Origin of the sequence: Paraburkholderia sp. UCT2 (assembly GCF_014397665.1) — a bacterium.
Taxonomy (GTDB): Bacteria; Pseudomonadota; Gammaproteobacteria; order Burkholderiales; family Burkholderiaceae; genus Paraburkholderia; species Paraburkholderia tuberum.
The window spans coordinates 1-115,343 of record NZ_VZQO01000002.1 but is presented as its reverse complement, the minus strand read 5'-3'; the positions used below and the strand labels follow the sequence as shown (position 1 = coordinate 115,343).

The following is a 115,343-nucleotide window of genomic DNA, read 5'->3' as shown; positions in this document are numbered from 1 at the left end:
TCGCGGTGCCGGTGTCGGTCGCGATGCTGAAGGGCCGCGCGAACTACCTGTGCCATTACTACCTGCAACGCACCGCGGACAACGGCCGTCTGCCGTCGCGCCAGGAGACCTCGTATCTGCAGGACATCGTGCGCTTCGCGAAGATCACGCGCACCGGCGACAAGGCCGAACTCGCGAGCGTGCCGGAAACGGCGCAGGTGTGGTCGATGGTCACGTCGACGCGCGACAACTGTCTCGGCCAGGAGTGTCCCCACTACAAGGACTGCTTCGTGATGCAGGCGCGCCGCGAAGCGCAGCAGGCCGATATCGTGGTGGTCAACCACCATCTGTTTTTCGCCGACATCATGCTGCGCGATACCGGCATGGCGGAGCTGCTGCCGACTGCGAATACGGTCATCTTCGACGAAGCGCACCAGCTGCCCGAAACCGCGACGCTGTTTTTCGGCGAGACGTTATCGACCGCGCAGTTTCTCGAACTCGCACGCGATTCGGTGGCCGAGGGCCTCGGTCACGCACGCGATGCGGTCGATTGGGTCAAGCTCGGCGCGACGCTCGAGCGCGCCGCGCGCGACGTGCGGCTCGCGTTCAAGGAAGACTCGGTGCGTCTGTCGATCGGCCAGCTGCCCGACGATCACCCGCTGTTCGCCGCGCTCGAGACGCTCGAGGCCGAGCTCGACGCGTTGGCTTCGGCGTTGGCGGGCCAGGCCGAGCGAGCCGAATCGCTCGGCGCGTGTTTGCGTCGCGCGCGCGAGTTGCAGGACGTGCTGAGCGGCTGGACCACGCCACCCACGAGTGCAGAACGCGACGCGGTTGCGACCCGCGAGGGTGACGCCAGCGCGGAGCGCGCCGATCCGAATGAAAAGGTGCGCTGGATCGAGGTGTTCTCGCACACGGTGCAGCTGCACGAAACGCCGTTGTCGGTCGCGCCGATTTTCGCGAAGCAGCGCGCCGGCGTACCGCGCGCGTGGATCTTCACATCGGCGACGCTGTCGGTGCGCGGCGACTTCACGCACTATGCGGCGCAGATGGGCTTGAACTCGAAGCGCTCGATGACATTGCCGAGCCCATTCGACTATCCATCGCAAGGGCTTCTGTACGTACCGCGCAATCTGCCACAGCCGTCATCGCCGATGTTCACCGACGCCGTGTTCGATGCCGCATTGCCCGCGATCGAAGCCTCGGGCGGCGGCGTCTTCATGCTGTGCACGACGCTGCGCGCGGTGGATCGTATCTCGGCGAAGCTGCGCGACGCGATCGAGTCGCGCGGCTGGGACTATCCGCTGCTCGTGCAGGGCGATGCGAGCCGCACCGAACTGCTCGACCGCTTTCGCGCCTACGGCAATGCGATCCTGGTCGGCAGTCAGAGCTTCTGGGAAGGGGTGGACGTGCGCGGCGACGCGCTGTCGCTGGTCGTGATCGACAAGCTGCCGTTTGCGCCGCCGGACGATCCCGTGCTGGCCGCGCGGCTCGACGCACTGACGAAGAAGGGCTTGAGCCCGTTCGCCGTGCATCAGCTGCCGCAGGCCGTCATCACGCTGAAGCAGGGCGCCGGCCGGCTGATTCGCGCGGAGACCGATCGTGGCGTGCTGATGATCTGCGATACACGTCTCGTCGATAAACCTTATGGCCGCCGCATCTGGCAGAGTCTGCCGCCGTTCAAGCGCACCCGCGAGATCGACGTGGTGCGTGAGTTCTTTGAGGAGAGTGCTGGGCCAGCGGCGCCGGTTCGATAGGGGGATATGTTCCACACATGCGACGAGCTCCGCAGTGGAAAGCGGCGCTGAATGACAAAACGCCACGGATGTGAATCCGTGGCGTTTTTCTTTTCCCGTTTGCGGCCCGCGCCGTTTCCGGCCAGCCTCCAAACGTTTCATGCGCAGGCGCTGTAGCGGGAGCGCCGCTACAGCGCCGAACCGTTGCGGCTTACTGGCTTGCGCCTGCTGCCGGCGATGCTGCTTCAGCCGGCGATGCTGCCATTGCCGGCGATGCTGCTTCGGCCGGCGATGCTGCTTCGGCCGGCGATGCCGCAACTGCCGGCGATGCTGCTTCAGCAGGCGATGCTGCCGCCGGTGCGGACGCAGCTTCCGACGGTGCAGCAGCCTGATCGTTGCTCTTGTTGCATGCAGCGAGTGCCACAACTGCCAACAGGGATGCTACGAGGAGGGATTTCTTCATGATCACGTCCTTTTATGGTTTAAAGGTAAGCAACAGCGCAAAATAAAACCGGTAATGTGCTCCAACACCGACCTGGGCCGCTGGTGGAGATGCTCTTTTGACGAGCTGGAATCTTCCCTACGGCTTGGGCGGAAATTATATGCACTTTCGTACTGACAGTCGATAAATGCGGGTCAATACGTTGTCTTTCTCATACAAAATTTCACCGTACGGTATAACAGGCGGGCAGAGTTACGCAATCTCGCCTACCTGTATCCAGCCCGCACAATACCACTCGTGTAGCAGTGCTGTCACCGATGAATCGTGCGATAGTGTTACAAAGCGTATCGCACTCATGCACCGCAGATTTGCGAGTTCAAACAGCCATTTTTTCGCGCCGGTCCACGATATTTCTTCTCCATTTACGAAGAAAAAACGTCGTTCATACAACAGGTTAGTCTTGCGATCGAGCCGTAGACCGGATCTCGACGCCGCGCCGATGAAACGGGCTTCGTTGAGCGGCCGTTGCGGCGGATCGAAGACGACACTCGGCTTGGGTTCGCTGAGGTACGTGCCAAGGAACGACGCAATGTCCTGCTCATTCCATCGCACTTTAGCAAGCATCGCGCCCACTCGTTCGACGAGGGCCGCGGGCAACTCGGCCGGCTGTTCGACCGCGGCCTGCCGTGGGTCGCGATAAAGGGCGCCCGCCTTGCCCGTGGCCTCTCCGCGCTCGGCCAGGTGGTACAGGAACTGCGCGGTCAGCTCGCTGTAGGAGGGCGCGCGAAAACCGATCGAGCAGGTCATGCACTCGCCCTCGGCGATGCCGTCGTGCGCGATGTGCGGCGGCAGGTACAGCATGTCGCCGGGCTCGAGTACCCACTCCTGTTCGTGCTCGAAGTGCTGTAAAACCTTCAACGGCAAGCCGGGCTGCAGCGTCAGATCTTTCTGCGCGCTAATGCGCCAGCGGCGCTTGCCTTTTACTTGCAAAAGAAACACATCGTAGGAATCGAAGTGCGGGCCGACGCCGCCGCTATCGGTCGCATACGAAATCATCAGGTCGTCGAGACGCGCGTCCGGCACGAAACGGAAACGGTCGAGCAACGCGCGCGCGCGGTCGTCGTGCAGATCCACGCCCTGCACGAGCAGTGTCCATGCGCGCTGTTTGACGGACGGCAGTTCGTCGGGCGCGAATGGGCCGTGCTCCAGCTGCCATTTGTTGCGGAAGTGCGTGATCAGGCGCGCTTCGACGTCGTCCCGATCGGCCAGCTCGAACAGCTCGTCGCGCGACAGCGGCGCTTCGATGTCCGGAATCGCCTGACGGATCAGCAGCGGCTTTTTCTGCCAGTAGCGGCGCATGAATTGCGACGGGCTCAGATGGCCGAGAAGTGCGGTCGGAACGTCGGGCGAGGGCGGAAGAATGGGCCGCGTGGCCGGCTTTGCAGTAGACGGCGAATTGCTTGCCGAACCTGCATCGGCCGGGAGGTGAGTGGGCCGCCTGGGCATCGTATAATGTGAGTTGTATTTTGGAGAATCGAATGAAAATCGCAAAGAACACCGTCGTGTCGGTCGCCTACAAGCTGTCGGATGCGCAGGGCAATCTGATCGAGGAAAGCGAAGAGCCGATGGTCTATCTTCACGGCGGCTATGATGGCACGTTCCCCAAGATCGAGGAAGAGCTCGACGGCCACGAGGCTGGCTTCGAGACCCAGATCCAGCTTGAGCCGCAAGACGCGTTCGGCGAATACGATCCCGAGCTTGTGAAGATCGAGCCGCGCGATCGCTTCCCGGAACCGCTCGAAGTCGGCATGCAATTCGAAGGCACCCCCGAAGATGGCGACGAGGAAATCGATGCGCTGGTGTACGTGGTGACCGACGTCGCGGAAGACAAGGTCGTGCTCGACGGCAATCATCCGCTCGCCGGCATGGCGCTGCGTTTCGCGTTGACCGTCAAAGACGTGCGTCCGGCAACTGAAGACGAAATCCAGCACGAGCACGCGCATGGCGCGGACGGCCTCGAAGTTCTCGACGACGATGAAGACGAGGACGAAGAAGACAGATCAAAACCGACCCTGCACTGAGCTTGCGGGCATGCGCGGTGTCGTCGCGGGGGCAGACGGCACCGATGCGGGCAACGCAGGCGAGGCTGGCAGTATCGACCCCGGCGGCATCGAGATAGCGGGCCCATAGTCGCCGCCACCCTGGTCGGACGGGATGCGCGGCTGCTGCTCCTGCGACTCTCCAGGCGTCTGCAATACGGGCGGCAATTCCGACGCCGGCCCGAAACCTTCCACATTCGGCATCCCCGGCGCAACCGGCATCGACGCGCCGGATTCGTCGCGCGGCGATGCGGGCGGCAAGACCGGCGGCGTGGTGGGTAGCGGCATCTGCTTCGGCACGTCGCGCACGCTGACTCTGAACGGCGGCTTCCTGCCGAAATCCGCTTCTATCTGAATCCATTGGTTGAGACGATCATGCGGCGCGAGCGCAATGCGCGTGAGATTCGTCACGACCATCCCCTTGTCGTTGCGTAGCGGCTGATCGATGACGAAACCGCCGGCCGGCCGGTCCTCGTCTGCATGAATGACGACCACGGGTCCGGGGAAAATCTGCGCGAGCTTGACCAGACTGCGCTTGAATTCCAGAAAGCCGTCGCGGCGCGAGCTATGTGCGAAGTGCAGCCAGGCGAACCGTTCGGGTCGCTCGTAGCGCTCCGGGTCGAAGTCGCCTTGAATGAACACGACGATCGCGCGCGCGTCGCGGCGCTTCGCGTATTCGGCCGCGTGCTCGAGCCAGAATGCGTTGGCGATCACGCGATCTTCGAACTCGCCGTTGCGGCCGCCCGCGCTCAGGTAGTGGTTGTTCGGACCCGGCGCGTTCAGGCCGATGAAGACGATGTCGCCGGCTTTGGTGTTCGCTTTGTCGTTCGTTTTTTCGTTGACCACCCAGCGCACGTTTTCACGGAACGGGCGGAAGCGCGACACCTCGCTCTCGCGCGTCAACGCGATCGGGTTCTGCCCCATCGACGTTGGATCGGCGAACAGCGTTTGCCGCAACTGGTCGAGCCGCTCGACCGGATCGAAGCCGCCGGCTTCCGCCGTGCCGCAATCGACCCAGTCATGCTGGCCGGGGATAAAGAAGAGGGCAGTGCGCGAGCTGTCGAGCAGCGCGTGGCGGCGCTCGAACAGCGCGTCGCGGCAAACTTCCTTTGGCCCCTTCAGATTGCCGTCGTAGACGATGAAGCGCACGTCGCGCTCGCGGCCGATCGCCTCGAGCAGCCGTTGCGTGGCGGCTTCGTCGGCGGGGCTGTGCATCGTGCCGGAAATCACCGCGAACGCGAAGCGCGAGGCCTCGGCGCGCGCCGGCACGGTCCATGCGCACACTGCCACGAGCACGACGATGCCGCCTGCCGGTGCGAGCACATGGCGCAGCGCCGCGCGAAGCCCGCGCGGGCGCGGCGGGTGTCCCGGCGTGTCAGTGGTCCGCATCCGGCACGCCGGCCAGTTCATGCAGTTCGTACAGCAGATCGAGCGCTTCGCGCGGCCGCAGATCGTTCGGATCGATGCCGCGCAGACGCTCGACGAGTGTCTGCATCGCGGGCGACGCAGGCGTTGCGTCGCTCGCCGCCTCGTGGTCGTCGTCCGAGTCTTCGGCGAGCATGGCAGGCTGCGTGGCGAACAGATCGAGTTGCGGCGCGGGCTGCGCGGCCGATTGCTGCTCCAGATGCGCGAGATGCTTGCGTGCCGCGCGGATCACCGCGTTCGGCACGCCGGCGAGTTGCGCGACCTGCAGACCGTAGCTCTGATTGGCGGGCCCTTCGTTGACCGCGTGCAGGAACACGATGCCGTGCCCGTGCTCGACTGCCGACAGATGCACGTTGGCCGCGTGCGGAAACTCCGCGGGTAGTTGCGTCAGCTCGAAATAGTGCGTCGCGAACAGCGTGTAGCAGCCGTTGTGGGCGAGCAGGTGGCGCGCGATCGCCCACGCGAGCGCGAGGCCGTCGAACGTCGACGTGCCGCGGCCGATCTCGTCCATCAGCACGAGGCTTTGCGGTGTCGCGTCGTTGAGGATCGCGGCGGCTTCGGTCATCTCCACCATGAAGGTCGAGCGGCCGCCGGCGAGGTCGTCGGCCGCGCCGATGCGCGTGAAGATGCGGTCGATCGGTCCGAAGGCCGCGCGCCGCGCCGGTACATAGCTGCCCACGTAAGCGAGCAGCGCGATCAGCGCGGTCTGGCGCATGAAAGTCGACTTACCGCCCATGTTGGGACCGGTGATCAACAGCAGCTTGCGCTCGGTCGCGAGTGAGCAATCGTTGGCGATGAACTGCTCGACCTGCGCCTCGACCACCGGATGACGACCCTGCTCGATGTCGATACCCGCGTTCGCCGAGAACGTCGGCGCAACCCAGTCGAGCGCGCGAGCGCGTTCGCCGAGCGCGGCCAGCAGATCGAGTTCGGCGAGCGCGAGCGCAACGCGCTGACAGTCGGGAATGAACGGCAGCAACGATTGCAACAACGCGTCGTACAGTGCGCGTTCGCGCGCGAGCGCGCGTTCCTGCGCGGACAGCGCTTTGTCCTCGAAGGTCTTCAGCTCGGGCGTGATATAGCGCTCGGCATTCTTCAGCGTTTGCCGACGCCGATAGTCGTCCGGCACCTTGTCGGTCTGGCCGCGCGTGACTTCGATATAGAAGCCGTGCACCTTGTTGTACTCGACGCGCAGATTGCTGATGCCGGTGCGCGCGCGTTCGCGTGTTTCGAGATCGATCAGGAACTGTCCACAGTTCTCCGAAATATCGCGCAGTTCGTCGAGCTCGGCGTCATAACCACGCGCGATGACGCCGCCGTCGCGCACCATCGCGGCCGGCTCTTGCGCGACCGCGAGCTTCAGCAAATCGGCGCACGCGTGCGGCGGTTCGAGCGCCGCGTCGATGCGCGCGAGCGAATCCGCGTTCGAGGCCACCGCCGCGAGCTGCGCGCGCAATGCAGGCAGCGCGATGAAGGTATCGCGCAGGCTCGACAGATCGCGCGGCCGCGCCGACAGCAGCGCGAGACGTCCGGTGATCCGTTCGATGTCCGAAATCTGCCGCAATGCGCTGCGCAATGTATCGAGATCGGCGCCCGGCGGCGCGTCGAGCAACGCGCCGATCGCCTGCTGACGTGCCTGCGCCACCGCCGAATCGCGCGGCGGATGATGCAGCCAGTGCCGCAGCAGGCGGCTGCCCATCGTCGTGCAGCAGGTGTCGAGCAGCGAGCACAGCGTCGGCGATTCGGTGCCGCGCAGTGTCTCCGTGAGTTCGAGGTTGCGGCGCGTGGCCGGGTCGAGGCCGATGTATTCGGATTCGTATTCGACCTTCAGGCTGCGCACATGGCGCAGTTGCTGGCCCTGCGTGGACGCCGCATACAGCAGCAACGCGCCGGCCGCGCCGCACGCGCAGCCGAGCGAATGCGCGCCGAAGCCGTCGAGGCTAGCGACTTCGAGCTGGTCGCACAGGCGCTTCGTGCCCGAGGTGATATCGAAGTGCCAGGCCGGTACACGCTTGAGCGCGCTGGCGTTGACAGGCGGTGTCCAGCTGGTCGAATCGGCGCTGGCGTCGGCGACCAGAATTTCCGCGGGACGGATGCGCTCCAGCGCGGCGGCGACCTGATCGGGCGCGACTTCGGCGAGGCGCAGCGCGCCGCTCGCGAGATTGAGCCACGCGAGACCGACGCTCGTGGCGACACCGCGGCGATTGTGCGCGACGCCCAGCGCGAGCAGATAGACGTCGCTCTTGTCGGACAGCAGCGCGGCGTCGGTCAGCGTGCCAGGCGTAACCACGCGCATGACCTTGCGCTCGACCGGGCCTTTCGAGGTGGCCGGGTCGCCGATCTGTTCGCAGATCGCGACCGATTCGCCGAGCTTCACGAGCTTGGCCAGATACTGTTCGACAGCGTGATGCGGCACGCCGGCCATCTTGATCGGATTGCCCGCCGACGCGCCGCGCTGCGTGAGCGTCAGGTCGAGCAGGCGCGCGGCTTTTTCCGCGTCGTCGAAAAAGAGTTCGTAGAAGTCGCCCATCCGGTAGAACACCAGCGTGCCCGGATGCTCCGCCTTGATGCGCAGGTACTGTTGCATCATCGGCGTGTGTTGTGCGACGTCGTTGGCCGCTGCGGTTTGAATACCCATCCTTCGTGTCTTCTTGCGGTAGATGCTCAGGGCGTGAGTTTAACCCGCCGGCGCGGCGAGCGGACCCTGGCCGAACGGACGATGCCCAACACAAGAGCTGAATGTCAGCATGACCGATTCGATCAAAGCGGGGGTTGCACGCCGTCGCGGCGGGTTACGGCCGTCGAGCCGAGCCTCGCGCTGTCATTGCTGGAGCACCGTGGTGCATTCATTCCTCGATCATCGCCCGCATGTCCACCCTGCGTTCGTTCGCCGCGCTGCGGCGTTTCGCGAGCCACATCAGCAGCGTGATGAAGGTGCCGAACACGACGATGATCCACTGCGCGGGCATCTTCGCCGTGAGCAGCAGCGCGTACACGCCGAGCATCAGCAGCACCGCGAGGTTCTGGTTGAAATTCTGCACGGCGATCGAGTGACCGGCCGACAGCAGCGTCGCGCCGCGATGCTGCAGGATCGCATTCATCGGCACGATGAAAAAGCCCGACAACGCACCGAGCACGATCATCAGCGGATAGGCCAGCAGAATGTAGTAGGGCGCGACGTGCGTGCCGAAGCGCAGGCCCGCGCCCGCCGGGAACAGGTCCTTGTTGTAGAAGGCCATCGCGATCGCCACCGCGCCCGTCAGCACGCCGACCGGCAACACCTTCAGCGAGTGGCGCAATGGAATCAGCGCGGCCGCGCCCGCCGCGCCGATCGCGATGCCGAAGCCGGTCACGCCTTGCATCACCGCCGCCTTCGACAACGACAGCCCGAGGTTCACGTTCGCCCATTTGAGCACCAGCAGCTGCATCGTCACGGCGGCGCCCCACATCAGCGTGGTCACCCACAGCGCGATCTGCGCGAGCTTGTCGGCCCACAGCACCCGGAAGCAGTGATGGAAATCGCCGACCAGCTTATTCGGCTCGGTCAGCCGGTTCGGATAGCGCGCGCCAGTGTCCGGAATGAAGATGTTGATCGCGGCGGCGATCGCGTAGGTGAGCATGACCGCGCCCATCGCGAGATCGGCGGCCGAGCGGATCAGCGGCATATGCGCACGCGTGACGAAATGCTCGACGACGGTGCTGATCAGCGCACCGCCGAGCATCGTGCCGGCGATCGTCGACAGCACCGTCGCCGATTCGAGCCACGCGTTTGCCTGCACGAGCTTTTCGGCGGGCAGCAGCTCGGTGAGGATGCCGTATTTGGCGGGCGAATACGCGGCTGCGCCGAAGCCGACCACGCCGTAGGCGATCATCGGATGAACGCCGAGGATCATCATCAGGCAGCCGCTCGCCTTCAGCGCGTTGGAGACGAACATCACGTGGCGCTTCTGCATCGAATCGGCGAACGCGCCGACGAACGGCGCGAGCAGCACGTACGAGATCGTGAAAAAAATCTGCAGCAGCGGCGTAACCCACGCGGCCGAGCGCATCACGGAAAGCAGGGCGATGGCGGCGATCAACAGCGCATTGTCGGCCAGCGACGAAATGAACTGTGCCGCGATGATCGTATGGAAGCCTTTTTTCATGGGGCAGATTGGAGGCTGCGCCCGGGGCGAAAGTCGGGCAGGGTCAAAGCGGCATGGAGCAGGGAACGGTCCCGCCGGAGTACCGCCCCGAATAACTTCCCGCTTTTTAGCACGACGCTCCGCACACTGGAGCGCCGCCAACAGAAAAGCGGCCGAAGCCGCTTTTCTCTGCAACCGTTATGCGTTGCCGCGGACCGGCCGCGGCGGCGCACCTTACGCCGACTGCTGGCGCGTGCGGCTGTAGCGCGACAGGATCGGAATCATCTGCGCGTAGACCTTCGGGTTGCCCGCGACGACTTCGCCGACGTGCAGGAACTCCGAATCACCGGTGTAGTTGCCGACCAGGCCGCCGGCTTCGGTGATCAGCAGGCTGCCCGCCGCGACGTCCCATGCGTTCAGGCCCTGCTCGAAGAAGCCGTCCATGTGGCCGGCCGCGACGTTGGCCAGATCGAGCGCGGCGGCGCCCGGACGGCGCAGGCCGGCGCAGGCTTCGGTCATCTCGGCGAACTGACGGCCGTACGATTCGAGGCTGTCCTGCGCGCGGAACGGAAAGCCGGTGCCGATCAGGCAGTCGGCCAGGCGGTCACGCTTGGCGACGCGGATGCGGCGATCGTTGAGAAACGCGCCACGGCCGCGCGATGCGGTGAACAGATCGTTGCGGGTCGGATCGTAGACGACGGCCTGCGTGACGACGCCCTTGTGCGCGAGCGCGATCGACACGCAGTAGTAAGGGAAGCCGTGGATGAAGTTGGTGGTGCCGTCGAGCGGATCGATGATCCACTGGTATTCGGAATCGTGGTCCGACTTGCCCGACTCTTCGGCGAGGATGGCGTGATCGGGATAAGCGGTCTTCAGCGTTTCGATGATCGCCGCTTCGGACGCTTTGTCGACCTCCGTGACGAAATCGTTGTGCTGCTTTTTGCTGACCTGAATCAGGTCGAGATCGAGCGATGCGCGGTTGATGATCTGAGCTGCGCGGCGCGCGGCCTTCACAGCGATATTGAGCATGGGATGCATAAACTGATCCTTGTGCCGGGGCAGCACGGCTGCCGGCCGGTAAATAAGCGCGAAACTGCGCTGACGGGCGCCGCAACGACGCAAAAACAGCACGGAACGGCAGACCGGCTATCAAACCGGAGAGCATTCCGTCGACGGAGACGAATTGAATAAGAACGGTGCGACCGGTTCGACGCAAGCTTCAGCCAACGTCGGCGCCGGACGCGAAAAGCGGTATTTTACCTGAGTCCGGGCGCCCTCGCGCATGCTCGCTCACGTGCGGCTGATGTACCGCACCGGCGTCCGCCGGTGCCGGTCAGATGCTGCGCCCTCGTCCGCGCGCGTGGCTCGCGCGTGCGTCTGATTCGGCATAGGTGCCCGTTGGCGCTACCATACGCGTCTTGAGTCCTAGCCAGCCGAGTTTCATCGTGGATCACACCCACCATTCCTCCGACCCCGCCGTGGCCGATTTGCGCGGCGGCTTCACGTCGACGCGTTTCGTGCTGGTCGAGCCCAGCCATCCGGGCAATGTCGGCGCCGCGGCGCGCGCGCTGAAAACCATGGGCTTTTCGCGGCTCGTGCTCGTGTCGCCGCGCGTGCCGAACGTGCAGAACGACCCCGAAGCGATCGCGATGGCGAGCGGCGCCAATGACGTACTCGCCTCCGTGCACGTGGTGCCGTCGCTCGCCGATGCGCTGACTGGCGTGCACTGGTCGATTGCGCTGACCGCGCGGCTGCGCGAATACGGTCCGCCGCAATGGACGCCGCGTGCGGCTGCGGCCGCCGCGCACGCAGAGGCGATGCACGGCGAGATCGCGCTGGTGTTCGGCAACGAGCGCACGGGCTTGTCGAACGAGGACGTCGAGCGATGCAGCGCGATCGCGCATATTCCGGCCAATCCGGCCTATAGCTCGCTCAATCTCGCGCAGGCGGTGCAGGTGCTCGCCTACGAGCTACGCACCGCGTACCTCGGCGCCGACGAAGCGAGCGACGGCGCACCCACCGCGGGAGCACACGCGGCGCCGGCCGAATCCGCCGCTCCACGCGCGCAGATGGCGGCCAGCGACGAGATCGAGAGCATGTTCGCGCATCTGGAAAGCGCACTGGTCGCGCTCGAGTTTCTCGATCCGGCCAATCCGAAGAAGCTGATGTCACGGCTGCGGCGGCTCTTCGCGCGCTCGGGCCTCGAGCGCGAGGAGGTCAACATCGTGCGCGGCATCGCCAAGCACATCCTGCTCAAGACCAGACGGACCGGCTGACGGTCCGTTGACCAGCCCGTGACGGCGCCTGATGCGCCGCCTTCGTCTGACGACAACCTTGCAGGTGACGGGGACTTCCGGCAGGTTTCGCGCAATCGCCCTACAATCCACGAAACGTTAGAAGCAAAGCTGCCGCCGTGCCAAGCGGCAGCGATGCCGTTAGCTATGGCGCGAAACGCAGAGTCGCGCGCATGCGCAAACCGCGCGGATTCGCTCACGCAGACGGTTTTCCCCCAACAATACAGTCCCTGCCATGTTCACGAGACTTCGCGAAGATATCGCCACCATCCGCGAGCGCGATCCCGCCGCCCGCAGCGCATGGGAAGTGCTCACGTGTTATCCGGGGCTGCACGCGCTCGTGCTGCATCGGATCGCTCACGCGTGCTGGCGCGCGAAGCGCCGCTGGCTCGCGCGTTTCGTGTCCCAGATGGCGCGCTTCATGACCGGCATCGAGATTCATCCGGGCGCGAGCGTCGGGCGGCGCGTGTTCATCGATCACGGCATGGGCGTCGTGATCGGCGAGACCGCGCAGATCGGCGACGACTGCACGATCTACCAGGGTGTGACGCTCGGTGGCACGTCGCTCACGCGCGGCGCGAAGCGGCATCCGACGCTCGAGCGTGGTGTGATCGTCGGTGCGGGCGCGAAGGTGCTCGGCGGCTTCACCGTCGGCGCGGACGCGAAGATCGGATCGAACGCGGTCGTGACGAAGCCGGTGCCCGCGCGTGGCACGGCGCTCGGCAATCCGGCGCGGATCATCGTGCCGGCCGCGGCGGCTGCGAACGGTGCGAACGGTGCGAACCCGAATGCGAACGACGCCGCGCGTGACGCGAAGCGCGGCAGCGAAATCAGCGCGTTTTGCGCATACGGCATCACGCCTAACGCGGACGATCCGGTTTCGCTCGCGATTCACGGTCTGATCGACCATGCGGCTACTCAGGCGCGACGTATCGATGAAATCGTCGATGCGCTCGAGCGGCTCGGCACGAGCCTCGAAGGTCTGCAAGGCGCGGATGCGGCGTTGCTCGATTTGCGGCGGCTATCGGCGGCGATCGGGGGGAAGGTGGAGGGGCTGGCGGGGGAGCGCTAGGTATCGGCGCCTCGGCAGCGCGAAGCGCACGCCGTACCCACGAGGTCAATCCAGCGGCAGCGCTCGAATCCCGTCGGCATCGATCTTCAGATAGCCGCCCCGGCGCTCGCCGTGATCGAGATCCCAGTCGGGCAGAACCCAGCGCGTGCCGCCCGGCTCGCGATGCCGCGCGGGCAGATGGGTATGCCCATGAATGATCGTCGCGGTCTTCGATTTCCTGAACAGCGCGGCGACACCTTGCGGGGTCACGTCATACTTGATCGGCATCGGCCGCGTGCGGCCATGCTCGCTCTTCGAGCGCATGTTCTCGGCGAGCTTGCGACGCCAACGAAACGGCCACGCGAGAAACAGAATCTGCGCGAGTCGATTGCGCGCGAAACACCTGAACAACTGATAGCCGCGATCCGCGGTGCACAGACCATCGCCATGGGCGAGCGCAATGCGCGTGCCGAACGCGGTAATCACGAACGGATCGGGCAGCCAGATCGCGCCGGCCGCTTTCATGAAGCGCTTGCCCAGCAGAAAGTCGCGGTTGCCGTGCATGATGTAAAGCGCGATGCCGCGCTCGGACAGCGTGTGCAGCAGCGCCGCAATATGGGCGACGAACGGCTCGCTCAGCATGTCGTCGCCGACCCAGTACTCGAACAGGTCGCCGAGGATGAACACCGAGTCGGCCGCTTCCGCGCTCACGCGGATGAAATGCTCGAACGCGGCGAGCGTGCGCGGACTCGCCTCGCTCAGATGCAGATCGGAGAGGAAGAAAAAAGGGCGCGCGGCGTGCGGGCGTTGGCCCTCGCCTGGCACGCCCGCGGCGACGCTTCGCGGCGGCGTTTCTTGCAGCATTGAAGGTGCCTGATTTCAGTTCAAAGGAGTCGACGCCCGCATGAGGCGCGACTCACTCACGGCTTAGCCGACGACGACAGCTTTTTCGATCACGACGTCATCGACCGGCACGTCCTGATGGAAGCCCTTCGAACCGGTCTTGACCTTCCTGATCTTCTCGACCACGTCCATGCCTTCGACGACCTTGCCGAACACCGCATAGCCCCAGCCTTGCGGCGTCGGCGACGAGTGGTTCAGGAAGTCGTTGTCGTTCACGTTGATGAAGAATTGCGCGGTCGCCGAATGAGGGTCGTTGGTACGCGCCATCGCGATCGAGCCGTTCTCGTTCTTCAGACCGTTGTTCGCCTCGTTGGTGATCGGCTCGGCCGTCGGCTTCTGCTTCATGCCGGGTTCGAAGCCGCCGCCCTGGATCATGAAGCCGTCGATCACGCGGTGAAACACCGTGTTGTCGTAGTGGCCGGCCTTCACGTAGTTCAGGAAGTTCTCGACCGACTTCGGCGCCTTTTCGGCATTCAGCTCGAGTTTGATGAGGCCGTGGTTCGTATGCAGTTCAACCATGATGGAATCCTTTGATGAACAGGTGGATAAAAGGCGCGGCGCGTCGTCATGTGCTGACGACCGGCCGCGCCGGGGCGTTGGTTGGGGCCGGGCTTCGGCCGCGCGGGTTTGCTTGCCCGTTCGTTTTTACTTGCTCACCACCGTCGCCGACTGGATCACGACCGGCTTCTGCGGCACATCGCTCATCGGGCCGCGCGTGGTGGTGGGCGTGGCTTCGATGCGTTTCACGACGTCCATGCCGCTCGTGACCTTGCCGAATACCGCGTAGCCGTTGCCGTCCGGATTCGGGTAGTCGAGATTGGCATTGTCCACCGTGTTGATGAAGAACTGCGCGGTGGCCGAATTCGGGTCGCTGGTGCGTGCCATCGCGATCGTGCCAGCGGTGTTCTTCAGACCGGTGCGGCTCTCGAGCGGAATCGGCGCGCGCGTCGGCTTCTCGACGAAGCTCTGCGTATAGCCGCCGCCCTGGATCATGAAGCCCGGAATCACGCGATGGAAGATCGTGCCGCTATATTGGCCGGCTTTCACGTAGTCGAGGAAATTGGCGACCGTCTTTGGCGCTTTCTCGGGATACAGCTCGACGCGGATGTCACCCTCCGACGTCTTCAGCAGCACGGAAGGATGAGCGGCCTGCGAACCGGACTGCGCAAAGGCGGGTGCGTTTGCGATCAGGGCGGCGCTGCCGAGCGCCAACATCAACCATTTCATGAAAGTCCTCGGGGTTGGAGAAAACTTGCGGCAGGCAACGAGCCCGGCGCTCAGCGCGACGGCGCCATGTACGGCGGCATGGCGAGCGAGCCATTCGGGCCGCCGAACTGGAAGCTCGGGCTGTCCGTGATGTTCGACGTGGGGTGCGCGGCGGGCACGGTCGTCTGCTCGGCGGCGGGCTGTGACGCCGCGGCAGCGGGCGTTGCCGGCGACACGACCTTCTGGATATCCGCGAGACGCTGCGCGGTCCTCGGGCTCGCCTTGCCGAGGCTCTCCGCGCGACGGTACGCGGCATCGGCGAGGCGCAGATAGAGGTCACCGAGGTTCTCGAACGCGAGGCCGTAGTTCGGATTGACCTGGGTGGCCATCTCGAGCGCCGCGCGCGCCTCGGTCAGACGGCCTTGTCTCGCGAAGAGTGTGGCGAGGTTGTTGTACGGCTCGGGCAACTCGGGATACAGCTGCGTGAGTTCGGTGAACGCCGTGATCGCTTCGTCGTCGCGATTCAGATGCACGAGCACGTTTGCGCGTTTGAACTTCGCTTGTGCGTCGCGCGGATTCGCGGCGACGCGCGCATCGAGTTGGGTCAGCGCGGCTTGCCAGTTTTTCTGCGCGATCGACGCGTCGATTTCCGGCGTATTGTCACGCACGGCGGGGCCTTGCGGCATCACCGCGGTCTTCTGCGCATAAGCGCTCGCGACCGGCACCGCGGCAAGTGCGGCAACGACGGTGACGCGCCACGCGAGGGCACGCGCCGCTTCCAAAGTAACGCCACCGACAACGTTGCCAAACGCAGTCGCGGCGAGGGTCGCAGCGCTGTGCGCGCGGCCGCTGGAGTGTTTCATAGGCTCAGGTCTCGATGTTATACTCCGAGCCATTCTAACAAAAGGTCTGCGCGTTCCGTCGAACCGCCGACTGTCTTTTCGCCACTCGTGGCCGTCTCCGCCCGGTTCGCAGCGTCGTCTGCAGCCTGATCGCCGCACGAGGTGCGCCGGTTTCAGCTGTATGCGATGTACCCGTTATCCTGTTCGTTTCGCGGGTCGCGGCGCGCATGAAGCACAATGCGGACTTCTTTCGGCCCACGCACCGCTCTCTATGGAATCTCTGCGCATTTACAACACGCTCGCGCGTGACAAACAGACTTTCGTGCCGCTGCGCGAAGGTGTCGTGCGGATGTACGTCTGCGGGATGACCGTGTACGACTATTGTCACGTCGGTCATGCGCGGGTGATGGTCGTGTTCGACATCGTGCAGCGCTGGTTGCGTGCGCTTGGCTACAACGTGACCTACGTGCGCAACATTACCGATATCGACGACAAGATCATCAAGCGCGCAGTCGAGAACGGTGAAACCATCAAATCGCTGACCGATCGCTTCATCGCCGCGCTGCATGAAGACGCGGACGCGCTCGGCATCGAGCGTCCGGACATCGAGCCGCGCGCGACCGACTTCATTCCGCAGATGCTCGGCATGATCGAGACGCTCGAGAAAAACGGCTACGCCTACCAGGCGAGCGACGGCGACGTCAACTACGCGGTACGCAAATTCGCAGGATACGGCAAGCTGTCGGGCAAGTCGCTCGAAGACCTGCGCGCTGGCGAACGCGTCGCGGCCAACGACGCGAAACAGGACCCGCTCGACTTCGTGCTGTGGAAGCAGGCGAAGCCCGAGGAACCGGCCGACACCGGCTGGGATTCGAAGTACGGGCGCGGTCGTCCCGGCTGGCACATCGAGTGCTCGGCGATGGGCTGCACGCTGCTCGGTGAACAGTTCGACATTCACGGTGGCGGCCAGGATCTGCAGTTTCCGCACCACGAAAACGAGATCGCGCAAAGTGAGGCCGCGACCGGACAAACATTCGTCAATTACTGGATGCACAACGGCTACGTACAGATCGACAATGAGAAGATGTCGAAGTCGTTGAACAATTTTTTTACGATTCGCGAAGTGCTCGCGCAGTACGATGCAGAGGTGGTGCGTTTCTTCATCGCGCGCGCGCATTACCGCTCGCCGTTGAACTACAGCGACGTACATATCGACGACGCGCGCAATGCACTCGCGCGTTTGTACACGGCGTTGAAAGACGTGACGCCCGATAGCGCCGTGCTCGACTGGAACGAAGCGCACGCGCAGCGTTTCCAGGCGGCAATGAACGACGACTTCAACACGCCGGTGGCCGTGTCGGTGCTGTTCGAGCTGGCCACCGAAGTGAACCGCACGCGCGACCCCGCGCTGGCCCGTCAATTGCGCGCGCTTGGCGCGGTGCTCGGGCTGCTCGGACGCGAACCGCGTGCCTACCTGCAGCAGGCAGCGGGTGCTGCAGCCGAAGGCGCGCTCGAGCCCGCCGCGATCGAAGCGAAGATCGCCGCGCGCATCGCCGCCAAGCAGGCAAAGGACTATGCGGCAGCAGACCGGATCCGGGCCGAATTGCTCGATGCCGGCGTTGCCCTTGAAGACAAACCCGGCGGGTTGACCGAGTGGCGGCGCGTGTGAGCGCACCTCGTAGTTCCCTCTGAACGACTCGCCAGGCAGGAGGCAGGATGGCAACGGCCACGAAGACGCCGGCTAAACGCGCGGCGTCTCAAACCAGTGTGGCAGCCGCAGCATCGGCTGCCGCAGCTCAGTCGACTCGTGCGGGCGACGGCGCGGTAGACAAAGCGCCCTCGAAAGCGGGCGGGGCGGCGGCGAAAGCCGACTCGACCGCGGCAAAGAAGAGCGCAGCCAAACGCTCGCTCAATGGCGCGGCCACTGAAGCTGCACACGCGCCTGCGAAACGCGCGAAAACGGCGTCGCGTGTGAAGGGCAACGGTGCGTTGCCGGCCAAACTCGCGGCCGAGCTCGCCGGCGACGTGCAGGAACTCGCGCGCGACACGAACGCGGGCGAAGTCGTGCGCAAGACGCGCGTATCGGCCACCTCGGCGAGCACGGCCAGCGCGGGCGGCGAAGCGGCCGGTGTCGCATCGCTCGCGAACGAAGTCGCGGTGCCGGTGCAGATCGGCGGTCTCGCGCCTGAAGTCACGCGTCCCGCGTATTGGGACAAGGCGTGCGCGGATCTCGTCAAGCGCGATCGCATTTTGAAGAAGCTGATTCCGAAGTTCGGCCCCGTGCATTTGCTGAGTCGTGGCGATCCTTTCGTCACGCTTGCGCGCTCGGTGGTCGGCCAGCAGATCTCGGTCGCCTCGGCGCAGGCCGTGTGGGCGAGGGTCGAAGTCGCGTGTCCGAAGCTCGTGCCGCAGCAGTTCATCAAGCTCGGTCTCGAGAAGCTGACCGCGTGCGGTTTGTCGAAACGCAAGGCCGAGTACGTGCTCGATCTCGCGAGGCATTTCGTGTCGGGCGCGTTGCACGTCGGCAAGTGGACGTCGATGGACGACGAGGCGGTGATCGCCGAACTCACGCAGATTCGCGGCATCGGCCGCTGGACCGCGGAGATGTTCCTGATTTTCAACCTGTCGCGTCCCGATGTGCTACCGCTCGACGACCTCGGCCTGATCCGCGCGATCAGCGTCAACTATTTCAGCGGCGAACCCGTCACGCGCAGCGAAGCGCGCGAGGTTGCCGCGAACTGGGAGCCGTGGCGCACGGTGGCGACCTGGTACATGTGGCGTAGTCTCGATCCGTTACCGGTCGACTACTAAAGAAGAACAGGAAACGAAGCCGTTTCAAAGACTATCGCGTATATGATATCGATAGTTGAGAAATGGTTTTGACATCGGCGCACGCGGTTAGAATACGCGCTGCCCGGTAAGTCCAAGGATTACAACCAATGAAGACCACGTTTCTGGATTTCGAACAGCCGATCGCTGAACTCGAAGCGAAGATCGAAGAATTGCGCTTCGTGCAGGACGACTCGGCCGTCGATATTTCGGAAGAGATCGAGCGGCTGTCCAAGAAGAGCCAGCAGCTCACCAAAGATCTGTATGCGAACCTCACACCGTGGCAGGTTTCGCAAATCGCCCGTCATCCGCAGCGTCCGTACACGTTCGACTACGTGAGCGAGCTGTTTACCGATTTTCATGAACTGCATGGCGACCGCAACTTCGCGGACGATCTGTCGATCGTCGGCGGTCTCGCGCGGTTCAACGGCCAGGCGTGCATGGTGATCGGTCATCAGAAGGGCCGCGACACCAAGGAGCGCGCGCTGCGCAACTTCGGCATGCCGCGTCCGGAAGGCTATCGCAAGGCCGAGCGGCTGATGCGCCTCGCCGAGAAGTTCGGCCTGCCGATCTTCACGTTCATCGACACGCCGGGCGCGTACCCGGGCATCGGCGCGGAAGAGCGGGGCCAGTCCGAAGCGATCGGCCGCAATCTGTACGTGATGGCCGAGCTGAAGACGCCGCTGATCGCGACGATCATCGGCGAGGGCGGCTCGGGCGGCGCACTCGCTATCGCGGTGGGCGACAGCGTGCTGATGTTGCAGTTCTCGACCTACTCGGTGATCTCGCCGGAAGGCTGCGCATCGATCCTGTGGAAAAGCGCCGCCAAGGCACCGGAAGCAGCGGAGGCGCTCGGCCTGACCGCGCATCGTCTGAAGGCGCTCGGTCTGATCGACAAGATCGTCAACGAGCCGCTCGGCGGCGCGCATCGCGATCCGAAGGGCATGGCGGCGATGCTGCGCCGTGCGCTCGCCGATTCGCTGCGCCAGTTCCAGGGTATGAGCACCAACGACCTGCGCGAACGCCGTTTCGAACGGCTGATGGCGTACGGCAAATTCAAGGAAACGACGCCGGGCGCATAAGCCCGCGCGTTGGCCTGTCTCTTTCGTCCACCGGCGCTTTCCGCGCTAACGACGTGACCACCACCGCCGACTCATCCGCCGAGCGCCTCGTGATCGAGGCGCTCGGCGCCGCGCTGTCCGGGCTCGATTCGAACGCGCGCATTGCGGTCGCATTCAGCGGCGGCGTCGATTCGAGCGTGCTCCTCGATGCGGCGGTGCGCGTCGCGGGTGCGTCGCGCTGTATCGCGCTGCACGTGCATCATGGATTGAGTCCACATGCCGATACGTGGCTCGCGCACTGCGAGGCTTTCGCGCGCGAACGTGGCGTCGAATTCGACGCGCGACGCGTGGATGTTTCGCGCGCGCCGGGCCTGAGCATCGAGGCCGCGGCACGCGACGCGCGTTATCGCGCGCTCGACGCGATGTGCGCAACGCACGGCATTGGCACGCTATGGCTCGCGCAGCATGCGGACGATCAGGCCGAGACCGTGCTGCTGCAACTGCTGCGCGGCGCGGGGCTCGCGGGTCTCGCGGCGATGGCGCCCGGCACGCTGCCGACAGGTGCGTCGACGACACGTGTGCGGCCGCTTTTGCATCTGCTGCGCGCGCAGCTCGAACACTATGCGAGCGCGCGCAAGCTGCGCTGGATCGACGACGAATCGAACGCGGACACGCGTTATGCGCGCAACGCCTTGCGTCATCAGGTGATGCCGGTGCTCGCGGTGCACTTCCCGGGCTATCGCGATGCGCTCGCGCGCACGGCCGCGCATTCGGCATCGGCGCAGCGATTGCTCGACACGCTCGCGCGCGCCGACATGGAAAGCGCGTCGCGCGATGAAGGACGCGCCCTCGCGCACGACGTGCTGCTCGCTCTCGACGACGATCGCGCGCTGAATCTGCTGCGCTACTGGATGCGTACGCTCGGCTTCGTCGCGGCATCGAGCGCGCGTGTCGCGGATGCACTGCGGCAGTTGCGCGAAGTGGCTGCGGGGCAGGACGGACATCGGCTCCGCATCGATCATGCGGGGCATGCGTTGCGCAGCTATCGCGGCCTCGTCTACTGGGAAGCCGGCGATAGCAGCGAACCCGCCGACGAAACCGCGCTCGTCGAGCGCGAGATCAGTGAACTCGCGTGGCAAGGGCAAGAGATCTGGCATTTGCCGCAATGGCGCGGCACGTTCGTGTTCGCGATGGTGGATGCAGCCGCTGCTTCCGACGTAGCCGACGCAGCCGACGCAGCCGACGCAGCCGACGCAGCCGACGCAGCGCACGCAGCGCCACGTAACGAAGCATGCGACATCGTTCCCGTCAGCGTCCTGCAACGAGCCTCTCTAAGCGTGCGGGCGCGCCGCGGCGGAGAACGCATGCGCGTCGGTGTGCCGAACACGCCGAGCCGCACGCTGAAGAACCTGTTTCAGGAGCGCGGCATTCCCGCATGGAAGCGCGACGTGCCATTGCTTTACGTTGGCGATGAACTGCTGTTCGTGCCGCTGATCGGCGTGAATCGCGGGACCGTGCGCGACGCATCTCCGGAGCGCGAAGCGTGCGTGAAAATCGTCTGGCGCGAGGATCTGCTGATCGCCTGAGCGTCGGTCGGACAGTCGCGCAAGCCGTGCGTGCAGATGTCGAAAGCGTGAAACAGGGCGCAAATCAACGATAAAACAGGCCATTGCAGGCCTGATTCGACGCATTTGAGCGCTCGTTGCGTCTTGTCTTTTTGCGCCTAATCAGGTACTTTAGCTTGTTTGCCCGACCCGATTTCGCCGTCGCTTTTGTCGCTATCGGTCGTTAGTGCCGGCAGGCGTGCGTGATCCGTCGTCGCCGTTCAATTCCGATCAGCCATTTGCGATTTCATCCCGGGCAAATCCGCGCGTGCTGCACGCGTGCTGCATCTACGCCGCCACACACTTTGCCGCCGTTCACGAGACGTTGCGCCCCTGTGCTTTCTGTGCGGTCGTCTCCAGCGCGCCAGCGCGGTTTCTCTTCCAGTTCAGAACGACAATGGCACTCATCGTACATAAATACGGCGGCACCTCGATGGGCTCGGTCGAGCGCATCAAGAACGTCGCCAGGCGCGTCGCGAAATGGCACAAGGCCGGCCATCAGATGGTCGTCGTGCCGTCGGCAATGTCCGGCGAAACCAATCGCCTGCTTGGCCTCGCGAAAGAAATCACGACTCAACCGAGCCCGCGTGAGCTCGACATGATCGCCGCCACCGGCGAGCAGGTCAGCTCGGGTCTGCTCGCGATCGCGCTGCAGGAAGCCGGCGTCGAAGCGGTCAGCTACGCAGGCTGGCAGGTGCCGGTCAAGACCGATAGCGCGTTTACGAAAGCGCGCATCAGCGACATCGACGGCGAGCGCGTCATGCAAGACCTCGCAGCCGGCAAGGTGGTCGTGATCACCGGCTTCCAAGGCATTGACCCGGACGGCCACATCACGACGCTCGGCCGCGGCGGCTCGGACACGTCGGCAGTCGCGGTCGCGGCCGCGCTGAAGGCCGACGAGTGCCTGATCTACACGGACGTCGACGGTGTGTACACGACTGACCCGCGCGTCGTTGAAGAAGCGCGCCGGCTCGACCGCGTGACGTTCGAAGAAATGCTGGAAATGGCCAGCCTGGGTTCGAAGGTGCTGCAGATCCGCTCGGTGGAATTCGCCGGCAAATATCAGGTGAAAACGCGCGTGCTGTCGAGCCTGACCGATCCGCTGATGCCACTCGACGAAGAAATGAAGTCGGGCACCCTGATTACTTTTGAAGAAGACGAGACCATGGAAAAAGCAGTCATCTCGGGTATCGCGTTCCAGCGCGACGAAGCTCGTATCGCCGTGATGGGCGTGCCCGACAAGCCGGGCATCGCGTATCAGATTCTCGGCCCGGTGGCGGACGCGAATATCGATGTCGACATGATCATCCAGAACCAGAGCGTCGAGGGCAAGACGGCATTCACGTTCACGGTTGGCCGCGGCGACTATGCGCGTGCAATGGAAATCCTCACCGGCACGGTAAAGGCGCACGTCCAGGCCGAGCAGGTGCTGGGCGACCCGAAGGTGTCGAAGGTGTCGGTGGTCGGCGTCGGGATGCGCTCGCACGTTGGCATCGCCAGCAAGATGTTCCGCACGCTGTCGGAAGAGGGCATCAACATTCAGATGATCTCGACCTCGGAGATCAAGATCTCGGTGTTGATCGACGAAAAGTACATGGAGCTCGCGGTACGCGCGCTGCATAAGGCCTTCGAACTCGATCAGGCATAAGTGGCGGGAAAAACGGGGCGCTCTGGAGCGTCCCGTTTGTTTTGTGGCGTTCATGTGAATGAATTGCGTGATGAGACGCCACGTTGGCACAAATAATGTTCGTCAGACATTGACCTTATCGGCCCGGCCCGCTATGATCTTGGCTTCGTCGCACTGACTCCCTGTGCGACAGAAAGTTTGGGAGACGTGGCCGAGAGGTCGAAGGCACTCCCCTGCTAAGGGAGCATCTGGGCCAAAACCTGGATCGAGGGTTCGAATCCCTCCGTCTCCGCCAGCAATGGTGGCGAAACCCCGCAGAGTCTAGGCTCTGCGGGGTTTTTGTTTTTGCGCGGCTTGATTTTGATCTCGCTCGATACTTCAGCGATGTCAGCGGCATTCCCAGCCCTCCAGCATGTGACCACGTCCTACGTGAATAGGCAGGTCTGCTGATCAATGCAAGGCGCCGTTAGCCCGCCACGCTGGTCCGCAGAAAACCGCGCCAGATCCGGCGCGGCAGGCAAGGAGTCCGCATGACTGATCCCGTCGTGCCGCTGACCGAGACCGCCTCGCTTAGAACGCGTGCCGCAACCCCACCATGCCGACGAACTGAGACGGACCCGATGACGGCGTCGTGTTCTGCGAGTCGCCGACCACCGCGACCGCGTCGGCGATGGTCACACCGCTGCCCGACGAGATCAGCGACTTGCCGCCTGCATGCTGATAGGCCTCGAGCGCGTACAGCGTGGTGCGCGTCGACAGGTTGTAGGTCTGTTCGAGCGAGATCTGATGATAGTGCGCCGGACCGCTGATGCCGTTCGCCTTGCTTGCCTGGGTGAAGCTATAGCCGCCGCCGACCGTCACGCTCGGCGTGATCCGGTACGTCGCGATCGCACCGTACGTGTTGAACACGGCCTTGTCGAAGAACAGCGAGCCGTGGCCCGGCGCGTACTGCACATTCGAGTAGTTGAGGCCCACCATCAGATCGTGCCACGTATAGCGACCCGCCGCGGCGAACAGCTGCGCGCTGCGCGCGCTCGCGTAACCGTTGTTGACCGGCGAGTTGATCGCGAAGCTGCCGAGCGCCGCGCTCGTCGAAATGTCCTTCAGCTTCACGTAGCCGGCTGCGAGCGACACGGGCTGGAAGTCATAACGCAGCGCCGCGCTGAACAGGCTGCCGTTCGCGACGCTGCCGGGCACGCCGCCGAGACCATACTGCGCGCTTGCCTGCAGGCCCCCGATCGTCGGCGATAGGTAGGTTACCGAATTATTGAAGCGCAGCGTCGTGTCGAGGGCGTCGAGATCGCCGGGGTGCGCGCCGGTCGCGCCGGTCAGCACGCCGGTCGGTCCGAGCGCGCCGACCATCTGGAAGTAGGGTGTGTACTGGCGGCCGAGCGTCACCGTGCCGTAGCGGTCGTTCGCGAGGCCGACATAGGCTTGGCGATTGAACAGGTAGCCCGCGGTGCTTTGCGCGCCAGTCAGCGAATTGAAGCCGCTCTCGAGCCGGAAGATCGCCTTCGTGCCGCCGCCGAGATCTTCCGAGCCGAGGAAGCCGAACTTGCTCGCCTGCAGGTTGCCCTGGCTCATATAGAAATTCGAATGCCCCTTCTGGTTGCTGGCATAGGCGAACGCATTGTCGACGACGCCATACAGCGTGACGCTGCTTTGCGCCGATGCGCTGGTGGACAACGCGGTGCCCGCGAACGGCAGGCAGCAGAGGACGAACGCGCGGGTGCGCGCGCGCTGGTTTATTTTCATGATTGGGATGTCTCCAGACTGATGGGACGGCCTGATCCCTCAGGCCGGTGCGGTGTGTTGTTCAGTGCGGCACCGAAATCGTCAGGCAGCGCCAGCCGTCCGCGGTGTGATCGGTGACGAGCGTGCCGTTAGCGCAGACGACCGCGCGTGTTTCGCGCATCGGCACGAACACGCGCACTTGCGGCTGCACGCGCGGCATCCATTGCGAACGCTCGAGCGTCACCCGCAAAGTGTTTGCGTCGCCCGTCAGCGTGACGTTCCAGCGGCCTTGCTCGCCGTTGCGCCAGGCTTCGGTCTCGCCGTCGTCCTCGATCGAGCCGCCTTGCGCGGTGCCCGCGTCGGCATACGGCACCGCGAGGAATGCGCGTTGGTCGGCGGGGCGGCCAAAATGCTGCTCGGCGATGTTGAGCGCAATCACGCTGCCTTCACGCAGCAGGAACACCGGCCGCTCGAACGGCGCGGGCAACGTGACGGTCTGGCCGCCGTCGAACGTTTCGCCGCTCCAGTACGACACCCAGCGCGAACCGGCCGGTAGATACACGGCGCGCGTGCTCTGGCCCGGATCGACCACTGGCGCGACCAGCATCGACGAGCCGAGCATCATGTCGTCGCCATCGACGAGGCAGCGCGGATCGTGCGGAAACTCCGCGAACAGCGGCCGCAGCACCGGCTCGTACGCGCTATGCGATTGCCACAGCAGTTCGTAGAGGTAAGGGATCAGGCGATAGCGCAGCTTGATCAGGTCTGCCACGTGCCGCGTGACTTCGGGATGCATCCACGGCTCGTTGACGGTGCCGTCGTCGTTCCACGAGTGAATCGAAAAGCGCGGCAGGAAGATGCCGAACCCGACCCAGCGCGCAAACAGCTCCGGCTCCGGGGCCGGACCCGAGAAGCCGCCGATGTCGTGACCGCTATTCGACACGCCCGACATCGCGAGCCCGAGCCCCATCTTCAGATTGAAGCGCAGCGTTTCCCACGACGTGTAGTTGTCGCCCGACCACGTCTGCACGTAGCGATGCATGCCGACGCCGCCCGAGCGCGACACGAGGAACGGGCGCCTGTCAGGCGCATGCTCGCGCTGCGCGTCGTGCGACGCGCGCATCATCAGCTGCGTCTGCAGCACCTTCGCCTGGTGTGCCGGATACGGCTTGCCGAAGCCGCGCGCGATAGCATGCGGCGACCAGATCTCGAACTCGTTGTTGTCGTTCCAGGTGGCCGCGATGCCGTATTTGAGCAGTGCGTCCTTCACGCGAGCTTTCCACCAGTCGATCGTCGCGGGATTCGTGAAGTCGAGGTACGCGCCGACTTCGTCCCAGAACTGCACCCATGCGGGATCGCCATCGGGCGCTTCGATCAACAGGCCGGCGTGGGCGACGTCGTCGAACGCTGGGTGGTCTTGCAGCAGACACGGCTTGATGTTCGCGCACAGACGCACGCCGTGATCGAGATAGCTCCGCACGAACCCGTCGATGTCCGGAAACTTGTCGTGATTCCAATTGAACACGTAGCGCTTCGGCCCGATCGACGTATAGCCCGACGACAGATGGAACGAATCGCACAGCACGTCGTGTTCGCGGCAACGCTCGATGAATTTGCCCATCTGCTGTTGCGCGTCCGGCGCGTCGGTATAGCTCATCGTCGAGCCCGAGTAGCCGAGGCCCCACTTCGGCATCCACGCGGGACGTCCGGTGAGCCACGTGAAGCGGCGCACCGCGTCGAGTGGCGAGCCGGGCGATGCGATGAAGTAGTAGTCGAGATCGCCATGCTCGGCGATGAAGTGCCGATAGTGGCCGTGATAGTTGTCGAGCTCGCGGCCCATGTCGAAGCGACAATCGCCGAGCGTGTCGTAGAACAGGCCGAAGCCCGTCGACGTCTGCGGCTGCCACGTCACGTAGAACGGGATGTGCTTGTACAGCGGGTCCGTGGTGCGCGCGCTGTAGCCCATCGCGTCGATGTTGCGCATCTCGTAGCTTTGCTGCGCGCGATCGAGCGAGCCGGCACGCTCGCCGAGGCCCACGTACATTTCGTCGCGGCGCCGCTCGACGTAGTGATAGACGCGCGAGTCCCACCAGCCGAAGTTGTACGCCTGGGTCTTGCGATCGCTCATCACGCGATGCCATGTGCCTTCGTGCAGGATGTCCCAGGCGCAGGCGCCGCCTTCGAGCGCCACGCTCACGCGCACGCGCGCCGTTTCGATCACGATGTGACCGGCTGCTTCGTTCACCGTGAACGGCGGCGGCGTGAAGCCGCTCAGGTCGCGGCGCTCGCGGCCTTCGAGCGGCACGTCGTCCATCCCGGGCGCGATCGCCCATGTGCGCGGGCCGCGCGTTTCGCCGTCCGGCAGCACGAGCACGCGGATGATGTCCTCGGCGAGCACGAACAGCTCGATGCGGCAATTCGGTTGCGCGCTTAGCACGACCGGGTTGGCCGCGGGGTTGCGAGCGTGACGGGCGAGCGCGAAGCGCGGCGGATATTTGAGATTGATCTGTGAACGCATGATGAGTCTTCGAGGAAGGTCAGGCAGCAGTGTTGACGCTCAGTTCGGCGCGGCGCGCGCGGCCGTGGCGCGGCACACCGCGCATCAGGATGATCAGCAGCGTCGCGCCGATGATGTCGAATGCGCCGAGCGCACCGAACAGCGGCGTGTAGCCGATCGAATCGGCGAGCGCGCCGACCATCAGGGAGAAGCCGAGGCCGCCGATCCACGCGGCCATGCCCGCGAAGCCGGCGACGGTGCCGACTTCGCCCGGATCGAATACGTCGGCGGCGAGCGTGTTGACGAGCGCCGAGATCATCTGGTGCGCGAAGCCGCCGACGCAGAAGAGGGCGATGGCCTGGTAGGGCGACGCGACGAGACCGATCGATGCCGGCCCGATCATCATCAGCGCGCCGAGCACGACGCCCGAGATGCGCGACCAGATCAGCGGCACGCGAAAATGCTTCATCAGGAATGGCGACAGATAGCCGCCGAACAGACCGCCCAGGTCCGCGGCTAGAAACGGCAGCCACGCGAACATCGCGATCTGCTTCAGATCCATATGACGCTGCGTGGCGAGATAGAGCGGAATCCAGAAGCTGAACGTCTGCCACGCGGGCTCGGCGAAAAAGCGCGCTTGCGCGATCGCCCAGAAGCGGCGCGTGCGCAGCACTTCACGCACGCTCGCGCGGCGCGCGGCGGGCGGTGCCTGGCCTTCGACGATCGCGGCGCGCTCGGCATCGCTCACGCGCTTGTGCTCGGCGGGCGAGCGGTACAGCGCGAACCATGCGGCGGCCCACACGAAGCCGAGCGCGCCGGTCACCGCGAACGCGCTCTGCCAGCCGTAGCGCAGCGACAGGAAAACGACGAGCGGCGGCGCGAGCAGCGAGCCGAGCGAGGTGCCCGCATTGAAATAGCCGACCGCGACGGATTTCTCGCGATCGGGAAACCATTCGGCGACGACCTTCATGCCGGCCGGAATCGCGACCGCTTCGGACAGGCCCATGAAGCCGCGCAGCGCCGCGAGCGAAAGCCAACTGCCCGCGAATCCGTGGAACACGCCGGTCAGCGACCACAGGCACGCGAACAGCGCGAAGCCGAGGCGCAGGCCGATCAGATCGATGATCAGGCCGCAGACGGGCTGCATCACCGTATAGCCGACCTGGAACGCGCCGACCACGTACGAGTACTGCCGCGTGTTCATGTGCAGCAGTTTCATCAGTTCGGGCGCCATCACCCCGAGCGCGTTGCGCGACAGATAGTTGACGATCGTCCCAACGCACACGAGGGCGATGATCCACCAGCGCAATCCCTTGATCGTTTTCAAAATCAGTCTCCGTGGCGCATTGAGCGGTTGCTTCCGGCGCAGTGCTCGGGTATGCGCGAATTCGAACATTTATTGGTTTTCAATGGCAGTCATCCTATCACTTGGAATCGACCTGGATATCCGGGAAAACCATAGTTGTTGCCATGTTTTTCCTTGATTTTTCGGGATAATTTGATATTTTTTTGCCCGGTATCGGAGTGGTGATCGGATGACCGTGGTGAAAAATATCGAACAGATATGTTCTTTCGAACTTTAAAATGTTCGTTTTCGGGATGTCAGCCAGGCCGCGAGCCGGCGCCCGCGCGGAGGGTGCTTTTTCGCCGCCGTCTGGCGTGTGTAACCAGACATTACGCCGCCGCCGGCGAGGCGATTTTCAGCATCAGTTATTACAAAGTTGAAATACGCGTGTTGCTGCCTTTGCGTTATATTTCCGCCAACAAAACATGTTCCTACAAAGGTGATCAATGAAGTCCGCTCGTCTTGTTCCGCTTGTGTTCGGCGTGTTGACGTTGGCTGCATCGGGTGCCGCGATGGCCGCGGGGCTCAACGTCGGGGTCAATATCGGCATTCCCGCGCCGGTCTACGTCGCACCGGCACCGGTCTACGCACCGCCGCCGCCTCCGCCGCCGCCCGTCGTCTATCAGCCGGCTCCCGTGTACTACGGCGGTCCGCAAATCGTGATCGGCTGGCATGGCGACCGTTACTGGGACGGCCATCGCTACTGGGCGCGCAACGACTGGTATCGCCACCATCCGCCGGGCCGCGGCGACTATGCGCGCGGTCACTACGACCAACATCGCGGCTGGCACTGAGTCGCCACTGCGTCAGCGCTGAAGCGCGCCAACCGGCCGCAGCGATGACAGAACCGCCCTTGGAGGGCGGTTTTGTTTTTTGGTGCTGAAACATCCGTCGCTGACGCATTTCGTCGCAGTCGCCCGCCAGATCGCGCAAGCTAATTGGGTAGAATCCCCCACATCGCCACTGCCCATTTACCAGCACGACTCCATGACAACTGGCTCGCGACGGGTTCAAACGCCTGAGGGACTTCGACACAGCGTGATCCACGGACCCTTGCGCGCCGCGCTCGCCGTCGCGTTGCTGTGCGCGAGTCTGCTCGTCGCGCCGCACGCGCATGCCGCGCATGCGATCGCGCAATACGGCGAGCCCAAATATCCGGCCGGCTTCAAGCACTTCGACTACGTCAATCCCGATGCGCCGAAAGGCGGCACGCTCGTGCTTGCGAACCCGAGCCGTCTAACGAGCTTCGACAAGTTCAATCCGTTTACTCTGCGTGGCAATGCGGCGCCCGGCCTCGAATTGATGTTCGAGAGCCTGACGATCGGCAGCAGCGACGAAGTCGCGTCCGCCTACGGGCTGCTCGCCGACGACATCGTCGTCGCGCCCGACGGCCTGTCGGTCACGTTTCACATCAATCCGCGCGCGCGCTTTTCGAACGGCGACCCTGTGACCGCCGACGACGTCAAGTTCTCTCTCGACACGCTGAAGAGCCCGCAGGCCGCGCCGCAGTTCGCATCGCTTTTCAGCGAGATCAAGCGCGCGGTCGTCGTCGATCCGGCCACGGTGCGCTTCGAGTTTCGCGAGCGCAATCGCGAGTTGCCGCTGCTCGCGGGCAGCATGCCGGTGTTCTCGCGCAAGTGGGGGATGAAGCCCGACGGCAGCCGTGTTCCGTTCGACCAGCTCGCATTCGAAAAGCCAGTCGGCAGCGGGCCGTATCTGATCGACAGCTACGACAACGGCCGCACGATCACGTTCAAACGCGACCCGCACTATTGGGGCGCCGATCTGCCGGTGCGCGTCGGCATGAACAACTTCGATCGCATCGTCTACAAGCTGTATGCCGATAGCACCGCGCGGCTCGAGGCGTTCAAGGCTGGCGAGTACGACGCGTTGGTCGAATATATCGCGCGCAACTGGGTGCGGCGCGACGTCGGCAAGAAGTTCGACAGTGGCGAGTTGATCAAGCGCGAGTTTGCGCAGCACAACGGCACCGGCATGCAGGGCTTTTTCCTGAACACGCGCCGGCCGCTGTTCCAGGATGTGCGGGTGCGCAAGGCGCTCGATCTCGCGCTCGACTTTCAGTGGCTGAACCGCCAGCTGTTTTTCAACCAGTACACGCGCATCGACAGCTATTTCGCCAACACCGAATGGCAGGCGAAGGGGCTGCCTTCGCCTGGCGAGCTCGCGCTGCTGGAGCCGTTTCGCGCCCAACTCGACCCGGCGGTATTCGGGCCGCCGCCGAAGCAGCCCGATACCGATCCGCCCGGCTCGCTGCGCGCGAATCTGCTGCAGGCGCGCGATCTGCTGCAGCAGGCCGGCTGGACCTATCGTGACGGCGCGCTGCGCAACGCGAAGGGCGAGCCGTTCCAGTTCGAGATACTCGACGACTCGGGTTCGGCCTCGTCGATGGAGCCGATCATCGCGACCTTCACGCGCAATCTGCAAAAGCTCGGCATTACCGCGAACTTCCGCACCACCGACTTCGCGGTCTATCAGAAGCGGCTCGACGCATTCGACTTCGACGTGACGACGATTCGCATGCCCGACGTGCAGGTGCCGGGCTCCGAGCAGATCACCCGCTTCGGCAGCAAGGCCGCCGATACCCCCGGCTCGGACAACGCGATCGGCCTGAAGTCGCCGGCCGTCGACGCGGTGCTCGACGCGCTCGTGCATGCGCAAACGCGCGAGCAGCTGACCGATGCCGCGCACGCGCTCGACCGTCTGCTGATGCATGGCTACTATGTGGTGCCGCACTGGTACAGCGGCACGCATCGCGTCGCGTTCAAGCGCGGGCTCGCGTGGCCGAAGACTTTGCCGCTGTACTATGGCGCGGAGGGCTGGATCACGACGATGTGGTGGTACGAGGACCCGCAGGCGCGCACGCCCACGGGCAGCGCCGACTGATCCGCAGATCCATCGTCCCCACCAACGCGTTCGCACTGGAACACAGCCTATGTGGAGCTACATCCTCAAACGCCTGCTGCTGATGATCCCGACGCTGCTCGGCGTGCTGACGCTGACCTTCGTCGTGATCCAGTTCGTGCCGGGCGGCCCCGTCGAGCAGATGCAGCACGAACTGCGCAAGGGCGCGGAGGGCGCCTCGCCGTTCGGGCTGCGCTCGCATAGCGGCGTCGATGCGCAACAGATCGCGCAACTGAAGCAGTTGTACGGCTTCGACAAACCGCCGCTCGAACGCTACGTGCTGATGCTCAAGCGCTTCGCGACCTTCGATCTCGGCCAGAGCTATTTCCGTCATCAGAGCGTGTTGTCGCTGATCGTGTCGAAGCTGCCGGTGTCGATCAGCATCGGCCTGTGGACGTTCTTTCTCACCTATCTGATATCGGTGCCGCTCGGCATCGCGAAGGCGGTGCGCAACGGCTCGCACTTCGATATCGCGACGAGCCTCGTCGTGCTGGTCGGCTACGCGATTCCGGGCTTCGTGCTCGGCGTGCTGCTGCTCGTGCTGTTCGGCGGCGGCACGTTCCTGCAGCTGTTTCCGCTGCGCAACCTCACTTCCGACAACTGGGACCAGTTGAGCCTCGTCGGCAAGATCCTCGACTATCTATGGCATATCACGCTGCCGATCACGGCGTCGGTGGTGGGCAGCTTCGCGGTCGTCACGATGCTGACGAAAAACGCGTTCCTCGACGAAATCCGCAAGCAGTACGTGCTGACCGCGCGTGCCAAAGGTTTGTCCGAGCGGCGCGTGTTGTGGAAGCACGTGTTTCGCAATGCGCTGCTGCCGCTGATCGTCAATTTCCCGGGCGCGTTCATCGGCGCGTTCTTCACCGGCAGCCTGCTGATCGAAACGCTGTTCTCGCTCGACGGGCTCGGGTTGCTGTCGTATGAATCGGTAATGCGGCGGGACTATCCGGTCGTGCTCGGCACGTTGTATCTGTTCACGCTGATCGGCCTCGTCACGCGGCTGATCTCCGACCTTTGCTATGTGTGGGTCGATCCCCGCATCCAATTCGAACAACTGGAGCGCTGATGAATCGAGCCCGCCTTTCCGCCGACGCGGCGGCGCGCACCGAACCCGCGCGGGCACTGATGTCGCCGTCGCCGGCGCGTCGCGTGTGGCAGCGTTTTCGCCGGCAGCGTCTCGGCTACTGGAGCCTGATCATCTTCGTCGTCGCGTTCGCGGCGAGCCTCGTGGGGCCGCTGTGGTCGAACGACAAGCCGGTCGTCGTGCGCTACGACGGCCATCTGTACTTCCCGCTCGTCGAGACCTACGCCGAGACCACCTTCGGTGGCGACTTCCCCACGCCGACCGATTATCTCGATCCGTACATCCGTCACCGCTTCGATGCGCCGGGCAACTTCGCGCTGTATCCGCCCAATCACTACTACTACGACACGCTCAATTACTTTTCCAAGGCGCCCAACCCGGCGCCACCGTCGCGCGAGAACTGGCTCGGCACCGACGACCGCGGCCGCGATCTGTTCGCGCGTCTGCTGTACGGCTTCGGCGTGTCGGTCGTGTTCGGCCTCGTGCTGACCGTGATCAGCACGATTGTCGGCATCGCCGCGGGGGCGGTGCAAGGTTACTTCGGAGGGCGAACGGACATCGTCGGGCAGCGTCTGATCGAGATCTGGAACGCGATGCCGCAGCTCTATCTGCTGATCATCTTTTCATCGATCTTCGAGCGCAGCTTCGCTCTTTTGATCGTGCTGCTGTCGCTGTTCAACTGGATCGGCCTGTCCGACTACGTGCGCGCCGAGTTCCTGCGCAATCGCCAGCAGGACTACGTGCGCGCCGCGCGCGCGATGGGCCTGTCGCATTGGCAGATCATGTGGCGTCACGTGTTGCCGAACAGTCTGACGCCGGTCATCACGTTCCTGCCGTTCAGCATGAGCAGCGCGATTCTCGCGCTGACGAGTCTCGACTTCCTCGGCCTCGGCGTGCCGCCGCCGACGCCGAGCCTGGGCGAACTGCTCGCTCAGGGCAAGGCGAATCTCGACGCGTGGTGGATCTCGGTGTCGACCTTCGGCGTGCTGGTGGCGATGCTGCTGCTATTGACCTTCATGGGCGACGCGCTGCGCAACGCGCTCGACACGCGTATCTCCGATGCGATACACGCCGGAGGTGGTCAATGAGCGCGTTGCCGCAAATCGATCCGCAATCGACGGACACGCCGCTGCTCGAACTCGACCATCTGCGTGTCGCGTTCGGCGACACGGTGGCCGTCGACGACGTCACGCTCGCGATCGCGCGCGGTGAACGCGTCGCGCTCGTCGGCGAATCGGGCTCGGGCAAGAGCGTGACCGCGCTGTCGGTGCTGCGCCTGCTGAACGACGCGCAGGTGAGCGGGGCGATCCGCTTCGATGGCAAAGATCTGCTCGTGAAGAGCGAGCGTGCGATGCGTGGCCTGCGCGGCTCGGACATCGCGATGATCTTCCAGGAACCGATGACCGCGCTCAATCCGCTGTATACGATCGGCGACCAGATTGCGGAAACGATCGTCGTGCATGACGCCGTCAGCGCGACCGAAGCGTGCAGGCGGGCGGTCGCGCTGCTCGCGCGCACCGGCATCGCCGAGCCGGAGAAGCGCATCAACAGCTACCCGCATCAGCTGTCGGGCGGGCAGCGGCAGCGCGCGATGATTGCGATGGCGCTCGCCTGCCGGCCGCGCCTGTTGCTCGCCGACGAGCCGACCACCGCGCTCGACGTGACGATTCGCGCGCAAATCGTCGAGCTTCTGCTGGAACTGCAGCGCGACGAAGCACAAAAGCGCGGCATGGCCGTGCTGCTGATCACGCACGACCTGAACCTCGTGCGTCACTTCGCGCAGCGCGTCGCGGTGATGGAGCGAGGCGTGCTGGTCGAAACCGGCACGGTCGAGCAGGTGTTCGAGGCGCCGCGCCATCCGTATACCCAGCGGCTGCTCGCGAGCCGGCCGCAGCGCGAGGTCGTGCCGGTGCTGCCGATCTCGCCGGTGCTGCTCGAAGCGCGCGACGTGGCGGTCGACTTCAGAACGAAACTGACCGGCCTGCGTGGCTGGTTCGGCGCGGGGCGGTTTCGCGCGGTCGACGCGGCGAACGTGTCGGTGCGCCAGGGCGAGACGCTCGGGATCGTCGGTGAATCGGGATCGGGCAAGTCGACGCTCGCGATGGCACTGCTCGGTCTGCAGCGCACTGCGCATGGCGAGATCCAGTTTCAGGGCAGGGCGCTCGCGAGCTATCGCGGCGCCGAAAAGACCGCGCTGCGCTCGAATATGCAGGTCGTCTTTCAAGACCCTTTTAGTTCGCTTTCGCCGCGGCAGACGATCGAGCGGATCGTCGGTGAGGGGCTCGCGCTGCATCGGCCGCAGATGACGCCGCAGGCGCGGCGCGACAAGGTCGTCGCGGTGCTGCGCGAAGTCGGCATCGACCGGACCGCGCTGTATCGCTATCCGCATGAATTTTCGGGCGGGCAGCGGCAGCGCATCGCGATCGCGCGCGCGCTGGTACTGGAGCCGCGCGTGCTGATCCTCGACGAACCGACCAGCGCGCTCGACGTATCGATCCAGCAGCAGGTGCTCAAGCTGCTCACCGGTTTGCAGCACAAATACAACCTCGGCTTCGTGTTCATCAGCCACGACCTGGAAGTGATCGGGGCGATGGCGCACCGAGTCGTGGTGATGCAAAACGGATCGATCGTCGAGACCGGCGAAGTCGAGAAAATTTTTGCTGCTCCTGCGCATCCTTACACGCGAAAGCTGCTGAAAGCGGCGCTTGATCGTTGATTTTTCACCCTTTCCCCAATTGAGTGCGTCTGTCGATTGATTTTTCCTATTCCTTTTGACAGGCAAATACTTACTGGCTAGTATCGAGCAAACTTTTTTTCTAGACCCCTGATTTTTTGGCAAAAACTACCGACCAATGCAGCACAGAAACTTCACCCAGGCTTGCACGCGCGTCGTCGCCGGGATGTTCATTGGCGTCTTGATGGCAGCAGCTCCCGGCGCGTTCGCCGACGAAGTAAGCGGTTTTAATCAGAATGCCGCATATCCGACCGCCAACGGCTCGGATCCTCTCTCCCTTCTCACTCCCCAAACCAAGGCCGCCGGCAGCGAAAGCGGCAGCGCCAAATCGTTCCTTTCGGGCATGGCCGGCAAAGCGGGCGACGTGGTGGTCGGCGCGTTGAACATGATCGGCGTTCGCTACCGTTGGGGCGGCAATACGCCTGATTCGGGGCTCGATTGCAGCGGTTTCGTGCGCTACGTGTTCCAGGACACGCTCGGTCTCGCGCTGCCGCGCCGTGCCGAGGAAATGAGCCGCCTGGGCGAGAAGGTGCGGGTAAGCGACCTGAAGCCGGGCGATCTGGTGTTCTTCAATACGATGCGCCGCACGTTCTCGCACGTCGGCATCTATATCGGCGACAACAAGTTCGTGCACTCGCCGTCCACCGGCAGCACGATCCGCGTCGACGACATGGATGACGGCTACTGGGAAAAGCGCTTTACGGGTGCGCGTCGGATCGAGACCTCGTATCAGGCCGACGATCTGCGCAAGCGCGTGACCGCGACGATCGGCGGGAATAACTGATTCGGCGCCAGGCCTGGCGATAAAAAAGCCTGCTTCGTTCGAAGCAGGCTTTTTGCGTTTGATGCGCGCATTTTTGCCATGGCGACGCACAGCGACCGTGCGTCGCCGGGCTTTCAGGCTCCCATGCGCCGCGCGGCGAGCTTGCGCTGCAACTCCGGCATCATGTTCGCGGCCGCTTCCTCGCCGGCGAGGATCGCGGCGTTGCGCTGTGAGAAATCGCTGCCGCTCATCGCCGCGAGATTCGGCCGGATCACCACGTCGGCGTACTTGTCGAGCTCGTAGGCCTTGATCGTCTGGCCCATGATCGTGAAGGTCTGCATCAACACGTCGAACGAGCTTGCCGTGACGCCGGTTTCCGGTCGCTGGGAGATATCGACGGCGATCACGAAATCCGCGCCCATCTTGCGCGCGAACGACGCCGGTACCGGACTCACGAGACCCCCATCCACGTACTCGTGACCGCCGATCTTCACCGGCTCGAAAATCGACGGCACGCTGCATGACGCGCGCACCGCGATGCCGGTGTTGCCACGCTGGAACAGGATCGGCTGGCCGGTTTGCAGATCGGTCGCGACCACGCCGAGCGGCCTCGCCATCTTCTCGATCGGGCGGTTGTTCAGCGTCGTGTTCAGGTAGTTCTGCAGCGCGACGCCCTGCAGGAAGCCGCGCGTACGAAACGGCATCGCCCAGTCGCTGATCGACGCTTCGTCCATCGACAGCGCGAGCTTGTTCAGCGCGAAGCCGTTCATGCCCGACGCGTACAGCGCGCCGACGACGGAGCCGGCGCTCGTGCCGGCAATCAGGTCGATCTGGATATTGCGCGCCTCGAGAGCCTTGATGACGCCGATGTGCGCAAAGCCGCGCGCGGCGCCGCCGCCGAGAGCGAGCGCGACGCGAACCGGCTTCTGTTGCGCTTTTTCAGGCGGCGGGGGAACGGCGGGCGTCGCGGTGATCGGCGCGCCATCGAGTTTGCCGGCGGTCGTGGTGCAGGCGGCAAGCACCGCGGATGCGGCCGCCAGCGAAAAGCTGCGGCGGCTCAAGCTCGGGGATGAGGGTTTCAACGAGTTCTCCAGCAACGGCGCGCGCACCGCGATCAGGCTGAGGTCAGACCGGGCGGATCGCCGACGGCGATTGCGCGCGCTTGCAGCGGTGTTCGCTCCGTATCGGATCGAGGTGCGGTAAGCCCGCATCGCAGCGCGCGCACATCTTAATGCAAACGATCGGCTCGCGCGGTCCGCTGTAATGAAACGTTGCAGAGGAAGTATTCGGAACTGACGCGGCGCTTTTTCAAGATGAGTTGGGCGAGCGCTGGGAAGGTGCGTACGCAGATGTCCGGACGCCGTTCGCCCATACGCCTTAGGCCGTTCGGACGAGGGCGGCAACCCGCGTGCGGAAGGTATAATTCGGCTCTTGCACTTATTCCCTCGTGGCCGTGCGCGACGTCGCGCGCAGCATGGGCACGCTCCGCTGCCGCGCTTCGCAGCCATGTTCGCCTGAGCGCCGGCGCCTGTTTTCCGAGTAACCGCTAATGACCACCTCCGTTCGTACCCGTTTCGCACCGAGTCCCACCGGCTTCATCCACCTGGGCAACATCCGCTCCGCGCTGTATCCGTGGGCGTTCGCGCGCAAGATGAAAGGGACCTTCGTGCTGCGGGTCGAGGACACCGACCTCGAGCGCTCCACGACCGAATCCGTCGACGCGATTCTCGAAGGCATGGCGTGGCTCGGCCTCGATTTCGACGAAGGCCCGTTCTACCAGATGCAGCGCATGGACCGGTACCGCGAAGTGCTGAAGCAGATGCAGGAGGCGGGGCTCGTCTATCCGTGCTACATGTCGACCGAAGAGCTCGACGCGCTGCGCGAGCGCCAGCGCGAAGCAGGCGAAAAGCCGCGCTACGACGGCACGTGGCGCCCGGAGCCGGGCAAGGTGCTGCCGGAGCCGCCCGTGGGCGTGACGCCGGTGCTAAGGTTTCGCAATCCGCTGACCGGCGTGGTCGCGTGGGACGACGCGGTGAAAGGCCGCATCGAAATCTCGAACGAAGAACTCGACGACCTCGTGATCGCGCGTCCGGACGGCACGCCGACGTATAACTTCTGCGTCGTCGTCGACGATCTCGACATGCGCATCACTCACGTGATTCGTGGCGACGACCACGTCAACAACACGCCGCGCCAGATCAACATACTGCGCGCGCTCGGTGGCGAGCCGCCGGTGTATGCACACCTGCCGACCGTGCTGAACGAGCAGGGCGAGAAGATGAGCAAGCGCCACGGCGCAATGAGCGTGATGGGTTATCGCGATGCGGGGTATCTGCCGGAAGCGGTCGTCAACTATCTGGCGCGCCTCGGCTGGTCGCATGGTGACGCGGAAATTTTCACGCGCGAGCAGTTCGTCGAGTGGTTCGATCTCGAGCACCTCGGCAAGTCGCCGGCGCAGTACGACCATGACAAGCTGAACTGGCTCAACGCGCACTACATCAAGGAAGCCGACAACGCACGCCTCGCCGAACTGGCGAAACCGTTCTTCGCGGAGCTCGGCATCGACGAAGCCACACTCGCCCAAGGTCCGGATCTGACGGGCGTGGTGGGCCTGATGAAGGATCGGGCGTCGACCGTGAAGGAGATCGCGCAGAACGCCGCGATGTTCTATCGCACCCCGGCGCCCGACGCTGAGTCGCTTGCACAGCACGTCACCGACGCGGTTCGTCCGGCGCTCGCTGATCTGGCCGCTGCATTGAATACGGTCGAATGGACCAAGGAGGCGATCGCGGCCGCGCTGAAAGCGACGCTCGGCACGCACAAGCTGAAGATGCCGCAGCTCGCGATGCCGGTGCGTCTGCTGGTGGCGGGTACGACGCATACACCGTCGATCGATAGCGTGCTGATGCTGTTTGGTCGCGACGTCGTCGTTAGCCGCATCGAAAAAGCGCGTGGCTAATCCGTTGGCGGCGTGTCAGAGGTTTCGCATGCATCCGGAGAAAATTCGAATGTAATTGCTCAAAGGGTATTTACAAAGCGCAGATCGCCCTCTAAAATCTCGTTTCTCTGATGTGTGCGGGGGTATAGCTCAGCTGGGAGAGCGCTTGCATGGCATGCAAGAGGTCAGCGGTTCGATCCCGCTTACCTCCACCAACAGAGCAGAGAGGTGAAAGTGGTTAAGAAGTCTAATGGTTGTAGAAAAAAGACTTCCCAAATCGCTGAAATGTAGTTAAAGTAGCGGTCTTCGCTGTTGACCAGAAAATAGCTTGGCGAATTAACTGAAAAGTTAGCGCGAGTTGATCAAGTCAAAAGCGAATTGAGACGGATCTGAAAAGATTTTGTCCCCTTCGTCTAGAGGCCTAGGACATCACCCTTTCACGGTGAGTACAGGGGTTCGAATCCCCTAGGGGACGCCAAACATCAGCGTCGCTTTAGTATTCGAGTAGTAGAGCAGCGCAGCTTGCAGAGAATTAACCGACGCTCGCAAGCAGGGTGTAAAGACTGGAGTGGTAGTTCAGTTGGTTAGAATACCGGCCTGTCACGCCGGGGGTCGCGGGTTCGAGTCCCGTCCACTCCGCCAGACAAAGCCCGTTCACACATACTTGAACGGGCTTTTTCATTAAAGCTGTAAGCAGTACGTTGTCCCCTTCGTCTAGAGGCCTAGGACATCACCCTTTCACGGTGAGTACAGGGGTTCGAATCCCCTAGGGGACGCCAGAACATCGGCGTCGTTCGGTTGGAAGTTTGAACGGTGCAGCAGGCTGAGAGTATGGCTCGCAGGCTGCGATGCAAAATCTGGAGCGGTAGTTCAGTTGGTTAGAATACCGGCCTGTCACGCCGGGGGTCGCGGGTTCGAGCCCCGTCCGCTCCGCCAGATTTGAGAAAGCCCACTTCGCAAGAAGTGGGCTTTTTTTATTGTGCGCCCAGCATGGGCGCACTCCTGCGAGTGCAAGTCCCGCCATAAACAGAAAACGAATTGGGGAGGCCAGCGTGATCCGGCTGATCCGCCGTTGCTGGCCAACGTGTTGCTCGACGTGGTGGACAAGGAACTGGAACGGCGCGGCCACTGCTTCGTGCGCTGTGCCGACGATGCGAACGTGTATGTCCGCAGCCGTCGTGCTGGTGAGCGGGTGATGGCGCCTGCTCATAGGACCGTAACCGCTCCGTTTCTACTGCCGTTGCCGACCGCCTCCCGGAAGGCTCGGGACAAACAGCCATTGCCAGCGCGCGCGGCCTGTTTTACCGTTTATCCGACTCATCCTCGCGGTCCTGCCATGTTCGATCCCACCGAAGCTCCGTCACCGTTTCATCTGCGCACGGCCAGCATGGACGATTTCGAGTTTGCCGAGGCGCTGACCCGCAACAACATGGGCGGCTACTATCGCCGGCATCATCTGGTGTGGCGCAGCGATCTGTTTCTCGGCAGTTGGCGCGAATCGGAGAATTTCATTCTCGAAGTGGATGGCGTGCCGATGGGCGTGCTGCGTATCACCGAGGAGGGTGATTCGCTGCATATCCGCGACGTGCAGATCGCCGAAGGATATCGTCGGCTTGGCGCCGGTACGTTCCTGCTCGACATCTCGCATCAATGGGCGCGCGAGCGCGGGCTGCGCGAGTTGCAGTTGCGCGTGTTCGTCGACAATCCGGCGGCGCGGCTCTATCAGCGCAAGGGCTATAAGCTCACCGGGCCGCGGCTCGCGCAGCTAGGCGCAATCCGTCATCTGGCGCGGCGGGTTTGAGGCGTGCCCCGCATTGATGGCCGACGCGCAGCGCTAGTTGTCGCCATTCACCGCTCGGCGACGTCCGTCGAACCGGCTTGATCCTGTGCCGTTTCATCATCCGCTTGCGCGTCATCATGCTCGCCGTTGCTCGCGCGATGCTCGGCGCCTCGCTCGATAAACGCGCGTGGACTCGCGCCGAACGCACGCCGGAACATCGCGGAGAAGGCGCTCTGGCTCTGATAGCCCAGTTCCTGCGCGACGTGCGACAGCGGTCGTCCCTGGCTCAACAATGGAATGGCGCGCGCGAGAATCGCCTGCTGACGCCACTGCGAAAAACTCACACCCAGCTCCTGGCGGAACAGCCGCGCGATCGTGCGCGTGCTCGCGCCCACCGTCGATGCCCACTGCTCGAGCGACTCGCCATGCATCGGGTCGGCGATCACGGCCTCGCACAGCGCGCGCAGGCGCTTTTCGCTGGGCATCGGCACGGACAGCGGCAACGGCTCGGAGCGCGTCAGTTCATCGAGCGCGAGCGCGCCGAGCAACTGCTCGCGCGCGGCGGACAGACCAGCCGTATCGAGCGCGGCAATCACCTCGCGCAACAGGTTCGATACTTCGACGACGCGCGGCGTATCGAGCCCGGCCGGCACCGTACTCTCGGTGATGTACAGCGTGCGCAGGAACGCATCCTCGACGGCGACCACTTCGTGCGTCACATGCGGCGGCAACCAGATTGCGCGCGATGGCGGCACCATCCATGTCGTGCCCGTCGTTGCGACCCGCAGCACGCCGCGCGACGCATACGCGACCTGCGCCCAGGCATGCGTATGACGCGCGATATGCCAGCCCGCCGGCATTGGCCGCGAGCGCACGCGGATCGGATGCATCTCGTTCGGCGCGAACTCGGGCGGTATGTCGGCGAAACGCACGCGGCTCAACAAGTCGGAGTCGGAGGACGAGGTCATGGCAAGGTCGGTTCGGATCACGGAGCTGGCAACGGCGAAGCGCGGTCGAGGCCATTCACCGCCGCGGGCATCAAGCATTGTAGGCCGTGCCCAGTTTCTGTTGCCGACGGGCCGCCGTTGCATAATGTCCCGATGGCCCCCGAGCCACCGACATCACCTCTGACCATGGAGACTCAACGACGATGCAGACCGTCTTTGTCTACGGCACGCTGCGTGCCGGTGAAACCAACGACATCAGCGAAGCCGCCGCGCGCAACGACATCCCCGCACCGAGCCTGCTCGGCAGCACCACCGTGCGCGGCCATCTGTTCGATTTTGGCGCCTATCCGGGTCTCGTCGTCGACGAAGCGGGTATCGACGTGCGCGGCGACGTCTATGAAATCGACGATGCGCTCGTCACGGTGCTCGACGAAATCGAAGCCGTGTATCCGGGCGTCGAGGATCGTTTTCTGGCACGTGAGGTGATGGTCAAAGTGGACGGCAACGTCGTGAATTGCCGCTTCTATCCGGTCGCGCCGAGCGCTGTAAAAGGGCTGCCCGAGATCCGTTCAGGAGATTGGGTCGAACATCGGCGCACGCGCTGAGCTGGTCCACGAAGGCGAGCAAAAAAAACGGCGCGCCACGTATGTCCGCGGCGTGCCGTCGTTCAAGCCGATGCGATCACCTGGCTCGAGCAGGCCCAAGGCGCTCGAGCCCGCATCATCAACACCATCAAATCTCTTCGTAAAGCGGCAGCGTCAGAAAATCGGTGAACTGCTCCGCGGTCGACATCTGCTCGAAGATCTGCGCGGCACGCTCATACGGCTTCGTATCTCCGCCCACCGTCTGTTTGACCTTGTCGAGCTCCTGCGCCGCGAGCTCGCGCACCAGTTCGACCGTCACCTTGCGACCGTCGTCGAGTTTGCCCTTCGGCGAGCGGATCCACTGCCAGACCTGCGAGCGCGAAATCTCGGCGGTGGCCGTATCTTCCATCAGGTTGTGAATCGGCACGCAGCCATTGCCCGCGAGCCACGAACCGAGGTAGTGAATGCCGACGTTGATATTGTTGCGCAAGCCCGCTTCGGTGATCGGCGTTTCCGGGCGGAAGTCGAGCAGGTCGGTCGCGGTCACGAGCACGTCGACGCGCTGCTTGCCGATCTGGTTCGGCCGATCGCCGAGCACCTTGACGAACTCTTCCATCGCGACCGGCACGAGGCCCGGGTGCGCGACCCAGCCGCCGTCGTAGCCGTCGCCCGCGTCGCGCGCCTTGTCTGAACGCACGCCGGCCATCGCCTTGTCGTTCGCGGCCGCATCGTTCCTGATCGGAATCAGCGCGCTCATGCCGCCGATCGCCGGCGCGTTGCGGCGATGGCAGGTCTTCAGCAGCAGCAACGCGTACGCGCGCATGAACGGCGAGGTCATCGTGATCTGCGAGCGATCGGCGAGGCAGAAGTCACGGTCGCTCTTGAACTTCTTGATCGCCGAGAAGATGTAGTCCCAGCGGCCCGCGTTCAGGCCCGAGCTATGTTCACGCAGCTCGTACAGGATCTCGTCCATTTCGAACGCGGCGACGATCGTCTCGATCAGCACCGTCGCGCGAATCGTGCCGCGCGGCACGCCGACCGCTTCCTGCGCGGCGACGAAGATGTCGTTCCACAGCCGCGCTTCGAGATGGCTCTCCATCTTCGGCAGATAGAAGTACGGGCCCGAGCCGCGCGCGATCAACTCCTTCGCGTTGTGCACCATGTATAGCGCGAAATCGAAGATGCCACCCGACACGCGCTGGCCGTCGACCTTCACGTGCTTCTCATCGAGATGCCAGCCGCGCGGACGTACGATCAGCGTCGCGGTCCTGTCGTTGAGCCGGTACGCCTTGCCGTTCTGTTCGAGCGAGATCGTGCGGCGCACCGCGTCCTTCAGATTGATATGACCGGTGATCTGATTGTCCCAGCTCGGCGCATTCGAATCCTCGAAGTCGGTCATGTAGGAGTCCGCGCCCGAATTGAGCGCGTTGATGATCATCTTGCGCTCGACGGGGCCGGTGATCTCGACGCGCCGGCACTGCAGATCCTGCGGCAGCGGCGCGATCTTCCAGTCGCCTTCGCGCACGTTCTTCGTGGCGGCGAGGAAGTCGAGCCGCTCGCCCGCGTCGAGCCGCTTCGCGCGCTCGACGCGCGCCTGCAGCAACTGCTGACGGCGCGGCTCGAACGTACGGTGCAAGGCCGCGACGAGTTCCAGCGCTTCGCGGGTGAGGATCGCTTCAAAGCCGGGCTTGATGTCGCCGGTGATTTCCATGCCTTGCGGCAACGACAGCGAATTAGCCATGTTTTCTCCTTGGTCGGTCAGATTGCAAAAATGCGAAGGTTGAAAAGTGGGAAGTGGATTGCCGAATGCGAGGGGCGCCGTCATACGCGCGGGCCGGCGCGCTTGCGACTGCCACTGCCAGGAACTTTCGTTCGACCGCCGCCGCTCGAGCGTGACGACGTCGCGAGTGTGCGCAGAAAGTCCAGCAGATCGTTCATGCCGCTACCGGTGCCATGCGGCGTCACGCCGAGCTCTTCGACGGGCAGGTTCTGCCGGTTCAGCCAGAACGTCGTGAAGCCGAACCATGTCGCGCCCGCGACGTCCCAGCCGTTCGACGACACGAACACGATCTCGCGCGCGGCCACGCCGAACGCGTCGGGGCCGAGCGCATACGCGGCAGGCGAGGGTTTGTACGCGCGCACGGCGTCGACCGACAGCACGTGATCGAAGAGGGCGTTCATGCCGGCGCTCTTGACCGCGATGTCGAGCATTTGCGGATTGCCGTTTGACAGAATCGCGAGCCCCACGCGTGGCGCGGCGGCGGCCTCGCGCAACGCACGCAGCACGGGCACCGCGTCGGGAAATGCGGACAGGCACGCGTATTCGTCCATCAGCCGCTTTTCGGCCGCGCGGCCGAGCGTGAGCTGCAGTCTTTTCGCGGCGAAGCGCAGCGCGTCGAGCGTGATGTCCCAGAACGGGCGGTAGTGTTCGCCGGGGGCGTCGCTGCGCGCGGCGAGCGTGCGCAATTGCGTGTATTCGATCTGCTTCTGGCGCCACAGCTGCGACAGCGCCTCGCCGTGGCTGGGGAACAGTTGCTCCGCGGCGGCGATCACCGAATGCACATCGAACAACGTGCCATAGGCGTCGAAAATCACTGCTCGCGGGGAAGGTGTCGTTGTGGCCGACATTGCCATGCGCTCCTGTCAGAGGTCGGGATCGATTGTATTGCTGACCTTAGGTGCTAAAAAATAGGCTAAAGATCACTTGATCTTTTACTTTTTCGTCCCTAATCTGACGCGCACTGCTCCCTTTTCCGCCTCGCCGCGGCGCGTATCGTTCATGGACCGTTTCAAGCAGATCGAGACCTTCGCCACTGTCGCGGCCAAAGGGAGCCTGTCCGCGGCGGCGCTCGCCGAGGGCGTCGCGCCCGCGATCATCGGCCGGCGCATCGACGCACTGGAGGAGCGCCTCGGCGTCAAGCTGCTCGTGCGCACGACGCGCAAGATCACGCTGACCTTCGAAGGCTCGGCCTTTCTCGAAGACTGCCAGCGCATTCTTCACGACATGCAGAACGCCGAGGCGAGCGTGTCGGCGGGCGGCGTGAAGGCGAGCGGCCATCTCCGGCTGTCGGCGCCGGCCGGCTTCGGGCGCCGGCACGTGGCGCCACTGGTGCCCGCGTTCACGGTCGCGCATCCGGACGTCTCGATCACGCTCGATCTGTCCGACCGTCTCGTCGACCTCGTCAACGAAGGTTTCGATTGCGCGGTGCGGCTCGGCGAGTTGCCCGATTCGTCGCTGGTGTCGCTGAAGCTCGCGGAGAACCGGCGCGTATGCGTCGCGTCGCCCGCGTATCTGAGCCGGCGCGGCGCGCCGCACAGCCTGGCCGATCTCGCGCGCCACAACTGTCTCGCGCTCGGCGCCAGCGCGAACCAGCAGCGCGGCTGGATGTTTCAGCACGGCGGCAAGGTCGTGTCGATCAAGGTGTCCGGCACGATGGAGTGCTCGGACGGCGCGGTGCTGCACGAATGGTGTCTCGCCGGACACGGGCTCGCGTGGCGCTCGTGGTGGGAGGTCGGCGCGGAGATCGCGACGGGCCGCCTCGTCAGCGTGCTCGACGAATTCGCCGCGCCGCCGATCGGCATCCACGCGGTGTTCCCGCAGCGCCGTCATCTGCCGCTGCGGGTGCGGCTGTTTCTGGACTTTCTCAAGCATACGTACGGCGAACCCGGTTACTGGGACTGATGCTCCAATCTCCAGACAGACGCGAATACCCGCATTCATACGCATTACAATCGTTTCGAGCAGCCTGCACCCTGGGCTTTGTTGGACGCTGACGCCGTGCTGCGGGCAGCCGGCGACGGAGGGGATCATGTTCAGGCACATCCTGGTTCCGACCGATGGTTCAGATCTGTCACGCAAGGCGATAGCGGGCGCGATCGACCTCGCGCAGGCCGTGGGCGCCCGCGTTACCGCATACGCCTGTCTGCCGCAATATCCGTACTCGCCGTTCTCCGATGTCGTGGTCGAACCGCCCGGCGAGTTCCTGCAACGCAGCGAGCGCGAGGCGCGCGTGCATCTGCGCGAAGTCGAGCATGCGGCGCACCGCGTCGGCGTCAGTGTCGAGAGCCGCACGAGCGTGCATCCGGCGCCGTATCTCGGCATCATCGAAGCGGCCGAGCAGGGGCGCTGCGACGTGATCTTCATGGCATCGCATGGGCGGCGCGGGCTCGGCAGCCTGCTGATCGGCAGTGAAACGCAGCGCGTGCTCACGCATACGAAAATTCCTGTGATCGTCTATCGCTGAATCGCTTGGCACTGCCGGCAGCGTGCCGGCATGCACCGCCTTCGAAAAAAAGCGCGCCGGCGGCGCTGCCGGCGCGTTCAGGTTCGCCGCACGCTTGCCGCGCGCTGGCTTCTTTGAGACTCTCCGGCCGTCGGCGTTCGCGCTGACGCTCTCACCAATCCAGGACGGCACGGCCCTCCCCGCGTCGGCGGCACTCTGGTGGTGCCGCTCGACGTTTGCCGATCGTTCCTGCGCTCAGGCCACGGGACTGCGTAACCCGACTGGCTGATCTCAGGCGACCTTCTTGTCGAAGAACTGCTCGTTTTCCGTCGAACCGTGCAGCGCGGTCGTCGATGCTTCGCGCTCGACCGTCTGCGTGACCGCGTCGAAGTAGCCGGTGCCGACTTCGCGCTGATGCTTGACCGCGGTGAAGCCCTTTTCGGCCGCCGCGAACTCCGCCTGCTGCATTTCGACGAACGCGGTCATCTGGTTGCGCGCATAGCCGTACGCGAGGTTGAACATCGAGTAGTTCAGCGCGTGGAAGCCGGCCAGCGTGATGAACTGGAACTTGTAGCCCATCGCGCCGAGTTCGCGCTGGAACTTCGCGATCGTCGCGTCGTCGAGGTTCTTCTTCCAGTTGAACGACGGCGAGCAGTTGTACGACAGCAGTTGGTCCGGGTACTCCTTGTGGATCGCGTCGGCGAATTTCTTGGCGAACTCGAGGTCCGGCTTGCCGGTTTCGCACCAGATCATGTCTGCGTACGGCGCATAGGCGAGGCCGCGCGAGATTGCCTGCTCGAGACCGGGCTTCGTGCGATAGAAGCCTTCGACGGTACGCTCGCCGGTCAGGAACGGGCGGTCGTTGTCGTCGATGTCCGAGGTCACGAGATCGGCGGCTTCCGCGTCGGTGCGGGCGAGCAGCACGGTCGGCACGCCCGACACATCGGCGGCCAGACGCGCGGCTGTCAGCTTCGCGACGGCTTCGCGGGTCGGCACGAGCACCTTGCCACCCATGTGACCGCACTTCTTGACCGATGCGAGCTGGTCTTCGAAGTGCACGCCGGACGCGCCCGCTTCGATCATCGCCTTCATCAGTTCGAACGCGTTCAGCACGCCGCCGAAACCGGCTTCCGCGTCGGCCACGATCGGCGCGAAGTAATCGACGTAGCCTTCATCGCCCGGGTTCTTGCCTTCCGACCACTGGATCTGGTCGGCGCGCGTCAGCGTGTTGTTGATGCGCTTGACGACGAGGGGTACCGAGTTGGCCGGATACAGCGACTGGTCCGGGTACATTTCACCGGCGACGTTGGCATCGCCCGCGACCTGCCAGCCCGACAGATAGATTGCCTTCAGACCAGCCTTCACCTGCTGCATCGCCTGGTTGCCGGTCAGCGCGCCGAGCGAGTTGACGAACGGCTCGTTGTTGACGGCGGCCCACAGCTTTTCCGCGCCGCGCTTCGCGAGCGTGTGCTCAGGTTGCACCGAGCCGCGCAGACGCACCACGTCTTCGGCCGAGTAGGTGCGCTTGACACCTTTCCAACGCGGGTCCGCTTCCCATTGCTGCTTGAGTTGCTGCACTTGCTGTTCGCGGGTCATGGTCATGATGTGCTCCTTCGATGCCAGTTATGGAGGATGGGTGACTCTGTCTTCTCGAAGCGTCGGGCCCGGAGAGGTGTTCTGTTTCGTGAAGTCTTATATAAGAGTCTAGGCAAATCGAAGGAGACGCAATAGACGCCGCAAAGCGTTTTTCTAATATTTATTTTTATATAAAATCAATGACTTGATGCCTGCGTTTCGCGATAAGAAACGATATTTTCCCTGTTGCAATAGTCCTTCTTGTGCCTTGCAGCATGATTTTTTACGACGCAAAAAAATTTTTTACATCGTGAAATTTGGGGCGGGCAGTCGATAGACGAAAAAAAACCGGCGCCCGAGCGCCGGTTTTCTTCAGTGTCACGGACGGCGCGAAGCCATCCGGTCGGTCAGGTGGGTCGCTATTAGCTGCCGCGACGTGCCGAACGGGGACCGTCGCTGCGGCGCGCGCCGTAGCCGTCACGCGAACCACCGCCGAAGCCTTCGCGCGAACCGCCGGCCGACTTGTTACCCCAGCCGCCGCCGTTGCCATTGCCATTGCCATTGCCATTACCGTTGCGCGAGCCGCCGTAGCCGCCCGGCTTGCCCGAGCCGCTGCCGAAGCGACGGCCGTTACCACCGCCAGGACGGCCGCGGCCGCCGAAGCCAGGACGGCCGTTGCCCGAGGGCGCCGCCTTGCGCGGCTCGAAGCCTTCGACGACGTTGACCGGCAGCGGCGTGCGCACGAAGCGCTCGATGCGCTTCAACGCGCCCTGTTCGGCGTGATGCACGAGGCTTACGGCGATACCCGAGCGGCCCGCACGGCCGGTACGGCCGATACGGTGCACGTAGTCTTCGGCGAACTTCGGCAGGTCGTAGTTGAACACGTGCGTGATGCCCGGGATGTCGATACCGCGAGCGGCGACGTCGGTCGCAACCAGCACGCGCACGCGGCGCTCGCGCAGTGCGCGGATCGTGCGGTTACGCGCGCCTTGCGGCAGGTCGCCGTGCAGCGCGGCCGATTCGAAGCCGGCGTCGGCCAGACGGCCCGCCAACTGGTCGGCGTCCATCTTGGTGGCCGTGAAGACGATGGCCTGGTCGAGGCCGTCGTCACGCAGCAGATGGTCGAGCAGACGGTCCTTGTGATCGCGGTCGTCGACGTAGTGGACGGTTTGCGCGATGTTGGTGCGCTGTTCCAAGCGCTGGACGATCTCGATCCGCTCCGGGTCCTTCAACAGACGGCCGGTCAGCGAGCCGATTTTGCCGTCGAGCGTGGCGGAGAACAGCATGGTCTGACGCGTAGCCGGCGTTTGGGCGACGATCGTGTCGATGTCGTCGATGAAGCCCATGTCGAGCATGCGGTCGGCTTCGTCGAGCACGAGGATCTGCAGTTGCGACAGATCGATGCGGCCGCGCTCGAGGTGGTCGATCAGACGGCCCGGCGTTGCGACGAGGATTTCAGGGTTCTTCGCGAGCAGCATCAGCTGCTGGCCATAAGCGACGCCGCCAAGAATGCTGACGGTGCGCAGGCGCTTCAGGTGCTTGCCGTACGTCGCTGCGGCGGTCGTGACCTGCATCGCCAGTTCGCGGGTCGGGGTCAGCACCAGCATGGTAGGACGCGCGACCGGCTGCGGACGGCGGCCGCGGCCACCGTCGGCCGGGCGCGGTTCGCGCGGCTGGCTCGCCTGCGTCTTTTGCAGCTGCGAGAAACGCTCGATGGCGGGCAGCATGAACGCGGCGGTCTTGCCCGAGCCGGTCGGGCTCGAAACCAGCAGATCGCGGCCGGCGATCGCTGCCGGCACCGCGCGTTGCTGCACCGGCGTCGGGTGCTCGTAGCCGGCGGCGGTCAGCGCGGAGACGACGTCCGCGGACAGGCCGAGCGACGCGAAGGTCGGCTTGGCGTCAGCCTGCGCGGCGGCTTCGGGAGCGGCGGGCGAAAGACCGAGTGTTTCGTCGGCGATGGCGTTCAACGGGCTGCTGGAGGTATTGCTCAAAGTCATGTGAATCCTTGAAAACGATCCTGGGTGGTTCATCGGATGAAAACGTCAACGCCAATCGGCATACCCAAGTCGTCGGATTCAGCGAGCAAAACAGCAGCGAGCAAATCGAAAAACGGGGGCAACTCGCGACAATGAAGGCGAGTTTTTCGTTAGAAGCTGTATCGGATGCGACGTGCCAACATGGCGAGTCGCCAGCCTGGGACTTGAGCCCGGAGCGGGCTAGGCAGAAGGGGACAGGTTCTAAACTGGATTGGAGCAAACGCTATGGACGCTGCGCCGCGAGGACCGCTGGAAAAACGGGCAAAGCAGTGAAGCGCAGGCGGCATTATAGCGACATTTGCTGCACTGCGCCACCATTCAGGCAATTCCGACAGAAGAAAGTGCCGGAACGAAGTAGGCGAGTGAGGGCGGCGGTCGGAGCTTCGTGTCCGAAACCGCCGCGAGGCGGTCGCAGCATTGCCACACGGCCATTTCGGCAGATGATTGGCGCGCCGGAAACTCAGGCCGCGGTGCCGCTCTTCAGCGATTCGACGAGTTCGACGTATTGCTGCTTCGCAGCGTCCTGCGCGGTGCCCTTGAGCGCCGTCCACGCATCGTACTTGTATTTGCCGACGATGTCGGTGAAGCCCGGCTTGTCGCCGTGCACGTCGCCTTCGCTCGCCTGCTTGAAGAGCGCATAGAGGCGCAGCAGCGTCAGGTTGCCCGGACGCTCGGGCAGTTGCTTGACGTCTTGCTGGGCTTGCTCGAACTGGGAATTGATGTCGGTCATGGTCGTTTGGCCCGCGTGGCGGGATAGATGAGATCGGCCGAAAATCATAGCAATTGCCCGCCGCCCCGGGACCGAGGGCTTATTCCAAACGATGACGGCCGCGAAGCCGGGCAGCGCGGCCGCGCAAACCACGATTCAGGCGCACCGCGCCGATTACAATACGGTCCATGACTCAAACAGTGCTCCTTGCCCTCGATACATCGACCGAGTTCTGCTCGGCGGCGCTCGTGTCCGCGTCCGTCGATGCCGCCGGTCAGCCCAGCGCCGAACCGCGCGTCTGGGTTCGTCACGAACAAACCGGCGCGGTGTCCAGTACCCGCCTGCTGCCGGCGATCCGCGAACTGTTCGACGAAGCCGGCCTCACGCTGGCGGATTGCGACGCGATCGCGTTCGGCTCGGGTCCGGGTTCGTTCACCGGGCTGCGTACGGCGACCGGCGTCGCCCAAGGCCTCGCGTTCGGCCTGAACCTGCCGGTCGTACCGATCGGCACGCTGCTCGCGTGCGCGGAGAGCGCCCGCCTGCGCGATCCGTCGACGACGCGCGTGCTCGCCGCGCTCGACGCGCGCATGGACGAAATCTACTGGGCCGACTACGCGTGGGACGACATGCAACACGAATGGCGCACCGTGCAGGCGGCGACGCTCGATGCACCCGAGCGGCTCGTGCTGCCCGACGTGCCGTTCACACTCGCCGGCAACGCGGCCGCCGCGTTCGGCGAGCGCTTGCCGGCGGTCGCGGCCGCGCGGAGCGTCGATGGCCAAGCGTTGCCGCATGCGTTGCCGCTCGCGTACGCGGCGCTGCGCGCGTTTCATGCGGGCCGCACGGTGCGCGCCGATCAGGCCGCACCCGAGTACGTGCGCGACAAGGTCGCGCAGACGACCGCAGAGCGCATGGCCGACAAAGCGGCGAAATCAGCCAAAGCGGCTCACAGCGCCGAGCAGTCCGCGCAGCACGCGCCCGATGGCGGCTCCGGCCAACCGTCCCCCGACGAGGCGCGCCCATGAGCGGCGTGCTGCTCACGGACCGCTACATGTCGCCGATGACCGAAAGCGACCTGGACGAAGTCGCCGCGATCGAGAAACTTGCGTATGAGTTTCCGTGGAGCCGCGGCAACTTCGGCGACTCGCTGCGCAATGGCTATTTCGGCGTCTGTCTGCGTCACGTGACGGGGACGTTGATCGGCTACTGCGTGCTGATGCCAGTCGTCGATGAAATGCATCTGCTGAATCTGTGCGTCACGCCGCAAGCACAAGGCGCCGGCGCAGGCCTCGCGCTGCTGCGCGAGGCGGTGCGCATCACGCACGCGGAGAGGCTCGAGGGGCTGCTGCTCGAAGTGCGGCCGTCGAATCGTCGGGCGATCCGGTTGTACGAGCGCTTCGGCTTTGCGTCGATCGGCCGGCGCAAAAATTATTATCCGGCGCGGCATCGCGGCCGGGAGGACGCGATCGTGATGCGTCTGTCGTTAGCCACGGAGGGCGCAGATGGCGCTGCATGAATCGGTGCTCGAAGAATTCGGACTCGCGCCGTTGTGGGTGCGTCGCGGACTCGCGGCGCGAGAGGAGGCCGGGCAGAGTGATGCGCTGCAGTCGCCGCGGGAACACGCGGAAGACGTGCGTCGCGCGGAGCCTGCGACGCAGACCTCGCGCGAACCGCTGCGCGCGTCCGCCCAGGTGCAGCCGCCGCAAGTGCAGCGCGAATCCACGCCGCGCTTCGACGAAACTGCAGCGCGGCGCGAAACATCAGAACCGCAAACTGACTTTTCAGCCCCGCCGACTTTCGACGCCCCTTCCGAGGACGACTTCGCGTGGTTCGACGATCCGACCGCATCGGCCTCCGCGCCCGCCGAAGCGCGCCGCGACGCGCCCGCGCTGCCGTCTATCCACACACTCGACTGGGACGCGCTCGCCGAGCGCGTCGCCGGATGCGAGGCGTGCCGGCTGTGCGAGAAGCGCACGAACACGGTGTTCGGCGTCGGCGATCGCGAGGCCGACTGGATGCTGATCGGCGAAGCGCCCGGCGAGAACGAGGACCGACAAGGCGAACCGTTCGTTGGCCAGGCCGGCAAGCTGCTCGACAACATGCTGCACTCGCTCGCGCTCGCGCGCGGCACCAACGTGTATATCGCCAACGTGATCAAGTGCCGGCCGCCTGGCAATCGCAATCCGCAGCCGGACGAAGTCGCGCGTTGTGAACCTTATCTACAGCGTCAGGTGTCGCTCGTGAAGCCGAAGCTGATCGTCGCGCTCGGCCGTTTCGCCGCGCAAAGTCTGCTCAGGACCGACGCGAGCATTTCGTCGTTGCGCGGCCGCGTGCATACGTACGAGGGCGTGCCGGTGATCGTCACCTATCACCCGGCCTATTTGCTGCGTAGCCTGCCCGACAAGGCCAAGGCCTGGGCGGATCTGTGCCTCGCGCGTGCCACGTGGCTCGCGAACGGCGGCGTGCCGTCGAACGAATCAAAGTGACGATGCCCGAGGGACCGGCGGCGCGCATGCCCGCCGCGTTTGTCAGCCGCGCGGCGCTTCTCGATACCTTGCTGGGTTTGCGTGGCGATGCTTCAGTCGATGCGCTGCGCGATCCCGCTGTCCGCGATCTCGCGTGGCTGCTGCTCAGTCCCGATCTGTTGCGCCCTCAGCTTCCCATAGGCGCGCTCGCCGATCCTTTCGGCACGCCGCAGGAATTGCAGGCCACGCTCGACTGGCTGCGCGCGCTCGACGCCGCGCCGGCACTTCTGCGTCAGGATCTCGCGGCAACGCGTATCACGCGCCTTGGCCGCTACGCCGAACGCCTGCTGGGCTTTTTCCTTCGTCATGGACCGGCGACGCAACTGATCGCAGCGGGTGTGCCGCTACGACATGCGGGCCTCACGCTCGGTGAATGCGATTTCCTCGTGCGCACGCGCCAGGGAGCGCGACTGCATTGGGAACTCGCGGTGAAGTGCTATCTGCATGCGGGCGATGCGAATGGGGCAGAGGCGGCGCGTCTCGCCGATTACGTCGGCCCCAATCTGAAAGACCGCCTCGATCTGAAGCTCGCGCATTTGCTCGATCATCAGTTGCCGCTCAGCGCACGCGAGGAATTTGCCTCGACGGGCTATGCGGGCGCGTGGACGCCGCAGATGTTCGTCAAAGGCTGGCTGTTTTACCGGCATGGCGAGATGCCGACCGATCCTGCCGAACTCGATCCCGCGCACGGTCGCGGCTGGTGGGTCACGCATCGCGACTGGCCGGCTTTCGCGTGCGCGTATGCGCACAGGTGGCGGGTGTTGCCGCGGCTCGAATGGCTCGCGCCGCAATATCGAACGCAAGCCGGTGCGGACGACACGTGGTACGTCGACGCAAACACGCTCGCCGCGCAGATCTCACCGCAACACGGCCCGACGATGGTCGCCGGATTCATCGAAGACAACACGGGGCGTGTACTTGAACGCTCGCGCGGCTTTATCGTGCCCGACGACTGGCCCGAGCACGCGCGGCGTTACGCGAAGCAATGACGTCGCTCACCACCACCGATGAAAGTGATGCACCGGCCCCACGCCGTGGCCGACGTCGAGCCGCTCGCTCGCCTGCAACGCACCCGTCAGATAAACCTTCGCATCGGCGACCGCGCGAGCGAGATCGTCGCGCTGCGCAATCAAGGCCGCGATCGCCGACGACAACGTGCAGCCCGTTCCGTGCGTGTTCTTCACCGGCACGCGCGGACCGCCGAGACGCAGCGTGCCGCCTTCCTGCACGAGCCAGTCGGGGCTATCGGTCGCGCTCAGATGGCCGCCCTTCATCAGCACCGCGCGCGCGCCGAGCGCGCGCAACGCTTCGCCTTGCTCGACCATGCCGGCTTCGTCGGCGGCGGGTTGCATGCCCAGCAATGCGGCCGCTTCCGGCAGATTCGGCGTCAGCAGATCGGCGAGCGGCAGCAGTTCGTCGCGTACCACCGCGACCGCATCGGGTAGTAATAGCGCGTGATTGCTCTTCGAGATCATCACCGTATCGAGCACGATGTGTTTGGGCTGATGACGGCGCAGCGCGTCGGCGACCGCACGCGCGATCGGCGCATTCGCGAGCATGCCGATCTTCACCGCGTCGATGCGGATGTCGTCGAACACCGCGTCGAGCTGCGCGGTGACGAAGCCCGGGTCCGGCGCATGAATCGCGCTCACGCCGCGCGTGTTCTGCGCGGTCAGCGCGGTGATCACGCTCGCGCCATAGGCGCCGAGCGCGGAGAAGGTCTTCAGATCGGCCTGGATGCCGGCGCCGCCGCCGGAGTCGGAACCGGCGATCGTCAGCACATTGGGAATCGATTGAGTCATGGTCGAGCGAGGAAGAAGGGGGGCGCGCTCGTGTGTGCCGCGGCCGGCCCGGCGCAGCCGATCAGTGCTTGGCTTCGCCGATCAGCGCTACCGAATCGAAGGCACGCTGGTTCGCCTGATGGCGTCGCATCACGAGCCACATCATCAGGCAGACGAAGGTGCCGAACAGCACGATCACGACGGTGACCGGCACGTCGAGCCACACGAGCACTGCGTACAGGCACAGCATCACGAGCACGGACAGATTCTCGTTGAAGTTCTGCACGGCGATCGAATGGCCCGCCGACAGCAGCACGTGCCCGCGATGCTGCAGCAGCGCATTCATCGGCACGACGAAAAAGCCCGACAGGCCGCCCACGAACATCAGGAAGATATACGCGAAAATCAGATAGCCCGATACGTGCATGCGGCCAAAATACACGCCCCAGTGCGGGGGAAACAGATCGCGCGTGTAGAACGCCATCAGCATCACGGAGATACCCATCATGATGCCGACCGGCAAGACCGACAGCGACTTCTTCAACGGCACACGCGAAGCCGCGAAAATCGCGCCGAACGCGACGCCAACCGCGACCACCGCCTGCAGGATCGCCGCCTCGGACAGCGACATGCCCAGCGACACTTCGGCCCACTTCAGCACGATGAATTGCAGCGTCGCGCCCGCACCCCAGAACAGCGTCGTCACGGCGAGTGAAATCTGTCCGAGCTTGTCACGCCACAGCACGAGAAAGCAGTCGGCGAAATCGGTGATCAGGCGGATCGGCCCGTGCTCCTGTCGCGGATAGCGCGCGCCGGTGTCGGGAATGCGCAGATTGAACAGCGCGGCGATCACGTAAATGGCCATGATCACGACCATCGCGGCTTCCGCGGGCGTGTTCACGGTGGGGACGTGCCATTTGAGAATCGGCGCGGCGATATGCGGGCTGATCAGCGCGCCGCCGAGCACCGTGCCGAGAATGATCGAGCCGACCGTGGTGCCTTCGATCCAGCCGTTCGCGGCAACGAGCCGGTCAGGCGGCAACAGTTCAGTGAGAATGCCGTATTTGGCGGGCGAGTAGGCCGCCGCACCGAAACCGACGATGCCGTACGCAAGCAGCGGATGCGCGCCGACCAGCATCGTTATGCAGCCAACCACCTTGATCGTATTGGTGATGAACATCACGCGTCCTTTCGGACGGGAGTCGGCGAAGGCGCCCACGAAGGCGGCAAGAACGACGTACGACAGCACAAAAAACAGCTTGAGCAGCGGCGTCATCCAGTTCGGAGCGTGAAGATCTTTCAGCAGTGCGATAGCGGCGATCAGAAGCGCATTGTCGGCCAGCGACGAAAAAAACTGCGCGGCCATGATGGTGTAAAAACCTTTTTTCATCTGATGCGATGCTGTCCTCGCTGCGGTCTGTCCGCCCCGGCCGTTTGTCATGTGTCCGGGCTTATGCCGATCGAAATGGGTTGTGCGCACGGCTTTATATCATGAAAATAGCTGAATTCGGACTAGCAGAATCCTTGATCGCACCGCCCAGCGGGCCGCCGAGCGCTGAAAACGCCCTGTAAGCCGCTGATTCGCAAGTGTCTTTACGAAAAAATCCCATGCCGCGCCCCCTTTCCGCCACGATTCATACCGCTGCTCTCGCCAATAACCTTGCTGTCGCGCGGCGCTATGCGCCGAAATCGAAAATCTGGGCCGTCGTCAAGGCTAATGCCTACGGGCATGGCCTCGCGCGCGTGTTTCCCGGTTTGCGCGCTACGGACGGCTTTGGGCTGCTGGACCTCGAAGAAGCGGTGAAGTTGCGTGAATTGGGCTGGGCGGGCCCAATTCTTCTGCTGGAAGGCTTTTTTCGGCCGACCGATATCGACGTAATCGACCGCTACAGTTTGACCACGGCGCTGCATTCGGACGAGCAGCTGCGCATGCTCGAAATGGCGCGTCTGTCGAAACCGGTCAATATTCAGTTGAAGATGAACACCGGCATGAACCGGCTCGGCTACACGGTCGAAAAATTCCGTGCCGCGTGGGAACGTGCGCGCGCCTGTCAGGGCGTCGGCCAGATCACGTTGATGACGCATTTTTCCGATGCCGATGCCGAGCGCGGCATCGCGCATCAGATGGAGGCGTTCGAGCGCGGCGCGCAGGGCATCGCCGGTGCGCGCAGTCTGTCGAATTCGGCTGCGACGCTGTGGCATCCGGAAGCGCATTTCGACTGGGTGCGTCCGGGCATCATCCTGTACGGCGCGTCGCCGTCCGGCGTGACGGCCGCGATCGACGGCACGGGCCTGCAGCCCGCGATGACGCTCGCGTCGGAATTGATCGCCGTGCAGACGCTCGGCGAAGGCAGCTCGGTCGGCTATGGGTCGAGATTCACTGCGCGCGGTCCGATGCGCATCGGCGTGGTCGCGTGCGGTTACGCGGACGGCTATCCGCGCGTCGCGCCGGAAGGCACGCCGGTGATCGTCGATGGCGTGCGCACACGGATCGTTGGACGTGTGTCGATGGACATGCTGACCGTCGACCTGACCCCGGTGCCGACCGCCAACGTCGGCTCGCGCGTGGAATTGTGGGGCACCGCGCTGCCCATCGACGACGTCGCGCAGGCCTGCGGCACGATCGGCTACGAGCTGATGTGCGCGGTCGCGCCGCGTGTGCCGGTTCGGGCGGAGTAACGCGTGGCGAAAGCGAAGACGTTGTACATCTGCGGGGAATGCGGCGGACAGTCGCCGAAGTGGTCCGGTCAATGCCCGTCCTGCCAGACGTGGAACACGCTCGTCGAATCGGTCGCGGAGGCGCCGTCCGGTCACCGTTTCCAGTCGCTCGCGAAGAGCACGCCGGTACGGCGCCTCGCCGACATCGACGCGTCGGACGTGCCGCGCTTTTCCACCGGCGTCAGCGAATTCGACCGCGTGCTCGGCGGCGGCCTCGTGCCGGGCGGCGTGGTGCTGATCGGCGGCGATCCGGGCATCGGTAAATCGACGCTGTTGTTGCAATCGCTCGCGGAAATCGCGGCGGACAAACGCGCGCTCTATATCAGCGGCGAAGAATCTGGCGCGCAGATCGCGTTGCGCGCGCAACGGCTGGCGTTGCTCGAACCCGGCTCGAAGGCAAGCGAGCTGCAATTGCTCGCGGAAATCCAGCTCGAAAAAATTCAGGCGACGATCACGGAGCAACGGCCTGAAGTCGCCGTGATCGATTCGATCCAGACCGTCTATTCGGATGCTTTGACATCGGCGCCGGGCTCGGTCGCGCAGGTGCGCGAGTGCGCGGCGCAACTCACGCGCATCGCCAAGCAGTCGGGCACGACGATCATCATGGTCGGGCACGTGACGAAAGAGGGCGCGCTCGCGGGACCGCGCGTGCTCGAACATATCGTCGATACGGTGCTGTATTTCGAGGGGGATACGCACTCGTCGTACCGTCTCGTGCGCGCGATCAAGAACCGTTTCGGCGCGGTCAACGAACTCGGCGTGTTCGCGATGACCGAGCGTGGTTTGCGCGGCGTCGCGAATCCGTCGGCATTGTTTCTATCGCAGCACGAGCAGTCGGTGCCGGGCTCATGTGTGCTCGTCACGCAGGAAGGCACGCGGCCGTTGCTCGTCGAAGTGCAGGCGCTCGTCGATGCGGCCAACGCGCCAAACCCGCGACGCCTTGCGGTCGGCCTCGAACAGAACCGGCTCGCGATGCTGCTCGCGGTGCTGCATCGCCACGCGGGCATCGCCTGTTTCGATCAGGACGTGTTCCTGAACGCGGTGGGCGGGGTGAAGATCTCCGAGCCCGCCGCCGACCTCGCGGTATTGCTTGCGATCCATTCGTCGATGCGCAACAAGCCGCTGCCGAAGGGGCTCGTCGTATTCGGCGAAGTGGGCCTCGCCGGCGAAATCCGGCCGTCGCCGCGCGGTCAGGAGCGCCTGAAGGAAGCGGCCAAGCTCGGCTTCTCGGTGGCGGTGATTCCGAAGGCCAATGCGCCGAAACAGCCAATCGAAGGCTTACAGGTCGTTGCGGTCGAACGGATCGAACAGGCCATCGACCGCGTCCGCACGCTCGAATAGACGGGGGCCGGGACGGCTCGCCAGTACTTTGTACGCTTGCGGTACCGTAATGCCCGGTAAATATCTTCATATTGGCTGTAACCTGGTCGCCATACCTTTTTTCTAAGCTGTAGTGATATGCATCCCGTCTGATGCTCGAAAAAGGATCGCGCCTTGAAACAGTCTCGTGAAACCGCTGCCCACCATAACATCCAGGTGCGCGGCTGCCGGGTCTCCGCACCGATTCATCAGCCGTGGGGCGGCGCTTGCCGGATCGTCGAGTGGATCGACACCGCGGGCCAGATCTCGCGGCGGGTGGTGGCCGAAGACGCAACGGCCGCCGAAGTGCGTGCCACGATCAGCCGCCATGTGGAAGGCCGCAAGCACCTGCTGTACGACGACGAAAAGTCGCCGCGGCAAACGCTGCCGAGGCAGACGCCGACGCGGCGTTGACGGCGGCGGGTTTTTCGATTGACCAGGCCTTGATCTTCATTGCGCCCGCGTCGCGGCTGCGCCACGCGCATCAGGCCCCGTCGTCGTGTGAGTCGGCGGCGCTCGCGGCCACCGCCGCATACGCGTGCGGATTGAACAGCGGATGCTGCGCCGCTTCAGCGGGCGTCAGCACCGGCGACACGCAGCAATCGAGCGATTCCAGCGATTCCACCCATTCGCCGAGCGTGCGCGTCGCAATCAGATTGGCGACTTCCTGAATGAGTGCCACGGCATCGGGACCGCCGATCGCCTGACCCAGGCTCCAGTGACGCGTCGCCCATTCCGGCCGATCGAGCGCCATGCACAGCGTTTCCCAGAACTTCAATTCGAGCGCGCCGACCGCGAGCCAGCGTTCATCGCTGGTGCGGTAGAGGTTGTAGCAGGGCACGCCGCCGTTCAACAGACCACTGCCCGCGGCGGGCGCCGCACCTTCGTTGACGAGCGACACCTGCGCGACGAAGTTGTGCGCATGGCTCGTGTGCGTCATCGATACATCGACGAAGCGGCCCGCGCCGCCTCGCGCGACATGCCAGAGCGCCGCGAGAATCTGCGTGACCGCGCTCAATGCGCCGCCGAGCAGATCGGCGATCTGGAAGTTCGGCAGGATCGGCGCACCGTCGCGGTTCGCCAGTTGATCGAGCACGCCTGCATAGCCGATGTAATTCAGATCGTGGCCGGCATGGTCCGCGAGCGGACCGCTCGCGCCATATCCGCTGATCGCGCAATAGACGAGCCGCGGATTGGCTGCGCTGAGCGTCGCGTAGCCGAGGCCGAGCCGCTCCATCACGCCGGGCCGGAAGCTCTCGATCAGCACGTCGGCTTCAGCCGCGAGTGCGCGCAGCACCTGGCGTCCTGCTTCGGACTTGAGGTCGAGGCGCGTCTCGCGCTTGCCGCGATTGACCATCCGGTAAAACGCGCCGGGTCGGCCCGCGACACGATCGCTCGACGACTGCATCATCGTGCGAGTCGGGTCGCCCGCGCCGGGCGCCTCGATCTTCAGCACATCGGCGCCGAGCTCGGCGAGGCGCAGCGCGGCCACCGGACCCGGCAGCAGACGCGTGAGGTCGAGCACGCGCAGTCCTTGCAACGGCGGCGCATCGGCTGCCGATGCAGCTACGGATTCTGGGGCCGATAACCCGGACGATGAATTCGCAAATGACAAAGCCAAGCTCCCGTGGATGCCGGCGCGGTGCCGCTAGCCGATCTGTTCGAGTTCCTCGTGCGTCTCGAGCCATTCGGCTTCGAGCGTGTCGAGGCGCGCGTTCACGTCTGCCTGACGGCGGATCGCCTCCGTCAGCTTGCTCTTCTGCTCCGGTTCGTAACTCGCGGGATCGGCGACGAATGTATCGAGCGTCGCTTTCTCCGTGTTGAGTGCGTCCATTTCCTTTTCGATTTTCGCGATGCGGCTTTGCAGCGGCTTCTTCAGATGCGCGAGCTTCTGCCGCGTTTCCGCTTCGAGGCGGCGCTGTTCCTTGCGATTGACGTTGCTGTCGCCACTTGCCGCGCCGTTGGACGCTGCGTCCGACGCACCGGAAGCATTGGCCTTCAGCGCGGCGCGCTGCTCGGCCGCATGCTGCAGCAGCCAGTCGCGGTAGTCGTCGAGATCGCCGTCGAATTCCTGCAGACGATGCTTCGCGACCAGCATGAACTGATCGGTCGTCGCGCGCAGCAGATGCCGGTCGTGCGAGACCAGGATCAGCGTGCCTTCGAATTGTGCGAGCGCCATCGTCAGCGCGTGGCGCGTTTCGAGGTCGAGGTGGTTGGTCGGCTCGTCGAGCAGCAGCAGGTTCGGCTTTTGCCAGATGATCAGCGCGAGCGCGAGGCGTGCCTTCTCGCCGCCCGAGAACGGCGCGATCTTCGCGGTCGCCATGTCGCCGGAAAAGTTGAAGCTGCCGAGGAAGTCGCGCAGCTCCTGCTCGCGCGTATCGGGCGCGAGACGCGCGAGGTGCTGCAACGGGGTGTCGTCCGGACGCAGCGTCTCGAGCTGATGCTGCGCGAAGTAGCCGATGCGCAGACCCTTGCCTTCGCGTACGTGGCCGCTCAACGGTTCGAGCGTGCCCGCGAGCGTCTTGATCAGCGTCGACTTGCCCTGGCCGTTCGCGCCGAGCAGGCCGATGCGCTGACCATTCTGGATCGACAGTATCACGCGCTCGACGATCGGAATCTCGCTGCCGTCTTCGGCATGGTAGCCGCAGCGCACGTCTTCCATCACCATCATCGGATTCGGCGCGGAGTCGGGAGTGCGGAACTCGAACGTGAACGGCGACGCGACGTGCGCGGGCGCGATCAGCTCCATCTTCTCGAGCGCCTTCACCCGGCTTTGCGCCTGACGCGCCTTGGTGGCCTGCGCCTTGAAGCGGTTGATGTAGCTCTGCAGATGCGCGACCGTGCGCTGCTGCTTTTCGTACGCGCTCTGTTGCAGCGCGATCTGCTGCGCGCGCAGCACTTCGAATTGCGAGTAGTTGCCGCCGTAGCGTTTGATCTGCTGGTTCTCGAGATGCAGCGTGACGTTGCAGGCGGAATCGAGAAACTCGCGGTCGTGCGAGATCACGATCAGCGTGCCCGCATAGCGATTCAGCCAATCTTCCAGCCAGACGATCGCGTCGAGGTCGAGGTGGTTGGTCGGTTCGTCGAGCAGCAGCAGATCGGAGCGGCACATCAGCGCCTGCGCCAGATTCAGGCGCATGCGCCAGCCGCCCGAGAAGCTGCTGACGGGCTCGCGGGTTTGCTCGAGCGTGAAGCCGAGGCCGAGCAGCAACGCTTCGGCGCGAGCCGGCGCGGTGTAGCCGTCGGCGTCGGCGAACGCGGCGTGCGCTTCGGCTTCTGCCGCGCCGTCGTGCGCCGCGGAGGCCGAAGCGATGCGCGCTTCGATGTCGCGCAGCGCGGCGTCGCCGTCTAGCGTGTAGGCGAGGGCGGTTTTGTCGACGGCGGGCGTTTCCTGCGCGACGTGCGCGATGCGCCAGGTCGGCGGGATCGAGAAATCGCCGCCGTCCGCATGCAGCTCGCCGAGCAGCACGGCGAACAGCGTCGACTTGCCCGCGCCGTTCGCTCCGACGAGGCCGGCTTTTTCACCGGGGTTCAAGGTGAACGTGGTGTTGTCGAAAAGCGGCTTGGTGCCGCGCGCGAGGCTGAACTGATTGAAGCGGATCACGACGTGGCCGGCTGAAGAAAACCGCTATTTTAGACTGCCCGGCGCGTTGCCGGGCGCGCGGCGCCGATTGCCCGTCTGTCACTTCGCGCGCAGCGCTCATCGGCCATCCGGCCGACTGTATCGGCAGCGCTTTTGGCATAGACTGACGGCTTTCACGGGAGGGCACATGACATCGATCTTTTCGTTTTCGGCACGCACGCTCGGCGGCGAGGAAGCGAGTCTCGCGCAGTACGAAGGCAAAGTTATGCTGATCGTCAATACCGCGAGCGAATGCGGGTTCACGCCGCAATACGCGGGCTTGCAGAAACTGTATGACGCGTACGCGGCGCGCGGGCTCGCGGTGCTCGGTTTTCCGTGCAACCAGTTCGGCAAGCAGGAGCCGGGCGACGCCGCGCAGATCGGCAGCTTCTGCGAGAAGAACTACGGCGTGACGTTTCCGATGTTCGACAAGATCGACGTGAACGGCCCGAACGCGCACCCGCTGTTCCGCTATCTGACGATCGAGGCGCCGGGACTGCTCGGTCTCGAGGCGATCAAGTGGAATTTCACGAAGTTTCTGATCGGCCGCGACGGCAACGTCGTCAAGCGCTATGCGCCGCTGACCAAGCCCGAGGCGATCACCGGGGATATCGAAGCGCTGCTGTAAGCGGGCACGCCTACAGGATCGGCGAAAAGAGCCGCGCGACGTGCATCAGCATGCGTCGCAGCGCGCTCGACTTGCGGTACTCGTCGCGGTCGATTTCGCGCGACTCGGCAAAGTCGTCGAGCAGCATCGTCTCGACTTCGAGCGCGAAGCCGCGGTCGACGGTCAGCACCATGATCTCGAAGTTCAGGCGAAACGAGCGGTTGTCGAGATTGGCGCTGCCGATCGCGGCCGCGCTGCTGTCGATCAGCACGACCTTCTGATGCAGGAAGCCCGGCTGATAGCGGAAGATGCGAATGCCCGCGCGCAGCGAGTCGTACGCATAGAGCTTCGACGCCGCGAACACCACGAGGTGATCGCGCCGGCTCGGAATCAGGATGCGCACGTCGACGCCGCGCAGCGCAGCGAGGCGCAACGCAGCGAATACGGCTTCGTCGGGGACGAGGTAGGGCGTCGTGATCCAGATGCGTTCACGTGCCGCGTTGATTGCTTCGACGAAAAACAGCGAGCAGGTCTCCTGCTTGTCGGCCGGGCCGCTCGGCAGCACGAGGCAGTGCATGTTGTTCGCGGCGCGCTCGTTGGCGCCGTGGTCGCCGGGCTGGTCGAAGGATGGGGTCACGGGATCCGCGGCCGGCGCGTCGAACTTGGGCAACTGCTGCGTGGCCCAGTACCAGTCCTCGATGAAGACGAACTGGATGCTTGCGACCGCCGGACCACGCACTTCGATGTGCGTATCGCGCCACGGCGACAGCGGCGGCTTCGCGCCCAGATATTCGACCCCGACGTTATGACCGCCGACAAACGCGCGCTCGCCGTCGACCGCCACGATCTTGCGGTGATTGCGGAAATTCAGTTGCAGACGGTTGACGAAGAGGCGGTTCGTGGCGAACGGCTGCATCTCGATGCCGGCGGCGCGCAGCGCCGCGACGTAGCGGTGCGGCAGATCGAAGCTGCCGATACTGTCATACAGGAAGTAGACCCGCACGCCCTGTTTGGCTTTGGCGATCAGCGCGTCCTTCAGCATGTCGCCGAGCGCGTCGTCGCGCACGATGAAGAATTGCACGATCACATAGCGGCGCGCGTTCTCGATCGCCTCGAAGATCGCCTCGAAAGTCGCCGTGCCGTTGACCAGCGTGCGCACGGTATTGCCGGGCAGGAACGGCATGCCGCCGAGGCGCGTCAGCGACTGCACGAGCCGCGAGCCGAGCTGCTGCGTCGGCACCCCGGACGACGACGCCTGCGTGTCCCACACCAGCGGATGCGCGCGCGTGCGCAGCAGCTCGTTCTCGACGCGGCGCGCGTCCGCGTAGCCGGCGAACTTGCTGCGGCCAAGGAACAGGTAGGGTACCAGCGTGAGATAAGGCATCGCGACCAGCGACACGGCCCACGCGATCGCCCCTTGCGAGGTGCGGGTATGGAGAATCGCGTGAGCGGCCGCGATGATGCCGAGAATGTGGGCAACAGCAACCAGCGTGCCGACGTGAAGCAGGTCGAATGACATAAGCTCGCGAACAGTTGGCGAAGCGCCGTGGTTCAGGAAACGGAGGCGGGCACGGGCTCGCTCCGTGGTCTGCGGCGAACGCGTCGGGCAACGGGCTCAGGCTGCGGTTGCGGGCAAGGCCACGCGCTGTCGCGGCGATTGCTCGTGACCCTGCCTGAGAAACGCGCATGAAACGACGATCAAACGGTCAGCATGCCGGACTCAGACCGGCAAGTCGCTGGCCTGGATCAGAAACACGTTGTCGTCGCCGGCGCTGGTCGACAGCCACACGAGGTCGAGACCGCCGAACGCGGCCTCGACGTGCTCGCGTTCGTTGCCGATCTCGATGACGAGCACGCCGTCTTCGCTCAGCCAGTTGCGCGCGTCGGCAATGATCCGGCGCACGATGTCCATGCCGTCCGCGCCACCCGCGAGCGCCATCTCCGGCTCGTGCTTGTATTCGGCCGGCAGCTCCTGCATCGACGTCGCGTTCACGTACGGCGGATTGCTGATGATCACATCGTAGCGGCGCTGGGCGAGCGGCGCATACAGATCGCCTTCGAACAGCGCGATGCGCTCGTCGAGGTGGTAGTCCAGCACATTGCGCGTCGCGACTTCGAGCGCGGGCGCGGACAGATCGACCGCGTCGACGTCGGCGTTCGGGAACGCGTGCGCGGCGAGGACCGCGAGGCACCCGGAGCCGGTGCACAGTTCGAGCACCGCGCCGACCTGCTCGGGGTCCTCGACGTACGGCTGCAGGCCGTCCTGCAGCAGCTCGCCGATGAACGAGCGCGGCACGATCACGCGCTCGTCGACGTAAAAGCGATAGCCGTGCATCCACGCTTCCTGCGTGATGTACGCGGCCGGCACGCGTTCGGCGGCGCGTCGCTCGATCACTTTCAGCACCGCCTCGATTTCGGCCGTGGTCAGGCGCGCGTCGAGAAACGGTTCGAGCAGGTCGAGCGGCAAATGCAGCGTGTGCAGGATCAGATAGGCGGCTTCGTCGTAGGCATTGGCCGAGCCGTGGCCGAACGACAGTTTGGCCTCGCTAAAACGGGACACTGCATAACGCAGCAGGTCGCGGACGGTGCAAAAAGGAAGCGTCATCGCAAAGTTCCAGGTTACGCGATCAGTTGTTCGAGCACGCGGCGATACACGTTCTTCAGCGGCTCGATATGGGCGACTTCGATATGTTCGTCGATCTTGTGGATGCTCGCGTTCAGCGGACCGAACTCGATCACCTGCTTGCAGATGCGCGCGATGAAGCGGCCGTCCGACGTGCCGCCGGTGGTCGACAGTTCGGTGTCCACGCCGGTTTCGTCCTTGATCGCTTGCGCGAGCGCGCTCGACAGCTCGCCGCTCGGGGTGAGAAATGGCAGGCCGCTCACGGTCCATTGCAGTTCGTATTCGAGGCCGTGTTTGTCGAGAATCGCATGCACGCGCTTTTGCAGTCCTTCGACGGTGCTCGCGGTCGAGAAGCGGAAGTTGAACATCACGTCCGCGTGGCCGGGGATCACGTTGGTCGCGCCGGCGCCGCTGTGGAGGTTCGACACCTGCCAGGTGGTCGGTGGGAAATATTCGTTGCCTTCGTCCCAGCGCTCCGCGACGAGTTCGGCGAGCGCTGGCGCCAGCAGGTGCACCGGATTCTTCGCCAGATGCGGGTAGGCGATATGGCCCTGCACGCCCTTGACGATCAGCTTGCCCGACATCGAGCCGCGCCGGCCGTTCTTGACCACGTCGCCGAAACGCTCGCTCGAGGTCGGCTCGCCGACGATGCAGTAGTCCATGCGCTCACCGCGCTGCTGCAATGCTTCGACGACCTTGACGGTGCCGTCGGTGGCGGGGCCTTCCTCGTCGCTCGTGATCAGGAACGCGATCGAGCCGCGGTGCTCGGGGTGCGCGGCGACGAACTCCTCGCTCGCGACGACGAAGCCGGCGATCGACGCCTTCATGTCCGCCGCGCCGCGGCCGTACAGCTTGCCGTCGCGCTGGGTCGGCTCGAACGGCGCCGAGCGCCACTGTTCGAGCGGGCCGGTCGGTACCACGTCGGTGTGGCCGGCGAACGCGAGCAGCTTGCCTTGCGTGCCGTCGACGCCGCGTTTGACGGCCCACAGGTTGGTCACGCCGTTGGATTCGATCGTCTCGTGCTCGAAGCCGAGCGCGGCTAGGCGCTCGATCAGGAGACGCTGGCAATGCTGATCGTCGGGCGTGACGGACGCGCGCGCGATCAGTTGTTCGGTAAGGGCGAGGGTGCCGGACATGGATTCAGTACAAGCCACTTTGAAATGAAAAAATGCCGGCTCGCGGTGAGGCACCGCAGCCGGCAACAGCCTTTGAACGACGCGGCGCGAGGCCGCGCGTTCGACTACCTCGTGCTGGAGCCTGGCGCTTCAGCGCCGCGCTCAGACAAACAGCGCCGCGTACTCGTCCGCCGAAAAGCCGAGCGACTTCACCCGCCCGTTCACGACCAGCACCGGCCGCTTGATCACCGACGGCTTGTGGATCATCAGCGCGATCGCGCCCGGCTGCGTTTCCGCGGCCGCCTTCATGTCGTCGGACAGAGCGCGCCACGTCGTGCCGCGGCGGTTCAGCAGCGCGTCGAGCTTGACGTCCTTGAGCCAGTCCTGCACGAGCGGCTCGGTCACGCCGGCCTTCTTGAAGTCGTGGAACTCGAACTCGACGCCGTGCTCTTCGAGCCACACACGGGCCTTCTTCACGGTGTCGCAGTTCGGAATGCCGTAGACGACGGTTTTGGTGCCGCGCGCCATCAATCGCCTCGCAGCAGCTCGTTCAGGCCGACCTTCGCGCGCGTCTTCGCGTCGACCTTCTTGACGATGACCGCGCAGTACAGGCTGTGCGTGCCGTCCTTCGACGGCAGGTTGCCCGCCACCACGACCGATCCCGCCGGAATGCGGCCGTACGTGACTGCGCCGGTTTCGCGGTCGTAAATCCTGGTGCTCTGGCCGAGGTACACGCCCATCGAGATCACCGAGTTTTCCTCGACGATCACGCCTTCGACGACTTCCGAGCGCGCGCCGATGAAGCAGTTGTCTTCGATGATGACCGGATTGGCCTGCAGCGGCTCCAGCACGCCGCCGATGCCGACGCCGCCCGACAGGTGCACGTTCTTGCCGATCTGCGCGCACGAGCCGACGGTGGCCCACGTGTCGACCATCGTGCCTTCGTCGACGTACGCGCCGATGTTGGTGTACGACGGCATCAGCACGACGTTCTTCGCGATGAACGAGCCGCGGCGCGCGATCGCGGGCGGCACCACGCGGAAGCCGCCGGCGGCGAAGTCTTCAGCGGTGTAGTTCGCGAACTTCGACGGCACCTTGTCGTAGAACTGGCTGTAGCCGCCAGCCGGCATCGGCGCGTTGTCTTCCAGACGGAACGACAGCAGCACGGCCTTCTTCAGCCACTGGTTGACGACCCAGTCGCCGTCCTTCTTTTCGGCGACGCGCAGCGCGCCCTTATCGAGTTGCTCGATCGCGTGGGCGACGGCTTCGCGCACTTCTGCCGGCGCGGCTTTCGGCGACAGTTCGGCGCGGTTGTCCCAGGCGGTATCGATGATGCTCTGAAGTTGTTGCGACATAGGCGTGATTATCTGAAGGGTTGAAGTCTGAAGAAGGGGATGCCGTGTAGCTCAAGCGAGGCTCAGGCTGCACTCAGTCGACACTGAGCGAGCGGCAGAATTCGACGATCCGCTGCGCGCCCGCCGTGCATTCGTCGACGTCGGCGACGAGCGCGAGGCGCACGAAATTGCGGCCGGGATTCACGCCGTGCGCGGTGCGCGCGAGGAACGAGCCCGGCAGAACCGTCACATTATAGTCGGCGTAGAGGCGCTGGGCGAACTCGGTGTCCGTGAGGCCGGTGCGCTCGACGTTGGCCCACAGGTAGAACGCGGCGTCGGGCAGCCGCACGTCGAGCACGTCGGCGAGCATCGGCGTGACGGTCGCGAACTTCTGCAGGTACTTCGCGCGGTTCTCGCGCACGTGTGTCTCGTCGCACCAGGCGACCACGCTCGCGCTCTGGAACACGGTCGACAGCGCCGTGCCGTGGTACGTGCGGTACAGCAGGAATGCCTTGAGAATCGCGGCGTCGCCGGCGACGAAGCCCGAGCGCATGCCCGGCACGTTCGAGCGCTTCGACAGACTCGACAGCGTCACGAGGCGCTCGAAGCCGCGTCCGAGCTTGTGCGCCGCTTCGAGGCCGCCGAGCGGCGGCTTCGACTCGTCGAAATAGATTTCCGAGTAGCACTCGTCCGAAGCGATCACGAAGCCGTAGCGGTCCGATAGCGCGAACAGCTCGCGCCAGTCGTCGAGCGTGAGCACGGCGCCGGTCGGGTTGCCCGGCGAGCAGACGTACAGCAGTTGCGTGCGGGCCCACACGTCGGCGGGCACCGCCGAGTAGTCGCACGCGAAGTTGCGCGCCGGGTCGCTGTTGACGAAGTACGGCTGCGCGCCGCCGAGCAGCGCCGCGCCTTCGTAGATTTGGTAGAACGGGTTCGGACAGAGTACGATCGCAGGCTCGCCGTCAGCATCGCGGCGCGGATTGAGCACCGTCTGCGCGAGCGCGAACAGCGCCTCGCGCGAGCCCGCCACCGGCAGCACCTCGGTCAGCGGATCGAGCGGCGGCAGGTCGTAGCGTTGCGCGACCCATTTCGCGATCGACTCGCGCAGCGGCGCCGAGCCGAGCGTGGCCGGATACGCGGCGAGGCCGCCGAGCGAATCGACGACGGCGTCGCGGATCAGCGGCGGGGTTGGATGTTTCGGCTCGCCGATGCCGAAGCTGATGTGCGCAAGGCCGGCCGGCGGCGTGACGTCCTTGAAAAGCAGGCGCAGCTTTTCGAACGGATAGGGCTGAAGGGAGTCGAGTAGCGGATTCACGGACGAAATGGCCTGATCGGGATGGACGCGGACGAATGGCGGGACAACCGGGCACGCGCGCCGGCGGGCGGCGGCGAACGGACGATTATAGCGTGGCGCGCCCGCGGACCAGGCGGGAGCCTGGCGCGCGGCGCGGGAGCAATCCGCGAGGCGGCACACCGGGGCGCCGCGGCGGGAACGGCGCGAAATCCGCCACGGTTCGCGTAAAAGAATACGCAGGAGCAGCAATGTACGTAGCAGTTCAGGAGACGGCCGGCTGGACCCTCATACGACCCGCCCGCGACGCCCGTCGGAGTCCCGCCCCATGACCAACTGGCTTCGCAACGGCTGGCCGACGCTCGCGATCATGTTGGGCGCGTCGGTCTGGGGGATGGTCTGGTATCCGCTGCGGATGCTGGCCGCGCTCGGGGTGACCGGCACCGCCGCGAGCGCGCTCACGAGCGGCACCGGCTGCCTGTTCGTGCTGCTCGTGCGGAATGGCGCGCTGAAGACCGTGCGGTGGCACTGGCTGCTGCCGGCGCTCGCGCTCGCCGCGGGCGTCACGAATCTCGGCTTCGTGTGGGGCGCGATCCACGGTCAGGTGATGCGCGTGCTGCTGCTGTTCTATCTGACCCCCGCGTGGACCGCGCTGTTCGCGCATTTCATCCTGCACGAGCGGCTCACGTGGTCGGGCGCGGCGTTGGCCGCGCTGTCGCTCGCGGGCGCGATGACGATGCTATGGTCGCCGCGTCTCGGCATTCCGGTACCCGGCAATCCCGCCGAATGGGCCGGGCTCGCCGGCGGCATGGGCTTCGCGATGAGCAACGTGCTGATCCTGAAGACGAGCCGCGTGCTGCCGGACATGAAGCCCGAAATGCGCACCGCGGTGATCTTCGGCGGCGCGGCGCTGTTCGGCGCGCTCGCGTCGCTGTTCGAGCCGATGCCCGCGCCGCCCGTCGGCGCGCATCTGGGCACGGCGGCGCTGCTGGTGCTCGGTCTCGGTCTGCTGCTCGCGTCGAACAACATGCTCGTGCAATACGGGCTCTCGCGCGTGCCGGCCAATCGCGCGTCGATCATCATGCTGTTCGAACTCGTCGTGACGGCGCTGTCGGCGTGGCTGTTCGCCGGCGAAGTACCGGGCCCGCGCGAATGGGCCGGCGGCGCGTGCATCGTGCTCGCGTCGGCCTTGTCGAGCTGGGTGCATCGGACGAAATTGGCGCCGCCCGATCCCGCCATCGGGGACACGGAGGGGCCCGGCGGCGACGATGGACGCGGTGGTCAATGCGGTAGCAAACGCGGCGACCATCGCGGTGACGAACCCGGCCCTGACGGCGACAGTGACGACCGCCGAAAGGGCGGTAAGAATCGTCCACGCGCGATGGTATGATTCCCCCTCATTAGCCGGCGCATGCGTACCTGCGTGTGCCTCAGATATGCATGAGCGCATGCAGCCGGCAACCAAATTGCGAAGGCTCGCGAGGTTGCGTGGGGCCGTCCCGCTGCGGCGGTGAACGACTGGCGCAACCTCGCGAGCCACCTATCACTCTCTCTTTTCAAACAGCGAAATCGCCGTGCGGCTCACCTCGATCAAACTCGCTGGTTTCAAATCCTTCGTCGATCCCACGCATTTCCAGGTCCCAGGCCAGTTGGTTGGCGTGGTTGGTCCGAACGGGTGCGGCAAATCCAACATCATCGATGCCGTGCGCTGGGTGCTCGGCGAATCGCGCGCCTCTGAATTGCGCGGCGAGTCGATGCAGGACGTGATCTTCAACGGCTCGACCGCCCGCAAGCCCGGCAGCCGCGCAAGCGTCGAGCTCGTGTTCGACAACGCGGACGGCCGCGCCGCCGGCCAGTGGGGCCAGTATGCGGAGATCGCCGTGAAGCGCGTGCTGACGCGCGACGGCACGTCGAGCTACTACATCAACAATCTGCCGGCGCGGCGCCGCGACATCCAGGACATCTTCCTCGGCACCGGCCTCGGGCCGCGTGCGTACGCGATCATCGGGCAGGGCATGATCGCGCGGCTGATCGAGGCGAAGCCCGAAGAGCTGCGCGTGTTCCTCGAAGAAGCCGCCGGCGTGTCGAAGTACAAGGAGCGCCGCCGCGAGACCGAGAACCGTCTGCACGACACGCGCGAGAACCTGACGCGCGTCGAGGACATCGTCCGCGAGCTCGGCGCGAATCTCGAGAAGCTCGAGGGGCAGGCGGTCGTCGCAACCCGTTATCGCGAGCTGCAAAGCGACGGCGAGGAAAAGCAGCGTCTGCTGTGGTTGCTGCGCAAGAACGAGGCGGCCGGCGAGCAGCAGCGCCAGCAACGCGCGATCGAGCAGGCGCAGATCGACCTCGAGGCGCAAACCGCGAAGCTGCGCGAAGTCGAGGCGGAACTCGAAACGCTGCGCGTCGCGCACTATTCGGCGAGCGACGCGATGCAGGGCGCGCAGGGCGCGCTGTACGAGGCGAACGCGGAAGTGAGCCGGCTGGAAGCCGAGATCCGCTTCATCGTCGAATCGCGCAACCGGGTGCAGGCGCAGATCGCCGCGCTGAGCGCGCAGCGCGAGCAGTGGCAATCGCAGGCCGACAAGGCGCTGGACGATATCGCCGACGCTGAAGAGCAACTGGCCGTCGCTGAAGAAAAAGCCGTGCTCGCCGAACAGGACGCCGCCGCGAAGCACGATGCGCTGCCCGCCCTCGAAGCGCGCTGGCGCGACGCTCAGGCGGAGCTGAACACCGAGCGCCGCGGCATCGCGCAGACCGAGCAGGCGCTGAAGCTCGAAGCCGCGCATCAGCGCAATGCCGATCAGCAGTTGCAGCAGCTGCAGCAGCGCCATGAGCGGCTGAAATCGGAAGAGGGTGGCCTCGACGCGCCCGACGAGGCGCAGCTCGAGGAATTGCGCGTGCAGCTCGCCGAGCACGAGGAAATCCTTCACGACGCGCAGGGCCGCCTCGCCGAAGCGCAGGAAACACTGCCGCGGCTCGACGGTGAACGCCGCGCCGCGCAGGAGCGCGTGCAGGCCGAAAGCGCGCAGATCCATCAGCTCGACGCGCGCCTCGCCGCGCTCAGGCAGTTGCAGGAAAACGTGCAGACCGAAGGCAAGATCCAGCCGTGGCTCGACAAGCACGAGCTGGGCAGCCTGCCGCGTCTGTGGAAGAAACTGCATGTCGAGGCCGGTTGGGAAACCGCGCTCGAAGCGGTGCTGCGCGAGCGCCTCGCCGCGCTCGAAGTGTCGAATCTCGACTGGGTCAAGGCGTTCGCAACCGACGCGCCACCGGCCAAGCTCGCGTTCTACGCGCCGCCCGCGGCTGGTCAGCCTGCCCCGGCGGCGGGCGCGCTGCGCTCGCTGCTGTCGCTCGTGCGCATCGAGGACGCGGGTATCCGCGCGGTGCTGACCGACTGGCTGGGCCTCGCGTTCGTCGCCGACGATCTGCAGCAGGCGCTTTCGATGCGCGCGCAGCTGCCCGAGGGCGGCGCGTTCGTCGTCAAGGCGGGGCACGTGGTCACGCGCGTCGGCGTACAGCTGTATGCGGCCGATTCCGAACAGGCCGGCATGCTCGCGCGTCAGCAGGAAATCGAAAACCTCGGCCGCCAGGTGCGCGCACAGGCATTGCTCGCCGACGAGGCGAAGGCCGCCGCGATCCGCGCCGAAGCCGCGCACACGCAAGCCGCGCAGGCGCTCGCCGAACTGCGCCAGCAGGCCGAACGCGCGACGCAGCGGGTGCACGCGTTGCAGATGGACGTGCTGAGGCTCACCCAGGCACACGAACGCTACACGCAGCGCAGCACGCAGATTCGCGAGGAACTCGAAGAGATCGCCGCGCAGATCGACGAGCAGCGGGCGCTGCGCGCCGAGTCGGAAGCGAACTTCGAGCGTCACGACGGCGAGCTCGCCGAACTGCAGGCGCGCTTCGAAGACCACCAGCTCGCGTTCGAAGCACTCGACGAAGAACTGACGACCGCCCGCGGCGAAGCACGCGAGCTCGACCGCGCCGCCACCGACGCGCGCTTCGCCGCGCGCAATATGGCGAACCGCATCGACGAATTGAAGCGCAGCATCCAGGTCGCGCACGAGCAGAGCGAGCGCGTCGCGGGCGCGCTCGAAGACGCGCGCGCCGAACTGGAAACGATCAACGAGCAGACCGCGCACACCGGGCTGCAGGACGCGCTCGACATCCGCGCCGTGAAAGAAGAGGCGCTGCGCGCCGCGCGCGTCGAGCTCGACGACCTGACCGCGAAGCTGCGCTCGGCCGACGAAACGCGCCTCACCGCCGAGCGCGCCCTGCAGCCGCTGCGCGACCGCATCAATGAATTGCAGTTGAAGGAGCAGGCCGCGCGCATCAGCGGCGAGCAGTTCGTCGAGCAGCTGGCCGCGGCCGGTGTCGATGAAGCCGAACTGCAAGCCAAGCTGACGGCGGACATGAAGCCGTCGTACCTGCAGGGCGAAGTCACGCGCATCAACAACGCGATCACCGCGCTCGGGCCGGTCAACATGGCCGCGCTCGACGAGCTGAAGGCCGCGACCGAGCGCAAAAGCTTCCTCGATTCGCAGTCGGCCGACCTGACGAGCGCGATCGAAACGCTCGAAGACGCGATCCGCAAGATCGACGCCGAAACGCGCACGCTGCTGCAAAGCACGTTCGACGAAGTGAACCGCCATTTCGGCGAGCTGTTCCCGCGTCTCTTTGGCGGCGGCCAGGCGAAGCTGATCATGACCGGCGACGAAATTCTCGACGCCGGCGTGCAGGTGATGGCGCAGCCGCCGGGCAAGAAGAATTCGACGATTCACCTGCTGTCGGGCGGCGAGAAAGCGCTGACCGCGACCGCGCTCGTGTTCGCGATGTTCCAGCTGAATCCGGCGCCGTTCTGTCTGCTCGACGAAGTGGACGCGCCGCTCGACGACGCCAACACCGAGCGTTTCGCGAATCTGGTACGGGCGATGTCCGACAAAACCCAGTTCCTGTTCATTTCGCACAACAAGATCGCGATGGAGATGGCGCAGCAGCTGATCGGCGTGACGATGCAGGAGCAGGGCGTCTCGCGGATCGTCGCGGTCGACATGGAATCGGCGGCGGGTTTCGCCCAGAATATCGTTTGAGTTAACGCCTTCGCGGGCATCCGCATCCAGCGCAGCGGCCTCGATGAGCGCCGCGCGGTACGTGGAGCGGACGACAGGCCCGCGCGGATAGAAGAATTGCTGATGGAGCATGCATGGACGAGTTGACACTCGGTTTGATCGGCGCGGGTGCCGTGGTGGTGGGGGGCGTGGTCGTGTACAACGCGTGGCAGGGCGCGAAGGTGCGCCGCAAGATGCCGCGGCCGATGCCGGCCGACACCGCCGAGAGCTTTGCGCGGGACGAGCATGAAGAGCAGAGCCCGTTCATCGAGCCGGCCCGGCCGACCACGCGGCGCGAGCCGAGCGTGAGCGCCGAGGCGGCCGCGGACCCGAGCGCGGCGCGCGTCGAGCCGACGTTCGGCGCGGGCGCCGCACCGCTCGATACACCGGCCGATATCCAGGCCGAGATGACGTCGCCGAACGGTTATCCATCGGCGGACGCCGATACCGTGGGCGAAGGCGAACATGCGGCGGCGCCGGGCGCGCACGCGAAGCGGCCCACGGCTGAAGCGCCCGCGGCCCAGCCCGCGTCCGCCGGGCACGAGCGGGTCGAACCGATCCTGCCGGCCGCCACGACGATTTCGTCGGCGCCGCCCGCGATCGTCGATCGGCGCATCGACTGTATCGTGCCGATCCGGCTGAACGGCCCCGTGGCCGGCGACAAGGTGCTTCCGCTCGCGCAGCGCTTGCGTCGCGCGGGCAGCAAGCCCGTGCACATCGAAGGCAAACCCGAAGGCGGCGGCTCGTGGGAGCTGCTGCAGAACGGCACGCGCTATGAAGAGCTACGCGCGGCCGCGCAGCTCGCGAACCGTAGCGGCGCGCTGAACGAGCTCGAATTTTCCGAGTTCGTGACCGGCGTACAGCAGTTCGCCGATGCGCTCGACGCGGCGCCGGAATTCCCCGACATGCTCGAAACCGTCGCGATGGCGCGCGAGCTCGACGGCTTTGCCGCCCAGTGCGACGCGCAGTTGTCGATCAACGTGCTGTCGGACGGCGCGCCGTGGTCGGCCAACTACGTGCAGGCGGTCGCATCGCAGGACGGTCTGCTGCTGTCGCGCGACGGCACGCGCTTCGTCAAGCTCGACTCGCGGCAAAGCCCGGTGTTCATGCTGCAGTTCGGCGACACCAACTTCCTGCGCGACGACCTCACGTACAAAGGCGGCGAGATGATCACGCTGGTGCTCGACGTGCCGGTCGCCGACGAAGACATCCTGCCGTTCCGGCTGATGTGCGATTACGCGAAGTCGCTGGCCGAGCGCATCGGCGGACGCGTGGTCGACGACGGTCGCCGGCCGCTGCCGGAAAGCGCGCTGCTCGCGATCGAAAAACAGTTGATGACGCTGTACGCGAAGCTCGAACAGGCGGGTATTCCGGCGGGTTCTCCGGCCACGCGGCGCCTGTTCAGCCAGTAAGCCTTTTGCAGCGTTCTACGCGTTTTGACGACGGCCGCACGATGTGCGGCCGTCGTCGTTTCCGGCTTGCGTCGCAGCGCGGCCCGCCCCGATTCAGCGATGTAAAGGGGCACGCTTCCTGCGATAATCCGATGTCCGACTTTCTTCTCGAGAAGCTTCCGACAGCATGGCCCGATCCTCCGTCCCTCCTTCCGCAACCAGCGCTCCGGCCGAGCGGGCCGTGTGGTTGCGCGCGGAACTCGAACGCGCGAACTACGCGTATTACGTGCTCGATCAACCGGACCTGCCGGACGCCGAGTACGACAAGCTGTTCAAGGAGCTGGAGCGCATCGAGGCCGAGCATCCCGATCTGATCGTGCCGGACTCGCCGACGCAGCGCGTCGGCGGCGAGGCCGCGAGCGGTTTCGAGCCGGTCGTGCACGATCTGCCGATGCTGTCGTTGAACAACGGTTTCGCCGACGAAGACATCGTCGCGTTCGACAAGCGCATCGGCGACGCGCTCGGCAACAACGCGAGCGAGCCGCCGGTTCCCGTCGACTACGCGGCCGAGCTGAAATTCGACGGCCTCGCGATCTCGCTGCGCTACGCCGACGGCGTGTTCGTGCAGGCCTCCACGCGCGGTGACGGCACAACCGGCGAGAACGTCACCGAAAACGTCCGCACGATCCGCTCGATTCCGTTGAAGCTGAAGGGTAAGCGCGTGCCGCGCGTGCTCGACGTGCGCGGCGAAGTGCTGATGTTCAAGCGCGATTTCGAGCGCCTGAACGAACGCCAGCGCGCCGCCGAACAACGCGAATTCGCGAACCCGCGCAACGCGGCGGCGGGCAGCTTGCGGCAGCTCGATTCGAAGATCACCGCGCAGCGGCCGCTGTCGTTTTTCGCGTATGGCATCGGCGTGCTCGAAGGCATCGAGATGCCGGGCACCCATAGCGAGCTGCTCGACTGGTACAAGGAGATGGGCTTGCCGGTCAATGGCGAGCGTGCGGTCGTGCAGGGCGCCGAAGGCCTGCTCGGCTTCTTCCACGCGGTCGGCGAGAAACGCGATAGGCTCCCCTACGACATCGACGGCGTGGTCTATAAGGTCAACCGGCGCGACGAGCAGGATGCGCTCGGTTTCGTGTCGCGCGCGCCGCGCTTCGCGCTCGCGCACAAATTCCCCGCGCAGGAAGCGCTGACGAAGCTGGTCGCGATCGACGTGCAGGTCGGCCGCACCGGCGCGATCACGCCGGTCGCGCGGCTGGAACCGGTGTTCGTCGGCGGCGCGACGGTCACGAACGCGACCTTGCACAACGAGGATGAAGTGCGCCGCAAGGACATCCGCATCGGTGACACGGTGATCGTGCGGCGCGCCGGCGACGTGATTCCGGAGGTGGTCAGCGCGCTGCTCGAGCGTCGTCCGGCCGACGCGCGCGAGTTCGTGATGCCGACGCAGTGCCCGGTGTGCGGTTCGGCGATCGAGCGGCTGCCCGACGAGGCGATCGCGCGCTGCACGGGCGGGCTCTTCTGTCCGGCGCAGCGCAAGCAGGCGTTGTGGCACTTCGCGCAGCGGCGCGCGCTCGATATCGACGGCCTCGGCGAGAAGATCATCGATCAACTGGTCGAACAGAACCTGGTGCGCACGCCGGCCGATCTGTTCAATCTCGGCTTCACGACGCTCGCGGAACTCGACCGCTTCGCCGAAAAGTCCGCGCAGAACCTGCTCGACTCGCTCGACAAGGCCAGGCACACGTCGCTCGCGCGCTTTATCTACGCATTGGGGATTCGCCATGTCGGCGAATCGACCGCGAAGGATCTCGCGAAGCACTTCGGCTCGCTCGATCCGATCATGGATGCGTCGCTGGAGGAACTGCTCGAAGTCAACGACGTGGGGCCGGTCGTCGCCGAATCGATCCACCAGTTCTTCGCCGAGGACCACAACCGCACGGTGATCGAACAGCTGCGCGCGCCGGGCAAGGTCACGTGGCCCGAGGGGCCGCCAGCGCCGAAGGCGCCGCAGGGCGTGCTGGCCGGGCAGACGGTCGTGCTGACCGGTACGCTGCCAAACCTGTCGCGCGAGGACGCGAAGGAAATGCTCGAGGCGGCCGGCGCGAAGGTGGCGGGGTCGGTATCGAAGAAAACCAGTTACGTGGTGGCGGGGGCCGACGCGGGCAGCAAACTTTCGAAGGCCGAGGAACTCGGCATCCCCGTACTCGACGAAGATGGTATGCGCAAGCTGCTGGAGGGGCACTGATGATTCACGACATTCTGAAGATGGGCGATCCGCGCCTGCTGCGAATCGCCGAGCCGGTCGATCACTTCGACACGCCCGAGCTGCACCGGCTCGTGGAAGACCTGTTCGAGACCATGCACGCGGCGAACGGCGCGGGTCTCGCCGCGCCGCAGATCGGCGTCGATCTGCAGGTGGTGATCTTCGGCTTCGGTTCGAACGAGCGCTATCCGGACGCGCCGCCGGTGCCCGAAACGGTGCTGATCAACCCGACCGTCACGCCGGTCTCGCAGGACATGGAAGAAAGCTGGGAAGGTTGCCTGTCGGTGCCGGGGCTGCGCGGCGTGGTGAGCCGGTTTTCGATGATCCGTTATCACGGCTTCGACCAGTTCGGCAATCCGATCGACCGGGTCGCCGAGGGTTTTCACGCACGGGTTGTGCAGCACGAATGCGATCATCTGATCGGCAAGCTGTATCCGATGCGGATTACCGATTTCTCGAAGTTCGGCTTTACGGAGGTCCTGTTCCCGGATCTCGATACGAATAGCGACGACTGACACAGCTGCCGCCAACAAAAAACCCACGCCAAAGTGCGTGGGTTTTTTGTTGTGCCGATGCGCCCGCTCTCAGCAAGGAGGCGCATTGGACGGACCTCAGAACGACTCGTCTTCCGACAGATAGCGCCACTGTCCCGGCGGCAGCGCGCCGAGCATCACCTGGCCCATGCGAACGCGCTTCAGGCCCACCACCTCGAGACCGACCAGTTCGCACATGCGGCGAATCTGACGCTTCTTGCCTTCGCGCAGCACGAAACGCAGCTGCTCGCCGTTCTGCCAGCTGACCTGCGCGGGCTTCAGCGCGACGTCGTCGAGCGACAGGCCGTGGCGCAGCAGCGCGAGTTTTTCGGCCGGGAAATGGCTTTCGACGTCGACCGTGTGATCGCCGTAGGCGACGCGCACCAGATACTCCTTGTCCACGTCCGAGTGACCGCCGATCAGTTGCTTCGCGATGCGGCCGTCCTGCGTCAGCACGAGCAGGCCCGTCGAATCGATGTCGAGACGCCCGGCCGGCGCGAGCTGGCGCAGATGCGACGCCGAGAAGGGGATCCCCGAACGGTCGCCTTCCCAACGATTCTCCGGCGTGACGAGCGTGATGGCCGGCTGATAGCCGTCCTCCGCCTGGCCCGACACGAGCCCGACTGGCTTGTGAACGATCACGGTCACCTGGCTCGACTGAAAGGCTTCGGCGGCCGGGTCGATGTCGATGCGCTGATCCGGGAACACCTTCGTGCCGAGCGTATCGACGCGCTCGCCGTCGACTATGACCCAGCCTTTCTCGATCCATTCGTCGGCCTCGCGACGCGAGCACAGGCCGAGCTTGGACATCAGCTTCGACAGACGCAGCATGCCCGGCGCGTCTTCGCGATCGCGGCGGGGCGGGTGCGGGGTGTCGATGGTGGTGTCGACGGGGCGGGCGGTTGCTGATGCCGAGGCTCGCGGCTTGGCGGCGCGGGCTGGTCGGTCGTCGCCGAAGCGGCGGTTCGCGGCCGGCAACGTGTCGTCGACGCTGCGCGCAGGGCGCTCGCGACGCTCGGTGCGTTCGCCGTAGCCGCCTTTTGCCGGCTTCACGAAGCTGCGCTCGCCACGCTCGCTTTCGAAGCGGCGCGAGGTGCTGTCGCTGCGCGCGCCTCGATCGCCACCGCGACGCTCCTGTGGCTCACCGCGATCGCTACCGAAGCGCGGACGGTCGGCGGCCTCGCGCTCCCGGCGCACCGGACGATCGCCACGCGCGCCGCCTTCCGAGGGCCTGCCTGTGCCTGGACGCGGACCGCTGAACGGACGGCGTTCGCCGGCGTCGCGGCCCGGTGCGCGCTCACCGCGCTCCGCATTGCCCTCGAAACGACGGGGTGCGCGTTCTGCACGCTCGCCGAATTCGCGCCGAGGAGCGCGTTCGCCACGCTCAGCGCTGCCTTCGAAACGACGCGGCGCGCGTTCAGTCCGTTCGCCGAATTCGCGTCGAGGAGCGCGTTCGCCACGCTCAGCGTTGCCTTCGAAACGACGCGGCGCGCGTTCAGTCCGTTCGCCGAAATCGCGCCGAGGAGCGCGTTCGCCACGCTCAGCGTTGCCTTCGAAACGACGCGGCGCGCGTTCAGTCCGTTCGCCGAAATCGCGCCGAGGCGCCCGTTCGCCACGTTCAGCGTTGCCTTCGAAACGACGCGGCGCGCGTTCAGTCCGTTCGCCGAAATCGCGCCGAGGCCCGCGTTCACCACGCTCAGCGCTGCCTTCGAAACGACGCGGCGCGCGTTCAGTCCGTTCGCCGAATTCGCGTCGAGGCGCCCGTTCGCCACGTTCAGCGTTGCCTTCGAAACGACGCGGCGCGCGTTCAGTCCGTTCGCCGAAATCGCGCCGAGGCCCGCGTTCACCACGCTCAGCGCTGCCTTCGAGACGACGCGGCGCGCGTTCAGTCCGTTCGCCGAAATCGCGCCGAGGCGCCCGTTCGCCACGCTCGGCGCCGCCCTCAAAGCGACGCGGCGCGCGTTCTCCGCGCTCGCCTCGCTGAGCCGTACCTTCGAAGCGGCGCGGTGCGCCCGCGGCAGCCGCGCCCCGTTCGCGCACGCCCGACCCTTCGGCACGCGGCGCGCGTGCACCGGCGCCCGCCGGCTTCGCACCGACCGGCCGCTTCGCGCCACCACCCGTCGATGCCGCGCCTTCGCGCTTCGCGCCGGCCTCGAATGGCTTCGGCCGCGCTGGACGGGTCGGCTTACGCGCCGACGCGCTGCCGGGGCGGACAGGGGCGCGTTCGGACGCCGCCGGCCGCGGATGCTTCGCTGTTAATTTGATTCGCATGAAATCTCACATTGCGATCGCGCGCAGTAGTTCGGTCTCGACCTGAATTTGCAGGCGGTTGTCCGACAGGCTGTGTCCTTCGAGCAGAAACACGTCCTCGACGCGTTCGCCGAGCGTATTGATCCGCGCCGAGGCGACGCCGACCCGGTGCTCAGCCAGCACGCGCGCGATCGAATAAAGAAGGCCCGGCCGGTCGTTCGCCGACACGGACAGGATGTAGTATTGGCCGCGCTCATCGGCCCGCAGGTCGACGCGCGGCGTAATGGGGAAGGTGCGCGATAGCCGTGACAGCCGGCCCTTCGACGGTCCCGGCAGCAAGGTGCCGTGGCCCGCGAGGCGCGCGGTCAGCTCCTGCTCGACCAGATTGGCGATGTCGCGATAGTGCACGTCCTCTTCGGTGTGCGCGACGAGGAAGTTGTCGAGCGCGTAGCCGTGGCGCGTCGTGCTGACGCGCGCATCGAGCACCGACAGGCCGTTGCGGTCGAAATACGCGCAGATGCCCGCGAACAGATCGGGCTGGTCCTTCACGTAGACGAGCACCTGCAGCGCCTCGCCGATCGGCGACGGCCGCGCGCGTACGAGCGGCGTCGGCGTTTCGACGTGGCGGTACAGCACGCGCGTCTGCCACGCGATATCCGCCGCGTCGTGGCGCAGGAAATAGCCGACGTCCAGCTTGTCCCACAGCGCCCGTTGCGCGCCTTCCGGCACGGTTTCGAGACGCAGCAGCGCGAGCGCCTCTTCCTGGCGCGACTTCAGCTCGGAATGCTCGTCCGGCTGGGCACCGCCAAGCACGGCGAGCGTGGTGCGGTAGAGGTCTTCGAGCAGCTTGCCTTTCCACGTGTTCCAGACCTTCGGGCTGGTGCCGCGGATGTCGGCGACGGTCAGCAGATAGAGCGCGGTCAGGCGGCGCTCGGTGCCGACCAGCTCGGCGAAGCGCTTGATCACTTCAGGGTCGCTCGTGTCCTGCTTCTGCGCGACCTGGCTCATCGTCAGATGCTGCTGCACGAGCCACACGACCAGCTCGCCATCCTCGCCTTCGATGCCGTGCTGGCGGCAGAAGCGCCGTGCGTCGGCCATGCCCAGCGTGGAATGATCGCCGCCGCGGCCCTTCGCGATGTCATGAAACAGCGCGGCCACGTACAGCACCCACGGCCGGTCGAAGTTGACGATCAACTGGCTGCAGAACGGGTATTCGTGCGCATGCTCGGCGACCGCGAAGCGGCGCAGATTGCGCAGCACCATCAGGATGTGCTGATCGACCGTGAACACGTGGTACAGGTCGTGCTGCATCTGCCCGACGATGCGCCGGAAGTTCAGCAGATAACGCCCGAGCACGCTCGTCTGGTTCATCAACCGGAACGCATGCGTGATACCGGCCGGCTGCTTCAGGATTTCCATGAAGAGCCGGCGATTTTCCGGATCGCGCCGCCAGTGCTGGTCCATCACGTCGCGGGCGTTGTAGATCGCGCGCAGCGTGCGCGCCGACAGTCCCTTCACGCCGGGGGTGCGCTCGTATAGCAGGAACGCCTCGAGGATCGCATTCGGCTCGCGCTGGAACACGTCGTCGGAGGCGATTTCGAGCATGCCCTGCTTTTCGACGAAGCGATCCGACAGCACGCGCGTGATGCCGCTCGTGCTCGGAAACAGCTGCGCCTCGATGTTCTGGATCAGGATCGTCGCGAGTTGCGTGACCGCTTTCGCGGCCCAGTAGTAGCGGCGCATCAGCTGCTCGCTCGCGCGCTTGGTCGCGGTCGGCTTGAGGCCGAAGCTTTCCGCGACCGGCGTCTGCAGGTCGAACACCAGGATGTCCTGGCGGCGCCCGGCGACCACGTGCAGCCGCGCACGCAGCGACTTCAGGAAGCCTTCGTTGTGGCGCAGCTCGCGCGCCTCGCGCTCGGTGATGAGTCCGCGCGCTTCGAGTTCGCGCCAACTGCTGCCGAAGCCGGCCGCCTGTGTGATCCACAGGATCAGCTGCAGGTCGCGCAGCCCGCCCGGGCTTTCCTTGATGTTCGGCTCGAGCGCGTAGGGCGTGTCCTGAAACTTCGCGTGACGCTGGCGCATTTCGAGCACCTTCGCCTGGAAGAACGCCTTCGGGTCGAGCGCCGCACGGTAGCGCCGGGCGAAATCGTCGAACAGTGCGGTGCTGCCGGTGATGCGACGCGCTTCCAGCAGCGAGGTACGCACCGTGACGTCGTTGGCCGCTTCCTCGATGCATTGCGACACGCTGCGCACGCTGCTGCCGAGTTCCAGCCCGAGATCCCACGCGAGGCTGATGAAGCGCTCGATGCGCGCGTCCAGATGCTCGAGCCGCGCGTCGGGCAACAGCACCAGGATGTCGATGTCGGAGTGCGGCGCGAGTTCGCCGCGCCCATAGCCGCCAACCGCGACCAGCGCGAGGTCGTCGGGCAGCTCGCAGGTGTCCCAGGCGGCGCGCAGCGAATGGTCCGTGGCGCGCGCGAGGGCGGCCATCAACGCGTCGACGTTGGTGGCCGTTCGGAAGCGTTCCAGCAACTGGGCTTTGGCCACTTTGTAGTCCGCCTTGAGCGACGAGGCATGGGAGGGGGCGACGGCTGGAACGCTACTCATTGGCAGGAAGGCGGTGTGGTCGGAATCGGTCAGGCCGTGGCCGCGACCACGGGCGGACGCGCGGGCGTGCCGGCCGACACGGTCAGCACGTCGTGGCCGGTCTCGGTGACGAGCACCGTGTGCTCCCACTGCGCGGACAGGCTGCGGTCCTTGGTCTTGACGGTCCACTGGTCGGGCATCGTGCGGATGTCACGGCGGCCGGCGTTGATCATCGGCTCGATCGTGAAGATCATACCGGCCTGCAGTTCGAACCCGGTGCCGGGGCGACCGTAGTGCAGGATCTGCGGATCTTCGTGGAATACGGTGCCGATGCCGTGTCCGCAATATTCGCGCACCACGCTGTAGCCGAGGCCTTCGGCGTGCTTCTGGATCGCATAGCCGATGTCGCCGAGGTGCGCGCCGGGTCGCACCTGGTCGATGCCGAGCCACATGCATTCGAAAGTGGCTTGCACGAGGCGCTTTGCCATGATCGACCCTTCGCCGACGATGAACATGCGGCTCGTGTCGCCGAAATAGCCGTCCTTGATCACGGTGACGTCGATGTTCAGCGCGTCGCCGGTTTTGAGCGCCTTGTCGCCCGGAATGCCGTGGCAGATCACGTCGTTGACGGAAATGCAGGTGGCTTTCGGGTAGGGCGGGTAGCCGGGCGGCTGGTAATTCAGCGGCGCGGGGACCGTGCCCTGGTCCTTCAGCATGTATTCGTGACACAGACGGTCGAGCTCGCCAGTGGTGACGCCGGCCTTGACGAACGGCGTGATGTAGTCGAGCACTTCGCTCGCGAGCCGGCAGGCGACGCGCATCTTCGCGATATCGTCTTCGTTTTTGATGGTGATAGCCATGGTTTCCTCGGAAGCCTTGCTGGATAAGGCTTGCTGGGTGTTGCGGTGGCCGGGCGGAGGGGCGTCTGCCGGGCACGGAATGCCGGTCGATCCTTAACGATCCCTCGCGCGTGGCGGAATCGAGCCATTTTACAGCAGTGGGGGCCGGGTCGTTGCGCTGGATCGGCCGGCAATGGGCTAAAAGCGACCAGAATCGGCTAATTGGCGGCCCAAAGGACGCCAGGCCGGGCTTCGGGCCCAGCGGCGCGGTCCCGTGCGTAGGGTCATCGGCCGCTGGTCGGGCTGGTTGAGTCGGTCGGTCGTCGCGTGCTATACTCTTTGGCTAAGTCGGTCCTAGTCCGCTTTTATTCGCGAGTCCGCAAATTCGCGCATGGCAGCTGGGCGGAGCGGCTTCTCGCGGCACTCCGGTTGTTGGGTGTCGTGAGTGAGAGAAAGTCGTGTCAGGCAACCAATTCGCAAGCCGGCGCACCCAGGGTGTCGTCGCGTTCCAGCCAAGGTAGAGGCGGGCGCGGCCGATACGGCAGCCGGTTTAAGACCCAACCCTCGTGGAGAATTTCATGGCAGTTACGATGCGTCAAATGCTGGAAGCAGGTGTCCACTTCGGTCACCAGACCCGCTTCTGGAACCCGAAGATGGCCCCCTTCATTTTCGGTCATCGCAACAAGATTCACATCATCAACCTCGAAAAGACGCTGCCGATGTACAACGACGCGCTGAAGTACGCGCGTCAGCTGGCATCGAACCGCGGCACGATCCTGTTCGTCGGTACGAAGCGTCAATCGCGTGACACGATCGCCCAGGAAGCGCAGCGCGCTGGTATGCCGTTCGTGAACGCGCGCTGGCTCGGCGGCATGCTGACCAACTTCAAGACGCTGAAGGTTTCGATCAAGCGCCTGAAGGACATGGAAGCGGCGCTGGAAGCCGGTGAAACCGAGCGCATGAGCAAGAAGGAAGCGCTTCTGTTCGAACGTGAAATGGCCAAGCTGCAGAAGTCGATCGGCGGCGTGAAGGACATGGGCGGCATTCCGGACGCGATCTTCGTGGTTGACGTCGGCTACCACAAGATTGCCGTGACCGAAGCAAACAAGCTCGGCATTCCGGTCATCGCCGTGGTCGATACGAACCACTCGCCGGAAGGTGTGGACTACGTGATCCCGGGTAACGACGACGCCAGCAAGGCCGTCGCCCTGTACGCGGCTGGCGTGGCCGATGCGATCCTCGAAGGCCGTGCCAACGCGGTCAACGAAGTGGTCCAGGCTGCGCGTGGCGGCGACGGCGACGAGTTCGTCGAGGTCAACCCGGAAGCGTAAGGCTGCCCAGTGTCCGGCATAAAAGGGGGCTTTCTACAGGCCCCCTTTTTTTAAGTCGCGACGTCTATGACAGTTGTTGTAACGGGCATCTGGCAGAGTGCTCGGGGCGACGTGAGGCGCGTCGCTCGCAAAAAATACGCGAAAACGCTGAAACGAATTCCTGTCGCCGGCATCGAAATGCGGGCGGCGTGTGACAGACAGAACTCAAGGAGCAAATGATGGCGGCAATTACCGCAAGCATGGTTGCAGAACTGCGCGCGAAGACCGACGCGCCGATGATGGAATGCAAGAAGGCGCTGACGGAAGCCGACGGCGATCTGGCGCGCGCTGAAGAACTGCTGCGCGTGAAGCTCGGCAACAAGGCGAGCAAGGCGGCATCGCGCGTGACGGCCGAAGGCGTCGTCGCATCGTTCATCAACGGCAACGCTGGTTCGCTCGTCGAGCTGAACTGCGAAACCGACTTCGTCTCGAAGAACGACGACTTCCTCGCGTTCTCGAAGCAGATCGCCGAACTCGTCGCGACGCAAAACCCGGCTGACGTTGCGGCGCTGTCAGCCCTGCCGGTCGACGGCCAAACCGTCGACGCAGTGCGCCTCGCGCTGGTCGGCAAGATCGGCGAAAACCTGTCGATTCGCCGTTTCGTGCGCTTCGACACCGCGAACAAGCTGGCGGCGTACCTGCACGGCACGCGCATCGGCGTGCTGGTCGAGTACACCGGCGCGGACGAGCAGGTCGGCAAGGACGTGGCGATGCACATCGCTGCGATGAAGCCGGTCTCGCTGTCGTCGGACGACGTGCCGGCGGACCTGATCGCCAAGGAACGCAGCATCGCTGAACAGAAGGCCGCCGAATCGGGCAAGCCGGCTGAAATCGTCGCGAAGATGGTCGACGGCAGCGTGCAGAAGTACCTGAAGGAAGTGTCGCTGCTGAACCAGACGTTCGTGAAGAACGACAAGCAGACGATCGAGCAGATGCTGAAGGCGGGCAACTCGAGCGTGCAGAAGTTCGCGCTGTTCGTGGTCGGCGAAGGCATCGAGAAGAAGCAGGACGACTTCGCAGCGGAAGTGGCCGCCCAGGTCGCTGCTGCAAAGCAACAATAAGCGTTACCCAAGCTTCACCGCCGTACCGTTTGGACCCGCGGCGAGGCAAGACCTCGCCGCGGTCGGCAGCGCCGCAAGGCCGCGCACGAGTTGACCCTCGCCGCGCGGCCGCCGCTGGCGAACCTCAGGGTTCGCCAATTTGGCGGTGCTTGCCCGAATCAGCATTTCACCCCTACATTAGTCCCTTGTTGTTGCCCTGTTCTGCGCGATCTGGATACCCCTATGCCCACTGCCTATAAACGCGTCCTGCTCAAACTCTCCGGTGAAGCTCTGATGGGCGACGATGCCTTCGGCATCAATCGCGGAACCATCGAACGAATGGTGGCGGACGTGGCCGAAGTGGTCCGTCTCGGAACGCAACTGGCCGTGGTGATCGGCGGCGGCAATATTTTTCGCGGCGTCGCGGGCGGTGCGGCGGGTATGGACCGCGCAACGGCCGACTACATGGGTATGCTCGCCACGATGATGAACGCGCTGGCGCTGCAGGACGCGATGCGTCACGCCGGCATCGAGGCGCGCGTGCAATCGGCGCTGCGCATGGACCAGGTCGTCGAGCCGTACATCCGGCCCCGCGCGATCCGCCAGCTCGAGGAAGGCAAGGTCGTGATCTTCGCGGCCGGCACCGGCAACCCGTTCTTCACGACCGACACGGCCGCTGCATTGCGCGGCGCGGAAATCGGCGCGGAAGTGGTGCTGAAGGCGACCAAGGTGGACGGCGTCTATTCGGCCGATCCGAAGAAGGATTCGAGCGCGACCCGCTACAGCACGATCAGCTTCGACGAGGCAATCGGCCGCAATCTGCAGGTGATGGACGCGACGGCTTTCGCTCTGTGCCGCGACCAGAAGCTGCCGATCCGCGTGTTTTCGATCGTCAAACCCGGTGCGCTCAAGCGCATCGTGCTAGGCGAGGACGAGGGCACCCTCGTCCACGTGTAAACTTCGTTTACATTACGTGGGCTTTGACGCGAGCCCGGGCCGCTGCATCGCGCGTGCCGGGCGGCTCGCACCGTTTTGAAGGTTCGGAGGTTTAAAAATGTCTGTGGCTGATATCAGGAAGGGCGCTGAACAGAAGATGCAGCGCTCCATCGACGCGTTCAGGAACGACCTGTCGAAGATCCGCACGGGCCGTGCGCACACGGGCCTGCTCGATCATATCCAGTGCGACTACTATGGCTCGCCGGTGCCGATTTCGCAGGTCGCGAACCTGACGCTGATCGACGCGCGCACGATCGGCGTGCAGCCGTGGGAAAAGAAGATGGTCCAGGTCGTCGAAAAGGCGATCCGCGAGTCGGATCTCGGTCTGAACCCAGCTACCCATGGCGATGTGATCCGCGTACCGATGCCAGCGTTGACCGAAGAGCGTCGCCGCGAGCTGACCAAGGTCGTTCGCAGCGAAGCCGAAACGGCCAAGGTGGCCGTGCGCAACCTGCGCCGCGACGCCAACGAGCAACTGAAGAAGCTCGTCAAGGACAAGGAAATCTCGGAAGACGACGAGCGTCGTGCCGGTGACGACGTCCAGAAGCTGACGGACAAGTTCGTCGCCGAAATCGACAAGCTCGTCACAACGAAAGAAGCCGAGATCATGACGGTCTGACGCCGTTCGGCTCAGCACCTTCTGATTTCCACTTCTTTACTGGCATTACTGTCCCGACGGCCATGACCTATACCAGCTCAACCGTGCGCGTGCCTGAAGTCGCCGCGGTGCCGCGACATATCGCGATCATCATGGATGGCAACGGCCGTTGGGCCACGCAGCGGCGTCTGCCCCGCGTGGCGGGCCATACGCGCGGCGTCGACGCGGTGCGGGCGGCCGTCGAGGCGTGCGCGCGGCGGGGCGTCGAATATCTGACGCTGTTCGCGTTCAGCTCGGAGAACTGGCGCCGTCCGAACGAAGAGGTATCGTTCCTGATGCGCCTGTTCGTCACCGCGCTCGAGCGCGAGATCGGCAAGCTGCACGCGAACGGGATCCGTTTGCGCGTGGTCGGTGACCTCGAGCGTTTCGACGACAAGATCCGCGATCTGATCAAGCGCGCGGAAACCAAGACCGCGCGCAATACCCGTCTCACGCTGACCATCGCCGCGAACTACGGCGGGCGCTGGGACATCATGCAGGCCACCCGCAAGCTCGTCGAGCAAGCGGCGGCGGGCAAGCCGGTCGAGGTCAACGAGGACGCGTTCGCCGAGCACCTGTCGATGGCCTACGCACCCGAGCCGGACCTGTTCATCCGCACCGGCGGCGAGCGCCGCGTCAGCAACTTCCTGCTGTGGCAGCTTGCCTACACCGAGTTCTATTTCACCGACACGTTCTGGCCGGATTTCGACGCCGACGCGCTCGGTCACGCCATCGCTTCGTACACGGAGCGGGAACGCCGCTTCGGCCGCACCAGTGCTCAGCTCGAGCCGCAATCGCAGAACGTCGATTCGCTTCCATGCTAAAGACCCGTGTCATCACGGCGATCGTGTTGCTGGCAGTGTTCCTGCCTGTCACGCTGTTCGCGCCTGTCGGCGCATTCGGCGCGCTGATCGCTTTCGTCGTCGTGTTCGCCGCGTGGGAGTGGGCGCGCCTGCTGAAGCTCGGTGGCGCGGGTCCGGTGCTGTACGCGCTCGTCGCGGCACTCGGACTCGTCACCAGTACGCGGGTGGGCATCGGCACCGAGCCTGCGCGGCCGTTCTTCCAGGCGGCGGCGATTTTCTGGGTGATTGCCGGTCCATTCGTGCTGCTGCGCAAGCCCGTGCTCGCGCAGGGCGCGTGGCGCGCGTTTCTGTTTCTTGCCGGAATCGTCGGTTTCATCGCGTGCTGGCATGCTCTCGTCGCCGCGCGCATGCAGGGTGTGCCGTTCGTGCTGTCGCTGCTGCTATTGGTATGGCTCGCCGATATCGGCGCATACTTCTCCGGGAAGGCATTTGGCAAGCACAAGCTGGCGCCAGCGATCAGTCCGGGTAAAACCTGGGAGGGGGCGATCGGCGGCTGGCTGCTGGTCATGATCGTCGCGGCCGCGGCGATCTTTTTGCACGCGTTCGAGCCGACCCTGTATTCTGCGCTGCTGGCGCAACTGGGTGCGCTGCGCACGGTGCTCGCGCTGACCCTGCTGGTGGTTTTCAGCGTGGTCGGTGACCTGTTCGAATCGATGATGAAACGTCAGGCCGGCGTCAAAGACTCGAGCGGCCTGTTGCCGGGGCACGGCGGCGTGCTCGATCGCATCGACGCGTTGTTGCCGGTGCTGCCGCTCGCCATGCTGCTGCTCGGCTAGAGAAAGAGATATGCAAAAACGTCTGACATTGCTCGGTTCCACGGGCTCGATTGGAGACAGTACGCTCGACGTGGTCGCGCGTCATCCCGAGCGGTTTTCGATTTACGCGCTGAGCGCGCATCGCAACGGCGACAAGCTCGTCGGGCAATGCCTGCGCTTCGCGCCCGAAGTGGCGGTGGTCGGCGACGCCGACACGGCCGCGAAGGTCGCCGCGAAGCTGCGCGAAGCGGGCAGCAAGACCGAGGTCATGTACGGGCCGCAGGCGCTCGTCGACGTCGCGAAGGACGAGGGCTGCGACACGGTGGTCGCGGCGATCGTCGGCGCGGCCGGTCTCGCGCCGAGCCTTGCCGCGGCGCGCGCCGGCAAGCGCATCCTGCTCGCGAACAAGGAAGCGCTGGTGATGTCCGGCGCGATCTTCATGGACGCGGTGCGCGACCACGGCGCGGTGCTGCTGCCGGTCGACAGCGAACACAACGCGATTTTCCAATGCCTGCCGCGTGAAGCGTCGCTGCATGGCGGCGTTTCAAAGATCATCCTGACCGCATCGGGCGGCCCGTTCCGCACGCGCGAACCGGCCACGCTCGTCGACGTGACGCCTGACGAAGCCTGCAAGCATCCGAACTGGGTGATGGGCCGCAAGATCTCGGTCGACTCGGCCACGATGATGAACAAGGGCCTCGAAGTGATCGAGGCGCACTGGCTGTTCAACCTGCCCGGCGAGCGCATCGACGTCCTGATCCATCCGCAGAGCGTGATTCATTCGCTGGTGTCGTACGCGGACGGTTCGGTGCTCGCGCAGCTCGGCAACCCCGACATGCGCACGCCGATCGCGCACGCGCTCGCGTTTCCGGATCGCGTCGATTCCGGGGTCGCGCAGCTCGATCTCGCGGAGATCGCGTCGCTGTCGTTCGAAAAACCCGACTACGCGCGCTTCCCGTGCCTCGCGCTCGCCATGAAGGCGCTTGCGGAAGGCGGCGTCGCGAGCGCTGCGTTGAACGCCGCGAACGAGATCGCGGTGGAGGCATTTCTCGCGCGCCGCATCGGCTTCATGGCGATTGCCGAGACGGTCGACTCGGTGCTGAACGCGTTACCGAACCGCAGCGCGCACGCGCTCGACGACGTCATCGAAGCGGACGCCGCCGCGCGCCGAGCTGCTACCGAATTCATCGCGCGTCTGCCTGACGGCGCCCGTCGCACGGAACGCGCCGTCCAGTGAGGCGTTTATGAATCTGCTGATCGAACTGCTCGCTTTCGCGGTTGCGATTGGCGTACTCGTGGTAGTCCACGAGTACGGGCACTACAGCGTCGCCCGTCTGTGCGGCGTGAAGGTGCTGCGCTTCTCGATCGGCTTCGGCAAGCCGCTCGTTCAGTGGGTCAGTCCGAAGACGGGCACCGAGTGGACGATTGCCGCGCTGCCGCTCGGCGGCTACGTGAAGATGCTCGACGAGCGCGAGACCGGCCCCGGTTCGATTCCCGAAGCGGATCTGCCGCATGCGTTCAACCGCCAGTCGGTGTGGCGGCGCTTCGCGATCGTCGCGGCCGGTCCGGTCGCGAATTTCCTGCTCGCGATCGTGCTGTTCGCGCTCGTGTTCGCAACTGGCGTGACCGAACCGGCCGCCGTGATCGCGACACCCGCGCCGAGCACGCCGGCCGCGCTGGCGGGCTTCGAGGGCGGCGAGACCATCGTCGGTGTGCGCACCGGCCATAGCGATGAGACCGAGCCGGTGCGGTCGTGGTCGGATCTGCGCTGGAAGCTGCTCGGCGCCGCGTTCGATCAGCAGCGCATCGTGCTCAGTGCAAAAGACGCGCACGGCACCTCCGATTTTCCGATGGACCTGCGCGGCCTCGGCGAGAAAGACGTCGACGACGATCTGATGTCGCGCCTCGGCTTCGAGCCCGGCGGCGGCAAGCTGACGGTGGCGGGCGTGCAGGCGGGCAGCGCCGCGCAAAAGGCGGGGCTCGTCGCCGGCGACCGGCTGCGCGCGATCAATGGCACGCCGACCGATAATGCCTCGGCCTTCATCGCTTTTGTAAAATCGCACGCCGGCGTGCCGGTCACGCTGCGGGTGGAGCGCGGGGGGCGTGGCGGTCATGCGGCGGGCGCGCTCGAAGAAATCACCATCGTGCCACAGCTGCAGCGCGATGCGGCGAGCGGGCAGCAGATCGGCCGCATCGGCGCGGAACTGGCGACCCAGGTGCCGTCGATCGACGTGCGCTACGGGCCGCTCGAGAGCCTCCACCTCGGCGCGCGCCGTACCTGGGATCTCGCGGTGTACTCGGTCAGGATGTTCGGCCGGATGATCGTCGGCGAGGCATCGCTGAAGAATCTGTCCGGTCCGGTGACGATCGCCGACTACGCGGGAAAGAGCGCACGTCTGGGTCCTGCCGCGTTTCTGTCGTTCCTGGCCCTTGTCAGCATTAGCCTCGGCGTGCTGAACCTGCTACCAATTCCGGTATTGGATGGGGGTCATCTGTTATATTATTTGGTTGAAGCTGTGACCGGTAAAGTTGTCTCCGATCGCTGGCAACTCGTTTTTCAGAGGGCGGGGCTTGCCTGCATCGTCGCGTTGTCGGCGATTGCGCTGTTCAACGATCTGGCTCGTTTAATCCATTTTTAAAGTGTCCGGCGGCGTTCACGAGGGCGGCCGCCAGGCCTGATGCAGCTATACATACTGGGGAAGCACGTTGTTCAAACCTCATCGCTTTGGTCCAAAGACGGTTGTAGCCGCGGCGTTCGCCGCGCATGGGCTGGTTGCTCACGCAACGACGCCCTTCGTGGTGCAAGACATTCGCATTGAGGGATTGCAACGCGTCGAACCGGGCACGGTGTTCGCGTACCTGCCCATCAAGCAAGGCGATACCTTTTCCGACGACAAGGCGTCCGAAGCGATTCGCGCGCTGTATGCGACGGGCTTCTTCAACGACGTCAAGATCGCGACCGAAGGCAACGTGGTGGTCGTGCAGGTGCAAGAGCGCCCGGCCATCGGCACGATCGACTTCGCCGGTATCCACGAGTTCGACAAGGACAACCTGATCAAGGCGCTGCGCGCGGTCGGGCTGTCGCAAGGCCGCTACTTCGACAAGGCCCTCGTCGACAAGGCCGAGCAGGAACTGAAGCGCCAGTATCTGACGCGCGGTTTTTACGCGGCTGAAGTCACCACGACGATCACGCCGATCGACCGCAACCGCGTCGGCATCCTGTTCTCGGTGGCCGAAGGTCCGAGCGCGAAGATCCGTCAGATCAACTTCATCGGCAACAAGACATTCAGCACCGGCACGCTGCGCGACGAAATGCAGCTGTCCACGCCGAACTGGTTCTCGTGGTACACGAAGAACGACCTGTACGCGAAAGACAAGCTCACCGGCGACCTCGAGAACGTCCGCTCGTACTACCTGAACCGCGGCTATCTCGAGTTCAGCATCGAATCGACCCAGGTGTCGATTTCGCCGGACAAGAAGGACATGTACCTGACGGTCACGCTGCATGAAGGTCAGCCGTACACGATTTCGAACATCCGCCTCGCCGGCAATCTGCTCGACCGCGAAGCGGAACTGAGGAAGCTGATCAAGATCAAGCCGGGCGACCGCTTCTCGGCCGAAAAGCTGCAGGCGACCACGAAGGCGATCGTCGACAAGCTCGGCGAGTACGGCTACGCGTTCGCGACCGTCAATGCACAGCCGCAGATCGACCAGAACAACCACACCGTCGACCTGACGCTTCAGGTCGACCCGAGCCGTCGCGTGTACGTGCGCCGCATCAACGTGGTCGGCAACACGCGCACGCGCGACGAAGTGGTGCGCCGCGAAATGCGCCAGCTCGAAAGCTCGTGGTTCGATTCGAACCGCCTCGCGCTGTCGAAGGACCGTATCAACCGTCTCGGCTACTTCACCGACGTCGACGTGACCACGGTGCCGGTCGAAGGCACGCCCGACCAGGTCGACATCGACGTGAAGGTCGCCGAAAAACCGACCGGCGCGATCACGCTTGGCGCGGGCTTCTCATCGACGGACAAGGTGGTGCTGTCGGCGGGTATCTCGCAGGACAACGTGTTCGGCTCCGGCACGAGCCTCGCGGTGAACATCAATACCGCGAAGACGTACCGTACGCTGACGGTCACGCAGGTCGACCCGTACTTCACGGTGGACGGCATCAAGCGGATCACCGACGTCTACTACCGCACGTACCAGCCGCTGTACTACTCGACCGATTCGAGCTTCAAGATCGTCACGATTGGCGGTGACCTGAAGTTCGGCATTCCGTTCTCCGAAGTCGACACGGTGTTTTTCGGCGTCGGCTTCGAGCAGAACCAGCTCGACATCGACTCGAATACGCCGCAAAGCTATATCGACTACGTGAACCAGTTCGGCCGCGTGTCGAACAACGTACCGCTGACGGTCGGTTGGTCGCGCGACGCGCGTGACAGCGCGCTGGTGCCGAGCCGCGGCTACTTCACGCAGGCGAACGCCGAGTACGGCACGCCGGTCGGGGGCACGCAGTACTACAAGGCCGACATCAACGCGCAGTACTATTACTCGTTCGCGCGTGGCTTCGTGCTGGGCTTCAACTTCCAGGGCGGCTACGGTAACGGCCTCGGCGGCAAGCCTTATCCGATCTTCAAGAACTACTTCGCCGGCGGTATCGGTTCGGTGCGCGGCTACGAGCCGAGCTCGCTCGGTCCGCGAGACGCGAAGACCAACGACCCGATCGGCGGCTCGAAGCTGCTAGTCGGCAATATCGAGCTCACGTTCCCGCTGCCGGGCACGGGCTACGATCGCACGCTGCGTGTGTTCACGTTCCTCGACGCCGGTAACGTGTGGGGAACGGAAGGTAACAGCATCGGCGCAAATGGCCTGCGTTACGGCTACGGTGTGGGTCTCGCGTGGATCTCGCCGATCGGCCCGCTCAAGTTGAGCCTTGGCTTCCCGCTCACGAAGCACACTGGCGACCAGTACCAGAAGTTCCAGTTCCAGATCGGGACGGCGTTCTGATCGGGCGGCGGGTGTTCCCGGCGGCCGGCGTTGCCGGCGGCCGGCTGCGGCGGCGGACCCGGCCAAACTACAGTATCGAGAGGATGACTTTGCTAACCGGTATGTTTTCGAAACGTGTAGCGTGCGCATTGGCGCTGGCAATGACCCTCGGGGTCGGCATGGCGCACGCGCAGGAGGCGAGGATCGCCGCGGTGAATTCCGACCGCATCCTGCGCGAATCGGCGGCGGCGAAAGCCGCGCAGCTGAAGCTCGAGGCCGAATTCGCGAAGCGGGACAAGGATCTCGCCGACATGGCGCAAAAGCTCAAGTCGATGTCCGATGCACTCGACAAGAATGGCGCGACAATGTCAGCGACCGATCGCGCGCAAAAGCAGCGCGACCTGTCGCAGCTCGACTCGGACTTCCAACGCAAGCAGCGTGAGTTCCGCGAAGACCTGAACCAGCGCCGCAACGAGGAACTCGCGGCGGTGCTCGATCGCGCGAACAAGGTCATCAAGCAGATCGCCGAAACGCAGCACTACGATCTGATCGTTCAGGAAGCGGTGTACGTGAGCCCGCGCATCGATATCACCGACCAGGTGCTGAAGGCACTTGCGGCATCGGGCAACTGAGGGCAACTAAGGGCAATGAGGGCGACTGAGGGCGGCGCACGGTCGCCCCGCACGCCTCGGCGCGCGCCCTCGCAATGATTTGAATGGGACCAGAGTAAGCGCTAAAGCGCCAACTCTGGTCGACATTGGAGACAGGATAGGCATGGCATTTACGCTCGAGGACATCGTCCAGCGGTTCGGCGGTGAAGTAGTCGGTAACGGGGCGCAGCGCGTGAGCAGTCTTGCGCCGCTCGACCAGGCCGGCCCGGACCAGTTGGCGTTCCTCGCCAATCCGAAGTATCTGTCGCAGGTCGAAACGACCCGCGCCGGCGCAGTGCTGATCAATGCCGGCGACCTTGCGAAGCTCGCCTCGCGCGAAGCTCGAAACTTCATCGTCACGCCGAATCCCTACGCTTACTTTGCGCGCATCGCGCAAACCTTCATCGACCTGGCCGCGCCGAGGGCGGTCCCTGGCGTGCATCCGAGCGCAACCGTCGATCCTTCCGCCCAGGTCGCCGCGAGCGCGGTGATCGGTCCGCGTGTCACCGTGGAAGCGGGCGCAGTGATCGGCGAGCACGCGCGGCTCGACGCCAACGTCGTAATCGGCCGCGGCACCCGCGTCGGGGCGAACTCACATCTGTATCCGAACGTGACCGTGTACCACGGGTGCAAGCTCGGCGAGCGCGTGATCGTCCACGCGGGCGCGGTGATCGGCTCGGACGGCTTCGGCTTCGCGCCCGACTTCGTCGGCGAGGGCGACGCACGCACCGGCAGTTGGGTCAAGATTCCGCAGGTCGGCGGCGTGTCGATCGCGAACGACGTCGAAATCGGCGCGAACACCACGATCGACCGCGGCGCGATGGCCGACACGATCATCGAGGAGTGCGTGAAGATCGACAACCTCGTGCAGATTGGCCACAACTGCAAGGTCGGCGCCTACACGGTGATCGCGGGCTGCGCGGGCATCGCGGGCAGCACGACCATCGGCCGTCATTGCATGATCGGCGGCGCGGTCGGCATTGCCGGACACGTGACGCTCGCCGATTACGTGATCGTCACCGCAAAGTCGGGCGTGTCGAAGTCGCTGCTGAAGCCCGGCATGTACACGAGCGCGTTCCCGGCCGTGAACCACGCGGACTGGAACAAAAGCGCCGCGCTGCTGCGCAATATCGACAAGCTTCGCGATCGCATCAAAGCGCTGGAGAACGCCACCGTCGACAAAGCCGGCAATGCCACTGACGGCGCCGCAGGTCAACCCGCAGGCAACAAGATCTGACAGTTATCCCGGCGACCCATCCGCACCGCGTAAAATAGTGGTCGAGCATCATGAAGCAAAGCCGGTGGCCGTGACCGGGTGGCACGACCACCGGTCATCAGAGGCGCCGGTCGTGCGCGTTTTCAACCCACCTGCACCCAGCATCCGCAGTCATCATCGCGCAGTCAATGCGTGAGCAGAAACACCATGAGCACCGAAAAAATCAATCTCGACATTCATAAGATTCTCACGCTGCTGCCGCATCGTTATCCGATCCTGCTGGTCGACCGGGTGCTCGAACTCGAACCGCACAAGAGCATCAAAGCGTTGAAGAACGTGTCGATCAATGAGCCGTATTTCCAGGGACATTTCCCGACGCGGCCGGTGATGCCAGGCGTGCTGATCCTCGAAGCCCTCGCGCAGACCGCGGCGCTGCTGACGTTCTCGGAAGAGCCGAGCGATCCGTCGAACACGCTGTACCTGTTCGTCGGCATCGACAACGCGCGCTTCAAGCGCGTGGTGGAACCGGGCGATCAGCTGATCCTGAACTGCACGTTCGAGCGTCACATGCGCGGCATCTGGAAGTTCAAGGCGCGCGCCGAAGTGGATGGCGTCGTCGCGGCGGAAGCCGATCTGATGTGCGCGGTGCGCCACACGGACAAAGACGCGTAAAGCCCGCGTCGGGGCAGGTCGCGGCGCGGCAAGGCGCGCGCGCGGCGGCCCTGACGGCAAGGCCATCCACACAACGCAACAGAATCAGAAGCGAGGACGCATGAGCAGGATCCATCCCACCGCGATCATCGAAGCGGGCGCGCAGCTGGACGAATCCGTCGAAGTCGGGCCCTATGCGGTGATCGGCGCACACGTGACGATCGGTGCGCGCAGCACGGTCGGCTCGCACAGCGTGATCGAAGGCTATACCACGCTCGGCGAAGACAACCGCATCGGCCATTACGCATCGGTCGGCGGACGTCCGCAGGACATGAAGTACCAGGACGAGCCGACCAGGCTCGTGATCGGCAACCGCAACATGATCCGCGAGTTTACGACGATCCACACCGGCACGGTGCAGGACGCGGGCGTCACCACGCTCGGCGACGACAACTGGATCATGGCCTACGTGCACATCGGTCACGACTGCCACGTCGGCAACAACGTGATCCTGTCGAGCAACGCGCAGATGGCCGGTCACGTGACTATCGGCGACTACGCGATCATCGGCGGCATGTCGGGCGTGCATCAGTTCGTGCGCATCGGTGCGCATTCGATGCTCGGCGGCGCGTCGGCGCTCGTGCAGGACGTGCCGCCGTACGTGATCGCCGCGGGCAACAAGGCCGAGCCGCACGGCATCAACGTCGAAGGGCTGCGCCGCCGCGGCTTCTCGGCCGACGCGATCTCGGTGCTGCGCACCGCGTATCGCGTGCTGTACAAGAACGGCCTGTCGCTCGAAGAAGCGAAGGTGCAACTGAAGGAACTCGGTTCGGCCGGCGGTGACGGCGACGCCCCGGTGCAGACGCTGCTCGCGTTCGTCGAAGCGTCGCAGCGCGGCATCATCCGCTAACCGATGACGTTGCAACCCAGTCCGCTGCGCGTCGCGATGGTGGCCGGCGAGCCGTCCGGCGACCTGCTCGCCGCGTCGCTGCTCGACGGCCTCGCCAGCCGGTTGCCGGCCGCCACGCAGTACTACGGCATCGGCGGTCCGCGCATGATCGCCGCGGGCTTCGACGCCCACTGGCCGATGGAAAAGCTGACGGTGCGCGGCTATGTCGAAGCACTGCGGCACATTCCTGAAATCCTCGGTATCCGCAACGAGCTCAAGCGTCAGCTGCTCGCCGAACCGCCGTCCGTGTTCGTCGGCGTCGACGCGCCCGACTTCAATTTCGGGCTCGAGCACGCACTGCGCGACGCCGGCATTCCGACCGTGCACTTCGTCTGCCCGTCCATCTGGGCGTGGCGTGGCGGGCGCGTCAAGAAGATCGCCAAGGCCGTCGACCACATGCTGTGCGTGTTCCCGTTCGAAACCGCGCTGCTCGAAAAGGCGGGTGTCGCGGCGTCGTACGTCGGGCATCCGCTGGCCGATCAGATCCCGCTCGAACCCGACACCCTCGGTGCGCGCCGCGCACTCGGTCTCGCGGAAAGCGGGCCGGTGATCGCGGTGCTGCCGGGCAGCCGGCGCTCCGAGATCGACCTGATCGGTCCGACGTTCTTCGCGGCGATGGAGATGATGCAGCACCAGGAACCCAGCGTGCGCTTCGTGATGCCGGCGGCGACGCCCGCGTTGCGCGCGTTGCTGCAGCCGCTCGTCGATGCACATCCGGGCCTCGCGCTGACCATCACCGAAGGCCAGTCGCAACTCGCGATGACCGCCGCCGACGCGATTCTCGTGAAGAGCGGCACCGTCACGCTCGAAGCCGCGCTGCTGAAAAAGCCGATGGTGATTTCGTACAAGGTGCCTTGGCTGACCGGCCAGATCATGCGCCGCCAGGGCTATCTGCCGTACGTCGGCCTGCCGAACATCCTGGCCGGGCGTTTCGTGGTGCCGGAGATCCTGCAGCACTTCGCGACGCCGCAGGCGCTCGCCGAGGCGACGCTGAAACAGTTGCGCGACGAGGCGAACCGGCGCACGCTGAAGGAAATCTTCACGGAGATGCATCACGTGCTGAAGCAGAACACCGCGCAGCGCGCGGCCGAAGTCGTGGCGAGCGTCGTCGAGCAGCGGGCGGGGCGGCCATGACCGCCGCGCGCGCGCCTCGCCGGAAGATCGCGGCCACCGTTCGGGTAGTGGCGCAAGCCGGCCTGAACTTCGAGAGCGCCGACGACATCGTCTGCGGCGTCGACGAGGCAGGGCGCGGACCGCTGGCCGGTCCGGTCGTCGCGGCGGCGGTGATTTTCGATCCCGCCAAACCGATGATCCGCGGCCTCGACGATTCCAAGGCGCTGAGCGCACTCAAGCGCGAAGCGCTGTACGACAAGATCGTCGAGCGTGCGCTCGCGTACTGCATCGCGTCGGCGACAGTCGAGGAAATCGATTCGCTGAACATCCTGCACGCCACCATGCTCGCGATGAAGCGCGCGGTCGAGGGCCTGTCGGTCGTGCCGACGCTCGTGAAGATCGACGGCAACCGTTGCCCGACGCTCAGCATCCGTAGCGAGGCGGTGATCGGCGGCGACGCGCTCGTGAAGAGCATCTCGGCGGCGTCGATTCTCGCGAAGGTCACGCGCGACCGCATGCTGGTCGAACTGCACCAGGCGTATCCGGTGTACGGCTTCGACGCGCATGCCGGTTATGGCACGCCGCAGCATCTCGCGGCGCTGCTCGCGCATGGGCCGTGCGAACATCATCGGCGGTCGTTCGCGCCGGTGCGCGAAGCGCATCTGCGGTTCGGCACAGGCGTGCCGTTGCCGCCGGCGGACGCCGTCGTCGTGGCCGACGCGCTGCTGCTCGACGGCGATGCGTTCGGCGAAGCCGGCTTCGCGTGACCGACCCCATCAGCGCGGCTCGAGCGCGCTGCGCGCTTGCGTGCCGCCGATTAGCCACTGATTCCTTTTCCATTTCTCACCGCCTTCGCTGCCTGTGAAAGCCATTACCTCGCGGGACAATCCACTCTACAAGCGCCTGAAGGCACTGGCCGGCTCGACACATCAACAGCGCCGCAGCGGCCACGCGCTGCTCGAGGGCTTCCATCTCGCGAGCACGTATCTCGACGTCGCAGGTCAGCCGGAGCTATGCGTCGTCACCGACGGCGCGTTGCGTCACGACGAAGCGCAGGCGATCGTGTCACGGATCGACGAGCATCGGCTCGTGACGCTGCCGGATGCATTGTTCGGGCAGTTGTCGAATGTCGTGCATGGGGTCGGGATTCTGCTGCTCGTCGAGAAGCTCGACGCACCGCTGCCCGAGCGCGTCGAGCAAAACTGTCTCGTGCTCGATGGCGTGCAGGACGCGGGCAACGTCGGCTCGATTCTGCGCAGCGCAGCGGCTGCGGGTATCGAGCACGTGTTCTGCGCGCCGGGCACCGCATACGCGTGGTCGTCGAAGGTGCTGCGTTCCGGGATGGGCGCGCACTTCCTGTTGCAGATGCATGAGGATGTCGAAGCGCGTGCGCTGATCGAACGGCTCGCGGTACCGATCGTCATCACCGATTCGCACGGTGCCGAAGCGATCTATGACAGCGACCTGAGCAGGCCGCTCGCGTGGGTGTTCGGCAACGAAGGGGCGGGCGTGTCGCAGGCGTGGCGCGATGCCGTATCGTTGCGGGTGACGATTCCGCAGCCCGGCGGTATGGAGTCGCTGAACGTGGCGGCCGCGGCGGCGGTCTGCGTGTTCGAGCAGTGCCGGCAGCAGCGCGGGCGCAAAAAGTAGACTTGAGTGGCGTTGCGAGGGCTCTGGCCCGGCAACGCAACGCCTGCTCGGCCATCCCTCAATACGACGGCCGATCCAGCTTGATCTCCTGCAGGATCGTCGTCGCGATTTCCTCGATCGACTTGTGCGTCGACGACAGCCACTTGATCCCCTCGCGCCGCATCATCGTTTCGGCTTCGTTGATCTCATAGCGGCAGTTTTCCGGCGCCGCATACTTGCTGCCCGGCCGCCGCTCGTTACGGATCTCCGACAGCCGCTGCGGATCGATCGACAAGCCGAACATCTTCTGTCGATGCTCGCGTAGCGGCGTCGGCAGCTTGCCGCGTTCGAAATCTTCGGGAATCAGCGGATAGTTCGCCGCTTTCACGCCGTACTGCATCGCCAGGTAAAGGCTCGTCGGCGTCTTGCCGCTGCGCGACACGCCGACGAGGATCACGTCGGCGTCTGCGAGATTGCGATTCGATTGACCGTCGTCGTGCGCGAGCGAGAAATTGATCGCCTCGATCCGGTTCTTGTACTCCTCGGTGTCCGCGTTCTGGTGGCCGCGGCCCATCGCGTGGCTCGACTTCAGTTCCAGTTCCTGCTCGAGCGGCTCGACGAAGGTCTGGAACATGTCGAGCACGAGCGCGTTCGAACCCTTCACGATCTGATTCGACGAGCTATCGACGAGCGTGGTGAACACGATCGGTCGACGGCCGTCCTGCACGACCGCTTCGTTGATCTTTTCGAGCGTTGCGTAGGCCTTCTCGGTCGAGTCGACGAATGGCACGCGGACCAGGCGGAATTTCTGGTCGAACTGGGAGAGGATCGAATGCGCGAAGGTTTCGGCAGTAATCCCGGTACCGTCTGAGACGATGAATACGGTGGGCGGCATCAGAGGAGCTGTGAACGTGAAAGGCAAATGAGCCGGAAAGCGCGAGCGCGACAACGCGCTCGAATCAAACCGCGCGGCGGCGGGCGCGCCACGCTCGTGTCCCGCGCGGGCGGTCCCGCAAAAGCCCGCTGGCTCGCTCGGCGCGCGATTCGAGGCGCAATTCTCGACCGACTGCCACATTTCAGGAGTCGGCACGGTAGAATAGCGGCAACCTGTTGGATAAGCAATTGCAGGCGATTGGCCGCTAACTTGCCGCGAACGGTCGTTCAACGTCACGTTATCTAATGTCAATATGCGTTGAACGCAACAGATCGAGCGGTAAGTCCGCTCAACCGCGTTCTGCGGTGCGTTCGCCTCGTGCTCCACGGCCGGCGCGCCATGCAACGCATCTCTGCCGTCCAGGCGATTGCTTATCTAACAGGTTGTGCAAGACACGGGGTCGAGGCTTCCAATGGGCTGCCCGTGTTCAAGCCCACTTGCACAGCCGTGAATTTCTTTCACACTTAGGGGCTTGTATGACTAACGCAGTTACCGTCGCAAAGGACAAGGCGTATGTAGTTCCGTTCGAGCAGTTGCGGATGACCGACGTGGAGATCGTCGGCGGCAAGAACGCGTCGCTGGGCGAGATGATCAGCCAGCTCGCCGAAGCCGGCGTGCGCGTGCCGACCGGCTTCGCGACCACCGCGCTCGCGTTCCGTGACTTCCTGCAGCACAACGATCTGACCGAGCGCATCGCCAAACGTCTCGAGACGCTCGACGTCGACGACGTGAAGGCGCTTGCCGAAGCGGGCAAGGAGATCCGTCAATGGATCGTCGACGCGCCGCTGCAGCCGCAGCTCGAGGCTGACATTCGCGCGGGGTTCGACACGCTGCAACAGAGCTCGCCCGAGGAGCTGTCGTTTGCCGTGCGTTCATCCGCGACCGCGGAAGACCTGCCGGACGCATCGTTCGCCGGTCAGCAGGAAAGCTACCTGAACGTGGTCGGCATCGACGACGTGCTCGATCGCATGAAGCACGTGTTCGCGTCGCTGTATAACGACCGCGCCATCTCCTATCGCGTCCACAAGGGCTTCACGCATGCTGAAGTCGCGTTGTCGGCGGGCGTGCAGCGCATGGTGCGTTCGGACGTCGGCGCCGCGGGCGTGATGTTCACGCTGGACACCGAATCGGGCTTCAAGGACGCCGTCTTCATCACGTCGAGCTATGGCCTCGGCGAAACCGTCGTGCAGGGCGCGGTGAATCCGGACGAGTTCTACGTGTTCAAGACCACGCTCGCGCAGGGCAAGTACCCGATCATTCGCCGCTCGATCGGCTCGAAGCTGATCAAGATGGAGTTCACGAAGCCGGGCGAGCCGGGCCGCGTGAAGACCGTCGACGTCGCGCACGAACAGCGCAACCGCTTCTCGATCACCGACGAAGACGTGATCGAGCTCGCGAAGTACGCGGTGATCATCGAGAAGCACTATCAGCGTCCGATGGACATCGAGTGGGGCAAGGACGGCCGCGACGGCAAGATTTTCATCCTGCAGGCGCGTCCGGAAACGGTGAAGAGCCAGGGCGGCGGCAAGGCCGAGCAGCGCTTCAAGCTGAAGGGCCAGTCGGCCGTGCTGGCAACGGGTCGCGCGATCGGTCAGAAGATCGGCGCGGGTCCGGTGCGCGTGATCCACGACCCGTCGGAGATGGACCGCGTGCAGCCGGGCGACGTGCTCGTCGCCGACATGACCGACCCGAACTGGGAGCCGGTCATGAAGCGGGCGTCGGCGATCGTCACGAACCGTGGCGGCCGCACCTGCCATGCGGCGATCATCGCGCGTGAGCTGGGCGTGCCGGCCGTGGTCGGCTGCGGCGACGCGACCGACGTGCTGAAGGACGGCGCGCTCGTCACCGTGTCATGTGCGGAAGGCGACGAAGGCAAGATCTACGACGGCCTGCTCGAAACCGAAGTCACCGAAGTGCAGCGCGGCGAACTGCCGCCGATTCCGGTGAAGATCATGATGAACGTCGGCAATCCGCAGCTCGCCTTCGAATTCTCGCAACTGCCGAACGCAGGTGTGGGTCTCGCGCGGCTCGAGTTCATCATCAACAACAACATCGGCGTGCACCCGAAGGCGATCCTCGAGTACCCGAACGTCGATCAGGACCTGAAGAAGGCGGTCGAAAGCGTCGCGCGCGGTCACGCCTCGCCGCGCGCGTTCTACGTCGACAAGCTGACCGAAGGCATCGCGACGATCGCGGCGGCGTTCTATCCGAAGCCCGTCATCGTGCGTCTGTCGGACTTCAAGTCGAACGAGTACAAGAAGCTGATCGGTGGTTCGCGCTACGAGCCGGACGAGGAAAACCCGATGCTGGGTTTCCGCGGCGCGTCGCGCTATATCGCGGAAGACTTCGCCGAGGCGTTCCAGATGGAATGCGTCGCGCTGAAGAAGGTGCGTGAAGAGATGGGCCTCGACAACGTCGAGATCATGGTGCCGTTCGTGCGTACGCTGAAGCAGGCGGAGCGCGTGGTCGGGCTGCTCGCGAAGTTCGGCCTGAAGCGCGGCGAGAAGGGCCTGCGTCTGATCATGATGTGCGAAGTGCCGACGAACGCGATCCTCGCGGAAGAGTTCCTGCAGTACTTCGACGGATTCTCGATCGGCTCGAACGATCTCACGCAGCTCACGCTCGGCCTCGACCGCGACTCGGGCATGGAGCTGCTCGCGGTCGATTTCGACGAGCGTGATCCAGCGGTCAAGTTCCTGCTCAAGCGCGCGATCGAAACCTGTCTGCGTCTCGACAAGTACGTCGGTATCTGCGGCCAGGGGCCGTCGGATCATCCGGACTTCGCGCAATGGCTGACTGACGAAGGCATCAAGTCGATCTCGCTCAACCCCGACACGATCATCGATACGTGGCAGCAGCTGGCAAAGGCGAAGCAGTAACTCGCGAGGTATCGAATGCCGCTTTCGCAGGCGGCATTCGGCACGCGTTAAAGGCACGTGCGCTTCGTGCTATAAACACCCCGGTAGAACCGGGGTGTTTTGCTTTGTGGAGGTCGACGTGGCGCCTGGTGGACTGTTCTGGTGGATCGGGGCGGGTGTGCTTGTCGTGCTGGAACTGATGAGCGGCACCTTCTATCTGTTGATGATCGCGTTCGGCTTCGTCGCGGCCGCGCTTGCGCGCATTGCCGGCGCCGGGACCGATCTGCAATTCGTAGTGGCGGCGCTGGTTGCGCTCGCGGCGGTCGTGGTGCTCAGACGCTCGCGCTTCGGCCGTCGTAGGCGCGAGCAGGCGTCGCGCAATCCGGATGTCAATCTGGATATCGGGCAGACGCTGAACGTGCCGGCCTGGCAGGGGCGCAAAGCACGCGCGACCTATCGCGGCGCGGCATGGGACATCGAGCTGGCCGCGGGCGAACCCGAAGACGCGCAGGTCTACGAGATCAGGGAGTTGCGGGGCAGTTGCCTCGTCGTCGTCGCGAGCCGGCAGCCGAAGGCGCGCGCGAGCGCGACCTGACGATCTGAGCGCCGGCCGCCCAAGCTGAAAACGCAGGCCCGACCAACCTGCGCACAACTATTCGAAGCAGAATCGGAGGGTAGCGATATGGATTCAACCATCGTTGGGGCAGTGCTGCTGATCGTCGTGATCGTGCTCGCGTCGCAGACCATCAAGATCGTGCCGCAGCAACATGCGTGGGTGCTCGAGCGCCTCGGCCGTTATCACGCGACGCTGACGCCGGGTCTGAGCTTCGCGTTCCCGTTCGCCGACCGGGTCGCGTACAAGCACGTGCTGAAGGAAATTCCTCTCGAAGTGCCGAGCCAGGTCTGTATTACGCGCGACAACACGCAACTGCAGGTCGACGGTGTGCTGTATTTCCAGGTCACCGATCCGATGAAGGCATCGTACGGATCGAGCAACTTCGTGTTCGCGATCACGCAGTTGTCGCAGACCACGCTGCGCTCGGTCATCGGCAAGCTGGAGCTGGACCGGACCTTCGAGGAGCGCGATTTCATCAATCACAGCATCGTGTCCGCGCTGGACGAGGCGGCCGCGAACTGGGGCGTAAAAGTGCTGCGCTACGAGATCAAGGACCTGACGCCGCCAAAGGAAATCCTTCACGCGATGCAGGCGCAGATCACCGCCGAGCGCGAGAAACGCGCGCTGATCGCGGCATCGGAAGGGCGCAAGCAGGAGCAGATCAATATCGCGTCGGGCGGCCGCGAGGCGGCGATCCAGAAGTCCGAGGGCGAGCGTCAGGCAGCGATCAATCAGGCGCAGGGGCAGGCCGCGGCGATTCTGGCGGTGGCCGAGGCGAACGCGCAGGCGATCCAGAAGATCGCGGCGGCGATCCAGCTGAACGGCGGCATGGACGCGGTGAATCTGAAGGTGGCCGAACAGTACGTGAACGCGTTCTCGAACCTGGCCAGGCAGGGCACGACACTGATCGTGCCGGGCGACATGTCGAACATGAGTTCGATGATTGCGTCGGCGCTGACCATCGTGAACAGGAGCAAGGCGGCAGCGGAGCCGCCGCGCGGCGACTTGCGCTGACGAACGGGCAATGCATGCGCAATGAGTGCGTGACGTAAAAGCAAATGGCCCGCACATCGATGCGCGGGCCATTTTTGCATGAGCCGGAAATGAATCGCGTTCAGGTCGGTGAGCGCATCAAGCGCGCCTTCTCGCGCTCCCAGTCGCGCTTCTTCTCGGTCTCGCGCTTGTCGTGCATCTTCTTGCCCTTCGCGAGACCGATCTCGCATTTGACGCGACCGTTCTTGTAGTGAAAATTCAGCGGCACGAGCGTGTAGCCGCGCTGCTCGACCTTGCCGATCAGCTTGCTGATCTCCTCGCTATGCAGCAGCAGCTTGCGCGTGCGCACCGGGTCGGGATGGATGTGCGTCGACGCTTCGGGCAGCGGGCTGATGTGCGTGCCGATCAGGAACAGCTCGCCGTTGCGGATCACCACGTAGCCTTCCTTGATCTGGCCGCGCCCGGCGCGCAACGCCTTGACCTCCCATCCTTCGAGCACGAGGCCTGCCTCATAGCGTTCCTCGACCGAGTAGTCGTAGAAGGCTTTTCTGTTGTCTATGATGCTCATGAATGGAAAGTGCCCAACTCGTTTAAAATCACGATTTTAGCAAAGCGGGGCAAGGAAAGCCCGCGGCGCTCGTCCACCGTTGCCACGCGCTGTTCAATTTATGGCAGATGTCCAGAAAACCGTTTTGATTCGCCACTCGGCGGAGCAGATGTTCGACCTCGTCACCGACGTCGACGATTACCCCAAGTTCCTGCCATGGTGCGGGGGCATCGAAATTCGTCACCGGGACGACACCAGCATGGAGGCGAGGATCGATATCAACTTCAAGGGCATCAAGCAGCATTTCGCCACGCGCAACTCGATGGAGCGCCCCACGCGCATCGACATGGAATTCGCCGACGGTCCGTTTCGCAAGTTCACCGGTTTCTGGCGCTTCACGCCGCTGCGCGCCGATGCGTGCAAGATCGAATTCGCGCTGCACTACGAGTTCACCAGCATCCTGCTCGAGAAGATCATCGGGCCGGTGTTCAATCACATCGCCAATACCTTCGTCGAATCTTTCGTGAAGCGCGCCAACCAGCGCTATGGTCAGTCATGAGCGCGCGGCTAACGGTCGAGGTCTGCTATGCGCTCGCTGCCGAGCAGGCGTTGATTGCGGTCGAGTTGCCCGCGGGCGCGACGCTGCAACAGGCGATCGGCGCAAGCGGGATTCTGCAGCGCTTTCCGTCGATCGATCTGAACACGCAGAAGGTGGGCGTGTTCGGCAAGCTCAAACCGCTCGATACCGTGCTGGCGGACCATGATCGCGTCGAGATTTACCGGCCGTTGCTGGTGGATCCGAAGGTGTCGCGCCAACGCCGCGTCGAAAAGACACGCAAGGCGGGGTCGATCGAGGGGCGGCGTTGGTTGAACAAGGATTCGCGCTAGGCGGCGCTAGTTGGGGGGCGGCGGACTTTTTCGCGCGCCGCCCGTCTTGCATCATCGCGTCACATCACCTCAAGGCGCCGCCGTCTGCGCCTTATCGTTCATACCCTCGATGCGCGCCGCAACCGACGAATCGTCGTCCGAATGCCGGCGCACCGACCACCAGACCCCCGCCACCAGCAGCAGGATCGCCGCGAGTTCGAGCGGGCGCGGCAGGCGCTCGTCGTAAATGAACGCGTAAAGCAGCGCGAACAGCGTCTCGAACACGATCATCTGGCCGGACAGCGTTAGCGGCAGCCGTTTTGCCGCGGCATTCCACAGGCCGTTGCCGAGCCACGACGCGCCGATCGCGAGTGCGAGGTTGAGCAGCCAGAACGTGTGCCAGCGCGGGTCGGCCAACTCACCCTGCGGGCCGCCCGACGGCAGCACCGCGACCACGAACCACAACGCGCCGCCGAGCGCGCCAGTCACGACGCCCCACAGCACCGACCACTCATTGCCGCTGAAATGTGTCTGACGCTGCAGGTAACGGGCGTTCTCGACCGCGAACCAGGTCCAGCAGATGAGCGCGCCCACCGCGCAGGCCACGCCGAGCAGGCGCGTCGCGATGCTCACCGGCGCCGCGCCGGCCACCGTAAAGACGTCGATATTGATGCAGACGATGCCCGCCATCACGGTCGCGAGCGGCCATGCGAGGCGCGCGAGCGGCACCGCGCCGTGATCGCGCCGGCCGACCAGCGTGACCGTGACCGGCAGCACGCCGACGATCAGCGAGGCCGGCGCGATTCCGATCAGGTGCACGGCGGCCGTCAGCAGCAGGTAATAGACGATATTGCCGGCCAGCGCGAGCTTGACGAGCGCGATCAGATCCTCGCGGCTCAGCCGTTTGGCGAGCGAACGCGCGATCGGCAGCGCCGCGGCGAGCGACACGACGCCGTACATCGAGTAGCGGCCGGCGACGAGCAGGAGCGGGGAGAAGTCGGGCAGCACCCGCGGCACCAGAAACACCATGCCCCACAAGGCTCCGGCCATGACGCCATATACGACACCGCGCTGCATCGACTGCCTCTGCTGGATAAACTGGAATGGCCGGCAGAATAGCGGTTTTGCGAGCAGGGCGTCTTGTTCGATCCTGCATTCGGACCGCTCGACCGCCGCTCGACAGGGTACGTGCCGCGAAAATGCCGCCGGCTCTGCCCCGATTTCGCCTGCGAACGCGCAATCGAAACCCGTTCGAACCCGACGCGAACAGACAAGCGAAATCGACGCATGCCGGGGCGGCAAAAAATCGTCTGAAATTCGCTAAGCTGCTGTTCGCGCAGTGAAAACCGGGGTGGTATCGCGTATAATTCGCTTTTGCGCCTATAGGATTTGCCATGCGTCTGATCCAAACAGCACTCACATTCGATGACGTGCTTCTCGTCCCGGCCTTCTCCGATGTTCTGCCGCGCGACACCAGCCTCAAGACCCGGCTGACCCGCAACATCTCCGTCAACATGCCGCTCGTGTCCGCCGCGATGGACACGGTCACCGAAGCACGTCTGGCAATCGCCATGGCGCAAATGGGCGGCGTCGGCATCATCCACAAGAACCTAACGCCGGCCGAGCAGGCGCGTGAAGTCGCGAAGGTCAAGCGTTTCGAGTCGGGCGTCGTGCGCGATCCGATCACCGTGCCGCCGCATATGAAAGTGCGCGACGTGATCGCACTGTCGCGCCAGCATGGCATTTCGGGCTTCCCGGTCGTCGAGGGCTCGCAGCTCGTCGGCATCGTGACGAATCGTGACCTGCGCTTCGAAGAGCGTCTGGACGAGCCGGTGCGCAACATCATGACGCCGCGCGAGCGCCTCGTCACCGTCAAGGAAGGCACGCCGCTCGCCGAAGCGAAGGCGCTGATGCACAGCCACCGCCTCGAGCGCGTGCTGGTCATCAACGACGCATTCGAACTGCGCGGCCTGATGACCGTCAAGGACATCACCAAGCAGACCGAGCACCCGGATGCATGCAAGGACGAGCACGGCAAGCTGCGCGCGGGCGCGGCGGTCGGCGTCGGCGCGGACAACGAAGAGCGCGTCGAGCTGCTCGTGCAGGCCGGCGTCGACGTGATCGTCGTCGATACCGCGCATGGCCACAGCAAGGGCGTGCTGGAGCGCGTCAAGTGGGTCAAGCAGAACTTCCCGCATGTCGAGGTGATCGGCGGCAACATCGCAACCGCCGCGGCCGCCAGGGCGCTCGTCGAATACGGCGCGGACGGCGTCAAGGTCGGTATCGGCCCGGGCTCCATCTGCACGACGCGAATCGTCGCAGGCGTCGGCGTGCCGCAGGTCACCGCTATCTCCAACGTGTCCGAAGCGCTGAACGGCACCGGCGTGCCGGTCATCGCCGACGGCGGCGTGCGCTTCTCGGGCGACGTCAGCAAGGCGCTCGCGGCGGGCGCCAGCGCGGTCATGATGGGCAGCATGTTCGCCGGTACCGAGGAGTCGCCGGGCGAGGTATTCCTGTACCAGGGCCGCCAGTACAAGTCGTACCGTGGCATGGGCTCGGTCGGCGCCATGAAGGACGGCGCGGCGGACCGCTACTTCCAGGACAACTCGGCCAACATCGACAAGCTGGTGCCGGAAGGCATCGAAGGTCGCGTCGCGTACAAGGGTTCGGTCAACGCGATCCTGTTCCAGCTGATCGGCGGCGTGCGCGCGAGCATGGGCTACTGCGGCTGCCGCACCATCGCCGAAATGAACGAGAAGGCCGAGTTCGTGCAGATCACCGGTGCGGGCCTGCGCGAGTCGCATGTGCACGATGTGCAAATCACCAAGGAAGCGCCCAACTACCACGTGGACTAAACGCCCATGAAGCCACTGCTGCGCGTTGTACTGATCCTCGATGCGTTGTTGCTGCTGGCGTTCGGCCTGCTGTTCGTGCTGACGCCGTGGACCTCGCTGTACGACGCGTTGCAACTGGTGCCAACGGAGCCGATGCTGGTCGGCCAGGCGTTCGGCGTCGCGCTGATCGGGCTCGCGTGGCTCGCGGTGCATGCGTCGTTCGACGGGGCGCTGACCTCGACGGTCGCGAAGGTCGTCGGTCATGTGCACTGGCTGATCGGCGTGCTGATGCTGGTCTGGCTGCTGGGGCTGCATACGCCGTCGCTGACCGGTTTCGGCCAGATGGTGGCGGTGCTGGCCGGTGTCGTGCTGATGGTGATCGGGCTCGGCGGCGTGCGACTGTCGGGTGCGGTGCGGCGGCGCGAGAAGGGGATCGTGGTCAAGCCCTCGTCGAGCAAGGCCGACAGTCGTGCCGATAAGCGTGCCGCAAAAGAAGCCGAAAAGGATGCCGCACGGCAGCGTGAACCCGAACGCGACGACGCGCGCGAGCCACGTGCCTCAGCGGGCTTTCCGGTCTATCACGCCGAGCCGGTGCCAGAGCCCGTCGTGCCGGTCACGCGGCCGGCCAATCCGGCTGCCGCGGCTTCCGTTGCCACTACCGCGCCGCTTCATCCGGCCGCAAGCGAGCCCGGCCAGAGCGAGTCCGAACGCGCCGCGCGCGACACCAGCAACGACGTGCCCGGCGCACCCCGCCCGCCGTTTCATGGTTGAAGCGCCGCGCGCGAGGCCGTTTGCCGAAGCTACCGGATTTCGTTCGCGCGCATCGCAGGCGGCGAGTTCCGTGGTTGGCCGCGCCCTTGTGCTTCATCGTAATGTTGGCTGTCCGCGCCGCGCCAAGACCGTCGCCGCGCGGACCGCTTTGAATTCGACGCCGCGCCTCGCGCGCGGCATTCCGTATCCGCTCACTTCTGATTCCGTCCGCTGCCATGCATGACAAGATCCTGATTCTCGACTTCGGTTCGCAAGTCACCCAACTGATTGCACGTCGCGTTCGCGAAGCCAACGTGTATTCGGAAATCCATCCGTACGACGTCGACGCGTCGTTCATCCGCGACTTCGCGCCGAAGGGCGTGATTCTGTCGGGCGGCCCGAGCTCGGTCACCGAGGAAGACACGCCGCGCGTGCCGCAAGCCGTGTTCGAACTCGGCGTGCCGGTGCTCGGCATCTGCTACGGCATGCAGGCGATGGCGCAGCAGCTCGGCGGCAAGGTCGACATCGGTCATCTGCGCGAATTCGGCTACGCCGAAGTGCGCGCGCGCAACCATACGAGCCTGCTCGAAGGCATCAGCGACTTCACCACGTCCGAAGGCCACGGCATGCTGAAGGTATGGATGAGCCACGGCGACAAGGTGCTGGAGATGCCGCCGGGTTTCGCGCTGATGGCATCGACGGAATCGTGCCCGATCGCCGCGATGGCCGACGAGCAGCGCCGCTTCTATGGTCTGCAATGGCATCCGGAAGTCACGCACACGGTGCAGGGCCGCGCGATGCTCGAGCGCTTCGTGCTGCAGATCTGCGGCGCGAAGGCCGATTGGGAAATGGGCCACTACATCGACGAAGCCGTCGCGAAGATTCGCGAGCAGGTCGGTAACGAGCACGTCATTCTGGGCTTGTCGGGCGGCGTGGATTCGTCGGTGGCGGCGGCGCTGCTGCACCGCGCGATCGGCGATCAACTGACCTGCGTGTTCGTCGACCATGGCCTGCTGCGCCTGAACGAAGCCGAGCAGGTGATGGCGCTGTTCGCCGATCACCTTGGCGTGAAGGTGATTCACGTCGACGCGAGCGAAGCATTCCTCGGCAAGCTCGCCGGCGTGACCGATCCTGAAGCGAAGCGCAAGATCATCGGCGCGGAGTTCGTCGAAGTGTTCCAGGCCGAAGCCGGCAAGCTGACCGACGCGAAGTGGCTGGCACAAGGCACGATCTATCCGGACGTGATCGAATCGGCGGGCAAGGGCAAGAAGGCCGCGCAAACCATCAAGAGCCACCACAACGTCGGTGGTCTGCCGGAGACGCTGAACCTGAAGCTGCTCGAACCGCTGCGCGAGCTGTTCAAGGACGAAGTGCGCGAGCTTGGCGTGAAGCTCGGTCTGCCGCACTCGATGGTGTATCGCCATCCGTTCCCGGGTCCGGGTCTGGGCGTGCGGATCCTCGGCGAAGTGAAGCGCGATTTCGCGGACCTGCTGCGCCGCGCGGACGCGATTTTCATCGAGACGCTGCGCGACACGATCGACAAGGAAACCGGCAAGTCGTGGTACGACCTGACGAGCCAGGCATTCGCGGTGTTCCTGCCGGTCAAGAGCGTCGGCGTGATGGGCGACGGGCGCACCTACGAGTACGTCGTCGCGTTGCGCGCGGTGCAGACGCTCGACTTCATGACCGCGCATTGGGCGCATCTGCCGCATGAACTGCTTGGGCATGTGTCGAACCGGATCATCAACGAAGTGCGCGGGATCAACCGGGTCGTCTACGACATCTCGGGGAAGCCGCCTGCGACGATCGAGTGGGAATAATTTAGACTGCTCCCAAGTCGTTCCGAGAGTTCCGGTTTTTAGTGTTTTTACGTTAAAAAACAGTGGGTTACTGTCCGCGATGATCCGCTGTGATCCGGACAGTGCCAGGAGGAAATGTCGGTATCGCTGACGGTATCGCGATTTCCCCCTCGGACGGCCTTATCCGATACCGTCACGTCGGTTTGACGGTATCGGCTGACGGTATACGTTCGAGGAGTTCTTATGCTCACAGACATGCAGTTGCGAGCGTTGAAGCCCGCTGAGAAAATCTACAAGATCGCCGATCAGCAGGGGCTATATGCGGCGGTGATGCCGTCGGGTGCGGTGAGCTTCCGGTACGACTACCGAGTGAACGGTCGCCGTGAAACCTTGGTTATTGGCCGGTACGATCCATCACTGTCTGCACGAAAGCCGCGGAAGCCGGACGAACTCGGATTTGGGATGGCGATCAGCCTCCCGGAAGCCAGGCTACTGCGTGACCACGCCTACGGGGCGATCCAGCGTGGGCACAGTCCATCACGTGCGAAAGTCGAGAAACGGGTCGAAGCGGCCGAGGCGATGACATTTGGAAAATGGGCGGAGAAATACTTTGCGGAGACCGCCCTTGCGGATTCCACGCGTTCGATGCGTAAATCGGTGTATGAACGCAATCTCGCGTCCGAATTCGGTCGGCTGAAATTGGAAGAGATCACGCCCGTGCGACTGATGGCGCGCTGCGAGAAAATCAAGGAGCGCGGGGCGGCTGCTCAAGCGGTTCACGCGCGGGAAATCGTGCTGCAGGTCTTCCGATTCGTTGAAGCTCGGGGTATTAAGGTAGACAATCCGGCGGCAGCTATCCGTCCAAGCGCCATAGCGACGCTTAAGGCACGCGATAGGGCGCTGAGTCCGGAGGAGATTTACATCTTCTTTAACGCGTTGGATCTGACGCCAACGACGCCGACGTTGCGGCTTGCCATCAAATTTGTGCTGCTGACGTTGGTGCGCAAATCTGAATTCATCGATGCCACGTGGGATGAGGTGAATTTCGAGACCGCAACTTGGACTATCCCGAAAGAGCGCATGAAGGCCAGGCGCCCTCATCACGTATACCTACTAACCAGTGCATAAATAAGCGAACATAAATCGACGCCATGGTCTAAGCTTTAAAGGGCTTAGGGAGAGGCGAGATGCGCGAGGACGACGGCCGGCAGCTTTCACATGCAACGCTTGAAGAGATCCG

Annotated in this window: 93 protein-coding genes, 6 tRNA genes and 2 pseudogenes (1 of these 101 running past the window's edge); 65 read left to right on the top strand and 36 right to left on the bottom strand. The window is 64.7% G+C overall.

Going from position 1 to position 115,343, the window contains the following annotated elements; all coding sequences use genetic code 11:
• Positions 1-1,733, top strand: the 3' portion of a protein-coding gene (locus F6X39_RS02225; protein WP_187615419.1) for an ATP-dependent DNA helicase. 532 nt of this gene lie to the left of the window's left edge; only the last 1,733 of its 2,265 coding nucleotides appear in the window; its start codon lies beyond the left edge, outside the window; its stop codon occupies positions 1,731-1,733.
• Positions 1,734-1,923: 190 nt separating this feature from the next.
• Here the strand turns inward: F6X39_RS02225 and F6X39_RS36480 are convergent, their stop codons facing one another.
• Both F6X39_RS36480 and F6X39_RS02215 read right to left on the bottom strand, forming a co-directional pair.
• Positions 1,924-2,175 (bottom strand): hypothetical protein, encoded by a 252-nt coding sequence (locus F6X39_RS36480; RefSeq protein ID WP_084753953.1) that lies wholly within the window; start codon positions 2,173-2,175, stop codon positions 1,924-1,926.
• Between the two features lie 231 nt (positions 2,176-2,406).
• Positions 2,407-3,660, bottom strand: coding sequence for a cupin domain-containing protein (locus tag F6X39_RS02215; RefSeq protein WP_187615418.1), 1,254 nt, complete (start codon positions 3,658-3,660; stop codon positions 2,407-2,409).
• Between the two features lie 32 nt (positions 3,661-3,692).
• Between F6X39_RS02215 and F6X39_RS02210 the strand changes: the two genes are divergently transcribed.
• Positions 3,693-4,235, top strand: a complete 543-nt coding sequence (locus F6X39_RS02210; protein ID WP_184067661.1) for a peptidylprolyl isomerase — start codon at positions 3,693-3,695, stop codon at positions 4,233-4,235.
• On the opposite strand, the gene F6X39_RS02205 is transcribed toward F6X39_RS02210, so the two are convergent.
• The 4 genes from F6X39_RS02205 to F6X39_RS02190 all read right to left on the bottom strand — a co-directional run bounded on the left by F6X39_RS02205 (position 4,215) and on the right by F6X39_RS02190 (position 10,840).
• A complete protein-coding gene (locus F6X39_RS02205) occupies positions 4,215-5,642 on the bottom strand; it encodes a hypothetical protein (protein ID WP_187615417.1) in 1,428 nt (475 codons plus the stop codon). The two genes, F6X39_RS02210 and F6X39_RS02205, sit on opposite strands and share 21 nt — an antisense overlap.
• Complete coding sequence (gene mutS, locus F6X39_RS02200) at positions 5,629-8,316, bottom strand: DNA mismatch repair protein MutS (protein ID WP_187615416.1); 2,688 nt, start codon at positions 8,314-8,316, stop codon at positions 5,629-5,631. The genes F6X39_RS02205 and mutS overlap by 14 nt, the downstream gene beginning before the upstream one ends.
• A gap of 208 nt (positions 8,317-8,524) precedes the next feature.
• Positions 8,525-9,823, bottom strand: a complete 1,299-nt coding sequence (gene lplT / locus F6X39_RS02195; protein WP_187615415.1) for a lysophospholipid transporter LplT — start codon at positions 9,821-9,823, stop codon at positions 8,525-8,527.
• A gap of 213 nt (positions 9,824-10,036) precedes the next feature.
• Positions 10,037-10,840, bottom strand: a complete 804-nt coding sequence (locus F6X39_RS02190; protein WP_090805360.1) for an inositol monophosphatase family protein — start codon at positions 10,838-10,840, stop codon at positions 10,037-10,039.
• A 407-nt stretch (positions 10,841-11,247) separates the two neighbouring features.
• Here F6X39_RS02190 and F6X39_RS02185 point away from each other — a divergent pair, with 407 nt between their 5' ends.
• Both F6X39_RS02185 and cysE read left to right on the top strand, forming a co-directional pair.
• Positions 11,248-12,078, top strand: coding sequence for an RNA methyltransferase (locus F6X39_RS02185; RefSeq protein WP_187615414.1), 831 nt, complete (start codon positions 11,248-11,250; stop codon positions 12,076-12,078).
• Between the two features lie 253 nt (positions 12,079-12,331).
• The gene (gene cysE, locus F6X39_RS02180; protein ID WP_187615413.1) at positions 12,332-13,168 is read left to right on the top strand and encodes a serine O-acetyltransferase; all 837 of its coding nucleotides are present in this window, start codon (positions 12,332-12,334) and stop codon (positions 13,166-13,168) included.
• Positions 13,169-13,213: 45 nt separating this feature from the next.
• Here cysE and F6X39_RS02175 read toward each other — a convergent pair whose 3' ends face one another.
• The 4 genes from F6X39_RS02175 to F6X39_RS02160 form a co-directional block, all read right to left on the bottom strand.
• Positions 13,214-14,011 (bottom strand): UDP-2,3-diacylglucosamine diphosphatase, encoded by a 798-nt coding sequence (locus F6X39_RS02175; protein ID WP_187615412.1) that lies wholly within the window; start codon positions 14,009-14,011, stop codon positions 13,214-13,216.
• 63 nt (positions 14,012-14,074) lie between these two features.
• A complete protein-coding gene (locus F6X39_RS02170; RefSeq protein WP_187615411.1) occupies positions 14,075-14,569 on the bottom strand; it encodes a peptidylprolyl isomerase in 495 nt (164 codons plus the stop codon).
• Positions 14,570-14,695: 126 nt separating this feature from the next.
• Positions 14,696-15,277: a peptidylprolyl isomerase gene (locus tag F6X39_RS02165; RefSeq protein WP_184022474.1), complete on the bottom strand. Its 582-nt coding sequence runs from the start codon at positions 15,275-15,277 to the stop codon at positions 14,696-14,698.
• A 50-nt stretch (positions 15,278-15,327) separates the two neighbouring features.
• Positions 15,328-16,119 (bottom strand): tetratricopeptide repeat protein, encoded by a 792-nt coding sequence (locus F6X39_RS02160; protein ID WP_184022476.1) that lies wholly within the window; start codon positions 16,117-16,119, stop codon positions 15,328-15,330.
• Positions 16,120-16,369: 250 nt separating this feature from the next.
• On the opposite strand from F6X39_RS02160, the gene cysS reads away from it, so the two are divergent.
• From cysS to F6X39_RS02130, 6 genes are all read left to right on the top strand, one after another.
• On the top strand, positions 16,370-17,767 hold the full coding sequence (gene cysS, locus F6X39_RS02155) for a cysteine--tRNA ligase (RefSeq protein ID WP_187615410.1): 1,398 nt from the start codon (positions 16,370-16,372) through the stop codon (positions 17,765-17,767).
• A gap of 47 nt (positions 17,768-17,814) precedes the next feature.
• Positions 17,815-18,909: a DNA-3-methyladenine glycosylase family protein gene (locus F6X39_RS02150; protein WP_187615409.1), complete on the top strand. Its 1,095-nt coding sequence runs from the start codon at positions 17,815-17,817 to the stop codon at positions 18,907-18,909.
• Positions 18,910-19,037: 128 nt separating this feature from the next.
• The gene (locus F6X39_RS02145) at positions 19,038-20,009 is read left to right on the top strand and encodes an acetyl-CoA carboxylase carboxyltransferase subunit alpha (RefSeq protein WP_090800690.1); all 972 of its coding nucleotides are present in this window, start codon (positions 19,038-19,040) and stop codon (positions 20,007-20,009) included.
• Positions 20,010-20,062: 53 nt separating this feature from the next.
• Positions 20,063-21,574 (top strand): tRNA lysidine(34) synthetase TilS, encoded by a 1,512-nt coding sequence (gene tilS, locus F6X39_RS02140; protein ID WP_187615408.1) that lies wholly within the window; start codon positions 20,063-20,065, stop codon positions 21,572-21,574.
• A gap of 415 nt (positions 21,575-21,989) precedes the next feature.
• Positions 21,990-23,240: an aspartate kinase gene (locus F6X39_RS02135; RefSeq protein WP_090800687.1), complete on the top strand. Its 1,251-nt coding sequence runs from the start codon at positions 21,990-21,992 to the stop codon at positions 23,238-23,240.
• Positions 23,241-23,420: 180 nt separating this feature from the next.
• Positions 23,421-23,514: transfer RNA gene (locus F6X39_RS02130), tRNA-Ser, on the top strand.
• 275 nt (positions 23,515-23,789) lie between these two features.
• Here the strand turns inward: F6X39_RS02130 and F6X39_RS02125 are convergent.
• The 3 genes from F6X39_RS02125 to F6X39_RS02115 form a co-directional block, all read right to left on the bottom strand.
• On the bottom strand, positions 23,790-24,974 hold the full coding sequence (locus tag F6X39_RS02125) for a porin (protein WP_187615407.1): 1,185 nt from the start codon (positions 24,972-24,974) through the stop codon (positions 23,790-23,792).
• Between the two features lie 61 nt (positions 24,975-25,035).
• Complete coding sequence (locus F6X39_RS02120) at positions 25,036-27,471, bottom strand: glycoside hydrolase family 31 protein (protein ID WP_187615406.1); 2,436 nt, start codon at positions 27,469-27,471, stop codon at positions 25,036-25,038.
• A 19-nt stretch (positions 27,472-27,490) separates the two neighbouring features.
• Entirely contained in the window at positions 27,491-28,777 is a 1,287-nt protein-coding gene (locus tag F6X39_RS02115) for an MFS transporter (protein WP_187610447.1), read from the bottom strand.
• 464 nt (positions 28,778-29,241) lie between these two features.
• Between F6X39_RS02115 and F6X39_RS02110 the strand changes: the two genes are divergently transcribed.
• The 6 genes from F6X39_RS02110 to F6X39_RS02085 all read left to right on the top strand — a co-directional run bounded on the left by F6X39_RS02110 (position 29,242) and on the right by F6X39_RS02085 (position 36,322).
• Positions 29,242-29,589, top strand: coding sequence for a hypothetical protein (locus F6X39_RS02110; RefSeq protein ID WP_184056973.1), 348 nt, complete (start codon positions 29,242-29,244; stop codon positions 29,587-29,589).
• A 193-nt stretch (positions 29,590-29,782) separates the two neighbouring features.
• On the top strand, positions 29,783-31,699 hold the full coding sequence (locus F6X39_RS02105) for an extracellular solute-binding protein (RefSeq protein WP_187615405.1): 1,917 nt from the start codon (positions 29,783-29,785) through the stop codon (positions 31,697-31,699).
• A gap of 49 nt (positions 31,700-31,748) precedes the next feature.
• The gene (locus tag F6X39_RS02100) at positions 31,749-32,786 is read left to right on the top strand and encodes a microcin C ABC transporter permease YejB (RefSeq protein ID WP_090800650.1); all 1,038 of its coding nucleotides are present in this window, start codon (positions 31,749-31,751) and stop codon (positions 32,784-32,786) included.
• Positions 32,786-33,892 (top strand): ABC transporter permease, encoded by a 1,107-nt coding sequence (locus F6X39_RS02095; RefSeq protein WP_184066272.1) that lies wholly within the window; start codon positions 32,786-32,788, stop codon positions 33,890-33,892. The genes F6X39_RS02100 and F6X39_RS02095 overlap by 1 nt, the downstream gene beginning before the upstream one ends.
• Positions 33,889-35,520, top strand: coding sequence for an ABC transporter ATP-binding protein (locus tag F6X39_RS02090; RefSeq protein WP_187615404.1), 1,632 nt, complete (start codon positions 33,889-33,891; stop codon positions 35,518-35,520). Before F6X39_RS02095 ends, F6X39_RS02090 begins: the two co-directional genes overlap by 4 nt.
• A gap of 136 nt (positions 35,521-35,656) precedes the next feature.
• Positions 35,657-36,322 carry a C40 family peptidase gene (locus F6X39_RS02085; protein WP_187615403.1) on the top strand — a complete coding sequence of 222 codons (666 nt, stop codon included), beginning with the start codon at positions 35,657-35,659 and terminating at the stop codon, positions 36,320-36,322.
• Between the two features lie 113 nt (positions 36,323-36,435).
• Here F6X39_RS02085 and F6X39_RS02080 read toward each other — a convergent pair whose 3' ends face one another.
• Positions 36,436-37,383, bottom strand: a complete 948-nt coding sequence (locus tag F6X39_RS02080; protein ID WP_187615402.1) for a patatin-like phospholipase family protein — start codon at positions 37,381-37,383, stop codon at positions 36,436-36,438.
• A 467-nt stretch (positions 37,384-37,850) separates the two neighbouring features.
• Here F6X39_RS02080 and gltX point away from each other — a divergent pair, with 467 nt between their 5' ends.
• From gltX to F6X39_RS02045, 8 genes and pseudogenes are all read left to right on the top strand, one after another.
• Positions 37,851-39,260: a glutamate--tRNA ligase gene (gene gltX / locus F6X39_RS02075; RefSeq protein WP_187615401.1), complete on the top strand. Its 1,410-nt coding sequence runs from the start codon at positions 37,851-37,853 to the stop codon at positions 39,258-39,260.
• A gap of 118 nt (positions 39,261-39,378) precedes the next feature.
• Positions 39,379-39,454, top strand: a tRNA-Ala gene (locus F6X39_RS02070).
• Between the two features lie 187 nt (positions 39,455-39,641).
• A tRNA-Glu gene (locus F6X39_RS02065) sits at positions 39,642-39,717 on the top strand.
• 87 nt (positions 39,718-39,804) lie between these two features.
• Positions 39,805-39,881 (top strand) — tRNA-Asp (locus tag F6X39_RS02060).
• A gap of 61 nt (positions 39,882-39,942) precedes the next feature.
• A tRNA-Glu gene (locus tag F6X39_RS02055) sits at positions 39,943-40,018 on the top strand.
• 80 nt (positions 40,019-40,098) lie between these two features.
• Positions 40,099-40,175: transfer RNA gene (locus F6X39_RS02050), tRNA-Asp, on the top strand.
• A gap of 133 nt (positions 40,176-40,308) precedes the next feature.
• Positions 40,309-40,452: pseudogene (locus F6X39_RS36320) on the top strand (group II intron reverse transcriptase/maturase); the annotation flags it as partial.
• 123 nt (positions 40,453-40,575) lie between these two features.
• Positions 40,576-41,040, top strand: a complete 465-nt coding sequence (locus tag F6X39_RS02045; RefSeq protein WP_187615400.1) for a GNAT family N-acetyltransferase — start codon at positions 40,576-40,578, stop codon at positions 41,038-41,040.
• Between the two features lie 47 nt (positions 41,041-41,087).
• Here F6X39_RS02045 and F6X39_RS02040 read toward each other — a convergent pair whose 3' ends face one another.
• Positions 41,088-41,987: an AraC family transcriptional regulator gene (locus F6X39_RS02040; protein WP_184066258.1), complete on the bottom strand. Its 900-nt coding sequence runs from the start codon at positions 41,985-41,987 to the stop codon at positions 41,088-41,090.
• A gap of 182 nt (positions 41,988-42,169) precedes the next feature.
• Between F6X39_RS02040 and F6X39_RS02035 the strand changes: the two genes are divergently transcribed.
• Positions 42,170-42,571 carry a gamma-glutamylcyclotransferase gene (locus F6X39_RS02035; RefSeq protein WP_187615399.1) on the top strand — a complete coding sequence of 134 codons (402 nt, stop codon included), beginning with the start codon at positions 42,170-42,172 and terminating at the stop codon, positions 42,569-42,571.
• A 127-nt stretch (positions 42,572-42,698) separates the two neighbouring features.
• Here the strand turns inward: F6X39_RS02035 and aceB are convergent, their stop codons facing one another.
• The gene (aceB, locus tag F6X39_RS02030; protein WP_187615398.1) at positions 42,699-44,291 is read right to left on the bottom strand and encodes a malate synthase A; all 1,593 of its coding nucleotides are present in this window, start codon (positions 44,289-44,291) and stop codon (positions 42,699-42,701) included.
• A gap of 80 nt (positions 44,292-44,371) precedes the next feature.
• Complete coding sequence (locus F6X39_RS02025; RefSeq protein WP_187615397.1) at positions 44,372-45,178, bottom strand: haloacid dehalogenase type II; 807 nt, start codon at positions 45,176-45,178, stop codon at positions 44,372-44,374.
• Between the two features lie 151 nt (positions 45,179-45,329).
• Here F6X39_RS02025 and F6X39_RS02020 point away from each other — a divergent pair, with 151 nt between their 5' ends.
• Together F6X39_RS02020 and F6X39_RS02015 are read left to right on the top strand one after the other, a co-directional pair.
• Positions 45,330-46,232, top strand: a complete 903-nt coding sequence (locus F6X39_RS02020; protein WP_187615396.1) for a LysR family transcriptional regulator — start codon at positions 45,330-45,332, stop codon at positions 46,230-46,232.
• A 127-nt stretch (positions 46,233-46,359) separates the two neighbouring features.
• Positions 46,360-46,794, top strand: coding sequence for a universal stress protein (locus F6X39_RS02015; RefSeq protein WP_090800630.1), 435 nt, complete (start codon positions 46,360-46,362; stop codon positions 46,792-46,794).
• A gap of 270 nt (positions 46,795-47,064) precedes the next feature.
• Here F6X39_RS02015 and aceA read toward each other — a convergent pair whose 3' ends face one another.
• From aceA to F6X39_RS02000, 3 genes are all read right to left on the bottom strand, one after another.
• Complete coding sequence (gene aceA / locus F6X39_RS02010) at positions 47,065-48,369, bottom strand: isocitrate lyase (RefSeq protein ID WP_187615533.1); 1,305 nt, start codon at positions 48,367-48,369, stop codon at positions 47,065-47,067.
• Positions 48,370-48,770: 401 nt separating this feature from the next.
• Positions 48,771-50,345, bottom strand: a complete 1,575-nt coding sequence (locus F6X39_RS02005; RefSeq protein ID WP_187615395.1) for a DEAD/DEAH box helicase — start codon at positions 50,343-50,345, stop codon at positions 48,771-48,773.
• Between the two features lie 499 nt (positions 50,346-50,844).
• On the bottom strand, positions 50,845-51,114 hold the full coding sequence (locus tag F6X39_RS02000) for an acyl-CoA-binding protein (RefSeq protein WP_187615394.1): 270 nt from the start codon (positions 51,112-51,114) through the stop codon (positions 50,845-50,847).
• Positions 51,115-51,281: 167 nt separating this feature from the next.
• Here F6X39_RS02000 and tsaB point away from each other — a divergent pair, with 167 nt between their 5' ends.
• From tsaB to F6X39_RS01980, 4 genes are read left to right on the top strand one after another with little or no spacing between them, the layout of a single operon-like run.
• Positions 51,282-52,118, top strand: a complete 837-nt coding sequence (gene tsaB, locus F6X39_RS01995; RefSeq protein ID WP_187615393.1) for a tRNA (adenosine(37)-N6)-threonylcarbamoyltransferase complex dimerization subunit type 1 TsaB — start codon at positions 51,282-51,284, stop codon at positions 52,116-52,118.
• Positions 52,115-52,609 (top strand): ribosomal protein S18-alanine N-acetyltransferase, encoded by a 495-nt coding sequence (rimI, locus tag F6X39_RS01990; RefSeq protein ID WP_184049061.1) that lies wholly within the window; start codon positions 52,115-52,117, stop codon positions 52,607-52,609. The genes tsaB and rimI overlap by 4 nt, the downstream gene beginning before the upstream one ends.
• Positions 52,596-53,579 carry a uracil-DNA glycosylase family protein gene (locus F6X39_RS01985; RefSeq protein WP_187615392.1) on the top strand — a complete coding sequence of 328 codons (984 nt, stop codon included), beginning with the start codon at positions 52,596-52,598 and terminating at the stop codon, positions 53,577-53,579. Before rimI ends, F6X39_RS01985 begins: the two co-directional genes overlap by 14 nt.
• Positions 53,576-54,607, top strand: a complete 1,032-nt coding sequence (locus F6X39_RS01980) for a DUF1853 family protein (protein WP_410449872.1) — start codon at positions 53,576-53,578, stop codon at positions 54,605-54,607. Before F6X39_RS01985 ends, F6X39_RS01980 begins: the two co-directional genes overlap by 4 nt.
• A gap of 6 nt (positions 54,608-54,613) precedes the next feature.
• Here F6X39_RS01980 and thiD read toward each other — a convergent pair whose 3' ends face one another.
• Together thiD and lplT (F6X39_RS01970) are read right to left on the bottom strand one after the other, a co-directional pair.
• Positions 54,614-55,420, bottom strand: a complete 807-nt coding sequence (gene thiD / locus F6X39_RS01975; RefSeq protein WP_187615391.1) for a bifunctional hydroxymethylpyrimidine kinase/phosphomethylpyrimidine kinase — start codon at positions 55,418-55,420, stop codon at positions 54,614-54,616.
• Positions 55,421-55,481: 61 nt separating this feature from the next.
• Entirely contained in the window at positions 55,482-56,789 is a 1,308-nt protein-coding gene (gene lplT, locus F6X39_RS01970) for a lysophospholipid transporter LplT (RefSeq protein ID WP_184022618.1), read from the bottom strand.
• 218 nt (positions 56,790-57,007) lie between these two features.
• Here lplT (F6X39_RS01970) and alr point away from each other — a divergent pair, with 218 nt between their 5' ends.
• The 3 genes from alr to F6X39_RS01955 all read left to right on the top strand — a co-directional run bounded on the left by alr (position 57,008) and on the right by F6X39_RS01955 (position 59,890).
• A complete protein-coding gene (alr, locus tag F6X39_RS01965) occupies positions 57,008-58,078 on the top strand; it encodes an alanine racemase (protein ID WP_187615390.1) in 1,071 nt (356 codons plus the stop codon).
• A 3-nt stretch (positions 58,079-58,081) separates the two neighbouring features.
• Positions 58,082-59,458 (top strand): DNA repair protein RadA, encoded by a 1,377-nt coding sequence (gene radA / locus F6X39_RS01960; protein ID WP_184056927.1) that lies wholly within the window; start codon positions 58,082-58,084, stop codon positions 59,456-59,458.
• 153 nt (positions 59,459-59,611) lie between these two features.
• The gene (locus tag F6X39_RS01955) at positions 59,612-59,890 is read left to right on the top strand and encodes a DUF2866 domain-containing protein (protein ID WP_187615389.1); all 279 of its coding nucleotides are present in this window, start codon (positions 59,612-59,614) and stop codon (positions 59,888-59,890) included.
• A 70-nt stretch (positions 59,891-59,960) separates the two neighbouring features.
• On the opposite strand, the gene F6X39_RS01950 is transcribed toward F6X39_RS01955, so the two are convergent.
• Both F6X39_RS01950 and F6X39_RS01945 read right to left on the bottom strand, forming a co-directional pair.
• Positions 59,961-61,016 (bottom strand): CaiB/BaiF CoA transferase family protein, encoded by a 1,056-nt coding sequence (locus F6X39_RS01950; protein ID WP_187615388.1) that lies wholly within the window; start codon positions 61,014-61,016, stop codon positions 59,961-59,963.
• A gap of 108 nt (positions 61,017-61,124) precedes the next feature.
• Positions 61,125-63,080, bottom strand: coding sequence for an ATP-binding cassette domain-containing protein (locus F6X39_RS01945; RefSeq protein ID WP_187615387.1), 1,956 nt, complete (start codon positions 63,078-63,080; stop codon positions 61,125-61,127).
• A 166-nt stretch (positions 63,081-63,246) separates the two neighbouring features.
• Between F6X39_RS01945 and F6X39_RS01940 the strand changes: the two genes are divergently transcribed.
• Positions 63,247-63,726 carry a glutathione peroxidase gene (locus tag F6X39_RS01940; RefSeq protein ID WP_090800611.1) on the top strand — a complete coding sequence of 160 codons (480 nt, stop codon included), beginning with the start codon at positions 63,247-63,249 and terminating at the stop codon, positions 63,724-63,726.
• 10 nt (positions 63,727-63,736) lie between these two features.
• On the opposite strand, the gene cls is transcribed toward F6X39_RS01940, so the two are convergent.
• The 6 genes from cls to dapC all read right to left on the bottom strand — a co-directional run bounded on the left by cls (position 63,737) and on the right by dapC (position 70,092).
• Complete coding sequence (cls, locus tag F6X39_RS01935; protein ID WP_187615386.1) at positions 63,737-65,224, bottom strand: cardiolipin synthase; 1,488 nt, start codon at positions 65,222-65,224, stop codon at positions 63,737-63,739.
• A 201-nt stretch (positions 65,225-65,425) separates the two neighbouring features.
• Entirely contained in the window at positions 65,426-66,310 is an 885-nt protein-coding gene (prmB, locus tag F6X39_RS01930) for a 50S ribosomal protein L3 N(5)-glutamine methyltransferase (protein ID WP_187615385.1), read from the bottom strand.
• A gap of 14 nt (positions 66,311-66,324) precedes the next feature.
• Positions 66,325-67,464, bottom strand: a complete 1,140-nt coding sequence (dapE, locus tag F6X39_RS01925; protein ID WP_187615384.1) for a succinyl-diaminopimelate desuccinylase — start codon at positions 67,462-67,464, stop codon at positions 66,325-66,327.
• Positions 67,465-67,605: 141 nt separating this feature from the next.
• Positions 67,606-67,971, bottom strand: a complete 366-nt coding sequence (locus F6X39_RS01920; RefSeq protein WP_018417635.1) for an ArsC family reductase — start codon at positions 67,969-67,971, stop codon at positions 67,606-67,608.
• Entirely contained in the window at positions 67,971-68,798 is an 828-nt protein-coding gene (gene dapD / locus F6X39_RS01915) for a 2,3,4,5-tetrahydropyridine-2,6-dicarboxylate N-succinyltransferase (protein WP_184066209.1), read from the bottom strand. The genes F6X39_RS01920 and dapD overlap by 1 nt, the downstream gene beginning before the upstream one ends.
• A gap of 73 nt (positions 68,799-68,871) precedes the next feature.
• Positions 68,872-70,092 (bottom strand): succinyldiaminopimelate transaminase, encoded by a 1,221-nt coding sequence (gene dapC / locus F6X39_RS01910; RefSeq protein WP_187615383.1) that lies wholly within the window; start codon positions 70,090-70,092, stop codon positions 68,872-68,874.
• 304 nt (positions 70,093-70,396) lie between these two features.
• Here dapC and F6X39_RS01905 point away from each other — a divergent pair, with 304 nt between their 5' ends.
• From F6X39_RS01905 to def, 5 genes are all read left to right on the top strand, one after another.
• Positions 70,397-71,458 carry a DMT family transporter gene (locus F6X39_RS01905; RefSeq protein ID WP_187615382.1) on the top strand — a complete coding sequence of 354 codons (1,062 nt, stop codon included), beginning with the start codon at positions 70,397-70,399 and terminating at the stop codon, positions 71,456-71,458.
• 184 nt (positions 71,459-71,642) lie between these two features.
• Positions 71,643-75,161, top strand: coding sequence for a chromosome segregation protein SMC (gene smc / locus F6X39_RS01900; protein WP_187615381.1), 3,519 nt, complete (start codon positions 71,643-71,645; stop codon positions 75,159-75,161).
• Between the two features lie 113 nt (positions 75,162-75,274).
• Positions 75,275-76,591, top strand: a complete 1,317-nt coding sequence (locus F6X39_RS01895; protein WP_187615379.1) for a cell division protein ZipA C-terminal FtsZ-binding domain-containing protein — start codon at positions 75,275-75,277, stop codon at positions 76,589-76,591.
• A 166-nt stretch (positions 76,592-76,757) separates the two neighbouring features.
• Positions 76,758-78,821, top strand: coding sequence for an NAD-dependent DNA ligase LigA (ligA, locus tag F6X39_RS01890; RefSeq protein WP_187615377.1), 2,064 nt, complete (start codon positions 76,758-76,760; stop codon positions 78,819-78,821).
• Positions 78,821-79,354: a peptide deformylase gene (gene def / locus F6X39_RS01885; protein WP_184022632.1), complete on the top strand. Its 534-nt coding sequence runs from the start codon at positions 78,821-78,823 to the stop codon at positions 79,352-79,354. Before ligA ends, def begins: the two co-directional genes overlap by 1 nt.
• A 96-nt stretch (positions 79,355-79,450) precedes the next feature.
• Here def and F6X39_RS37505 read toward each other — a convergent pair whose 3' ends face one another.
• The 3 genes from F6X39_RS37505 to map are packed head-to-tail and all read right to left on the bottom strand — an operon-like array spanning position 79,451 to position 85,068.
• Positions 79,451-81,643 (bottom strand): pseudouridine synthase, encoded by a 2,193-nt coding sequence (locus F6X39_RS37505; RefSeq protein ID WP_187615375.1) that lies wholly within the window; start codon positions 81,641-81,643, stop codon positions 79,451-79,453.
• Positions 81,644-81,649: 6 nt separating this feature from the next.
• On the bottom strand, positions 81,650-84,229 hold the full coding sequence (locus tag F6X39_RS01875) for a [protein-PII] uridylyltransferase (protein WP_187615374.1): 2,580 nt from the start codon (positions 84,227-84,229) through the stop codon (positions 81,650-81,652).
• A 29-nt stretch (positions 84,230-84,258) separates the two neighbouring features.
• A complete protein-coding gene (map, locus tag F6X39_RS01870; protein ID WP_187615371.1) occupies positions 84,259-85,068 on the bottom strand; it encodes a type I methionyl aminopeptidase in 810 nt (269 codons plus the stop codon).
• Between the two features lie 557 nt (positions 85,069-85,625).
• On the opposite strand from map, the gene rpsB reads away from it, so the two are divergent.
• The 16 genes from rpsB to F6X39_RS01790 all read left to right on the top strand — a co-directional run bounded on the left by rpsB (position 85,626) and on the right by F6X39_RS01790 (position 101,926).
• The gene (rpsB, locus tag F6X39_RS01865; protein WP_013089705.1) at positions 85,626-86,378 is read left to right on the top strand and encodes a 30S ribosomal protein S2; all 753 of its coding nucleotides are present in this window, start codon (positions 85,626-85,628) and stop codon (positions 86,376-86,378) included.
• Between the two features lie 218 nt (positions 86,379-86,596).
• Complete coding sequence (gene tsf, locus F6X39_RS01860; RefSeq protein ID WP_187615370.1) at positions 86,597-87,478, top strand: translation elongation factor Ts; 882 nt, start codon at positions 86,597-86,599, stop codon at positions 87,476-87,478.
• A 222-nt stretch (positions 87,479-87,700) separates the two neighbouring features.
• Positions 87,701-88,414: a UMP kinase gene (gene pyrH, locus F6X39_RS01855; RefSeq protein WP_090800588.1), complete on the top strand. Its 714-nt coding sequence runs from the start codon at positions 87,701-87,703 to the stop codon at positions 88,412-88,414.
• Between the two features lie 97 nt (positions 88,415-88,511).
• Entirely contained in the window at positions 88,512-89,072 is a 561-nt protein-coding gene (frr, locus tag F6X39_RS01850) for a ribosome recycling factor (protein WP_090800586.1), read from the top strand.
• A gap of 62 nt (positions 89,073-89,134) precedes the next feature.
• Complete coding sequence (gene uppS / locus F6X39_RS01845) at positions 89,135-89,914, top strand: polyprenyl diphosphate synthase (protein WP_184022637.1); 780 nt, start codon at positions 89,135-89,137, stop codon at positions 89,912-89,914.
• On the top strand, positions 89,908-90,729 hold the full coding sequence (locus F6X39_RS01840) for a phosphatidate cytidylyltransferase (RefSeq protein ID WP_187615368.1): 822 nt from the start codon (positions 89,908-89,910) through the stop codon (positions 90,727-90,729). Before uppS ends, F6X39_RS01840 begins: the two co-directional genes overlap by 7 nt.
• A 10-nt stretch (positions 90,730-90,739) precedes the next feature.
• A complete protein-coding gene (locus F6X39_RS01835; RefSeq protein WP_187615366.1) occupies positions 90,740-91,945 on the top strand; it encodes a 1-deoxy-D-xylulose-5-phosphate reductoisomerase in 1,206 nt (401 codons plus the stop codon).
• A 7-nt stretch (positions 91,946-91,952) separates the two neighbouring features.
• The gene (gene rseP, locus F6X39_RS01830; protein ID WP_187615364.1) at positions 91,953-93,347 is read left to right on the top strand and encodes an RIP metalloprotease RseP; all 1,395 of its coding nucleotides are present in this window, start codon (positions 91,953-91,955) and stop codon (positions 93,345-93,347) included.
• Between the two features lie 67 nt (positions 93,348-93,414).
• Positions 93,415-95,718, top strand: coding sequence for an outer membrane protein assembly factor BamA (bamA, locus tag F6X39_RS01825; RefSeq protein ID WP_187615362.1), 2,304 nt, complete (start codon positions 93,415-93,417; stop codon positions 95,716-95,718).
• A gap of 89 nt (positions 95,719-95,807) precedes the next feature.
• Complete coding sequence (locus F6X39_RS01820; protein ID WP_026225318.1) at positions 95,808-96,329, top strand: OmpH family outer membrane protein; 522 nt, start codon at positions 95,808-95,810, stop codon at positions 96,327-96,329.
• Between the two features lie 142 nt (positions 96,330-96,471).
• Complete coding sequence (gene lpxD / locus F6X39_RS01815) at positions 96,472-97,584, top strand: UDP-3-O-(3-hydroxymyristoyl)glucosamine N-acyltransferase (protein ID WP_184066166.1); 1,113 nt, start codon at positions 96,472-96,474, stop codon at positions 97,582-97,584.
• Positions 97,585-97,770: 186 nt separating this feature from the next.
• The gene (fabZ, locus tag F6X39_RS01810) at positions 97,771-98,235 is read left to right on the top strand and encodes a 3-hydroxyacyl-ACP dehydratase FabZ (protein WP_006048683.1); all 465 of its coding nucleotides are present in this window, start codon (positions 97,771-97,773) and stop codon (positions 98,233-98,235) included.
• Positions 98,236-98,335: 100 nt separating this feature from the next.
• The gene (lpxA, locus tag F6X39_RS01805; RefSeq protein ID WP_184056892.1) at positions 98,336-99,124 is read left to right on the top strand and encodes an acyl-ACP--UDP-N-acetylglucosamine O-acyltransferase; all 789 of its coding nucleotides are present in this window, start codon (positions 98,336-98,338) and stop codon (positions 99,122-99,124) included.
• A 3-nt stretch (positions 99,125-99,127) separates the two neighbouring features.
• Entirely contained in the window at positions 99,128-100,297 is a 1,170-nt protein-coding gene (lpxB, locus tag F6X39_RS01800) for a lipid-A-disaccharide synthase (RefSeq protein ID WP_187615360.1), read from the top strand.
• Positions 100,294-101,043, top strand: a complete 750-nt coding sequence (gene rnhB, locus F6X39_RS01795) for a ribonuclease HII (RefSeq protein WP_187615358.1) — start codon at positions 100,294-100,296, stop codon at positions 101,041-101,043. Before lpxB ends, rnhB begins: the two co-directional genes overlap by 4 nt.
• 94 nt (positions 101,044-101,137) lie before the next feature.
• Complete coding sequence (locus tag F6X39_RS01790) at positions 101,138-101,926, top strand: TrmH family RNA methyltransferase (protein ID WP_184022645.1); 789 nt, start codon at positions 101,138-101,140, stop codon at positions 101,924-101,926.
• 58 nt (positions 101,927-101,984) lie between these two features.
• Here the strand turns inward: F6X39_RS01790 and F6X39_RS01785 are convergent, their stop codons facing one another.
• Positions 101,985-102,800: a pyruvate, water dikinase regulatory protein gene (locus F6X39_RS01785; protein ID WP_090800570.1), complete on the bottom strand. Its 816-nt coding sequence runs from the start codon at positions 102,798-102,800 to the stop codon at positions 101,985-101,987.
• A 515-nt stretch (positions 102,801-103,315) separates the two neighbouring features.
• On the opposite strand from F6X39_RS01785, the gene ppsA reads away from it, so the two are divergent.
• From ppsA to F6X39_RS01770, 3 genes are all read left to right on the top strand, one after another.
• A complete protein-coding gene (gene ppsA / locus F6X39_RS01780; protein ID WP_187615356.1) occupies positions 103,316-105,718 on the top strand; it encodes a phosphoenolpyruvate synthase in 2,403 nt (800 codons plus the stop codon).
• 118 nt (positions 105,719-105,836) lie between these two features.
• Complete coding sequence (locus F6X39_RS01775; RefSeq protein WP_187615354.1) at positions 105,837-106,292, top strand: NfeD family protein; 456 nt, start codon at positions 105,837-105,839, stop codon at positions 106,290-106,292.
• A gap of 87 nt (positions 106,293-106,379) precedes the next feature.
• Positions 106,380-107,327: an SPFH domain-containing protein gene (locus F6X39_RS01770; RefSeq protein ID WP_187615352.1), complete on the top strand. Its 948-nt coding sequence runs from the start codon at positions 106,380-106,382 to the stop codon at positions 107,325-107,327.
• A 100-nt stretch (positions 107,328-107,427) separates the two neighbouring features.
• Here F6X39_RS01770 and smpB read toward each other — a convergent pair whose 3' ends face one another.
• A complete protein-coding gene (smpB, locus tag F6X39_RS01765; protein WP_013089686.1) occupies positions 107,428-107,874 on the bottom strand; it encodes an SsrA-binding protein SmpB in 447 nt (148 codons plus the stop codon).
• Between the two features lie 100 nt (positions 107,875-107,974).
• Here smpB and F6X39_RS01760 point away from each other — a divergent pair, with 100 nt between their 5' ends.
• Both F6X39_RS01760 and F6X39_RS01755 read left to right on the top strand, forming a co-directional pair.
• Positions 107,975-108,412 carry a type II toxin-antitoxin system RatA family toxin gene (locus F6X39_RS01760; RefSeq protein WP_018417666.1) on the top strand — a complete coding sequence of 146 codons (438 nt, stop codon included), beginning with the start codon at positions 107,975-107,977 and terminating at the stop codon, positions 108,410-108,412.
• Positions 108,409-108,741: an RnfH family protein gene (locus F6X39_RS01755; RefSeq protein WP_090800565.1), complete on the top strand. Its 333-nt coding sequence runs from the start codon at positions 108,409-108,411 to the stop codon at positions 108,739-108,741. The genes F6X39_RS01760 and F6X39_RS01755 overlap by 4 nt, the downstream gene beginning before the upstream one ends.
• 69 nt (positions 108,742-108,810) lie before the next feature.
• Here F6X39_RS01755 and F6X39_RS01750 read toward each other — a convergent pair whose 3' ends face one another.
• Positions 108,811-109,797 (bottom strand): DMT family transporter, encoded by a 987-nt coding sequence (locus tag F6X39_RS01750; protein ID WP_187615350.1) that lies wholly within the window; start codon positions 109,795-109,797, stop codon positions 108,811-108,813.
• A 317-nt stretch (positions 109,798-110,114) separates the two neighbouring features.
• Between F6X39_RS01750 and guaB the strand changes: the two genes are divergently transcribed.
• From guaB to F6X39_RS01730, 4 genes and pseudogenes are all read left to right on the top strand, one after another.
• Positions 110,115-111,575, top strand: coding sequence for an IMP dehydrogenase (gene guaB, locus F6X39_RS01745; protein ID WP_187615349.1), 1,461 nt, complete (start codon positions 110,115-110,117; stop codon positions 111,573-111,575).
• A 6-nt stretch (positions 111,576-111,581) separates the two neighbouring features.
• Positions 111,582-112,325: a hypothetical protein gene (locus F6X39_RS01740; protein ID WP_187615347.1), complete on the top strand. Its 744-nt coding sequence runs from the start codon at positions 111,582-111,584 to the stop codon at positions 112,323-112,325.
• A 215-nt stretch (positions 112,326-112,540) separates the two neighbouring features.
• The gene (gene guaA / locus F6X39_RS01735; protein WP_187615346.1) at positions 112,541-114,124 is read left to right on the top strand and encodes a glutamine-hydrolyzing GMP synthase; all 1,584 of its coding nucleotides are present in this window, start codon (positions 112,541-112,543) and stop codon (positions 114,122-114,124) included.
• Positions 114,125-114,346: 222 nt separating this feature from the next.
• A pseudogene (locus tag F6X39_RS01730) lies at positions 114,347-115,228 on the top strand (tyrosine-type recombinase/integrase); the annotation flags it as partial.
• Positions 115,229-115,343: the final 115 nt, after the last annotated feature.

What these genes read in the sequence shown, in the direction of transcription:
- F6X39_RS36480 (WP_084753953.1), bottom strand. Translation starts at nt 2,175, where the DNA reads ATGAAGAAATCCCTCCTCGTAGCATCCCTGTTGGCAGTTGTGGCACTC.
- F6X39_RS02215 (WP_187615418.1), bottom strand. Translation starts at nt 3,660, where the DNA reads ATGCCCAGGCGGCCCACTCACCTCCCGGCCGATGCAGGTTCGGCAAGC.
- F6X39_RS02210 (WP_184067661.1), top strand. Translation starts at nt 3,693, where the DNA reads ATGAAAATCGCAAAGAACACCGTCGTGTCGGTCGCCTACAAGCTGTCG.
- F6X39_RS02205 (WP_187615417.1), bottom strand. Translation starts at nt 5,642, where the DNA reads ATGCGGACCACTGACACGCCGGGACACCCGCCGCGCCCGCGCGGGCTT.
- mutS (WP_187615416.1), bottom strand. Translation starts at nt 8,316, where the DNA reads ATGGGTATTCAAACCGCAGCGGCCAACGACGTCGCACAACACACGCCG.
- lplT (WP_187615415.1), bottom strand. Translation starts at nt 9,823, where the DNA reads ATGAAAAAAGGCTTCCATACGATCATCGCGGCACAGTTCATTTCGTCG.
- F6X39_RS02190 (WP_090805360.1), bottom strand. Translation starts at nt 10,840, where the DNA reads ATGCATCCCATGCTCAATATCGCTGTGAAGGCCGCGCGCCGCGCAGCT.
- cysE (WP_187615413.1), top strand. Translation starts at nt 12,332, where the DNA reads ATGTTCACGAGACTTCGCGAAGATATCGCCACCATCCGCGAGCGCGAT.
- F6X39_RS02175 (WP_187615412.1), bottom strand. Translation starts at nt 14,011, where the DNA reads ATGCTGCAAGAAACGCCGCCGCGAAGCGTCGCCGCGGGCGTGCCAGGC.
- F6X39_RS02170 (WP_187615411.1), bottom strand. Translation starts at nt 14,569, where the DNA reads ATGGTTGAACTGCATACGAACCACGGCCTCATCAAACTCGAGCTGAAT.
- F6X39_RS02165 (WP_184022474.1), bottom strand. Translation starts at nt 15,277, where the DNA reads ATGAAATGGTTGATGTTGGCGCTCGGCAGCGCCGCCCTGATCGCAAAC.
- F6X39_RS02160 (WP_184022476.1), bottom strand. Translation starts at nt 16,119, where the DNA reads ATGAAACACTCCAGCGGCCGCGCGCACAGCGCTGCGACCCTCGCCGCG.
- cysS (WP_187615410.1), top strand. Translation starts at nt 16,370, where the DNA reads ATGGAATCTCTGCGCATTTACAACACGCTCGCGCGTGACAAACAGACT.
- F6X39_RS02150 (WP_187615409.1), top strand. Translation starts at nt 17,815, where the DNA reads ATGGCAACGGCCACGAAGACGCCGGCTAAACGCGCGGCGTCTCAAACC.
- F6X39_RS02145 (WP_090800690.1), top strand. Translation starts at nt 19,038, where the DNA reads ATGAAGACCACGTTTCTGGATTTCGAACAGCCGATCGCTGAACTCGAA.
- F6X39_RS02135 (WP_090800687.1), top strand. Translation starts at nt 21,990, where the DNA reads ATGGCACTCATCGTACATAAATACGGCGGCACCTCGATGGGCTCGGTC.
- F6X39_RS02125 (WP_187615407.1), bottom strand. Translation starts at nt 24,974, where the DNA reads ATGAAAATAAACCAGCGCGCGCGCACCCGCGCGTTCGTCCTCTGCTGC.
- F6X39_RS02120 (WP_187615406.1), bottom strand. Translation starts at nt 27,471, where the DNA reads ATGCGTTCACAGATCAATCTCAAATATCCGCCGCGCTTCGCGCTCGCC.
- F6X39_RS02110 (WP_184056973.1), top strand. Translation starts at nt 29,242, where the DNA reads ATGAAGTCCGCTCGTCTTGTTCCGCTTGTGTTCGGCGTGTTGACGTTG.
- F6X39_RS02105 (WP_187615405.1), top strand. Translation starts at nt 29,783, where the DNA reads ATGACAACTGGCTCGCGACGGGTTCAAACGCCTGAGGGACTTCGACAC.
- F6X39_RS02100 (WP_090800650.1), top strand. Translation starts at nt 31,749, where the DNA reads ATGTGGAGCTACATCCTCAAACGCCTGCTGCTGATGATCCCGACGCTG.
- F6X39_RS02095 (WP_184066272.1), top strand. Translation starts at nt 32,786, where the DNA reads ATGAATCGAGCCCGCCTTTCCGCCGACGCGGCGGCGCGCACCGAACCC.
- F6X39_RS02090 (WP_187615404.1), top strand. Translation starts at nt 33,889, where the DNA reads ATGAGCGCGTTGCCGCAAATCGATCCGCAATCGACGGACACGCCGCTG.
- F6X39_RS02085 (WP_187615403.1), top strand. Translation starts at nt 35,657, where the DNA reads ATGCAGCACAGAAACTTCACCCAGGCTTGCACGCGCGTCGTCGCCGGG.
- gltX (WP_187615401.1), top strand. Translation starts at nt 37,851, where the DNA reads ATGACCACCTCCGTTCGTACCCGTTTCGCACCGAGTCCCACCGGCTTC.
- F6X39_RS02045 (WP_187615400.1), top strand. Translation starts at nt 40,576, where the DNA reads ATGTTCGATCCCACCGAAGCTCCGTCACCGTTTCATCTGCGCACGGCC.
- F6X39_RS02040 (WP_184066258.1), bottom strand. Translation starts at nt 41,987, where the DNA reads ATGACCTCGTCCTCCGACTCCGACTTGTTGAGCCGCGTGCGTTTCGCC.
- F6X39_RS02035 (WP_187615399.1), top strand. Translation starts at nt 42,170, where the DNA reads ATGCAGACCGTCTTTGTCTACGGCACGCTGCGTGCCGGTGAAACCAAC.
- aceB (WP_187615398.1), bottom strand. Translation starts at nt 44,291, where the DNA reads ATGGCTAATTCGCTGTCGTTGCCGCAAGGCATGGAAATCACCGGCGAC.
- F6X39_RS02025 (WP_187615397.1), bottom strand. Translation starts at nt 45,178, where the DNA reads ATGTCGGCCACAACGACACCTTCCCCGCGAGCAGTGATTTTCGACGCC.
- F6X39_RS02020 (WP_187615396.1), top strand. Translation starts at nt 45,330, where the DNA reads ATGGACCGTTTCAAGCAGATCGAGACCTTCGCCACTGTCGCGGCCAAA.
- F6X39_RS02015 (WP_090800630.1), top strand. Translation starts at nt 46,360, where the DNA reads ATGTTCAGGCACATCCTGGTTCCGACCGATGGTTCAGATCTGTCACGC.
- aceA (WP_187615533.1), bottom strand. Translation starts at nt 48,369, where the DNA reads ATGACCCGCGAACAGCAAGTGCAGCAACTCAAGCAGCAATGGGAAGCG.
- F6X39_RS02005 (WP_187615395.1), bottom strand. Translation starts at nt 50,345, where the DNA reads ATGACTTTGAGCAATACCTCCAGCAGCCCGTTGAACGCCATCGCCGAC.
- F6X39_RS02000 (WP_187615394.1), bottom strand. Translation starts at nt 51,114, where the DNA reads ATGACCGACATCAATTCCCAGTTCGAGCAAGCCCAGCAAGACGTCAAG.
- tsaB (WP_187615393.1), top strand. Translation starts at nt 51,282, where the DNA reads ATGACTCAAACAGTGCTCCTTGCCCTCGATACATCGACCGAGTTCTGC.
- rimI (WP_184049061.1), top strand. Translation starts at nt 52,115, where the DNA reads ATGAGCGGCGTGCTGCTCACGGACCGCTACATGTCGCCGATGACCGAA.
- F6X39_RS01985 (WP_187615392.1), top strand. Translation starts at nt 52,596, where the DNA reads ATGGCGCTGCATGAATCGGTGCTCGAAGAATTCGGACTCGCGCCGTTG.
- thiD (WP_187615391.1), bottom strand. Translation starts at nt 55,420, where the DNA reads ATGACTCAATCGATTCCCAATGTGCTGACGATCGCCGGTTCCGACTCC.
- lplT (WP_184022618.1), bottom strand. Translation starts at nt 56,789, where the DNA reads ATGAAAAAAGGTTTTTACACCATCATGGCCGCGCAGTTTTTTTCGTCG.
- alr (WP_187615390.1), top strand. Translation starts at nt 57,008, where the DNA reads ATGCCGCGCCCCCTTTCCGCCACGATTCATACCGCTGCTCTCGCCAAT.
- F6X39_RS01940 (WP_090800611.1), top strand. Translation starts at nt 63,247, where the DNA reads ATGACATCGATCTTTTCGTTTTCGGCACGCACGCTCGGCGGCGAGGAA.
- cls (WP_187615386.1), bottom strand. Translation starts at nt 65,224, where the DNA reads ATGTCATTCGACCTGCTTCACGTCGGCACGCTGGTTGCTGTTGCCCAC.
- prmB (WP_187615385.1), bottom strand. Translation starts at nt 66,310, where the DNA reads ATGACGCTTCCTTTTTGCACCGTCCGCGACCTGCTGCGTTATGCAGTG.
- dapE (WP_187615384.1), bottom strand. Translation starts at nt 67,464, where the DNA reads ATGTCCGGCACCCTCGCCCTTACCGAACAACTGATCGCGCGCGCGTCC.
- F6X39_RS01920 (WP_018417635.1), bottom strand. Translation starts at nt 67,971, where the DNA reads ATGGCGCGCGGCACCAAAACCGTCGTCTACGGCATTCCGAACTGCGAC.
- dapD (WP_184066209.1), bottom strand. Translation starts at nt 68,798, where the DNA reads ATGTCGCAACAACTTCAGAGCATCATCGATACCGCCTGGGACAACCGC.
- F6X39_RS01905 (WP_187615382.1), top strand. Translation starts at nt 70,397, where the DNA reads ATGACCAACTGGCTTCGCAACGGCTGGCCGACGCTCGCGATCATGTTG.
- F6X39_RS01895 (WP_187615379.1), top strand. Translation starts at nt 75,275, where the DNA reads ATGGACGAGTTGACACTCGGTTTGATCGGCGCGGGTGCCGTGGTGGTG.
- ligA (WP_187615377.1), top strand. Translation starts at nt 76,758, where the DNA reads ATGGCCCGATCCTCCGTCCCTCCTTCCGCAACCAGCGCTCCGGCCGAG.
- def (WP_184022632.1), top strand. Translation starts at nt 78,821, where the DNA reads ATGATTCACGACATTCTGAAGATGGGCGATCCGCGCCTGCTGCGAATC.
- F6X39_RS37505 (WP_187615375.1), bottom strand. Translation starts at nt 81,643, where the DNA reads ATGCGAATCAAATTAACAGCGAAGCATCCGCGGCCGGCGGCGTCCGAA.
- F6X39_RS01875 (WP_187615374.1), bottom strand. Translation starts at nt 84,229, where the DNA reads ATGAGTAGCGTTCCAGCCGTCGCCCCCTCCCATGCCTCGTCGCTCAAG.
- map (WP_187615371.1), bottom strand. Translation starts at nt 85,068, where the DNA reads ATGGCTATCACCATCAAAAACGAAGACGATATCGCGAAGATGCGCGTC.
- rpsB (WP_013089705.1), top strand. Translation starts at nt 85,626, where the DNA reads ATGGCAGTTACGATGCGTCAAATGCTGGAAGCAGGTGTCCACTTCGGT.
- tsf (WP_187615370.1), top strand. Translation starts at nt 86,597, where the DNA reads ATGGCGGCAATTACCGCAAGCATGGTTGCAGAACTGCGCGCGAAGACC.
- pyrH (WP_090800588.1), top strand. Translation starts at nt 87,701, where the DNA reads ATGCCCACTGCCTATAAACGCGTCCTGCTCAAACTCTCCGGTGAAGCT.
- frr (WP_090800586.1), top strand. Translation starts at nt 88,512, where the DNA reads ATGTCTGTGGCTGATATCAGGAAGGGCGCTGAACAGAAGATGCAGCGC.
- uppS (WP_184022637.1), top strand. Translation starts at nt 89,135, where the DNA reads ATGACCTATACCAGCTCAACCGTGCGCGTGCCTGAAGTCGCCGCGGTG.
- F6X39_RS01840 (WP_187615368.1), top strand. Translation starts at nt 89,908, where the DNA reads ATGCTAAAGACCCGTGTCATCACGGCGATCGTGTTGCTGGCAGTGTTC.
- F6X39_RS01835 (WP_187615366.1), top strand. Translation starts at nt 90,740, where the DNA reads ATGCAAAAACGTCTGACATTGCTCGGTTCCACGGGCTCGATTGGAGAC.
- rseP (WP_187615364.1), top strand. Translation starts at nt 91,953, where the DNA reads ATGAATCTGCTGATCGAACTGCTCGCTTTCGCGGTTGCGATTGGCGTA.
- lpxD (WP_184066166.1), top strand. Translation starts at nt 96,472, where the DNA reads ATGGCATTTACGCTCGAGGACATCGTCCAGCGGTTCGGCGGTGAAGTA.
- fabZ (WP_006048683.1), top strand. Translation starts at nt 97,771, where the DNA reads ATGAGCACCGAAAAAATCAATCTCGACATTCATAAGATTCTCACGCTG.
- lpxA (WP_184056892.1), top strand. Translation starts at nt 98,336, where the DNA reads ATGAGCAGGATCCATCCCACCGCGATCATCGAAGCGGGCGCGCAGCTG.
- lpxB (WP_187615360.1), top strand. Translation starts at nt 99,128, where the DNA reads ATGACGTTGCAACCCAGTCCGCTGCGCGTCGCGATGGTGGCCGGCGAG.
- rnhB (WP_187615358.1), top strand. Translation starts at nt 100,294, where the DNA reads ATGACCGCCGCGCGCGCGCCTCGCCGGAAGATCGCGGCCACCGTTCGG.
- F6X39_RS01785 (WP_090800570.1), bottom strand. Translation starts at nt 102,800, where the DNA reads ATGCCGCCCACCGTATTCATCGTCTCAGACGGTACCGGGATTACTGCC.
- ppsA (WP_187615356.1), top strand. Translation starts at nt 103,316, where the DNA reads ATGACTAACGCAGTTACCGTCGCAAAGGACAAGGCGTATGTAGTTCCG.
- F6X39_RS01770 (WP_187615352.1), top strand. Translation starts at nt 106,380, where the DNA reads ATGGATTCAACCATCGTTGGGGCAGTGCTGCTGATCGTCGTGATCGTG.
- smpB (WP_013089686.1), bottom strand. Translation starts at nt 107,874, where the DNA reads ATGAGCATCATAGACAACAGAAAAGCCTTCTACGACTACTCGGTCGAG.
- F6X39_RS01760 (WP_018417666.1), top strand. Translation starts at nt 107,975, where the DNA reads ATGGCAGATGTCCAGAAAACCGTTTTGATTCGCCACTCGGCGGAGCAG.
- F6X39_RS01755 (WP_090800565.1), top strand. Translation starts at nt 108,409, where the DNA reads ATGAGCGCGCGGCTAACGGTCGAGGTCTGCTATGCGCTCGCTGCCGAG.
- F6X39_RS01750 (WP_187615350.1), bottom strand. Translation starts at nt 109,797, where the DNA reads ATGCAGCGCGGTGTCGTATATGGCGTCATGGCCGGAGCCTTGTGGGGC.
- guaB (WP_187615349.1), top strand. Translation starts at nt 110,115, where the DNA reads ATGCGTCTGATCCAAACAGCACTCACATTCGATGACGTGCTTCTCGTC.
- F6X39_RS01740 (WP_187615347.1), top strand. Translation starts at nt 111,582, where the DNA reads ATGAAGCCACTGCTGCGCGTTGTACTGATCCTCGATGCGTTGTTGCTG.
- guaA (WP_187615346.1), top strand. Translation starts at nt 112,541, where the DNA reads ATGCATGACAAGATCCTGATTCTCGACTTCGGTTCGCAAGTCACCCAA.